This window comes from Agrobacterium sp. CFBP2214, from assembly GCF_030209895.1.
GTDB classification, from domain to species: Bacteria; Pseudomonadota; Alphaproteobacteria; order Rhizobiales; family Rhizobiaceae; genus Agrobacterium; species Agrobacterium radiobacter.
In genome coordinates, this window is record NZ_JARVRC010000006.1 from 1 (window position 1) to 115343 (window position 115343).

Annotated in this window: 99 protein-coding genes, 1 pseudogene and 1 riboswitch (1 of these 101 running past the window's edge); of the genes and pseudogenes, 42 read left to right on the forward strand and 58 right to left on the reverse strand. The window is 59.5% G+C overall.

Annotated elements, in window-relative coordinates; translation table 11 throughout:
- Window positions 1-196 (forward strand): annotated as a pseudogene (locus QRN60_RS26610) (hypothetical protein); the annotation flags it as partial.
- 151 nt (window positions 197-347) lie between these two features.
- Here QRN60_RS26610 and QRN60_RS15760 read toward each other — a convergent pair.
- The 3 genes from QRN60_RS15760 to QRN60_RS15770 form a co-directional block, all read right to left on the reverse strand.
- Window positions 348-524: a hypothetical protein gene (locus QRN60_RS15760; protein ID WP_162686973.1), complete on the reverse strand. Its 177-nt coding sequence runs from the start codon at window positions 522-524 to the stop codon at window positions 348-350.
- A gap of 477 nt (window positions 525-1001) precedes the next feature.
- Entirely contained in the window at window positions 1002-1181 is a 180-nt protein-coding gene (locus QRN60_RS15765) for a hypothetical protein (RefSeq protein WP_111818049.1), read from the reverse strand.
- A 92-nt stretch (window positions 1182-1273) separates the two neighbouring features.
- A complete protein-coding gene (locus QRN60_RS15770) occupies window positions 1274-2590 on the reverse strand; it encodes a DUF6538 domain-containing protein (protein WP_111818048.1) in 1317 nt (438 codons plus the stop codon).
- A gap of 316 nt (window positions 2591-2906) precedes the next feature.
- Window positions 2907-3009: riboswitch (TPP riboswitch) on the forward strand.
- 126 nt (window positions 3010-3135) lie between these two features.
- Between QRN60_RS15770 and QRN60_RS15775 the strand changes: the two genes are divergently transcribed.
- From QRN60_RS15775 to thiD, 5 genes are read left to right on the forward strand one after another with little or no spacing between them, the layout of a single operon-like run.
- Window positions 3136-3921 (forward strand): ABC transporter permease, encoded by a 786-nt coding sequence (locus QRN60_RS15775; protein WP_111818047.1) that lies wholly within the window; start codon window positions 3136-3138, stop codon window positions 3919-3921.
- Complete coding sequence (locus QRN60_RS15780) at window positions 3918-4868, forward strand: ABC transporter substrate-binding protein (RefSeq protein WP_162686972.1); 951 nt, start codon at window positions 3918-3920, stop codon at window positions 4866-4868. The genes QRN60_RS15775 and QRN60_RS15780 overlap by 4 nt, the downstream gene beginning before the upstream one ends.
- Window positions 4865-5605 (forward strand): hydroxyethylthiazole kinase, encoded by a 741-nt coding sequence (locus QRN60_RS15785; protein WP_111818046.1) that lies wholly within the window; start codon window positions 4865-4867, stop codon window positions 5603-5605. Before QRN60_RS15780 ends, QRN60_RS15785 begins: the two co-directional genes overlap by 4 nt.
- Complete coding sequence (gene thiE / locus QRN60_RS15790) at window positions 5592-6254, forward strand: thiamine phosphate synthase (RefSeq protein WP_111818045.1); 663 nt, start codon at window positions 5592-5594, stop codon at window positions 6252-6254. The genes QRN60_RS15785 and thiE overlap by 14 nt, the downstream gene beginning before the upstream one ends.
- Complete coding sequence (thiD, locus tag QRN60_RS15795) at window positions 6251-7048, forward strand: bifunctional hydroxymethylpyrimidine kinase/phosphomethylpyrimidine kinase (protein WP_111818786.1); 798 nt, start codon at window positions 6251-6253, stop codon at window positions 7046-7048. The genes thiE and thiD overlap by 4 nt, the downstream gene beginning before the upstream one ends.
- Window positions 7049-7256: 208 nt before the next feature.
- On the opposite strand, the gene QRN60_RS15800 is transcribed toward thiD, so the two are convergent.
- The gene (locus tag QRN60_RS15800) at window positions 7257-7715 is read right to left on the reverse strand and encodes an Lrp/AsnC family transcriptional regulator (RefSeq protein WP_003500727.1); all 459 of its coding nucleotides are present in this window, start codon (window positions 7713-7715) and stop codon (window positions 7257-7259) included.
- A 126-nt stretch (window positions 7716-7841) separates the two neighbouring features.
- On the opposite strand from QRN60_RS15800, the gene alr reads away from it, so the two are divergent.
- Both alr and QRN60_RS15810 read left to right on the forward strand, forming a co-directional pair.
- On the forward strand, window positions 7842-9008 hold the full coding sequence (gene alr / locus QRN60_RS15805; RefSeq protein ID WP_111817955.1) for an alanine racemase: 1167 nt from the start codon (window positions 7842-7844) through the stop codon (window positions 9006-9008).
- A 7-nt stretch (window positions 9009-9015) separates the two neighbouring features.
- Complete coding sequence (locus QRN60_RS15810; protein WP_003506393.1) at window positions 9016-10272, forward strand: D-amino acid dehydrogenase; 1257 nt, start codon at window positions 9016-9018, stop codon at window positions 10270-10272.
- Window positions 10273-10323: 51 nt separating this feature from the next.
- Here the strand turns inward: QRN60_RS15810 and QRN60_RS15815 are convergent, their stop codons facing one another.
- Window positions 10324-11034, reverse strand: coding sequence for a GntR family transcriptional regulator (locus tag QRN60_RS15815; RefSeq protein WP_087745761.1), 711 nt, complete (start codon window positions 11032-11034; stop codon window positions 10324-10326).
- A gap of 179 nt (window positions 11035-11213) precedes the next feature.
- Between QRN60_RS15815 and QRN60_RS15820 the strand changes: the two genes are divergently transcribed.
- Window positions 11214-11705: a BA14K family protein gene (locus QRN60_RS15820; protein ID WP_060726896.1), complete on the forward strand. Its 492-nt coding sequence runs from the start codon at window positions 11214-11216 to the stop codon at window positions 11703-11705.
- A gap of 98 nt (window positions 11706-11803) precedes the next feature.
- On the opposite strand, the gene QRN60_RS15825 is transcribed toward QRN60_RS15820, so the two are convergent.
- Together QRN60_RS15825 and QRN60_RS15830 are read right to left on the reverse strand one after the other, a co-directional pair.
- Window positions 11804-13168 carry a sigma-54-dependent transcriptional regulator gene (locus QRN60_RS15825; protein ID WP_060726897.1) on the reverse strand — a complete coding sequence of 455 codons (1365 nt, stop codon included), beginning with the start codon at window positions 13166-13168 and terminating at the stop codon, window positions 11804-11806.
- 1 nt (window position 13169) lies between these two features.
- Entirely contained in the window at window positions 13170-15011 is a 1842-nt protein-coding gene (locus QRN60_RS15830; RefSeq protein WP_111818787.1) for a sensor histidine kinase, read from the reverse strand.
- A 236-nt stretch (window positions 15012-15247) separates the two neighbouring features.
- Here QRN60_RS15830 and QRN60_RS15835 point away from each other — a divergent pair, with 236 nt between their 5' ends.
- On the forward strand, window positions 15248-16594 hold the full coding sequence (locus QRN60_RS15835; RefSeq protein ID WP_111817950.1) for a dicarboxylate/amino acid:cation symporter: 1347 nt from the start codon (window positions 15248-15250) through the stop codon (window positions 16592-16594).
- Between the two features lie 117 nt (window positions 16595-16711).
- Here the strand turns inward: QRN60_RS15835 and QRN60_RS15840 are convergent, their stop codons facing one another.
- Window positions 16712-18064 carry an aspartate aminotransferase family protein gene (locus QRN60_RS15840; protein WP_003506383.1) on the reverse strand — a complete coding sequence of 451 codons (1353 nt, stop codon included), beginning with the start codon at window positions 18062-18064 and terminating at the stop codon, window positions 16712-16714.
- A 36-nt stretch (window positions 18065-18100) separates the two neighbouring features.
- On the reverse strand, window positions 18101-18835 hold the full coding sequence (locus tag QRN60_RS15845) for an SDR family NAD(P)-dependent oxidoreductase (RefSeq protein WP_003506382.1): 735 nt from the start codon (window positions 18833-18835) through the stop codon (window positions 18101-18103).
- Window positions 18836-19069: 234 nt separating this feature from the next.
- Here QRN60_RS15845 and QRN60_RS15850 point away from each other — a divergent pair, with 234 nt between their 5' ends.
- On the forward strand, window positions 19070-20716 hold the full coding sequence (locus tag QRN60_RS15850) for a GNAT family N-acetyltransferase (RefSeq protein WP_003506381.1): 1647 nt from the start codon (window positions 19070-19072) through the stop codon (window positions 20714-20716).
- A gap of 60 nt (window positions 20717-20776) precedes the next feature.
- Window positions 20777-21931, forward strand: coding sequence for an amidohydrolase (locus QRN60_RS15855; protein ID WP_003506379.1), 1155 nt, complete (start codon window positions 20777-20779; stop codon window positions 21929-21931).
- Between the two features lie 28 nt (window positions 21932-21959).
- On the opposite strand, the gene QRN60_RS15860 is transcribed toward QRN60_RS15855, so the two are convergent.
- The 5 genes from QRN60_RS15860 to bcsN all read right to left on the reverse strand — a co-directional run bounded on the left by QRN60_RS15860 (window position 21960) and on the right by bcsN (window position 31032).
- Window positions 21960-24308, reverse strand: a complete 2349-nt coding sequence (locus QRN60_RS15860; protein WP_162691479.1) for a cellulose synthase — start codon at window positions 24306-24308, stop codon at window positions 21960-21962.
- On the reverse strand, window positions 24299-25354 hold the full coding sequence (locus QRN60_RS15865) for a family 8 glycosyl hydrolase (protein WP_080866825.1): 1056 nt from the start codon (window positions 25352-25354) through the stop codon (window positions 24299-24301). Before QRN60_RS15865 ends, QRN60_RS15860 begins: the two co-directional genes overlap by 10 nt.
- Complete coding sequence (locus tag QRN60_RS15870) at window positions 25351-27852, reverse strand: cellulose biosynthesis cyclic di-GMP-binding regulatory protein BcsB (RefSeq protein WP_111817951.1); 2502 nt, start codon at window positions 27850-27852, stop codon at window positions 25351-25353. Before QRN60_RS15870 ends, QRN60_RS15865 begins: the two co-directional genes overlap by 4 nt.
- Window positions 27849-30038, reverse strand: coding sequence for a UDP-forming cellulose synthase catalytic subunit (bcsA, locus tag QRN60_RS15875; RefSeq protein ID WP_111817952.1), 2190 nt, complete (start codon window positions 30036-30038; stop codon window positions 27849-27851). Before bcsA ends, QRN60_RS15870 begins: the two co-directional genes overlap by 4 nt.
- A 94-nt stretch (window positions 30039-30132) precedes the next feature.
- The gene (bcsN, locus tag QRN60_RS15880) at window positions 30133-31032 is read right to left on the reverse strand and encodes a cellulose biosynthesis protein BcsN (RefSeq protein ID WP_111817957.1); all 900 of its coding nucleotides are present in this window, start codon (window positions 31030-31032) and stop codon (window positions 30133-30135) included.
- Between the two features lie 432 nt (window positions 31033-31464).
- On the opposite strand from bcsN, the gene QRN60_RS15885 reads away from it, so the two are divergent.
- The gene (locus QRN60_RS15885; RefSeq protein ID WP_111817953.1) at window positions 31465-32649 is read left to right on the forward strand and encodes an AGE family epimerase/isomerase; all 1185 of its coding nucleotides are present in this window, start codon (window positions 31465-31467) and stop codon (window positions 32647-32649) included.
- Between the two features lie 51 nt (window positions 32650-32700).
- On the opposite strand, the gene QRN60_RS15890 is transcribed toward QRN60_RS15885, so the two are convergent.
- The 5 genes from QRN60_RS15890 to QRN60_RS15910 are packed head-to-tail and all read right to left on the reverse strand — an operon-like array spanning window position 32701 to window position 38136.
- Window positions 32701-33663, reverse strand: a complete 963-nt coding sequence (locus QRN60_RS15890; protein ID WP_060724773.1) for a glycoside hydrolase family 26 protein — start codon at window positions 33661-33663, stop codon at window positions 32701-32703.
- Between the two features lie 13 nt (window positions 33664-33676).
- A complete protein-coding gene (locus QRN60_RS15895; RefSeq protein WP_111817958.1) occupies window positions 33677-34180 on the reverse strand; it encodes a DUF995 domain-containing protein in 504 nt (167 codons plus the stop codon).
- Between the two features lie 14 nt (window positions 34181-34194).
- Window positions 34195-36132 carry a glycosyltransferase family 2 protein gene (locus QRN60_RS15900; protein ID WP_111817954.1) on the reverse strand — a complete coding sequence of 646 codons (1938 nt, stop codon included), beginning with the start codon at window positions 36130-36132 and terminating at the stop codon, window positions 34195-34197.
- On the reverse strand, window positions 36129-37112 hold the full coding sequence (gene galE, locus QRN60_RS15905) for a UDP-glucose 4-epimerase GalE (RefSeq protein ID WP_003506360.1): 984 nt from the start codon (window positions 37110-37112) through the stop codon (window positions 36129-36131). Before galE ends, QRN60_RS15900 begins: the two co-directional genes overlap by 4 nt.
- Window position 37113: 1 nt before the next feature.
- Window positions 37114-38136 (reverse strand): UDP-glucuronic acid decarboxylase family protein, encoded by a 1023-nt coding sequence (locus QRN60_RS15910; protein ID WP_003506358.1) that lies wholly within the window; start codon window positions 38134-38136, stop codon window positions 37114-37116.
- A 394-nt stretch (window positions 38137-38530) separates the two neighbouring features.
- Between QRN60_RS15910 and QRN60_RS15915 the strand changes: the two genes are divergently transcribed.
- A complete protein-coding gene (locus QRN60_RS15915) occupies window positions 38531-38881 on the forward strand; it encodes a hypothetical protein (protein WP_020011870.1) in 351 nt (116 codons plus the stop codon).
- Between the two features lie 59 nt (window positions 38882-38940).
- Here QRN60_RS15915 and QRN60_RS15920 read toward each other — a convergent pair whose 3' ends face one another.
- Complete coding sequence (locus QRN60_RS15920) at window positions 38941-39714, reverse strand: helix-turn-helix transcriptional regulator (RefSeq protein ID WP_111793210.1); 774 nt, start codon at window positions 39712-39714, stop codon at window positions 38941-38943.
- Between the two features lie 912 nt (window positions 39715-40626).
- On the opposite strand from QRN60_RS15920, the gene QRN60_RS15925 reads away from it, so the two are divergent.
- From QRN60_RS15925 to QRN60_RS15945, 5 genes are all read left to right on the forward strand, one after another.
- On the forward strand, window positions 40627-41583 hold the full coding sequence (locus QRN60_RS15925; protein WP_003506352.1) for a hypothetical protein: 957 nt from the start codon (window positions 40627-40629) through the stop codon (window positions 41581-41583).
- Window positions 41584-41734: 151 nt separating this feature from the next.
- Window positions 41735-43753 carry a hypothetical protein gene (locus tag QRN60_RS15930; RefSeq protein WP_099087169.1) on the forward strand — a complete coding sequence of 673 codons (2019 nt, stop codon included), beginning with the start codon at window positions 41735-41737 and terminating at the stop codon, window positions 43751-43753.
- An 81-nt stretch (window positions 43754-43834) separates the two neighbouring features.
- The gene (locus QRN60_RS15935) at window positions 43835-46042 is read left to right on the forward strand and encodes a type I secretion system permease/ATPase (protein WP_129567321.1); all 2208 of its coding nucleotides are present in this window, start codon (window positions 43835-43837) and stop codon (window positions 46040-46042) included.
- A gap of 8 nt (window positions 46043-46050) precedes the next feature.
- A complete protein-coding gene (locus QRN60_RS15940) occupies window positions 46051-47409 on the forward strand; it encodes an HlyD family type I secretion periplasmic adaptor subunit (protein ID WP_003506347.1) in 1359 nt (452 codons plus the stop codon).
- An 84-nt stretch (window positions 47410-47493) separates the two neighbouring features.
- Window positions 47494-47988 carry a hypothetical protein gene (locus QRN60_RS15945; protein WP_003506345.1) on the forward strand — a complete coding sequence of 165 codons (495 nt, stop codon included), beginning with the start codon at window positions 47494-47496 and terminating at the stop codon, window positions 47986-47988.
- On the opposite strand, the gene QRN60_RS15950 is transcribed toward QRN60_RS15945, so the two are convergent.
- The 4 genes from QRN60_RS15950 to QRN60_RS15965 all read right to left on the reverse strand — a co-directional run bounded on the left by QRN60_RS15950 (window position 47985) and on the right by QRN60_RS15965 (window position 52562).
- Window positions 47985-49253, reverse strand: coding sequence for an O-antigen ligase family protein (locus tag QRN60_RS15950; RefSeq protein ID WP_111792898.1), 1269 nt, complete (start codon window positions 49251-49253; stop codon window positions 47985-47987). The two genes, QRN60_RS15945 and QRN60_RS15950, sit on opposite strands and share 4 nt — an antisense overlap.
- Window positions 49254-49260: 7 nt before the next feature.
- On the reverse strand, window positions 49261-50520 hold the full coding sequence (locus QRN60_RS15955; RefSeq protein WP_087745626.1) for a polysaccharide biosynthesis/export family protein: 1260 nt from the start codon (window positions 50518-50520) through the stop codon (window positions 49261-49263).
- 194 nt (window positions 50521-50714) lie between these two features.
- Window positions 50715-51395, reverse strand: coding sequence for a sugar transferase (locus tag QRN60_RS15960; RefSeq protein ID WP_003506336.1), 681 nt, complete (start codon window positions 51393-51395; stop codon window positions 50715-50717).
- Window positions 51396-52013: 618 nt separating this feature from the next.
- A complete protein-coding gene (locus QRN60_RS15965) occupies window positions 52014-52562 on the reverse strand; it encodes a cupin domain-containing protein (RefSeq protein WP_003506334.1) in 549 nt (182 codons plus the stop codon).
- A gap of 145 nt (window positions 52563-52707) precedes the next feature.
- On the opposite strand from QRN60_RS15965, the gene aptA reads away from it, so the two are divergent.
- The gene (gene aptA, locus QRN60_RS15970) at window positions 52708-54042 is read left to right on the forward strand and encodes an omega-aminotransferase AptA (protein WP_111818022.1); all 1335 of its coding nucleotides are present in this window, start codon (window positions 52708-52710) and stop codon (window positions 54040-54042) included.
- Between the two features lie 143 nt (window positions 54043-54185).
- The gene (locus tag QRN60_RS15975) at window positions 54186-56006 is read left to right on the forward strand and encodes a methyl-accepting chemotaxis protein (RefSeq protein ID WP_111792900.1); all 1821 of its coding nucleotides are present in this window, start codon (window positions 54186-54188) and stop codon (window positions 56004-56006) included.
- A 99-nt stretch (window positions 56007-56105) separates the two neighbouring features.
- Here the strand turns inward: QRN60_RS15975 and QRN60_RS15980 are convergent, their stop codons facing one another.
- The 4 genes from QRN60_RS15980 to QRN60_RS15995 form a co-directional block, all read right to left on the reverse strand.
- The gene (locus QRN60_RS15980; protein WP_003506330.1) at window positions 56106-56891 is read right to left on the reverse strand and encodes a L,D-transpeptidase; all 786 of its coding nucleotides are present in this window, start codon (window positions 56889-56891) and stop codon (window positions 56106-56108) included.
- Window positions 56892-56910: 19 nt separating this feature from the next.
- Window positions 56911-57966, reverse strand: a complete 1056-nt coding sequence (locus QRN60_RS15985) for a L,D-transpeptidase family protein (RefSeq protein WP_162686964.1) — start codon at window positions 57964-57966, stop codon at window positions 56911-56913.
- Between the two features lie 175 nt (window positions 57967-58141).
- Window positions 58142-58921, reverse strand: coding sequence for an SDR family oxidoreductase (locus tag QRN60_RS15990; protein WP_099087176.1), 780 nt, complete (start codon window positions 58919-58921; stop codon window positions 58142-58144).
- Between the two features lie 2 nt (window positions 58922-58923).
- Window positions 58924-59307 carry a hypothetical protein gene (locus QRN60_RS15995; protein ID WP_003506325.1) on the reverse strand — a complete coding sequence of 128 codons (384 nt, stop codon included), beginning with the start codon at window positions 59305-59307 and terminating at the stop codon, window positions 58924-58926.
- Between the two features lie 93 nt (window positions 59308-59400).
- Here QRN60_RS15995 and QRN60_RS16000 point away from each other — a divergent pair, with 93 nt between their 5' ends.
- Window positions 59401-59982, forward strand: a complete 582-nt coding sequence (locus tag QRN60_RS16000; RefSeq protein ID WP_020811977.1) for a DNA-3-methyladenine glycosylase — start codon at window positions 59401-59403, stop codon at window positions 59980-59982.
- Here QRN60_RS16000 and QRN60_RS16005 read toward each other — a convergent pair.
- The 3 genes from QRN60_RS16005 to QRN60_RS16015 all read right to left on the reverse strand — a co-directional run bounded on the left by QRN60_RS16005 (window position 59951) and on the right by QRN60_RS16015 (window position 61759).
- Window positions 59951-60145, reverse strand: a complete 195-nt coding sequence (locus QRN60_RS16005) for a hypothetical protein (RefSeq protein WP_077998680.1) — start codon at window positions 60143-60145, stop codon at window positions 59951-59953. The two genes, QRN60_RS16000 and QRN60_RS16005, sit on opposite strands and share 32 nt — an antisense overlap.
- 228 nt (window positions 60146-60373) lie before the next feature.
- Complete coding sequence (locus tag QRN60_RS16010) at window positions 60374-60571, reverse strand: hypothetical protein (RefSeq protein WP_003506320.1); 198 nt, start codon at window positions 60569-60571, stop codon at window positions 60374-60376.
- Between the two features lie 174 nt (window positions 60572-60745).
- Window positions 60746-61759, reverse strand: coding sequence for a substrate-binding domain-containing protein (locus QRN60_RS16015; protein WP_111818023.1), 1014 nt, complete (start codon window positions 61757-61759; stop codon window positions 60746-60748).
- A gap of 268 nt (window positions 61760-62027) precedes the next feature.
- Here QRN60_RS16015 and QRN60_RS16020 point away from each other — a divergent pair, with 268 nt between their 5' ends.
- The 6 genes from QRN60_RS16020 to QRN60_RS16045 all read left to right on the forward strand — a co-directional run bounded on the left by QRN60_RS16020 (window position 62028) and on the right by QRN60_RS16045 (window position 68099).
- Window positions 62028-63293, forward strand: coding sequence for an ABC transporter substrate-binding protein (locus QRN60_RS16020; RefSeq protein ID WP_111818024.1), 1266 nt, complete (start codon window positions 62028-62030; stop codon window positions 63291-63293).
- Window positions 63294-63357: 64 nt separating this feature from the next.
- On the forward strand, window positions 63358-64332 hold the full coding sequence (locus QRN60_RS16025; RefSeq protein WP_111818025.1) for a carbohydrate ABC transporter permease: 975 nt from the start codon (window positions 63358-63360) through the stop codon (window positions 64330-64332).
- A complete protein-coding gene (locus QRN60_RS16030; protein WP_003510927.1) occupies window positions 64329-65162 on the forward strand; it encodes a carbohydrate ABC transporter permease in 834 nt (277 codons plus the stop codon). Before QRN60_RS16025 ends, QRN60_RS16030 begins: the two co-directional genes overlap by 4 nt.
- A gap of 10 nt (window positions 65163-65172) precedes the next feature.
- The gene (locus tag QRN60_RS16035) at window positions 65173-66201 is read left to right on the forward strand and encodes an ABC transporter ATP-binding protein (RefSeq protein WP_013761592.1); all 1029 of its coding nucleotides are present in this window, start codon (window positions 65173-65175) and stop codon (window positions 66199-66201) included.
- 56 nt (window positions 66202-66257) lie between these two features.
- On the forward strand, window positions 66258-67043 hold the full coding sequence (locus QRN60_RS16040; RefSeq protein ID WP_003510932.1) for a ThuA domain-containing protein: 786 nt from the start codon (window positions 66258-66260) through the stop codon (window positions 67041-67043).
- Between the two features lie 6 nt (window positions 67044-67049).
- Window positions 67050-68099: a Gfo/Idh/MocA family protein gene (locus tag QRN60_RS16045; protein WP_111818026.1), complete on the forward strand. Its 1050-nt coding sequence runs from the start codon at window positions 67050-67052 to the stop codon at window positions 68097-68099.
- A 241-nt stretch (window positions 68100-68340) separates the two neighbouring features.
- On the opposite strand, the gene queE is transcribed toward QRN60_RS16045, so the two are convergent.
- The 9 genes from queE to QRN60_RS16090 all read right to left on the reverse strand — a co-directional run bounded on the left by queE (window position 68341) and on the right by QRN60_RS16090 (window position 76619).
- Entirely contained in the window at window positions 68341-69096 is a 756-nt protein-coding gene (queE, locus tag QRN60_RS16050) for a 7-carboxy-7-deazaguanine synthase QueE (RefSeq protein ID WP_284765830.1), read from the reverse strand.
- Window positions 69093-69449, reverse strand: coding sequence for a 6-carboxytetrahydropterin synthase QueD (gene queD / locus QRN60_RS16055; protein ID WP_111818027.1), 357 nt, complete (start codon window positions 69447-69449; stop codon window positions 69093-69095). Before queD ends, queE begins: the two co-directional genes overlap by 4 nt.
- Window positions 69449-70159, reverse strand: coding sequence for a 7-cyano-7-deazaguanine synthase QueC (gene queC / locus QRN60_RS16060; RefSeq protein WP_020811971.1), 711 nt, complete (start codon window positions 70157-70159; stop codon window positions 69449-69451). The genes queD and queC overlap by 1 nt, the downstream gene beginning before the upstream one ends.
- Window positions 70160-70330: 171 nt before the next feature.
- Window positions 70331-71464, reverse strand: coding sequence for a Gfo/Idh/MocA family protein (locus QRN60_RS16065; protein WP_111818788.1), 1134 nt, complete (start codon window positions 71462-71464; stop codon window positions 70331-70333).
- Window positions 71465-71488: 24 nt separating this feature from the next.
- Complete coding sequence (locus tag QRN60_RS16070) at window positions 71489-72253, reverse strand: sugar phosphate isomerase/epimerase family protein (protein ID WP_003506296.1); 765 nt, start codon at window positions 72251-72253, stop codon at window positions 71489-71491.
- Between the two features lie 58 nt (window positions 72254-72311).
- Window positions 72312-73400, reverse strand: a complete 1089-nt coding sequence (locus QRN60_RS16075) for an ABC transporter ATP-binding protein (RefSeq protein WP_003506294.1) — start codon at window positions 73398-73400, stop codon at window positions 72312-72314.
- Between the two features lie 5 nt (window positions 73401-73405).
- Window positions 73406-74347 (reverse strand): carbohydrate ABC transporter permease, encoded by a 942-nt coding sequence (locus QRN60_RS16080; protein ID WP_080864875.1) that lies wholly within the window; start codon window positions 74345-74347, stop codon window positions 73406-73408.
- Window positions 74340-75242, reverse strand: a complete 903-nt coding sequence (locus tag QRN60_RS16085; protein ID WP_003506291.1) for a carbohydrate ABC transporter permease — start codon at window positions 75240-75242, stop codon at window positions 74340-74342. The genes QRN60_RS16080 and QRN60_RS16085 overlap by 8 nt, the downstream gene beginning before the upstream one ends.
- Before the next feature lie 144 nt (window positions 75243-75386).
- A complete protein-coding gene (locus QRN60_RS16090) occupies window positions 75387-76619 on the reverse strand; it encodes an ABC transporter substrate-binding protein (protein ID WP_003506290.1) in 1233 nt (410 codons plus the stop codon).
- Window positions 76620-76841: 222 nt separating this feature from the next.
- Here QRN60_RS16090 and QRN60_RS16095 point away from each other — a divergent pair, with 222 nt between their 5' ends.
- Window positions 76842-77564 (forward strand): CPBP family glutamic-type intramembrane protease, encoded by a 723-nt coding sequence (locus QRN60_RS16095; RefSeq protein ID WP_111817895.1) that lies wholly within the window; start codon window positions 76842-76844, stop codon window positions 77562-77564.
- A gap of 65 nt (window positions 77565-77629) precedes the next feature.
- Here QRN60_RS16095 and QRN60_RS16100 read toward each other — a convergent pair whose 3' ends face one another.
- Window positions 77630-79060, reverse strand: a complete 1431-nt coding sequence (locus QRN60_RS16100) for a mannose-1-phosphate guanylyltransferase/mannose-6-phosphate isomerase (RefSeq protein WP_080864872.1) — start codon at window positions 79058-79060, stop codon at window positions 77630-77632.
- A 282-nt stretch (window positions 79061-79342) separates the two neighbouring features.
- Window positions 79343-81772, reverse strand: coding sequence for a glucose/quinate/shikimate family membrane-bound PQQ-dependent dehydrogenase (locus QRN60_RS16105; protein WP_111817681.1), 2430 nt, complete (start codon window positions 81770-81772; stop codon window positions 79343-79345).
- 326 nt (window positions 81773-82098) lie between these two features.
- Here QRN60_RS16105 and QRN60_RS16110 point away from each other — a divergent pair, with 326 nt between their 5' ends.
- The 8 genes from QRN60_RS16110 to QRN60_RS16145 all read left to right on the forward strand — a co-directional run bounded on the left by QRN60_RS16110 (window position 82099) and on the right by QRN60_RS16145 (window position 91971).
- On the forward strand, window positions 82099-83073 hold the full coding sequence (locus QRN60_RS16110; protein WP_162686195.1) for a LysR family transcriptional regulator: 975 nt from the start codon (window positions 82099-82101) through the stop codon (window positions 83071-83073).
- A gap of 159 nt (window positions 83074-83232) precedes the next feature.
- The gene (locus QRN60_RS16115) at window positions 83233-85521 is read left to right on the forward strand and encodes an NADP-dependent malic enzyme (protein ID WP_003510306.1); all 2289 of its coding nucleotides are present in this window, start codon (window positions 83233-83235) and stop codon (window positions 85519-85521) included.
- 306 nt (window positions 85522-85827) lie between these two features.
- Complete coding sequence (locus tag QRN60_RS16120; RefSeq protein WP_003510308.1) at window positions 85828-86667, forward strand: transporter substrate-binding domain-containing protein; 840 nt, start codon at window positions 85828-85830, stop codon at window positions 86665-86667.
- Window positions 86668-86946: 279 nt separating this feature from the next.
- Window positions 86947-87690: an amino acid ABC transporter permease gene (locus tag QRN60_RS16125; RefSeq protein WP_003510310.1), complete on the forward strand. Its 744-nt coding sequence runs from the start codon at window positions 86947-86949 to the stop codon at window positions 87688-87690.
- Window positions 87687-88469 carry an amino acid ABC transporter permease gene (locus QRN60_RS16130; protein ID WP_020811963.1) on the forward strand — a complete coding sequence of 261 codons (783 nt, stop codon included), beginning with the start codon at window positions 87687-87689 and terminating at the stop codon, window positions 88467-88469. The genes QRN60_RS16125 and QRN60_RS16130 overlap by 4 nt, the downstream gene beginning before the upstream one ends.
- A 12-nt stretch (window positions 88470-88481) precedes the next feature.
- Window positions 88482-89282, forward strand: a complete 801-nt coding sequence (locus tag QRN60_RS16135; RefSeq protein ID WP_003510314.1) for an amino acid ABC transporter ATP-binding protein — start codon at window positions 88482-88484, stop codon at window positions 89280-89282.
- Window positions 89283-89286: 4 nt separating this feature from the next.
- A complete protein-coding gene (locus QRN60_RS16140; protein WP_111793865.1) occupies window positions 89287-90633 on the forward strand; it encodes an MmgE/PrpD family protein in 1347 nt (448 codons plus the stop codon).
- 18 nt (window positions 90634-90651) lie between these two features.
- The gene (locus tag QRN60_RS16145; protein ID WP_003510317.1) at window positions 90652-91971 is read left to right on the forward strand and encodes an LLM class flavin-dependent oxidoreductase; all 1320 of its coding nucleotides are present in this window, start codon (window positions 90652-90654) and stop codon (window positions 91969-91971) included.
- Window positions 91972-92050: 79 nt separating this feature from the next.
- On the opposite strand, the gene QRN60_RS16150 is transcribed toward QRN60_RS16145, so the two are convergent.
- A complete protein-coding gene (locus tag QRN60_RS16150) occupies window positions 92051-93784 on the reverse strand; it encodes a methyl-accepting chemotaxis protein (protein WP_111818749.1) in 1734 nt (577 codons plus the stop codon).
- Between the two features lie 319 nt (window positions 93785-94103).
- Here QRN60_RS16150 and QRN60_RS16155 point away from each other — a divergent pair, with 319 nt between their 5' ends.
- Window positions 94104-95357, forward strand: coding sequence for an NAD(P)/FAD-dependent oxidoreductase (locus QRN60_RS16155; RefSeq protein WP_111817679.1), 1254 nt, complete (start codon window positions 94104-94106; stop codon window positions 95355-95357).
- Between the two features lie 15 nt (window positions 95358-95372).
- Here QRN60_RS16155 and QRN60_RS16160 read toward each other — a convergent pair whose 3' ends face one another.
- Together QRN60_RS16160 and QRN60_RS16165 are read right to left on the reverse strand one after the other, a co-directional pair.
- Window positions 95373-95906, reverse strand: a complete 534-nt coding sequence (locus QRN60_RS16160) for a type 2 periplasmic-binding domain-containing protein (protein ID WP_003510324.1) — start codon at window positions 95904-95906, stop codon at window positions 95373-95375.
- Window positions 95907-95975: 69 nt separating this feature from the next.
- Window positions 95976-96200 carry an aa3-type cytochrome c oxidase subunit IV gene (locus tag QRN60_RS16165; protein ID WP_003510326.1) on the reverse strand — a complete coding sequence of 75 codons (225 nt, stop codon included), beginning with the start codon at window positions 96198-96200 and terminating at the stop codon, window positions 95976-95978.
- A 416-nt stretch (window positions 96201-96616) separates the two neighbouring features.
- Here QRN60_RS16165 and QRN60_RS16170 point away from each other — a divergent pair, with 416 nt between their 5' ends.
- Together QRN60_RS16170 and QRN60_RS16175 are read left to right on the forward strand one after the other, a co-directional pair.
- Window positions 96617-97156 (forward strand): TRAP transporter small permease subunit, encoded by a 540-nt coding sequence (locus QRN60_RS16170; RefSeq protein WP_003510329.1) that lies wholly within the window; start codon window positions 96617-96619, stop codon window positions 97154-97156.
- Window positions 97157-97188: 32 nt separating this feature from the next.
- Window positions 97189-98658 (forward strand): TRAP transporter large permease, encoded by a 1470-nt coding sequence (locus QRN60_RS16175; RefSeq protein ID WP_060724802.1) that lies wholly within the window; start codon window positions 97189-97191, stop codon window positions 98656-98658.
- Between the two features lie 387 nt (window positions 98659-99045).
- Here the strand turns inward: QRN60_RS16175 and QRN60_RS16180 are convergent, their stop codons facing one another.
- Complete coding sequence (locus tag QRN60_RS16180; protein WP_003510333.1) at window positions 99046-100143, reverse strand: TRAP transporter substrate-binding protein; 1098 nt, start codon at window positions 100141-100143, stop codon at window positions 99046-99048.
- A 304-nt stretch (window positions 100144-100447) separates the two neighbouring features.
- Here QRN60_RS16180 and QRN60_RS16185 point away from each other — a divergent pair, with 304 nt between their 5' ends.
- A complete protein-coding gene (locus QRN60_RS16185; RefSeq protein ID WP_060724803.1) occupies window positions 100448-101203 on the forward strand; it encodes a gamma-glutamyl-gamma-aminobutyrate hydrolase family protein in 756 nt (251 codons plus the stop codon).
- An 84-nt stretch (window positions 101204-101287) separates the two neighbouring features.
- Here QRN60_RS16185 and QRN60_RS16190 read toward each other — a convergent pair whose 3' ends face one another.
- The 3 genes from QRN60_RS16190 to QRN60_RS16200 all read right to left on the reverse strand — a co-directional run bounded on the left by QRN60_RS16190 (window position 101288) and on the right by QRN60_RS16200 (window position 105062).
- The gene (locus tag QRN60_RS16190; RefSeq protein WP_003510336.1) at window positions 101288-102319 is read right to left on the reverse strand and encodes an ABC transporter permease; all 1032 of its coding nucleotides are present in this window, start codon (window positions 102317-102319) and stop codon (window positions 101288-101290) included.
- A 32-nt stretch (window positions 102320-102351) separates the two neighbouring features.
- The gene (locus QRN60_RS16195; protein WP_111817678.1) at window positions 102352-103893 is read right to left on the reverse strand and encodes a sugar ABC transporter ATP-binding protein; all 1542 of its coding nucleotides are present in this window, start codon (window positions 103891-103893) and stop codon (window positions 102352-102354) included.
- Window positions 103894-104132: 239 nt separating this feature from the next.
- Window positions 104133-105062, reverse strand: coding sequence for a sugar ABC transporter substrate-binding protein (locus QRN60_RS16200; protein WP_060726909.1), 930 nt, complete (start codon window positions 105060-105062; stop codon window positions 104133-104135).
- On the opposite strand from QRN60_RS16200, the gene QRN60_RS16205 reads away from it, so the two are divergent.
- The gene (locus tag QRN60_RS16205) at window positions 105034-105345 is read left to right on the forward strand and encodes a hypothetical protein (RefSeq protein WP_087745769.1); all 312 of its coding nucleotides are present in this window, start codon (window positions 105034-105036) and stop codon (window positions 105343-105345) included. The two genes, QRN60_RS16200 and QRN60_RS16205, sit on opposite strands and share 29 nt — an antisense overlap.
- 223 nt (window positions 105346-105568) lie before the next feature.
- Here the strand turns inward: QRN60_RS16205 and QRN60_RS16210 are convergent, their stop codons facing one another.
- From QRN60_RS16210 to QRN60_RS16250, 9 genes are all read right to left on the reverse strand, one after another.
- The gene (locus QRN60_RS16210; protein ID WP_111817677.1) at window positions 105569-107011 is read right to left on the reverse strand and encodes a M20 family metallopeptidase; all 1443 of its coding nucleotides are present in this window, start codon (window positions 107009-107011) and stop codon (window positions 105569-105571) included.
- A gap of 126 nt (window positions 107012-107137) precedes the next feature.
- A complete protein-coding gene (locus tag QRN60_RS16215; RefSeq protein ID WP_112295586.1) occupies window positions 107138-108682 on the reverse strand; it encodes an ABC transporter substrate-binding protein in 1545 nt (514 codons plus the stop codon).
- Between the two features lie 36 nt (window positions 108683-108718).
- Window positions 108719-109555 carry a serine hydrolase gene (locus QRN60_RS16220; RefSeq protein WP_162686915.1) on the reverse strand — a complete coding sequence of 279 codons (837 nt, stop codon included), beginning with the start codon at window positions 109553-109555 and terminating at the stop codon, window positions 108719-108721.
- Window positions 109556-109568: 13 nt separating this feature from the next.
- Window positions 109569-111203 (reverse strand): ABC transporter ATP-binding protein, encoded by a 1635-nt coding sequence (locus QRN60_RS16225; protein ID WP_087745668.1) that lies wholly within the window; start codon window positions 111201-111203, stop codon window positions 109569-109571.
- Window positions 111200-112018: an ABC transporter permease gene (locus QRN60_RS16230; RefSeq protein WP_003506753.1), complete on the reverse strand. Its 819-nt coding sequence runs from the start codon at window positions 112016-112018 to the stop codon at window positions 111200-111202. Before QRN60_RS16230 ends, QRN60_RS16225 begins: the two co-directional genes overlap by 4 nt.
- Window positions 112015-112959 carry an ABC transporter permease gene (locus QRN60_RS16235; protein ID WP_111791742.1) on the reverse strand — a complete coding sequence of 315 codons (945 nt, stop codon included), beginning with the start codon at window positions 112957-112959 and terminating at the stop codon, window positions 112015-112017. Before QRN60_RS16235 ends, QRN60_RS16230 begins: the two co-directional genes overlap by 4 nt.
- Window positions 112960-113139: 180 nt before the next feature.
- Window positions 113140-114045: a LysR family transcriptional regulator gene (locus QRN60_RS16240; protein WP_046801479.1), complete on the reverse strand. Its 906-nt coding sequence runs from the start codon at window positions 114043-114045 to the stop codon at window positions 113140-113142.
- 117 nt (window positions 114046-114162) lie between these two features.
- A complete protein-coding gene (locus QRN60_RS16245) occupies window positions 114163-115107 on the reverse strand; it encodes an isoaspartyl peptidase/L-asparaginase family protein (protein WP_111817675.1) in 945 nt (314 codons plus the stop codon).
- A gap of 45 nt (window positions 115108-115152) precedes the next feature.
- On the reverse strand, window positions 115153-115343 hold the final stretch of the coding sequence (locus tag QRN60_RS16250; protein ID WP_111817674.1) for a hydantoinase/oxoprolinase N-terminal domain-containing protein. Its footprint extends 1348 nt past the window's final position; only the last 191 of its 1539 coding nucleotides appear in the window; its start codon lies off the right edge, out of view; its stop codon occupies window positions 115153-115155.

A 115343-nucleotide genomic window follows, 5' to 3' on the forward strand; every position in this document is an offset into this window, starting at 1 on the left:
TCTCGCCTGGTTCGAAACTCTGCTCAATGATCGTCAGCTTTTGCTCGGTTGTCCACCGCCTGCGGCGAACATCACCCGTCAGCAATTCAACGTGTCGGTACTCGTTAGACATAAGCCTATACCCAAGCCTGTGCTTGAGCCTTTCTGCTTATGCCGACTGTCCGGTCGAAATGGGGGGCAGTTCATTGACCAGTGATCAAATCTAAACCTGCAATTGATTTGGATTGTTTTCATGAGTGCTTCACCTACAGGCAAGCCAAACTCGTGGCTTGCACCAGCACCAATTATGAAGACAGTGTTGTCCCGAAACATTCCAGCCGCCTAATTTGCAATCTACCCTAAGCAAACTAAATCATGCGTTGAGTTTGGCTTGCAATACTATTTTTACGGGGAAGATCGCGCTTTTCGAGATATGCCCAGATTACTGCCAAGGCAGTTAGAGCGATGATCGACGCAAGCACAACGGACACCATCCCTTGAGCAGAGACTTCCAGTCCCAGGAATTTTATGGTGATTTTGGGCATCGGGCGCACCTCTTCATTAAAAAACGAATGAAGGTGCTGCTGCTGCTTCGCATAATGAGATGTGGGAGAGGCTCGTCAATGATATTATTGCAACATGTCCCCTACACCGCATCTATTACTTCTGCCGGTGGAAAACGGGAATGCGTACTGACGCTCATTTCCTGTAAGCCGCCAGCCCCATAGCTAAGATCGCCAGAATGAAGATGAGGACTACCGCCACGAGACCAGATGCACTGGCTTCGAGGAATAGGAATTTGACTGATAGTTGCTGATCCATTGAGCGCGCACCTTTTGATTAAAAACAAAATGAAGGTGCTGCTTGCTGCTTCGCAGTATCGCCGCCTTAATATTTCCAGTCAACACAAGAGGCGAACAAACCATGATTCAGAGGGTTCTAATTCGCCTTAGACCACCTGATCCACAGGCTGGCTCAATCAAAGCTCGTCATTTGCCGTCTGTAGCAGGGGGTCTCACCCCTTAGTAGTCGATGATTAGATTGAGTTCGTATTGAACCTTTTTTTTCGCCTTGGCATGGCTGATCGCCACTTCTGCAAAACCATGAGCTTTAGCATTGGCAATTACCCAATCTATCGTCTCAAACAATTCCTTTCGCAGCCTCTCGCTGTTCGCGAGTTTATCGATTGTATATTTTTGCAAGTCTCATATCCCGTGACAGGGATATGCCGATATTCATAATATAAATTCGTTTCACTTCTCAGCATATCATTTTGATAATATTGGTTTTTCGTTTAATTTTTTCGTGCGTATGCCCATGCGGCTTCCAATGCTGTCTTCTGGTTTTCAAGAGAATACCCCTGCCCGTAATATACCGCGTGACCTTTGACGGAATGCCCCATGATGGCGCTTTTCAAACCAAGATCGCAGCCTGATCTTTTCAATAGATCGTCCAGTCGATGGCGATATGAGTAATGTCCCTTCCCCGGAACAACCTTCCTAAAGAAATCGGACATGGAACAGTTCATGCGCGTCGAACCTTGACCGTCTTGGAAAGATGGAAACCCGTTCGGAAAGCTCTTCATAACTTCCAGAGCATCGCCCGTTAGGACAATATTTCTGTGCCGTACCCCACCCTTCTTTACCTTTCTACGCAAAGAGTTAGGGCGCACACTGATGAAAGGTATTGGAGCGTCAAGACTAATGTCCGCTGCCTCCATCCAAATGAGTTCTCGAACACCGCAGCCTGTCATTTCGCCAAGGATCGCGATGGCTTTGCATTCTTCTCTCATCGAAGATTCCTTCAGCGCGGCTCTGGCAATTTTGACTTCCGCTTCAGTGAACGGCTTCCGTTTCGCGGCATCTTCAAGGTTGATAGATTTGAAGTTCTCAAAAGCGTTTGCCCGTTCTGGATAGTGAGAGGAAATTACGACATCCAAGATGATCCGAAGCCACATCAGTTTCTTATTGGCTTCATCGCTCTTGAATTCCCCTTCTTCACACGCAGCAATTAGCTTCGTGCGATACTCAGCGACATGGCGTTTCTCTATTTTTAGAACATCTGTGTGCGTGGGCATCCGCTTCAAGAAGTCTTCGGTCGCCTGCTCAAACCGACGCCACTTCCGCCTCTTCTCTACTTCGTTCACGCCAAAGACTTTCTCAGGCGACAACTCTTGAAATAGTTTGAATGCTTTGTCCCATAGCAAAGGGGGAGTCTCCAGCGCCCCGGCAATCGCAACGGTCTCAACTGGATTCAGCGTGGACTTGAGCGCCTTAACACTTTCTCTGGCTTCGTATGCTTGGAGCAACTGCGACACGTTGAAATTGCTCAAGTCTGAGTGAGGAAAATATTCAACATTGAGCTTTTTTGCCGTTAACTTTATCTCGCTGTAATCAATGCGAACGTCATCCGGCACAATATCGTTGTCCATGGGGACCGCATATTTTACCTGCTCAACGGGCAATCGCCTCCGCGCAGTCGCCTCATCCTTCGTCCTCAAAGACCGCCAAATCTGGCGATGTTTCGTCAACGGCTTTAGCCGTTTCGGAACATTCATGACGAAGTAGTAGTAGCCGTTTTCACGCCTTATAAGATTGGGATGAACACCCATGAACAAATCTCCCTAACAAATCCCGACCTCAACCTCTTAAATATTGATGATGTCGAATATTAGTATAAATTGGCGATATTAGTCAATACGTCGGATTTTATTTCTGTTTTTTGCGATTTTTGTTTTCAAAACGAATTATTATTTCTTATTTGTTTTGAAAACAAATCGAATAAGACGCCAATTATACTAATTCATCTGAAAGATTTTCAGATGAACTATTAGCAAATCTATTAGCAATTTGCCGATGTGACATCTTCAGCAAGCAACATTTGAAGCCTGACGATTGACATGAGTTTTGAATTCTCCTATGAAATCAATCTCTTCCGAGGGGTGTGCTACGGCACTGAGACGGTATTGCGCCGAACCCTTATCTACCTGATCCGGGTCATGCCGGCGTAGGAACGGAACTGTCGCGCCCGAGGGGCGCTGCCCTTTCTCTTCTCCGCTTTGCCCTGATCTCCGTGATTGTCACATCTGGAGACGAATGATGATGCTGAAACCTTCCGCCCTTCGCACACGGTGCGTCTGCGTCTGAGGTCCGGCCCATGCGTGCCACCCATGCGCTGAACGGTGTCGGTCTTCTGCTGGTTCTCTGGCAGGCGGGGACGTGGCTGTTTGCGCCACCCCGCTATATTCTGCCATCGCCCGCTGATGTTGCCGGCGCTTTCCTGCGCCAGCCCGGTTTCCTGTTCGGGCAGGCAATGGTGACGCTCAGCGAAATGGCGCTCGGGCTTGCGGCAGGCATCGCCGCCGGCATTCTCGTCGCTTTCACCATTGCCGCCATCCCGCGCCTCGGCCGCCTCGTCTGGCCCATGGTTCTGGTGTTGCAGGCCTTTCCGGTGTTCGTGCTCGCCCCCATTCTCGTCCTCTGGTTCGGTTTCGGCATGGCCTCGAAAGTGGTCATGGCGGCGATCATCATCTTCTTTCCGGTCGCGTCCTCCTTCACTGACGGCCTCAACCGCACGGAGCGCGCCATCCTCGACGCCGCTTCGCTGACAAAGGCGAGCCACTGGCAGGTCCTCACCCGGTTGCGTGTGCCGCTGGCGCTCCCGTCGCTGATCTCGGGCCTGAGGGTGGCAGCGCCGCTCGCTCCGCTGGGCGCCGTCATCGGCGAATGGGTGGGCGCATCCGCAGGGCTCGGATTTGTGATGATCCAGTCCAATGCCCGGATGCAGACCGACACCATGTTCGCCGCCATGGCCATTCTCGCGGTCATGGCGGTGTTGCTGCGGCTTATCGTCGATCTCTCGACAGCCCATCTCGCCCCCTGGGCCAAAGAAACAGAACACACCACTCCTTTCAGATATTTGCGGAGACTTTCGGCACCATGAAACGAACTCTTCTTTCCCTCGTCGTCGCGGCTGCAAGCGTGCTTGCGCCCATGCAATCCCAGGCGGCCGACAAGCTCACCGTATTGCTCGAATGGTTCGTGAATCCGGATCATGCGCCGATGGTGATCGCCAGGGAACGCGGCCTGTTTGCCGATGCCGGGCTGGAAGTGGAACTGGTTCCGCCCGCAGACCCCTCCGCCGTGCCGCGTCTCGTCTCGGCAAAACAGGCCGATATTGGCGTGCATTACCAGCCGAACCTCTATCTCGACCACGACGCCGGCCTGCCGCTCGTGCGTTTCGGCACGCTGGTCGAAACGCCCCTCAATACCGTCACCGTTCTCGCCGATGGGCCGATCAAGAGCCTGAAGGATCTGAAGGGCAAAAAGGTCGGCTTTTCCGTGTCCGGCTTCGAAGATGCCATGCTGAAGCGCATGCTGGAAAAGGACGGGCTGACGAAGGATGATGTCGAACTCATCAACGTCAATTTTTCGCTCTCACCGTCGCTGATCGCTGGCAAGGTGGATGCCACGCTTGGCGGTTTCCGCAATTTCGAGCTGACGCAGATGAAGCTCGAGGGACATGAGGGCCGCTCCTTCTTTCCCGAGGAACATGGCGTTCCGGCCTATGACGAGCTGATCTTCGTCACCCATCGCGATCTCGTAAAGGACAGCCGCCTGCCGCGTTTCCTCTCGGCCGTAGAACAGGCCGCGATCTTCATCACCAACCACCCACAGGAATCCTGGCAGCTTTTCATCAAGGCCTATCCGAACCTTGATGACGCGCTGAACAAGCAGGCCTTCTTCGACACGCTGCCGCGTTTCGCCAAGCGCCCCGCCGCACTCGACCGCACCCGTTATGCCCGTTTCGGCGCTTTCATGCAGGAGATGCAGCTGATCAAGCAGGCGCCGGCGGCGGACGACATTGCCGTGGAGCTGCAACAGCCATGACCACGACTTATCCAACAGCAACAAAGGCCGCCGACATACTGGAGCGCGTGCGCAACACGCGCCCGCGCGTACATTGCCTGATGAACACCGTGGTGCAGAAATTCACCGCAGACGGCATCACCGTCGTCGGCGGAATTCCTTCCATGACCACCTCGCTCGAGGAAATCGAGAGCTTCGTGGCCAAGGCGGATGCACTGACCGTCAATCTCGGCACACTGGATGCCGAACGGCGCGGGGTCATCCGGCTGGCGATAGAGATCGCCAATGCCTCCGGCAAGCCGTGGATCGTCGACCCCGTGCATTGCGATTATTCACCGTCGCGACTGGAGTTCGCGCGCGAACTCATCGCACTTTCCCCGACGATCGTGCGCGGCAATCACGCCGAAATGAGCCTGATCGGCGATGTGCCTGATGTGGTGAGGATCGAGACCGGGCCTGTGGATCACCTCAGCGACGCGACCCGCAGCGTCAGGATCGTCAACGGCCATCCGTGGATGGCGAAGGTGACTGGCACTGGTTGCCTGTCGGGCGGCGTCATCGCCGCCTTCATGGCGGTGGAAAAAGACGCACTGACGGCGGCGGCCTCCGCCCTTGCCGTGACAGGCGTTTCCGCCGAACTCGCCGCCAGACGCGCCGGAGGCCCCGGCACATTCGAACCGGCGTTTCTGGATGCGCTTTCCGAAATTTCCGGTGAGGACATCATCAATCACGCGAGGATAGAGCATGAACAAGGTTGATTACCGCCTCAACGCATTGGTAGACGCAAGCCTTAGCGATGTCGCGCCGCTGCCGGAGCTTGCTCTGGCCGCCGCACTCAATGGCGCGACCATTCTGCAATATCGCGACAAGAACGGCTCGACGCGGGAGATGATCGAAAACGCCCGCGCCATTCATGAGGCCATCGCCGGCACCGGTGTTCCGCTCGTCATCAACGACCGTGTGGATGTGGCGCTCGCTTCTGGCGCGGACGGGGTGCATCTCGGCGCCGACGACATGGATGCGAAGACCGCAAGGCGCATTCTCGGCGAAAAGGCGATCATCGGCCTCACCGTCAAGAATCGCACCGATGCCGAACGGGCAGCTTCCATGCCCGTCGATTATGCCTGCATTGGCGGCGTGTTCGAAACCGTTTCCAAGGTCAATCCGGACAAGCCGGTCGGGATCGACGGTTTTTCGACGCTACGCGCCCTTCTGAAGGAATGGCGGCCGGATATGCCGGTGGGCGCCATTGCCGGCATCGATCTTGCGCGCGTACCCTCCGTCATCGAGGCGGGGGCGGATGGTGTCGCGGTCATTTCCGCCATTTTCCGCGCGGGCGATATTGCCAGTGCAGCCAAGGACTTCCGCTCCGCAATTGACGCAACGCTGAAAGCAAGACAACCATGACATCAATTGCATTGACCATTGCCGGCTCCGACAGCGGCGGCGGCGCGGGCATTCAGGCTGATATCAAGACCTTTTCAGCGCTTGATACCTATGCGGCCAGCGTCATCACCGCCATCACCGCCCAGAACACCAGAGGCGTGACCGCGGTGGAGGATATTTCCGTGGCCACAATCGTCGCGCAGATGGAGGCGGTTTTCTCCGATCTTGCCGTCAATGCGGTGAAGATCGGCATGGTATCGCGGATCGAAACCATCGCCGCCATCGCCGAACGGCTTCGGCAGCAATCACAGCCTGTGGTGCTGGATCCGGTCATGGTGGCGACGTCAGGCGACCGTTTGCTGCATGAAGATGCCATCGAGACATTGCGGCGCGAGCTTTTGCCGCTCGCCGCCATCGTCACGCCGAACCTGCCGGAAGCGGCGTTGCTGACCGGCACGCCGATGGCCACCACGGAGAAGGAGATTACCCGTCAGGCCGATGCAATCCTGAAGGCGGGTGCGAAAGCGGTGCTCATCAAGGGCGGCCATGGTGAGGGGCCGCAGAGTACGGATTATCTGTTTGCGGACGGCGCCATGCAGGCGCTTTCCGTGGCACGGGTGGAGACGAAGAATGACCACGGGACGGGGTGCACGCTGGCGGCGGCGATCACGGCTTATCTTGCCAGGGGTTGTGAGTTGCGGGAAGCGGTGGGGCTTGCGAAGGAGTATCTGAGCGGGGCGCTCGATGCCGGGCGGGGGCTTGCCGTTGGACATGGGCGGGGGCCGGTGCATCATTTTTATCGGTGGTGGCGTTAGTGCAGAGTGCGGGGCTTACCCCCTCTGTCCTGCCGGACATCTCCCCCTCAAGGGGGGAGATCGACAAGTGGCTGGCCCACGACATTCAGTGACGCCACTTTATTGATAGTAGATGATTGCGAGGGAACAAGCCGTGGCTCCATCCGATCTCCCCCCTTGAGGGGGAGATGTCCGGCAGGACAGAGGGGGGTAAGCCCTACACTCCACGCTACCTCGCCTTCGGCGTCGCCAGCACATTCCGGATCGCAAAACTCGAATGAATGCGCGAAACCCCCGGCAGTTTCGACAGAATTTCCTTGTGAATGCGCTCGAAATCCCCCGCACTTTCCGCCTCGCAGCGCAGAAAATAATCCGAGCCACCCGTCATCAGATAACATTCGCGGATTTCCGGATATCGCCGCACCGCGTTTTCGAAACGGTTGAGAAAATCCTCCGTTTGCCGATCCAGCGTAATCTGCACGATGACCGAAATCACCTCGCCGCCGGCAAGACCGCTGGTCAGCGCCGTGTACCCGCGAATAATCCCTTCCCGCTCGAGAATATCGACCCGGCGAAGGCAGGCGGATGCCGAAAGTCCGACCTCTGCGGCAAGCTTGGCATTACTGATGCGGGCATTGAGCCGAAGCAGGCGGATGATATGGCGGTCGGTCGCATCGAGTGACGACATAGAAGATTCCAATTAGCAAAAGAAAATTGTGTGATTGCGAATCCTATCGCATTTCCTTCGAACAATCGCCAAGAAATTCGATAATCGTTGCAATACCCTCATGAGATAAAAATGAGGGTGAACGACATGGATATGCAGATCAGCCGCCAGCAGGCAGCCGGTGGTGCAAGCGGTCATCTGACCATCGACCTCGGCGCATTGCGCGACAATTATCTGACCCTCGCGGCGATGGCGCCAGCATCGCAGACGGCGGCCGTCATCAAGGCCGATGCCTATGGCCTGGGTGCGGATATCGTCTCGCAGACCCTGTTCGAGGCCGGTTGCCGCAATTTCTTCGTCGCCCATATCGATGAAGCGCTGGCGCTCAGGCTCCGACTTTCGGCAGAAGTGCGGATTTTCGTCCTCAATGGTCTTCAGCCTGGCAATGAAACCTCCTGCGCGGCCATGGCCATTACCCCGGTTCTGAACTCACTGGAGCAGATCGCTCAATGGTCAGGCCATGCCAAGAAGCTTGGCAAAAGGCTTGCCGCCGCGGTGCAGATCGATACCGGCATGTGCCGTCTCGGCCTTTCCCCCGAAGAGCTTGAAGTCCTCGCCTCGCAGCCGCAATTGCTTGATGGTATCGACATCGCCTTCATCATGAGCCACCTCGCCTGCGCCGACGAACCGAACCATGCCTCCAATGCCGCTCAGCTTTCGGTGATGCGCAAAGCTGCCATTGCTTTCCCTGATGTACCGGTCTGTTTTTCCAACTCCGGCGGCATCTTTCTGGGCAATGATTACCACAATCATCTCCTGCGCCCCGGCATCGCGCTTTATGGCGGCGCCCCCTCTGTTGCCCGCCCCAACCCGATGAAGCCGGTCGTTCGTCTTGACCTCGCCGTCATCCAGACCCGCACTGTTCCAGCCGGTTCGCTGGTCGGTTACGGCGGATCTTTCGAGGCAGCCGGTCCGACGCGCCTTGCGACAATCGCGGCCGGTTACGCTGATGGCCTGCCGCGTTCGCTCAGCAATCGCGGCGCGGCGTGGTATAACGGCGTGCGCCTGCCGATTGCGGGCCGCGTTTCGATGGACAGCATTATTCTCGACATATCCGCCCTGCCCGAAGACGCATTGACGCAAGGCAGTCTCGTGCAGATGATCGGGCCAGACCAGACGCTGGAAGACATTGCCGACGATGCGGGCACGATCGCCTATGAGATCCTGACAGGCCTCGGACGCCGTTATCGCCGCAGTTACATTCAGCCGGGTGAAACCCCGGCCATTGCTTCAACATCAGTCAATCACAAGTGAGACGATCATGAACGTCACTATCCTCGGAGCCGGCGTCGTCGGCGTGACATCCGCCTGGTATCTGGCCAAAGCCGGACACAAGGTGACGGTGATCGACCGCCAACCGGCCGCGGCGCTGGAAACCAGCTTCGCCAATGCGGGAGAGGTTTCCCCCGGCTATTCCTCGCCCTGGGCTGCCCCCGGCATTCCGATGAAGGCGATGAAATGGCTGTTCATGAAACACGCGCCGCTGATCATCCGCCCGACGGCCGACCCGGCCGCCTGGCGCTGGATGAGCCAGATGCTGCGCAACTGCACCTCGGCACGTTATGCCATCAACAAGAGCCGCATGGTGCGCGTCGCCGAATATAGCCGCGATTGCCTGATGGCCCTGCGTGAAGAGACCGGCATCGAATATGACCAGCGCATGCAGGGCACGCTCGAAGTATTCCGCACCCAGAAGCAGTTCGACGCCATCGGCAAGGATGTCGACGTGCTGACGGCAGGCGGCGTGCCTTTCGAAATTCTCGACCGCGACGGCTGCGCCGCCATCGAACCCGGCCTCGCGCCGGCGAAGGAGAAGATCGTGGGCGGCCTGCGCCTGCCGGGCGACGAGACCGGCGATTGCTTCATGTTTACCACCGAACTTGCCCGCATGGCCGAAGAAGCCGGCGTTACCTTCCTTTACGATACCGGCATCATGCGCCCCATCGTTGAAGCGGGACGTGTCAAGGCGGTGGAAACCACCCGGGGACTGGTGGAGGCTGACATTTTCGTCGCCGCACTCGGCAGCTATTCTCCGCAATTCCTGCGCCAGCTTGGCCTTACTCTGCCGGTTTACCCGGTGAAGGGGTATTCCATCACGGTTCCGATCGTGAAGGAGGAGCGCGCGCCCGTCTCCACGGTCATGGACGAGACCTTCAAGGTGGCGATCACGCGGCTCGGCTCACGCATCCGCGCCGGCGGCATGGCTGAAATCGCCGGCTTCAGCAAGGATTTGCCGGCCGCGCGGCAGGAAACACTGGCTCATTCGGTGGAAGACCTGTTCGGCGGGGCTGGTGACCAGACCCAGGCGAAATTCTGGTGCGGCCTGCGCCCGATGACGCCGGATGGTACGCCTGTCATCGGCGCTACCCGATACAGCAATCTTTATCTCAATACCGGCCACGGCACGCTCGGCTGGACCATGTCCTGCGGCTCCGCACGGGTGCTTGCCGATCTCATCAGCGGGAACAAGCCCGAGATAGATACGCACGATCTGGCGATCAGCCGTTACGCCGCCTGATGCGAGTTTAGTCCGCCCATCCCCGTCCCGCGAGACGGGATGGGCAGTCAATCAGAGCGCCAGCGCATCCTTCAGCGCCAGACCTTCCATCATGCGCAGATCAAGGTCGGCCTCGATGTGGTCGAGATGCTGCAACATCAGCGCGCGGGCCTTTGCCGTATCCTTTACTTCTAGCGCATCCAAGAGATCGGCATGATCATTGTGGCCGCAGCTCGAGACACCCGAGCGGCCATAAAGCGCGATCACCAGCGACGAGCGGGCGACCAGTTCGTCCATGAATTTTTCCAGAATGGCATTGCCGGCAAGCGAGGCCAGCATCAGGTGGAAATCGCCCGATGCCTTGATTTCCGCGCGTCTGGCGCTCGGGCCACGTTCATGCTGGTGGCGGCTTTCCTGCACCAGATGCTCCCTTAGCCGTGCCACAGCCGCAGGCGTGATTTTTTCGATTGCCGCATCCACGACGCCCGGTTCGATCAGCCGGCGCGAGGCGAAAACCTGTCGCGCTTCGTCCGGCGTCGGATTGGAGACGAAGGCCCCCCGGTTGCGTTCCGCCTTCACCAGCCCTTCGTAAGCCAGCATCTGCAATGCCGCGCGCACCACCGTGCGGCTGACATCGAACAGCGTTCCCACTTCCGATTCCGACAGCTTCGTGCCCGGTGCGAGCCTGCGATCGACAATGGCGTCACGCAGCGTATCGCGAATGGCCTGGGCGCGGTCTTCATGCGAGGTGTCGGAATTGACGGTTATCTGGGAAAGGCTCATCGGGGCGTCCTGTTTGTTCTTGAGTTCTAGCGCGAAGTGCGGCGCACGCAAACAGGAATTGCGGGCAGCCGCCGGTCCGCCACAATTCATTCAGCGCCCGTTCAGCAGCCGGGCTGTATTTCCTTAACCATCGAATTTGCAACTGGCAGCACCCTGCCACCTGTACGGAAGAACACACCATGTCGTCCTTTGCAGCTAAAACAGTTCTGACAATTGCTGTCGCCGCCGCTACCATTGTTCCCTTGAGCAGCGCATCCGCTGGCGACTGGGACCGCCGTGATCGTCGCGATGCTGCCATTCTGGGTGGCGTACTCGGTCTTGCCGCTGGTGTCGCCGTCGGCTCCGCAATGTCCCGCCCGGCGCCGGTGGATGATGAGCGCGTCTATATCGACCCGCCCCGTCGTTATGAGCCGAGCTACGTCTACGAAGAGCCGGACTATCGTTATTATCGGCCGCAGCCGCAGCCTGTTTATCGCCCCGCCCCGGTCTATCGCCCGCAGCCTGTCTATGACAGCCGCCCGGTTTACGGCCAGCGTGCCACCTATCGCACCATCGAGCCCTGGACCAACGCCTGGTACGACTATTGCTCGCAGCGTTACCGGAGCTTCAATTCCCGCACCGGGACCTATACGGATTATGATGGCCAGCGTCATTTCTGCGTAGCGGGTTGATCAAGCCGACCTTCGGCACAATTATGGTCGTTATTGTCAGGCCGTGGACGGAAACGTCCGCGGCTTTTCATCATGCGTCAACCGGGCCCCGCGCCGGCTCACGCCGCGCCGCTCTTCACATAATCCGCCCGGTTGATGCCGTGGCGTTGCAGCTTGTCGTAAAAGGTCTTGCGGGCTATGCCGAGCGTGGCGATGGTTTCCGCCACGTCGCCATTCGATTGTTCCAGCGTTTCGCGGATGATGCGCGCTTCGATCTCATCCATGCGCTCCGGCAAGGTGCCGGACGCGGGGAGCGCGGATTGCAATGCAGGCGCGTCCGCCGGTTCCGTCTCCAACCCCAGCACCACCCTTTCGGCGAAATGCCCGAGTTCGCGCACATTGCCCGGCCAATCGTGGTCATTGAGGCGACGGGAAATACCGGCGCTGATCTGCGGCACCGGCATGTTGAAACGGTTGGCGGCCTTGGTGACGAAATGGGAGAACAGCAGCGGAATATCCGCCTTGCGTTCGCGCAGCGGCGGAATGGACAGCGTCACCACATTCAGCCGGTAATAGAGGTCCTCGCGAAACGTACCACGTTCGGACGGATCGCCAAGATCGACCTTGGCCGCCGCCACCACGCGAATATCGACCGGCCGCTCCTCGTTCGACCCGAGTGGCGAGACCTCGCGCATTTCCAGCACACGCAGCATCTTCACCTGCACCGCAAGCGGCATGCTTTCGATCTCATCCAGAAACAGGGTGCCGCCGCTCGAATGTTCGATGCGGCCGACGCGTTTTTTCTGTGCGCCGGTAAAAGCTCCCGGCTCATGGCCGAAAAGCTCGCTTTCAATCACCGTTTCCGGCAGCGCCCCGCAATTGAGCGCCACGAAATTGCCTTTTGAGCGTTTCTTGCTCCAGCGGTGAAGGGCCGTTGCCACCACTTCCTTGCCGCTGCCCGTCTCGCCTGCCACCAGCACATCCACGTCGGTATCGGCAATGTGCCGGAGCGTGGTGCGCAGGCGCTCCATGGCCGGCGTCTGGCCGATCAGCGGCAGATCATCCTCTGCCTGCCCCGCCGCCCGGCGAAGGGCGCGGTTTTCCAGCACCAGCCGGCGCTTTTCCAGCGCCCGGCGGGCACTTTCCACCATGCGCTCGGCAGGAAATGGCTTGGCGATAAAATCATATGCACCGTTGTGAAGCGCATCGACGGCCATCGGCACATCGCCATGCCCTGTGATGAGGATGACAGGTAGATCGGCATCGATCTTGCGGACATGGTCGAAAAACTCAAGCCCGGTCATGCCCGGCATACGCACATCGGTGATGACGACGCCGTCGAAATCCTCGTTCAAGGCCGCAAGCGCCTGTTCTGCGCGAGAAAACGAAGTAACCGGCAATCCATCGAGTTCCAGCGTCTGCACCATCGCCTTGCGCAGCTGGGAGTCGTCGTCCACCAGGAATATGGTTCCGTCCACCGTCATGTCATGCTCGCTTCAGAAATACGGAAAAACGAGTACCCGCCTCGCTGCTTTCCATCTCGATACGCCCGCCATAATCCGAAGCAATATCGTTGGAGATGACGAGACCGAGGCCGAGGCCGCTTTCCTTTGATGTGTTGAAGGGCGAAAAAAGCTGCGCGCGGATGGCTTCAGGAATACCCGTGCCATTGTCGCAGACGGAAAGCACGACCATGCCGCCTTCCTCGCGCACACGCACCTCGACACGGGCCGCCCCAATCTCTTCAGTGGCTTCCAGCGCATTTTGCAGAAGGTTGATGAGGATCTGCTCCAGCCGGATACGGCTGCCGAGCACTTTCAGGTCCTGATCCGGCAACGCGATATCCAGCGCATCCATCTGCCCGGAAAAGCGGCTGCGCAACAGCATGACCGCGCCTTCGATGACCAAGCGAACGCTGACAGGCTCGGCGGCGGTGCGGCCCTTGCGGGCCAATATTTTCAGATCGCCGGTAATGGTGCCGATACGCTCGGTCAACGCCGCGATGTTTTCGAGATTTTCGGTGGCCTCGGACATGCGGTCGCGTTTCAGCAGGGTGCGGGCATTGTCGGCAAAGGCGCGGATCGTCGCCACCGGCTGATTGATCTCGTGCGCCACACCCGCCGCCACCTGCCCCAGAATGGAAAGGCGGTTGGCCTGAACCAGCTCGTGCTGCACATTACGCAACTCGCCGGTGGTTTTTTCATGCAGGGCGATTTCGGCCTGCAAGTGATCGCGGGTTCTGGTCAGGTCGCGGGTGCGTTCCTGCACCTTCATTTCCAGCTCAGTGCGGGCACGCTGTTCCTCTTCCTTTTCCCTGAGCGCCTTGTGCCGGCGCCACAGCCACAGGGCCGAAAGCGCCATCAGCGGCATCAGCGTCGCCAACGCCACCACCCTGCCCTCGCGGATTGTGGCGTTCAGCGCCGGCGCCACGGGCTGCAGATAATGCAGGGTCCATGAAGTGGTCGGAACCGGCATTTCGAGCTGCAGATAATCGCCGCGCTCGCTCCCCGGTTGATCGACATGAATGAGCGGAACGCCCTCGCTTGAGCGCCGCGCAGCGTGAAATGGCAAGGTTGAAAGCGCCTCATTGCCAAATTGCAGGCTCTCGGAAATGATTTTCCGCTGCGCCTCATCAATCGGCGCGACGGTCCGGAAGCGCCATTCCGGCACGCTGGTCATCAGCACGACGCCGTTTCTGTCGACCACATAGACCGGCTTGCCGCCGATATTCCAGTCGGTCTCCAGCCGGTTGAACTCGACCTTGGCGATGACGACGCCAAGCGGCCGCCCGTCGGCGGAATCGATGCGGCGGGAGATATAAAGACCCGGCCGGCGGCTGACATTGCCGAGCGCATAATGTTCGGACATGCCGGTCTTCATCGCCGCCTGGAAATATTCGCGGAAAGCATAATTGGAACCGACAAAGCTGTCCGCCTGCCGCCAATTGCTCGACGCAATCGTCAATCCGGTCGGCCCGGTCACATAGATCACCGAGGATTGCGTACCTTCAATAAGCCCTTCCAGCTTGCGGTTCAGCCGATCGAGGGCAGGAGCACCACCACCATCCAGCGCGGCGGCAAGATCGGGATCTCCTGACAGGACCAGCGGAATGGCGCGCGGCCGCTCCAGCGCAACATTAAGAAGCGCGATCTTCAATTCGGCATCCGTGGCGGCCTCGGAACCCGCCGCCCGTAGTGCCTGGTTGCGGGCGAACTCATCGGCCACCAAGAGAACACCAAGACTGACGAGCAGCCACAGACCCGCCAGCGCCAGCCATTGCGCCCGCCGTTTCGCCTGGGAATGAGGTGTCTGATCCTGATAGGTCATGGGATAATTGTGCGGATTTACGCACAGATCGCAAGAGATTTTGTCCGGAATTCCGCACAAATGCCCTTGAGCCGGCGAAGCTTCAATAAAAACTACTTTTGAAATCAGCTGGTTACGGCAAATAAGCAAGTCTGGCATGCGTATTGCACATGACTCCACAATCGGCGCGAAGCCGTCAACGACACGGCGATCCCGGGAGGCCAATAAAGGCAGGGTGAGGCCGAGGAGGAAAAAACATGATCGATACGACAGCCGTGGCCGCAGGCCACGCCAAAATGCCATTTTACAAGCACCTGTATTTTCAGGTTCTGGTGGCCATCATCGCCGGTATCGCGCTCGGCCATTTCTATCCGGCTTTCGGCGAACAGCTGAAACCGCTCGGCGACGGCTTCATCCGCCTCGTCAAGATGATCATCGCTCCCGTCATCTTCCTCACAGTCGCGACCGGCATCGCCGGCATGAACGATATGAAGAAGGTTGGCCGCGTGGCCGGCAAGGCCATGATCTACTTCCTGGTATTCTCCACGCTTGCGCTCATCGTTGGCCTCATCGTCGCCAACACCGTGCAGCCGGGCGCCGGCATGAACATCGATCCCGCCACGCTGGATGCCAAGGCCGTCGCGACCTACGCCGACAAGGCCCATGAGCAGACCATCACCGGCTTCCTGATGAACATCATCCCGACCACCATCGTCGGCGCGTTCGCCAGCGGCGATATTCTGCAGGTACTGTTCTTCTCGGTGCTCTTCGGCATCGCGCTCGGCGTCGTCGGCGAAAAGGGCAAGCCCGTCACCGATTTCATGCATGCCCTGATGTATCCGATCTTCAAGCTGGTCGCGATCCTGATGAAGGCCGCTCCCATCGGCGCTTTTGGCGCGATGGCCTTCACCATCGGCAAATACGGCATCTCGTCCGTTACAAACCTCGCCATGCTGATCGGCACGTTCTACATCACTTCCTTCCTGTTCGTGTTCGTGGTTCTCGGCGCCGTCTGCCGTTACAACGGTTTCTCCATCGTCGCGCTTATCCGCTACATCAAGGAAGAGCTGCTTCTGGTTCTCGGCACGTCGTCTTCCGAAGCCGCCCTGCCTGGCCTGATGAGCAAGATGGAAAGGGCGGGCTGCAAGCGCTCCGTCGTCGGCCTCGTCATCCCCACCGGTTACTCCTTCAACCTTGACGGCACCAACATCTACATGACGCTGGCCGCTCTCTTCATCGCACAGGCGACCGGTATCCACCTCTCCTTCGGTGAACAGATCCTCCTGCTGCTCGTTGCCATGCTCTCGTCCAAGGGTGCGGCCGGCATCACCGGCGCTGGCTTCATCACGCTCGCAGCCACGCTCTCCGTCGTGCCTTCGGTTCCAGTTGCCGGCATGGCGCTGATCCTCGGCATCGACCGCTTCATGTCAGAATGCCGTGCGCTTACCAACTTCGTCGGTAATGCGGTCGCCACCATCGTCGTCGCCCGCTGGGAAGGCGAACTGGATCAGGACCAGCTTGCCCGCGTTCTGAGCGGCAAGGAAGAGTTCACCGGCATCGCCGATGTGGATTCGCTTCCGGCATCGGTCCAGCCGGCCGAATAATACGACCTCCCAAGGTCTGGCCTGTCCCGGTTTTTCCCGGGCAGGCAACTACAGAAAGCCCGGAGCATCTTGCGATACTCCGGGCTTTTCCGTTGCGGAATTGCAAACTGTGCAGTGTCAGCCTTTCGCGGCCAATGCCTTATCGAGACCGCGCTTCACACCGGCAAACAGCTCGTCCAGCTGCTCGGCAGTGATGATCAGCGGCGGGCAGAAGCAGATGGCTTCACCGATCGGCCGGGTGATGACGCCTTCGCTTTCGATGGCCGCAGCCAGCGTGAGCGTGGTATCACCCGCCTTCATGCCCTCCCATGGCTTTACCTCCAGCGCGCCGATCAGGCCGATACCGCGCGAGGAATGAATAAGCGGGTGGTCGGCAAGCGCGTTCAGATGATCGAGGAACTTTCCTTCCAGTCGGGCGACATTACCGACAAGGTCGCGCTCCTGAATGATCTTCAGGTTTTCCAGCCCCACAGCCGTTGCGACCGGATGGCCAGAGGCGGTGTAGCCGTGGCCGAAGGAGCCGATACGATCGGATTCATCGGCAATCGGCTGGTAGAAACTGTCATTCATGATGATCGCCGAAAGCGGCATGTAGGACGACGAAATCTGCTTGGAGACGACAAGCACGTCCGGCTTGATGTCATAGGTCTCGCAGGCGAACATCTTGCCGGTTCGGCCGAAACCGCAGATCACCTCGTCCACGACAAGCAGAATATCGTATTTCTTCAGTATCGCCTGCACACCCTCCCAATAACCTTCAGGCGGCAGGAGAACGCCGCCGGCGCCCATCACCGGCTCGCCCCAGAAGGCGGCGATGGTCTCGGGACCTTCGCGCAGGATCAGATCCTCCAATTCCCCAAGGATACGTGCGGTGAACTCCGCTTCGCTTTCGCCATCCTTGCCGAAATGCACATAGGAAGGGCAGGCCGTGTGCAGCATGCGGTCCAGCGGCAGATCGAAGCTTTCATGGTTGCGCGGCAGGCCGGTGATCGAGGCCGAGGCGATGGTCACGCCATGATAACCCTTGATGCGGCCAATGATCTTCTTCTTGTTCTTCTCGCCCAGGGCGTTCGAGCGATACCAAACCATCTTGGCAACGAGATCGTTGGCTTCGGAGCCGGAGGAGGTGAAGTGCACCTTGGACATCGGCACCGGCGAAAGCTCGATCAGCAACTCGGCGAGATCGACGGACGGGCCGTGCGTCTTGTAGGAAAAGGTGTGGTAATAGGGCAGCTTCTGCATCTGCTTCGTCGCCGCTTCCACCAGCCGCTTTTCACCGAAACCGAGCGCCACCGACCAGAGCCCCGCCATCGCCTCGATATAGCGCTTGCCGCTGCTGTCGGTCACATAGATGCCTTCGCCGCTCTCGATGACAAGCCCGCCGGTCTTTTCGAATTTGCGCAGATTGACGTTCGGATGCATCTGATAGGCGATATCGCGTGCCTCGACGGAATTCGGCAGGATGGTCATCGATAAAGGCTCCATTTTCGGTTGATGGTCGGCGTGTCAGACGTGCTGGCCGCCGTTGATGTGAATTTCCGCGCCGTTGATGTAGCTCGACTGTTCCGAGCAGAGGAAATAGATGGTCTGCGCCACCTCGGCCGTGGTGCCGAGCCGCCCGAGCGGCACCTGCGCGTCCACCAGTTCCGCCGTTCCGGGGGAGAGGATGGCGGTGTTGATCTCACCCGGCGCAATGGCGTTGGCGCGCACGCCACGCGGGCCGAACTCATGCGCAAGTTCGCGCGTCAGCGCCGCGAGCGCCGCCTTCGATGTGGCGTAGGCCACGCCTGCAAAAGGATGCACACGTGAGCCCACAATCGATGTGACGTTGACGATGGAGCCCTTCGCCTCCTCAAGTTCCGGCAAAAGCGCGCGGGCAAGCAGCGCCGTCGAAACGAGATTGACGTTCAGCACCCGCGTCCAGATATCCGCCGTCGTATCCTTCACACCGAGACGACTTCCGCCTTCACCCTTGGGCGAAATTCCGGCATTGTTGACAAGCGCCGCAAGCTTTCCCTCCGGCAGGCGTGAACGCACCTCGTCCGCCAGAGCGTCAATACGGGACAAGTCCTCCAGATCAGCCTGAATATGGCTTTCCCGTGCAGACGGCCAACGGCATTCCTCGGAGAAGGGTTGCCGCGATACGGTGAGAATTCTCCAGCCCTTTTCCTGAAACAGCTTGACGGTGGCATGCCCTATTCCGCGGCTGGCGCCGGTCAGAAGCATATAAGGAACAGCCATATGAGAACTCCTGTGCCATGCGGACCGTTGAGCCGGCCGCGCATTCAGCCCCGCATGTTAGAGCGCTGCCATCGGCTGACAAGGTCTTTTTTGTCGCGGCGCAGCGATGGCGGATCGGCGACGGGCTAATCCCATTTGATGTACGGCTTTCACCCGAAGGGAATATTTGAAGCCGACCGTTTCCCCATAAAATGAAGCCTCCCGAATGTGTGATCAGTATTGGGAGGGGGACGAATGCGCATCGATATCATCGACACGGACGCCGGCTTCGAGGCGATCCGCGAAAACTGGGATGCGGTGTTCATGGCCGATCCCCATGCCCGGCATTTCCTCTCCTGGGGATGGCTCAGGGATTATATGCCGCGCCGCAGGCGCTGGTTCATCCTTGCGCTGCGCGAACGGCCGGAAGGCTCGCCCTATGTGGCGTTTTTCCCGCTGCGCATCGTCACCGAACCGGACAAGAAAACCGGCCGCTTCCATGATAGCATCGTCATGGCAGGCAATGCGGCGGCGGATTACACCGGCTTCATCACCCTGCCGGACTATGAAGATCACGCCGTTGCCGGTTTCTGCTCCTATATACGCCAGCAGAACTGGACAGAACTGAAACTCGATTATCTCTCCGGCCCGCCGGAGCGTCGCGACGCAATGATCCGCGCGCTTCAGGGTCCGCTCGTCATGTTCCGCGACAACATGCCGACCAACCCCTACAACATCAACAATTGCATCTGCCCAGTGGTGGCCCTGCCGGAGACGTTCGATAGCTATCTCGACAGCCATATGAGCAGCCAGACCCGGCAAAAGCTCCGACGTTTCCTGAGAAAGGTCGAAGGCGGCGATGAATATAGCATCACCTTCGCGACGAGAGAGACGATCAGGCGGGATATGGATATCCTGTTCGATTTCTGGCGCATCCGCTGGGCGCCGCACAAGGGCAAGGAGCGTACGGAACTCCTGATCGGCGCGACACGACAAATGTTGATGGATGTCTATATCCGCGGCGATCTGGAAGTACCGGTCCTCTGGTTCGGCGACCAGCCGTTGGGGGCACTCGCCAATATCATCGACCGCCAGAAGAAGTCGGTCCTGTTCTATATCACCGGCCGCGACGAGAACTGGAAGACCCCTTCCCCCGGCCTCGTGCTGCATGGCCACTGCATCCGCCGGGCGATCGAGCAGGGTTTCAGGACCTATGATTTCCTGCGCGGCAACGAGCCTTACAAATATTTCTTCGGGCCGGAGGAGCAGAAGCTGAGCTGCACGTTGTTCCGCACCCGCTCGGGCGAAAATCTCGGCGGCACGCTTCACCCCCGCAGCATCCGTTTTGTCTACGAACAGGCGCTCAAACTCTACAAGAGCGGCCAGAAGGCGGCCGCCAATATCGCCTTCGGGCAGGTGCTTGCCGCAGCACCTGACCATCTCGGCGCGCAATTCGGGCTCGCCAATCTGTCGTTCGACCGGGGTGAATTCCGGGAGGCCGAGATCGCCTTTCTAAGCCTTCTGGCCGCTGGCCAGGAACCCGTCGTCCTGTGGCTTCGCATCGGCGAGGCCCGGCTGGCGCAGCAGTACTACCACGAGGCATCCGAGGCCTTCCGCCAGGTAACCAATCGCGCACCCTTCCACCGGGAAGCGCTTTATAAATGCGCGGTGGCGCTGATTGCCGCCGAAAGAACGGTGGAAGGCGCTGAAATCCTCGACAGGCTGCAGCATTATCATTCCGACGATGCGGCGCATCTGGAATATGCAGAAAAAGCCCGTGCAGCCCTTGCCAGGCTGGAACTGGCAAAGACAAAGGTTCCGCTGCCGTCAGATATCGTCACCCTCGCTACCAAGCCGAAAACGGCGGGCAAACGCTGGCATCCGCCAAAGGTTTTGCATTAAAGGCAACGCCCTGTAAGTTGCGGCTGGAAAAACCGGCCGGACGACTTGCAAGGATTTTTGATGTTTCTGACCAACAAGGACATGCTCGATCTCGTTGAGCTTCGCCATGATCTGCACCGTCATCCGGAAATCTCCGGCGAAGAAAAGGAAACAGCGCGGCGCATCCGCACTTTCCTGAAGCAGGCGCAGCCCGACCAGCTTTTTGCGGATCTCGGCGGCCATGGCGTCGCCGCGATTTATGACAGCGGCAAAAGCGGTCCGGCGATCCTGATCCGTTCGGAGCTCGATGCTCTGCCTATCCACGAAAAGAGTGAGGCCGAATACCGCTCCGGCACTGATGGGAAGGGCCATCTTTGTGGCCATGACGGCCATTCCACCATTCTGACGGCGCTGGCGCTCGGCCTTTCCCGGCAGCGCCCGGAGACCGGCCGCGTCATCCTTCTGTACCAGCCGGCGGAAGAAACCGGTGCGGGCGCCGCCGCCGTGCTCGCCGACCCGCGCTTCGAACACATAAAGCCGGACTACTCCTTTTCACTCCACAACCTGCCGGGCCTGCCTTTCGCCCATGTCAGCGTCGTGGAGGGACCGGTCAACTGCGCGTCGCGTGGTGTCAAAATCCGCCTTTCCGGCAAGACCGCGCATGCTTCCTCGCCCGAACACGGCATTTCCCCCATGCGGGCCATCTCTCAGCTAATGCCGGCCTTGGCCGAACTCGGCTCCGGTTTCCCGCCTGAGCCTGATTTTTCGATGGTGACGATCACCCATGCCGTGATGGGCGAAGCCGCTTTCGGTATTTCCCCGGCCGATGCGGAAATCTGGGCGACGCTGCGGACACTGACCGACGACCGGATGGAAAAACTCTGCGAGGCTGCGGAGTCATTGGCGAGAAAGGTTGCAGCCGAGCAGAAGCTCACGCTCGACATCACCTATGACGATATTTTCCTCCATTGCGAAAATGCGCCCGACGCGGTCGAGCATATCCGGCAAGCGCTGGACGAGGAGAAAATCTCCCACGGTTCGGAAGGGCTGCCCATGCGGGCTTCCGAGGATTTCGGCCGCTTTCGCGCCGTTTCGTCTTCGGCCATGTTCTTTCTCGGCGCAGGCAGGGACTACCCCAACCTGCACAATCCCGACTACGATTTTCCGGACGCGCTGATCGGCAGCGGAGCACGCATCTTCATGCGTATCATCCGCAACCTCACCGACGTGAAATAAGCGGCCACCGGCGTCACGCCGGCCTGCCTCAGCCGCCGCCCTGCGGGCCGTTACTCGGACGAGCGGCGCGCACGGCAGCCAGGCCCTTGATCCCATCCTGATTTCCGATGGCTGTCAGGCTTTCGAAAATCCGCGCCGCTTCGCCGTAACGGCGCATGGCGAGGTAGGAATAACCACGCAGCACCATCAGGTCCGTGCGCTCATCCGCCAGCCGTGCCCGCTGGTCGAGCAGGAGAAGCGTTTCGGCATAACGCTTCGACTGGAAGGCAGAAACCGCGCGATCAGCAAGGATCGAGACCTGCAGCTCCGTCGCGCGCGGGCGGTCCATGCTCGATTTCGTCGCCGAAACGGCGGCGTGGTCCGTCAAGCCCATACGCAGATAAGCAAGGCTCTGGCCATAGGCTGCGTCGCTTTTAACTGCTGACTGACCGCCTTCAAGCGCGGCTTCGAAGGCTTTCAGCGCCTCCGCCGGCCGGTTCGTCTCCATCAGGCACCAGCCGAGATCGAGCGCCTGCTGCGGCGGCAGACGCTGCGGATCGGGATAGGCCGCGCAGGAGCGTGGGCGCGATGCGGCGCTGGCTTCCCTTTGCACCTGCACCGGTCGGCGCGCCTGCTTGCGTGCGGGTTCCGGCTGCTGGACGACAGGCGGGGCATATACCACCGCCGTCTCGGCCTGCGGCACATAGGCCGATACGGGCGCCGTCGCCTGTGGGGCAGTGGACGGCGCGGTTATGGGGGCAACCGTCTGCCCGGACTGATCCACCATGCGCGCCGTTCCCACATCGGCGATCCGCTGGGAGCGGCTTGCCCATTGCTGCTGGATGCCACGCAGACCGGCGAGATTGCGAAGATCGTGATAGCTGACGGCCATGCCGTAGGCAGACGGCTCATCATCGGGCTTCCAGCCAAGAGCCGTGCTGAACCATTGCAACGCTAGCGGGGTCTGCCGGAAGGCGAGCGAGTACCAGCCAAATTGCTGCGCGGTGGCCGCATCCTTGCGCGCCACGGTTTCAACGGCGATGCGTTGCAACACATCCGGCGGCAGCACGACCGGCGGCTGCAGCGCAAGAAGATTGGCCGTTGCGGCAAGATACGTCGCAAGCGCATCGTCGGAAGCCGTGCGCCATTTATACATGACGTCCTCGGCCTCGCGCGGCTCGTTACGGTCGATCAGCGCCAGCGCCAACCCTTGAGAGGCGGACGCGCTGTCTTCCTCTTCCCGCGCCTTGCGGAACCACTTTTCCGCCTCTGTCATGTTCTTCTGGCGGATATTGTACCAGCCGAGCAACAGGGCGTCGCTCGCAAGCTTGTCGGTTTCGGCAAGCCGCTCAAGCCGCATCACATAGGCGGAGGGAACGGCAACCCCCTCTTTTTCGCCCTCTTTCACCTTTTCCCCGGCCTTCGCCACGAACTGGCGGGCGAGATCGTTCTTCACCGGTTCGAATTCCAGTTGGCCGTCTGCGCCAGGTTTTTCCTTGGCCAGCAGATCGTTCATCATTTCCGCTGGCAGAAGCGCAGATGCCTTCTGCACCGTGGCGAGCCTGTCGCTTGCAACAGTGCAATTGTTGAGAATGTAGAGATAGGCGTCGCGCGCCCGTCCCATCCGGTCGGTATTGGCGAAGGCGTCGGCCACCCGCCACAGAACATCGACTTCGCTGCAGGTCAGCAGGCCGGGATTGTTGGCCGCCGTATCCACCACCGTCGCATATTGCTTGAGATCGGAGGCATTGACGAGCCGCTGGCGCGCTTCGGCCAAGGTGAGCATGCCCGTCAGATTGTCGGGCGGCTGCCAGCCGGGTTCCGCCTGCTGGCGGTCGGCAATCGCCTTTCTCACCTCGGCATAACGGCCGTCGGTATAGAGCTGCCACATGGCATCGAGCCGAGGATCGCCGTTTTCGGGAATGGCGAGAGGATCGGCCGGCGGCGTCCAGTTGGGATAAAGCGTGCGAAGACGCGCGATTTCAGCCTGAAGGCGCTGGGTATCGCCTCTCGCCGCAAAATAGCGTAGCGCGCTGAGATCGACTTCGGGCATGCTGCCCGATGTGGGCTGGGGCGTACGAGGGGCCGGTGCCTGCGCCGTCTGTGTTTGCGGTGCTTGCCCGCCGGCCTGCGTCACCGGCAAAGGATCGGTCGCCGGCACCGTTACCGGCGGTGTCGCGGGCTGAGTCACCTGCGCCATCTCGCGGTTTTTGACGAAAGCGTTGATCTGGGCCGGATTGGCTGCCGGCGAAATGCGCTGCACGGCGCGGTTATCACCGACCGCCGAGGTATGCACGTCCGAAACCCGCCCGAGAATGCTGTCGCGCCAGTGGAAGGCGGCGAGCGCAATCAGAAGCAGGATGAGAGCCGAGGTCGACAATGGCTTGTTCATCGGCATTCCCCGTTATTCCTTGCCAGAAACGACAATGCCAGAAGATGCAATGTGGAAGGATAATAAAGTGTTGGCTGAAAGTTTTTAAGTTCGGCGGGAATGGCCGCCCCCCCGCTGACGCAGCCGGCGAGCGCCGGAATGATACGATAGCCGGGATCCGACAGGACATCCTTGACCTCGCCACTCTTCAGGTCGAAGGTTCCGGCAGCGCCGCTTTCCAGCGTCATACCGGTTTTCAGACGGGAAAGCAGATCCGGCGAGCCCATCTTCGCCATTGCAAGATAAAGCGGAATACGCACCGCATTATAACCGAATTCCGGCGGAAAACCCGACGCCGGCTGCGGCTTCGTCTTCACAGACACCCAATCGGCCGGCAGTTTTCTATCGCTGAAAGCGAAGGCGCCGATCTGCGCCACGCCGTCATCGGCAAGAGCTTTCCAGAGCGGCGATGGCGCGACGAGATTGAGGACCGGAAACGCCTCGAAAATCAGATAGGAAGGATTGACCACTGGCCCGTCCTCCCGGTCGCCCTCGTCAAAACCGCTGGCAGCCGGCAGAAGCAGCACCCGCCCGCCACGTTGTACCACCGTCTTCTTGAGAACGGCGGATGCGATGGCCGCGGATGCTTCGGCATAATCCTGACGGTTCCATTGCCCGGCCGCCAGCGCCAGCGCATAGGCGATCAGAATATCGCCATCCGTGGCATTGTTGATATCAGTGACATGCGGCTTGGTGCGCGGATCCCATTTCCAGGCGGAAAGCCCGTCATCACGCACCAGCAGCTCGGTACGTGTGAAACTCCAGATCAATTCGAAGTCGGACAGGTTGTCTGCAAGCACGGCAAGCCACATGCCGTAGCCCTGCCCTTCGCTGTGGCTGATATTGCCGTTGCCGGTATCGATGATACGACCACCGGAATCCAAAAATGCACCCTTATAGGTCGACCACGCTTCCGGTGAGACCGAAGCGGCGCGGCTGACGGAAATACCTGCAAACACCGCCATCACGGACACGAGGAGAATGCCGGCCAGTTTCGAGATCCCGTTCTTCATCGATGCCGCCCCATCATGCGCAGCATCGTGAAAGTTGCGAGGCCGAGGAGAGACACGAAACCGATGAACGCCAGCGAATAGGAAAGCACATTGGATGACAGCCAGTTGGCGGCAACCAGCCTCCAGTTGGACAGGGAAAACGCCCGCGTGACGTAAAAATACGGCCGCTCCACCTCCACCGTTTCGAGCTTTTCGACAGCGGCATCGTAGGCGGCGACACGACCCGTGACACCGCGCCAGCGGTTTTCCCGCGTCATCGCCGCCATGCCGTCAAGAAGTTCCGCTGATGTCGGTGCTGTGGCAAGCGTCCACACCCCCTGGCCGGAGGGGCTGAGTCCCTGCGCCAGCATGAAGGAGACATTGCCGGGTGGCGCATAAGGCTGCTCGGCCGCCGGCAGGAAGCGCAGCGTATCCGAGCTCAGGTCGAAATTCCGCTTCATCCACTCCTCGAGAGACGACACCTGCCCCTCCCAGACACCGCCATCCACCCGTTCCCGCCAGTCGTTGAAGAGGGTTTCGCTGCTCTGCGCGGGCGGCTGAACGCCGGTTCCCATTTTCCAGGATATCTGGCTGGACGGAACGAGATTGAACTGGCCGATCAATGCCTGCGGGAATTGCGAAATCGTTCCGACGAACAGCGCGTCGCGGTCGCCGATCACCAGCGGCGATGCGACAGTCTCGATGTTGATGGGATGCCCCGCCACGCTTGCCAGCCGGCTGATCAGCGTCGCTGCCGCAGACATGGTGTCAGTGTCAAAACGGTCGAGCGACAGTGCAACAGGAGTTCCGCCGGTCCGATAGGGCTGTCCGGCGCCCGCCATCGCGGCGAGGTCGGGCTTGCGGCCGATCTGTGCATAGTCCGGAATATGAAGTTCAGACGTGTCGAACAACGCAAAACGCGGGGTCGTGCTGGCGGGCGCGCCCGGCGCACAGGCCTGATCCTGCGCCGTCATCAGCACCGCCTCGATGGTTACCTTGTTGGGCCCCGGCTTGAAATGACGCATCGTCACATTGATCGGCAGATGCCGGAAAATGCCGCCGCCATTGTTGGAAATCGGCACGGTCGAGGCGATCTCGTCATTGACGTAGATATCGATATGGCTGCCCGGCAGTACCTGCGACGAATAGGCGGCGTCGAGCAGAAGCGACGCCTCACCATAGGCCGAGGCATAAAAATCGGCGGGCATGCCCACGTAAAACTCATTGCGGAAACGCCGGCCGCCAAATTCGGTGCTTTCGAGGCCAAGTTCGGAAAGCGCGATACGGCGGTCCGACATCACAAGCGGCACATCGGGCGCATGCCAGCTGCGGGTCGAAAAGGTCGTTCTCTGCGCCCCGGGCGTACGCGATATCGAGGAAAACAGCGTCTCTATTGCCGCCTGAACCGCCTGCGGGGTGGGGCCACTGACGAAAAGCGGCGAAAGACCACCAGGTGCTGCGGCGCCAAAGCCGGCAAAGGCGCCCGCCGACGCCTCGGGCGGCAGCGTACCGACTATCCCGGCAATCTCACGGGCGGTTCCGACGAGGACCGTCAGCGTGCCTGCCTTGCGTTCTGTGGAAGGCGCGGCCACGAAACGGATCGCCTGGTTCGGCATCTGGGTTCTGAGCGCCAGCGCCTGTGAAAGACGCAGGAAAGAATCCGCAAACGCCGGATTGCCGAGTGCCGGCGCGACAATCTCGATCGACGTCATCGCCTTGCCGTCCGGCCCCGTTGCCTGAATATCGTCGATATTGGCAAAGCTTCCTGCGACATCGGCATTAAAGCCGATATAGGTGCTCGCAGGGTCGACATCGGTCCACAGATCATAGGTGGACTGGATCGTGCAATCGGTTCTGTGGCGTTGCTGCACGCCCATTCTCACGACATTTGAGCCGACCTGCAGGACGCCGGGCGGAATCTTCAAGGAGACATTGCCCTCGCTGTCGGGCGCTTCAATACGCGCCGGCTCCAGCGGGACATTGTTCAGGCTGACCTGAAAATTCGAGCTTTCCGGCGCGACCACGATGGCGTTCTGATAGCCGATATTGAGCGAAACGGCGGCATTCACCTGCTCCGGCGTCAGATAGATGCTCCATTGCCGGCGGTCGATCTCACCGGAAAGGCTGAGCTTTTCATAGGGCAGGATATATCGGCGGCGGCTGTCGGCGCTGAGCGGCGAGGCCTGCGCCGGAACCGGCCTTGCGCCTTCCTGACGCGGAGGAGCCGAAACCGGCGGCGGCAACGGAACGGCGGGGCGTTGTTGCTGCTGCGGCGCGGGCTGAACCGAAAAGGGCGGCGTGGCGGATGGCTGAGACGGCGTTGGGGCCGGCTTCTGGGCAGGAGGCTGCTGGCGCGGTACGGCAGGCGGAATGGCGGACGGCGGTACGGGTGTCGGAGCAGTTTGGGCGGGCCGTTCCGGCGACATGTCGAAGGGGGAGGACTGCGCCATCGCGCCCGTCGCAACGGCCCCCCATACCAGCACTGCCAGAGAATCCCGGATGGATTTACGGCCGGTCATTTTACGGCTCCGACAGGTTTGGCGTCTTTGGGAGCGGGCCGAAGCGTCCGGACCAGATAATAGAGGCCACGCTGCGTCTGGAAGAGCGAGATGGCCAGGAAGATCGCCGTGCCGCGGATAAGGCCGGGGTTCTTGCGGCGCACCCGCTGAAACTCGCTCCACTGTTCCGAATTGGCGAAAATCAGGTCCGCGATCAGGCGGTGATCGACGGCGCGCTGCGGCGAGAAGGTGCAACCGATCGAGACGAAACCCTCGCCCTTAACCGTCCGCACCACGTTGACAGGCATGGTTTCCGGCACACCCTCGCTATGCGGCTTGACCTTCACGATGGCCGTCGCCCCTTTTTCGATATTCGTCGCGCTATCGAAGAGATTGATCAGCAACCCGTGCACCGACACGTTATCGATAGAAGCCGGCACCCAGGCGTCGCTGCCCTCAAGCTTGACTTCGCAACGCCGTTTGACCGTGATGCGCCGCGACGCCGACTTATCGCCGCGTTCGGAAACGACACCGAGCGCGCAGCCTGCAAAGATGAGATTGAGCAGGTTCCAGCCGCCGACCACGAGCGTGACATCCGCCTTGTAGGGTTCGCTGTAGATGCGCCATACGGCAAAGGCCATCGCCACCACCAGCAGCGCGAAGATGACGAAGAACGGCCGGCTGATTTCCGAAAGCCGCGCCTCGGCAATGGATTCATCCTTCGCCGTCACCTTGAAGGTGGGCTTGCCGGGGTTGAAGATCACCGAAACCACGGCGGGCAGAAGGTGAACCGTCTGCACATATTCGTAAAGCTCAGAAATCCATGGCCAGCGGAAGCTGCCATAGAGATAGTTCTGCATCATCAGGTTCACGAGCATATAGGCCGCCGTATAGGCCAGGAACTCGCCGCCGGAGGCCACGAAAATCTGCAGGTCGAAGAACAGGTAGAAGAGCGGCGCGAACAGGAAGATCGTGCGCGGAAACGGAAACAGCCAGAACAGCGTCGATGACATGTAGCAGAGACGCTGCGTAAACGAGAGACCGCGCCGGAACAGCGGCTGACGGAAGATCAGGATCTGCATCATGCCCTGCGCCCAGCGGCTGCGCTGGCCGATGAAGCTGGCGAAGGTGGCGGGTTGCAGCCCGGCGATCAGCGGCTTGTCGACATAGATGCTGTTCCAGCCGCGGGAATGCAGCGCGAGCGCCGTTTCGCAATCTTCCGTGATGCTGACGCCGCTGAAACCTTCCGTATCCTGCAGCGCCTCGCGCCGCAGGACGGCGGCGGAACCGCAGAAGAAAGCGCCGTTCCATTTGTCGAGACCGCGCTGGATGATGCCGTAGAACATCTCGTTTTCGCTCGGCATCGTCTCGAAGGTGCGCAGGTTGCGCTCGATTGGATCGGGATTGACGAAGAAATGCGGCGTCTGCACCAGGAAAAGCCGGGGGTCCTCTTCGAAATATCCCACCGTCTCCAGCAGGAAGTCGCGGGCGGGCGCGTGGTCGGCGTCGAACACGGTCACAAGCTCGCCGGTCGAATGGGCAAGACCGTTATTGAGATTTCCAGCCTTGGCATGGACGTTGCGTTCGCGCGTCAGGTAACGCACGTCGAGATCTTCGCAGAGCTTCTTCAGCTCTTCGTGGCGGCGCTGCGCCGCCTGCGCCTCGACAATATTGCTGGCGTTGCGCTTCTGCACCGAGCCGCCGTCGTCCAGCAGCCATACGGTGAAACGGTCAGCCGGATAGTCCATGTTCTTGGCCGCTGCCAGCGTATTGGCGAGAAGTTCAGCATCCTCGTTGTAGCTCGGCACGAAGACATCGACCGTCGGTCGGTAATCGGGCGAACCGGGCCGCGTCTTGCGCGATGGCAGCGGCATCGACACGATGACAAGGCTGAGGCCCAGCATCACGACGCTATACATCTCCGCCAGATAAAGCAGAAAACCGGGAATGAAGTTTTCGAGCTGGTTGACCGGCGGCAGCGTGCTCGTGGTGCGCCAGTAGACATAACGCAGAACGATGGCGGTGCCGAAACCGAGCGCGACCAGGCGCCAGGCGCCCTGCCCGTTGAAGCTCTTGATCGTTGCGAGAAGGATGAGCGAAATCGCGGTTGCCACCAGATGCGTCTGCAGGCTGACCGGCATCGTGACGATGGCCAGAACGCAAAGCGACACAAGCAACCAGACAATGACTGTGATGGCCTTGTTCATCCAGAAACTTTCCGTTCTCGTCCCCATCCGGAATTTAGGCCCGGAAATTTTGCGATATGCGCCTCGGCGCTTCCTTCTCCGCTGGTTCCGGCGATCACCTGCATCCTGGTGACGCTCCCGAACCGGACAGACAAGCTGGCGAGGGAATGGACACCTGCGGCACCTGCGACGGTTGCCGGCTGCTTTCCACCGGCCCGCCATCCATCCGCCTGCCCGCCACCGAAGGTCGAACAGGCTGGACCGGCGAACCCGCCGATGTTGGCGATGGGATATTGACGGCAGCAACGGGTGGCAGCGGCTGTGGTTCCGGCTGCGCGGGTATGACGGTCGCCACGCGGCGGACTGGCCGGACGGGCACACTAGCGGTCACTTCGCCGCCGGGTCGCATCGGCACATCCTCCGCCTTCATGGGATAGACCGGGCTTCCGGGTCGCCCGAGGTTCTGATCGACGGCCCGCGGCGTGCCGTAGGGGTTCCAGCTCGGCGAGGCATAGGTGCCGGTAATGGTGTAATTATACATGACCGCCAGCAGCCGCTCGACGCTTGCGCCAGATTGGCAAAGACGCAGCCGCACCTTGATGCGTCCTAGATTGCGGAAGTCCTGCCGCATGCTTTCCGGCGAGCGTATGTCCTGCCAGCCATAAAGGCAGCTATCGTCGCCGCGGCCGTGGCCGGCGGCATAGGAAAACGCACCATAACCGTTCTGCAGGTAATTTGCCGACATGGCTATGTTTTCGCCCGGAAACTCGGCGCGGATTTCCCGCGCGACGGAAGATGCCCGGAAACCGGAAAAAGCCAGGGCGTCGCCACCGGTGTCGCCGGCCTGTTGCGGACCGAAAAACTCCGCCTTGATGTAGTTCTGCCCGGGGGTCGCCGCCTCAGAGCGCAAAATGACCTGCTGCGCCACGGCGTTGGAATAGGTTCGGTTGACCACGGTGACGATTTCGGGACCGCCGGGTGGGGGGAAAACCAGCGCCTCGGAAGGAGATGCCATCTGCGCGCCGCCGAACGACCGAACGCCCGCGGGAGTATTGCAGCCCGAAAGAACCGCAACGGAGAACAGCAATGAAGTATAGGCAGAAAATTTCACTGCCTTGCGCCCCTTTGTTTCCCCAACGCCGCCCAGGTTAAAAGGAGACCGAATCACTAATGACCAGACCATTGCTACGAAATACGTGAGGACTACGAATAAGCAATCTCAAATTTGCGTTGTAATTTCTGACACTTTATGAATCGCGAATCGCCGTTGCGGCCCTCATCTCCCACGAAAGAAGGGGAACTAATGACGCCGCCAGGGGTTGGCGTCCTGTCAGGCCGATAATTTTACGGTTGCAGCGCAATATGTCCCATGGTCTACTTGCGTCTATTATTACGTATTTTTATTGGTCAAATTTTTAATTCAACTGTAAAAACAGAGAGTTACCATATGACAGTGCAATTTCCGAGCATCGCGCAGACGCTTGCCGAAGAGATCGGAACATTACGCAAATGGCTTGACAAAGACGCTCTGCCCCTGTGGTGGGAGGCGGGTTCGGCCCGCCCGGATGGCGGCTTTTACGAGCGTCTCGGCCAGGATGCGAAGCCGGTTTTTTCCGATGACCGCCGCGCCCGCGTGCAGCCGCGTCAGGCCTATTGTTTTGCCGCCGCCGGCCAGCACGGATGGCAGGGGCCGTGGAAAGATGCGCTCCTGCACGGTCTCTCCTGGTTCGAGAAGGTTTATCGCCTTGAAAACGGCCTTTACGGCAACCTTGCCGACCAGACCGGCAGGCTGATCGACCCCTCCTTCGATCTTTACAATCAGGCCTTTGCGCTTTTCGCCGCCGCGCAGACGGCCGCGAGCCTTCCCGAGCGCAGGGACGAGATGCGCGGCCGGGCGCTTGATATCCTTGCCATCCTCGAGCGTGACTACAGACATCCCATTGCGGGCTTCGAGGAAGAAAACCCGCCGCGCACGCCGCTCTGTTCCAATCCGCATATGCACCTTTTCGAGGCGATGTTGGCCTGGGAGCAGCAGGACCCGCAAGGTCCGTGGTCGGCGCTGGCTGACGAGATCGCCGGTCTGGCGCTAACCCGCTTCATCGATAGCGGCAATGGCGGGCTGCGCGAGTTCTTCGCCCATGACTGGACACCCCATGACAGCGACAAGGGCCGGATCATGGAGCCGGGCCACCAGTTCGAATGGGCATGGCTTCTGGTGCGCTGGGGAAGCCTGCGCGGAAACGATGAAGCGATCGACAAGGCAAAACGCCTGTTCCAGATCGGCGAAGAGCACGGCATCTGCCCGCGCCGCAAGGTGGCGGTGATGAGCCTCTACGACGATTTTTCGGTGCATGACGGGCTGGCGCGGTTATGGCCGCAGACGGAATGGCTGAAGGCTTCGGTGCGGCTGGCGAGCGTCACGAACGGCGAGGAACGGCAGCGTTACCTTGCCTCCGGTCTCAGCGCCATCGGCGCGCTGCAGCCTTTCCTCGACACGCCGGTCAAGGGTCTCTGGTTCGACAAATGGCCGGCCGACAGGCCGATGCTCGACGAGCCGGCGCCGGCAAGCACCTTTTATCACATCGTCTGCGCCATCTATGAGGCCGAGGCCGTGCTGGCGACGGCTAACTAGCATCGGACCACCGGACGAGCGGCATCACCGCTCGCCGGTTTTCGACGTCGATCAGGCCTTGGCCGGGCGCACGACGCGCCAGTCCGGTCTGCCGAGATTGTGCGGCCAGGAATGAACATCCTTGTCGTTGAAATAGACGACCTCTTCCAGCTTTGGAAAATCCGCCTGTTTCAGCGTCACGTCGTTCATCCACGGACGAACATAGGAATCGCCGCCTTCATAACCCAGTTCGGCAACCCAGACCGGCTTGTTGAAGGTTTCGACAAGTCCATAGCCCTTGCGCAGCAGATCGGTGAAGGTCTTCGGTCCGCCATATTCGATCTTGTCGTACTCCTCGAGACCGAAGACCGAGAGGCCGACCAGATCGGCGTAACTATCACCGGGGTAGTAGGCCTGCAGACCCTCCAGACCTTTCGGTGACCACATCACCTTGACGCTGGGAACCGCCTTGCGGGTCATGTCCACCATGCGTTTATACGCCGTGATGTAATCACGTGGGTTCCAGCCCGACCACGAGAAGCGGCCGGACGTGTCTTCCATTTCCTGTCCCCAGCGCAGGATCAGCGGGCTTTTCATCGCCGACATGCGCGCGGCGATCGCCTGCATGTTCTGGTCATAGTCACCTCTCATCACCTTGCGGCGCAACTCGTCGGAGGTGAGCCGCCAGTTAACGTCCCAGGACCAGGGTTCGACCGTGATCAGCACGTTGCGCTTGCGCTCCAGAGCGTAGGCATCCGCAAGTGCGAGACTGTCGAGATCCACGTCCTCCCAGGGCAGGAACAGATGTTCCGACGCCACCCCGGTCTGGGCCGTGAAATCGCCGTGCGGATCGTAGGCACCGAAACGGATACCGTCCGCATGCAATGTCGGTCTTTTGTCGGCAAGTGTCTTCATGCCCGTCGACGTCATGGGGGCGACACCCTGTGCGTCGAGCTTGAGCACCGGATACATACCGGCGGTAAAGGCTGCGGCGGCACCACCTGCGAACAGAAGTTTTCTTCTTGTTATCTGCATGACACCTTACTCCCTACCTTGTTGCCGTCATCGCCTTGTCGTAAGCGGCGATCTGCGGCGTGACATCGTCCTTGCGGACGAGTTTGAGGAACTCATCGCCAGGGCGTGGCGGGTTGTGCCGGAACACGTACCATGGCCCGCCCTGTTTGCGCTGGTAGAGCACCTTGCCAATGCGGCCATGGTCGAAGCAGGTATCGGCCTTGCCGTTTCCTGCCGCACTTTTCCAGGTGGCGCGCATGCACAGGGTGCCGTTGGCATCGACGGTCCAGCGGCCTTCACCGATGGACTTCTTGCCCTTTTCTTCCGTTGCAGCGACGAATTTGCGGTCTTGGGCGATGAAGCGTCCGCCGCCCGTTTCCCATTTCCAGGTCTTGTCGAAGTACATGTCCACGACTTCGCTGGTTCTGAGCGGTTTCGGCGTCTTCGTGCCGCCTGCAGCGTGGACGGCGCTTGGCACGACCACCGCAAGACAGAGTACGAAAGCGGAGAATCCGCATTTGCTTATTGTTGTTTTCATCACAGCCTCCTCCTTCATTGTCCGACCCTATTGTCGGCCAGCATGATCTCTCCGGTTGTCACCGCCGGCGGCGGCACCACCATGGGTTCCGCCTGCATTTCCTGCGGTCCACGCAGTCCCGGCACGGCGATGCGCAGTTTCAGACGTACCGATCTGGCACCCTCCACGCCCGCGCCGGCGACCGTGAACCGCGTTTCAGTGAAACTGACATAGGGTTGCCCGTGCGACAGGGCTTCCAGCCCGCCGATCGCATGGGAGCTGAGTTCTGCGGCACTCCCCGCCACCAGCAGCAGCGAACAGGCAGCGGCGGTCGCTCCCCCACGCAATGCCGGCAGCCTTGGCACGCCGTTTTCCATCGCATGGCGGATGAGCAGAAACACCGAAAGGCCCGCATAGATCGCCACATTGAGGGCGGCGAAGACGAAGAAGCCCTCCGCCCCGTTTTCACGCGGCGCCAGAACCATGGCCACAAGGCTGAGCGCTGCCAGAAGAATGTAAGGCGCGACGACCCTCAGCGGCAGCGGCGGTTTTGCCTGCGTGCCCTTCGGCGTGATGCGGAAATCGACGAAATCGCCACGGATCGTGTCGCGTATTGCCGCCAACACACCCATCAGCGACCAGGGCCAGCGCAGGAACAGAAACACTATGGCTTCCCAGCTGAAGAGCTTCGCATCATGCGGACGGAATGCGCCCGTGGCACGCCAGAAGAACGCAAAGACGATCATGATCAGCGAAACCGGCAGGAAATGCGCCAGGAACGCCGGATAGGACGCATTGACCAGCACATCTCCGCGCATCAGCGCAACGGCGGGAAGCACGAACATCAGCGCCATGAAGCCGGAAAACAGGGGATACCAGAGCTGCGAAAACAGGAACTGGAACTTCAGCCGCGGCGACAGCTTCGGCACATAGTGCCGCGAATATTGCAGCAGAATGGTCATAAGGCTACGCGACCACTGAAACTCCTGCACGATGAGATCGGCAAACGTCACCGGTCCGTCGCCATGGGCGATGGCGTTGACGGCGTGAACACCGCGCCAGCCTCCGGCATTCATCAGAAGCGTGGTGGAATGATCCTCGGCAAGCTCCGGCCCCAGGCCGCCCACTTCACGCAGGGCCTTCGTGCGCACGGCGTAGTGCGAGCCGATGCAGAGCGGCGCCCAACCATTATTGTAACCCAGCTGCAGCGCGCCATGCAGGCTCGCCTCGGCATATAGCCTGCCGCGCGCCGCCCAGCTTTCACCGGCATTGGCATCGCAAATGCTCGGGGCCGAAACATATCCAATCTTCGGATCGGCAAAGGGACGGATGATCTCGCTCAGATAATCCGGTTCCGGCACATGGTCCGCATCGAACTGCGCGACGAAATCATAACGCCCATACCCGTAATGGTCGTAGAAATAGGCGAGATTGCCCTCCTTGCAGCGCGTGCGCCGAGGCCAGCTCTTGCGATGATACTCGGCGACACCCTGTCGGGTGGAAACGAAAACGCCGTGCGCGCCACACCATTTCAGCGTTTCCGCATCCGGGGCCTCATCCGCAAGCCACACGTCGAACTCCAGGCCCTTCTGCTCCAGCATCGCGAGCAGCGTCTTCTGCACCACGGCGAAAGGTTCCGACGGCGCCTTGGTGACGACCATCGCCACCCTGCCCCGCGGCAGAGGGGAGCGCCGGTCGACGACCCTTGCGTTGAGAAAGATGAAGATGAAATAGGACGGCAGAAGCGTGATCCACGCGAGCGTGATCGTGACGACGGTGTAATAGGGCCAGTCGATGACGCGATCGCGATCGAGCCACCAGATCCAGAAATAGGCGAGTGTCACCATCCATCCGCCGATGCCGAGAAGATAGGCCATGCGGTTCCAGCCGGCAAAGACCGGCAGCATCCGCAGATCGCTGGTGACTGCGACGGCGCGGGCCGAGGGAACGGAAGGGGTTGAACGCGCTTTCATGACCGCACCTCCAGTCCGAAACCGGGACCGGCCGTCCGGATGATGGTATCGATATCCGAACGCTTCGGGATAAAGCCGAGCATCTCTTCCGCACGCTTTATATCCGCAAACAGGGCTGGCGGATCGCCGGCACGCCTCGCACCGAAATGAACCGGCACTTCCTGCCCCGTCACGCGGTGGATCGCCCGGATGATGTCACCGACGGATGTGCCGTGACCGGAGCCGAGATTGACGCGCAGCGTCTCGCCACCCTCGGCAAGATAGTTGACGGCGGCGACATGGGCATCGGCCAGGTCGCTGACATGGATATAATCGCGAATGCAGGTGCCGTCGCTGGTGTCGTAATCCGCCCCGAAGACATCCAGTTGCGGCAGCCGTGCGGCAGCCGCCATCAGCGCCCGCGGGATCAGATGGGTTTCAGGCTCATGCCGTTCGTAAAGCTCACCGTCCGGATCGGCACCGGCGGCATTGAAGTAACGCAGGGCAACGAACCGCAGACCATAGGCCGCAGCATAATCATCAAGCGCCATTTCGAATATCAGCTTGGTGCGCCCGTAAGGGTTGACCGGCATTTGTGCCGTTTCCTCGCGGATCGGCAATTGCGGCGGAACGCCATAGGTGGCGCAGCTGGAAGAAAACACCAGCCCGCCGATATTCTGGTCGAGACAGGCATCCAGGAGCGCCAGGCTGCCGCCGACATTGTTGCGGTAATATTTGCGCGGATCTTCGACGGATTCGCCGACATAGGCATTGGCGGCGCAATGAATGACGAAGGCCGGCGAGAATTCCCTGAGCGTGGCCTTCAGGAGACCACGATCCAGAATATCCCCCTCGATGAAGGGACCCCAGCGGACAGAATCCGCGTGACCCGTCGAGAGATTGTCATAAGCGATGGGCTTGAAGCCGGATTGGGCCAGCGCCTTGCAGATGTGGCTGCCTATGAATCCGGCCCCGCCCGTGACGAGGATTGTGCGGGGCATCTCATACGGCCTCCGCTACAGTCTTGCCTGCCAGCAGTGCATCGAAATAGACGATGGTTTTTTCCAGGCCGATTTCGAGCGGCACGCGCGGCTGCCATCTCAACAGTTCCTTTGCCCGCGAAATATCGGGGCGACGCTGCTGCGGATCATCGATCGCGGCGGGCAGATGCACGATGCGCGACCGGGAACCCGTCATGCGGATGACGATATCGGCGAGCTGCCGCACCGGAATTTCCGTCGGGTTGCCGAGATTGATCGGCCCGGTGCAATCCTTCGGCTTGGCCGAGAAGCGCAGGAAACCGTCGATCAGGTCATCGACATAGCAGAAGGAACGGGTCTGGCTGCCATCGCCGTAAATGGTGATGTCAGCGCCCTTCAACGCCTGGACGATGAAGTTCGAAACCACACGTCCGTCATCCGGTCGCATACGCGGCCCATAGGTGTTGAAGATGCGTCCCACCTTGATATCGACACCGAAGCTACGGTGATAATCGAAAAACAGCGTTTCGGCGCTGCGTTTCCCTTCATCGTAACAAGCTCGCGGCCCGATTGTATTTACATTGCCGAAATAGGTTTCCGGCTGCGGATTGACGTGCGGATCGCCGTAGACTTCCGAGGTCGACGACTGCACTACGGTTGCACCGCATCTGCGCGCTACCTCGAGCACGTTGACGGCGCCAAGCACATTGGTGAGCAGCGTGCCGACGGGATCGCGCTGATAATCTGGCGGTGAGGCCGGTGAGGCGAAGTTGAAGATCAGCGAGACATCGATGTCATAGGGTTTGCGCACATCGTGCTCGACTAGCAAAAAACGCTTATTGTCCCGCAAATGCGCCACATTCGCAGTGCGCCCGGTCGAGAGATCGTCGAGACAGATCACCTCGTGACCGCAACTCAGCAGGCGTTCGCAAAGATGGGAACCGAGAAAACCGGCGCCGCCATTGACGAGAACACGTTGGCCAGGCCTCCACTCGGAGTAGATGGTGACGCCGTTGTCATGTTCGTTGGGAACGAAATTACGCATTACACACTCCTCCCCATGAGGAATCAGCGCAGCTGATTCAACTAAACTGGATCAAACTCCCGATTGCACGAAATCTTGAATATCATCCTCCGGTTTTTACTTCTTCTGGAGGTTTTAATATTTCGATTCGATAAATTTCAACTTTCATGATAGGCGCGGAAGAAAACAGGTCAACTTAATTTCATCAAAATATTACAATTGATTACCCAAAATTACTCAAAATAGTCTCTTCATTTAATACTTTTTAACTATGCCTCCATTATGCCTTTCTTATTGAGCATTAGCGCAAGCTTCGCTCAACCAGTCGGGGCTATCCTGGTTTTGTAAGGCTCGGTCCACCGGGAACAAAACCGCCCGGCGAGATGCGACAGACAGTCGATTTCAGGGGACACACATGATGAATGAAATGCCTTATTCCCATGGCGGCAAAGCAGCCCGCCATTGTCGTTTTGCGCTTGTTGCCGCAGCACTTGTAACTTTCACTTTCGCGACGGCTTCATGCTCAGTGGTCGAAGACGCCGTTCTCATCAAGACCGCGTCGGCCAATACCGCCACGATCAACAGCCGGGTTGCTCCGGCGAAGGCGTCCTACGGTTATCAAAAAACCGGCAACGCAGCCGTTACGCTTGTTGCCGATGCCTCGGGCACACCCGCGGCATCGCGGCAGTCCTATTCGGGTTCTTCTCCCTATATCTGCTCACCGAGCGGATTCGGGCAGAAATCCCGCTGCTTCCTGAGGCCCTGAGCCTCCTGGAGAGAAACCGGAGGGAACTGGCGTCCGGACGGCTCTAGCCGCCCCGACGCTCAGTTCTTCCAGCCGCCGGAGAAGGTCGTGTCTTCGTCTTTGTTGAAGAAGCGCGACGCCGCCTCCGTGCGGTTGCGCACGTTCATTTTCTTATAGATATTGCGAACGTGAACCTTGACAGTGTTCTCGGACAGATGCAGCCGATCAGCGATGATCTTGTTTTGCGTTCCCTTGCAAAGCAGGTCGAGGATTTGCACCTCGCGCGTCGTCAGCGCGGCCACGTCACCCCTGCTCGCAGCAAGGGCATCGGCACGATTGGCGATCACGGCATTGCTTTGAACGCTCTTGCCATTGATGGAAGGCGAATAGGGCGTGAGCTTGCCCAGAAGAGCTGCGGGAAAATGTTCCCCGCCCTTCATAAGCAGATCGACGGCCGCCATAAAGACATCGAGCCTGAGATTGAGCGGCAGCACGCCATCAATGACGCGCATTCCCACCAGCCTTTTCAGCGGCTCTTCGAATTTGTCGATGGTTTCGACGACGAGCGCGATCGGCGCGTCGGGATGCTTTTCCCGAACCTCCGAAAGAACGGCATGAAGGCGCTCACCGGGCATCCGGTAAGGCAAAACCAACCGCACATTGTTGCCGTAATCGTCCTCGATCCCCCCTGACGAGGTTATACTCACCACCGCGAATGTAGGGAACTTTTTGCCCAGCGCCTCCATGAGGCACTCGGAAAACAGGTCCGGATCCGCGATGACCAATAAAGTTCCATTTATAGGAGCAACGGCGTTTTTTTGTTTTGCCGCATAATCTGAAGTTCCCATGAACATTGACGCCTCCCTAAAGCGCTTACGCATTACGTTCTTTTGGTTGTGCAGTCTGTTGTCCGTCGGGTATCTTTCCCCTGGATCTTTAGGGGCCTCTCCCCGCCTCAGGCCATGTCAACTATTATTAATCACCCGTTAATTAACACACGCTAATACGAAAAGCTGTGTAAATAAATGGCCCAAACGGGTTATTTTTTACAATTGACATACAAAATAGGTTACACCGAGATAGAATCATTCATCCGGTAACCCGCTGCAAAAACAAACACATCGGAAAAGCTTTCGCTGTGGTTTTGCAATCCTGGAAAATATAACTTTTAGTTGATATCCCTTTACATAGCTCGCCGGCGAAAGACCCCCGGAGCTGTTCCGTTTCGGGATAATGGCCTTTTCCCACCGAAATAAACCATGTTTTTCGAAAAGCCGCGTTTCTTCCGGCACAGCGGCATTTTTCTACGGCCAAACCAGCGAAACGGACCGCCGGACCACCGCTCGCGACATATATATTCGGGATGGGCGCCGATGTGTTTAGCCCGAATTGATATCTAGGAAGCGCAATTTTTCTGCGGCACAGTCTGACCGTCGCTGAACGGCGGCCGATGGAAAGACACCTCCGGCCTTGACGTGTGTTTGAAAACGCCGGTCCCTTTTCAAGAAATATGCAAAGCGAAAAAGACGAAAGCCACCGCGCTCCCCATCGGAGCGAGGAACGGATTTGTGCGCCGTTTTACCGAGTAGCGCACAAGGGCTGAACGAAAAGAGCCCGGTCACGGGTCAATACCGAACCGCAGATGATGCGTACCGAGTGCATCTGCAAACATCAATCTTAATGCTATCAGGAGCAAGCGCGAAAAAATCCCGTTTGAGATGAGAGGGATTTCGAAAGCTGCTCCGAGCTTTTCGGAGGAAATCGAAATGGGTTATAATCCAAAGTCCGGCGACGATATCACCAAGATCGGCGCGCTTTCCGATGGTTTTGCCAACACGGCGACCAACGACGCCAAGGTGGAAGACAGCAACGTCGGCACCGCAAACGGTGAAAACCGCAACAACGACAACAGCGACAACAGCACCAATGTGGATGTTGACGCCAAGGTCGATGTTTCCGCCAATAACGGTGACAATCGCGACAACGACTATGACTGGAGCTATGACAGCAAGTCCTATAGCGACAACGACACGAGCACCAAGACGAGCACCGAAACCAACACCGATATCAAGGTCGACTACGACTGGAGCTATGAAAGCAAGTCGTACAGCGACAACGACACCAATGTGAAGACCATTACGGATACGGACACGAAGACGTCCAACTATTCCGACAACGACACCTCCACCAAGACCACAACGACCTCCGACAGCTTCAACTCCGCTGACAGTTTCTACAAGTCGGATGACGACTTCGGCAACATCACGGGCGTCAAGGATGTCGGCAATCTCGGCATCGCCGGCGGAGACCTCACCTTCAACCTCGGTGACGACTTCTCCTTCACGCTGGACGTTGACAACATCCTCAACGGCTCGCTCAATGGCGACGGTAACGACACCGGCTTCAGCATGGTGCAGGCCAACCACCTGGCAGATCAGGATGAGGCCTATGACATCAAGATGCAGAATGGCGGTGCGGAAAACCATCTGAGCGCCAATGCCGGTGACGCCTTCGGCGCCGAAGGCATCGACGGCAAGGGATGGGACCTCAAGGCCGGCGACGACGCCGCAGGTACCAGCACTGCAGATGCATCGGCAATCCTTGCAAATTCCGGCTTCCATCTGGAACTGGTGCAGGGTGCCAACATGCTCTCCAACGCAGTTGACGCCACGATCACAGGCGGTAACTCGCATGTTTCTGACGTCGGTGAGGATCACTCCTGATACCCACCTCTTGACGAAAAGAGCTGCACCGGCACCCGCCGGTGCAGTTCGCGGTTGAAGGACCGGGTTTGCGTAAAACGAAGCACCGCCTCTGAGACGTGTGCCATGCGCAGCCCCAGGCTCTGCCGCGATGATCAGGGAGGGACCTCCAATGCATATCGACAAGATTTCGGACATGATTGCGCATTTCATCGGCCTGTTCGACACGGTGATCGAGGATGCGCGTCTGAGAACCAACTATAGCGAGGGCCCGGCACGTTCTGATCCGGACCGCCTGCCGGACGATGAAGCGGCAAAGCTGCTCGACAAGAACTACGACGTGCCGCTGCAGGACTACGACCCCGGCGTCAAATACAGCGCCGGCTATTATGATTTTGACTATATCCGACCGCATTTCGCCCGCGCTGTCGAATACGACATGCAGCAGCTTGCAAATGCCATTCCGGTCGATATTTCCGCCGCTCATTTCCGCTTCCCGGGCCGCCTTTCCTTTGAGGAAGAATATGAACTGGTGGTTCACCCCGGCCCCGGCTCGGTCATCGCGCATGTAGCGCAGGTCAATATTCTTCAGGACGACGACTATCTGAACATGACTGATGGCCCCTATGTGTGGCGCGACACCAGCTTCGTGACAGAGCGTACCGTCGAGTTCTACAATGAAGCAGCTATCTTTACGCCTTTTTCCGTTTTCCAGCGCACCGACAGTTACGATGCGCTGCAGGCGCTCGCCAAATCCGCGCACGACTATATCGACCATGCCCGCGAAAACGATGTCACCTCGCTTGGCACCGGTGCGGACCAGGATTTCGTTCTGGCCGGCAACGATGTCGACGGTATTTACGTCAATGGCTCGATAGCCAGCGAAAAGCCGATGCTTGATGACTACATGCCCGATCGCGGTATCGCCAAGCCGCCGGAAGAGCCGGAAAAGAGCGATGTTTCGCTGCATGAGGATAGCCCGGCCGGCAACAGCCTTGATGTCGCCGCAGGCGCCAACGTCGTCGCCAACATCGCTACTCTGGTCAATACAGGCGTCATGACTTCGGTGACCGCCGTCATGGGCGATTATCATCAGATCGACGCCATCACCCAGGCCTATATCTATAGCGACCGGGACGAGATCGACTCCGTGTTCACACACTCGGAAGATCAGGCGGCGACGGTTGCCTTCAACATCGCCAGCTTCGAGCGCACCATCTATCCCGGCGCGGAAAACGCAGCAGCGGACAGCCAGGAAACGGGCGCCCCCCCAATATTCCCCACCGCCTGGCGTGTCAGCGTGCTGGAAGGCGACGTTTCCTTCGTGCACTGGATCGAGCAATACCAGTTCGTCAGCGACAACGACACGATGACGATAACCACCTCGGGCGCTACCGTCAGTCTGCTGACGGGCGGCAACGCCGCGCTCAACATTGCGAATTTCCTCGGCATCGGCATGCAATACGACCTGATCATCGTCGGCGGCAATGTGCTGGACATGAACCTGATCAGCCAGATCGCCGTGCTTTACGACAATGACTGGGCGCGCGCCAATCCCGATGCGCCTGATGGCGCCACCATCCAGTCCGGCAACAACCTTCTGTGGAACGATGCCGCCATTCACAATGTTGGCAGCAACGACCGTTTTGAAACCATGCCTGATTACATGACGCAGACGGTCAACGCGATCAACGCGCGCGACCCCAACATGCCGGATGCGCTGGCTCATGACGTCAATTTCGCCGGCTATGAGGGGCTGAACGTCCTCTATATCACCGGCAATCTTTATGATGTCAGCATCATCAAGCAGGTGAGCGTGCTGGGCGATTCCGACGACGTGACGCAGGCAGCCGCCAAGGTTCTCGAAAACAACGAGGACGCCACCGTCCACATCGATACCGGCAGCAACGCCGTCGTCAATCTGGCGCAGATCGTCGATTACGACAGCTTTGGCTCCACCACCTATGTCGCCGGCGGCGTTTATTCCGATGCCATCCTTATTCAGGGCGGCATCATCGAAAACGACACGTCGCAACCCCAGCAGGGTCAGCTGGCAAACGAGGTCATCGCCTTTCTTCACGACGATCCCGCCACCATCGAAAACGAATCCGATGGCGTCATCAATGCCGGTCACGACCTGTCATGGTCGAACGGACATTCGGCCGACGTCATGCAGGCGGTGACCGCGTAGATTTGGCTGGCGGGGCGACAATCGCGTCCCGTCACGGCCGAACCGCAAACACCGTGAGATCACCGAGGGGACCGATAAAAAATGGATCATATTTCAAGAAAAACCATTGCCGACGGACGCTCGCTGGACTTGCCGCTGGATCAGGAGGCGGAAGACAGCAAACTAACGGACGCCTGTATTTCAGCCATCAATGAAGCCGTCGAAAACCTGCGCCAATTATCCGGCGCGGAACAGGCCGCAAAAACCATTTCATCACCAACGCAGATCATTCCCCCACAATCTCTTCCCCAACCTCATGCAAAAATAGAACAGGCGGAACAGCTACGCGACGTTCCCCCGGAAAAGCCGGCGCCTCAGCAGGACCGGCAACCCGTCTCTCCGCCGGAACCACATGCCAAGATCGACAATACCGACCTGCCTTTCGTCAAGACCATCGATAACAATGAAGGGCCGATCCGTGAAAACGAGCGCCGGCCGGTAACGGGTGGTGGCGGCAAGGAACCGACGGACAATGGCGGTGGCGGCGGCGGCGGCGGTGGCGGTGGCGGAAGCGAGAGCGGTTTCCATAAGCGCAGCGAGCCGATCAACTTCGCCGCAAGTCTCGCCAAGGGCATCGCCGCCGTGCGACGCAACATGGTGGTGGTGATGCTGTTCACCGTCGCCATCAACGTCCTGCTGCTCGCCATCCCCCTTTATCTGTTCCAGATTTCCGACCGAGTATTGACCAGCCGCTCGATGGATACGCTTGTCATGCTGACGGTTGCCGTGCTCGGCGCGGTTCTGTTGCAAGCCTTCATGGACGCCATCCGCCGCTTCATCCTGATGCGAACCGCCGTCGAACTTGAGGTACAGCTTGGCGCGCCGATCCTTTCGGCCGCCGCCCGCGCCTCCCTGCATGGCAGCGGCAAGGACTACCAGACATTGCAGGACTTGCAGCAATTGCGTTCGTTCATCACCTCCGGCACCCTCATCGCCTTTCTCGACGCACCGCTGATGCCGCTTTTTATCGTGGTGGTCTATCTCGTCCATCCGCATCTCGGCATCATCATCATGGTCTGCTGCGCCGTGCTGTTCATTATCGCCTGGTTGAACCAGCGCTTCACCGCGAGACAGTTTTCCGAGGCGTCCGGTTATCTCAGCCGCGCCAATTTCCACCTCGACTCCATGTCACGCAATTCGCAGATCATCAATGCGCTGGCGATGATACCGGAAGCGGTGAAGATGTGGGGGCGCGAAACCGCAGGGTCCCTGAAATCTCATGTGGCGGCGCAGGATCGCAACATCATGTTCTCGGGCGTTTCCAAGGCGGCGCGCATGATCACCCAGGTGGCGCTGCTTGGCTGGGGCGCGCATCTGTCGCTATCAGGTGAACTGACCGGCGGCATGGTGATTGCAGCCTCCATCATTTCCGGCCGTGCGCTGGCGCCCATCGAAGGGGCAATCGAAGGCTGGCACCAATTCAACAAATCGGCCGCCGCCTATGGCCGCATCAAGCAGCTTCTAGTCAATTCGCCGCTGAATTTCCCGCGCCTGCGCCTGCCCAATCCGGAAGGGCGTCTCGACGTGGAGCGCATCCTCTTCGTGCCGCCGCCGCAGAAGAAGGTGATCCTGAACGGCATCTCCTTTTCGCTGAAAAAGGGGGAATCGCTTGCCATCATCGGCAATTCCGGCTCCGGCAAGACGACGCTCGGCAAGATGCTGGTCGGCTCGATCCTGCCTACTTCAGGCAATGTGCGCCTTGACCTCATGGATCTGCGCAACTGGGACCAGCGGCAGTTCGGTGAAAGCATCGGCTATCTGCCGCAGGACGTGCAGCTTTTTCCGGGCACCATCAAGGCCAATATCTGCCGCATGCGCGACGATATCGAGGACCGGCAGATTTACGAGGCAGCGGTACTGGCCGATGTGCATGAGCTGATCGCCGGTTTTCCGCAGGGCTATGAGACCGTGGTCGCCGCCGACGGCGCGCCGCTTTCCGGCGGCCAGAAACAGCGCATCGCGCTTGCCCGCGCCTTCTTCGGCGACCCCAAATTCGTGGTGCTGGACGAGCCGAACTCCAACCTGGATACGCAGGGCGAACAGGCGCTGGCCAAAGCCCTGCTGCACGCCAAAAGACAGGGCATCACCACCGTCACCATCACCCAGCGCCCGGCGCTTCTTCAATGCGTCGACAAGATCATGGTGCTGAAGGACGGATCGGTCGCCATGTTCGGCGAAAGGATGGATGTGCTGAAGGCGCTTTCCGGCAATGGCCGCCCGGCCAGCCAGTCCCCGCAGATCGAGGGTTGAGGACCGTCATGTTCAAGAAGAAAAATGCCGTTGCCGAAATCAAACCCCAGGGCCAGCTCGAATGGTATAGCGAAGTGCCGCGCTCGATCCGCCTGCATAGTTCGATCGGTCTTGCCGTGCTGCTCGCTTCCTTCGGTGGTTTCGGATTTTGGGCCGGCACGGCACCGCTCTCCTCTGCCATCATCGCCCAGGGTAGTTTCGTCGCCACCGGTAACAACAAGGTCGTCCAGCATCTCGAAGGCGGCATCATCAAGGAAATGATGATCAGCGAAGGTGAGACAGTCAAGGAAGGCGACGTTCTTCTGACGCTGGACAAGACGACGGCGCTTGCCAATGAACGCATGTTGCAGATGAGACGGCTTCGCCTCGAAACCATCGTCACGCGCCTGCGCGCCGAAGCGCAGGGGGAAAAGGGCTTCAAGGTGCCTGATATCGTCATGAAGGAAGCCGGCGATCCTGACATCAACGCCATCATCCAGAGCCAGAACATCGTGTTTCACAGCAAGCTCGTCAAGCTGGAGGAACAGCTCAACCTGATCGACAAGAACATCCGGTCGCTGGAGTTCCGCTATGCGGGTTATGACGGACAAAAACAGTCCTTCGACCGGCAACTGGCACTTTTGACGCAGGAGCGCGATTCCAAGGAGAGGCTCGCGAAGGATGGCGTCATCCGCAAGACCGACATGCTGGCGCTGGAGCGCGCCATTGCCGATGTGATGGGTGACATCGCCCGGCTGAGCGGCGAAATGAACCAGAGTGAGGCGGAGATCGCCAAGTTCAGGCAGGAAGCGATCATCGCCGTCAACGCCAACAAGCAGGCGGCGCTCGACGCGCTGGAAATTGCTGAATCCGATCTAGACAGCGTGCGCGAACAGGTGCGCGGCGCAGCCGAAGTGCTGGAACGCACCATCATCCGCTCTCCCGTCAACGGCACCGTGGTACGCGCCTATTATCACACGCCTGGGGGCGTCATCACGACAGGCAAGCCGATCATGGAAATCCTGCCCGCCCATGTTCCCCTCATCCTCGAGGCACAGGTGCTCAGGACCTCCATCGACCAGCTGCATGAGGGGCAGACCGCCGCGATCCGCCTCTCGGCACTCGACCGCCGCACCACGCCGGTTCTGAATGGGAAGGTTTTCTACGTTTCAGCCGATAGCATCGAGGAAAATGCCGGCCTGCAGGTCAAGGACGTCTATATCGTGCGCGTCCAGATACCTGACGAAGAGATCGCCAAGGTCCATAATTTCCATCCCGTGCCCGGCATGCCCGCCGACGTGCTGATCCAGACCTCGGAGCGTACCTTCTTCGAATATCTGACCAAGCCGATCTCCGACAGCATGTCCCGCGCCTTCAAGGAAAGATGAAGAGATAACAGGGATTTACACTGTCAATCCCGCCCCTGTCGGCATATAATGCCCGTATAATTCTTTGGGGTGGGAGAAGCGGGCATGGCGGTGATGTCGGACGTATTGCTGCTGGTCGGCAGGCTGAATTACGTGTGGACCAACACCGAAAGCCTGATGATCTATCTGATCGTCCATCTCCTGAAAGTGGAGAAGGAAGCGGCCATCGTCGTGTTCCTGACCCTCAACACCACGCGGGCGCGTATGGATCTCATCGAGCGCCTGGCGAAGCTTCCCTCCACCGATGCGAAGGATCGCAAGACGATCCTCTCCATCATGGCGCGGCTGAAGAAGGAAGCGAAGACGCGCAACAAATACAATCACTGCATCTATTCCTTCGACGAGAAGGGCGAAATCGCCAGCACACAGCTGATGCGGCTGGTGGAGGATGACAGCCAGGTGCGTTACGGCAAGGTCGAGCGCATGGACGAGAAGGAAATCGGCCAGCTGGAAAAATCAATCGCCGACATCGTGGAGGTCAGCAAGGACATGTGGAGTTTCATCCACGCCAGTCCGCATGTCTCGGCGGATTATCTCTAGGCTCTCGTCTGTAACCGCATGCCGATCGCCGGGTGAGGCTCGCTACCCTCTGCGGCCCTTGCCGGGAGGCACAGTTTCCCGGCTGCGAAATAAAGCAGGAATGAGCCTATCTGGTAGGGGAAGATGATGTCGATCTCCACGAAGGAACGCACGACAAACAGGGCGCAGATTGCAAACAGGATGACGCCCTGCGGGTCGCTCTTGCGCATCAGCACCGAGCGCAGATGCCCGAGCAACGTTCCGTAAAGCACCATGGCAAGCAGGAGCATGCCAACGAATCCGTTTTCCACCACGGTTTCGATATAGGTATTATGGAAGTGGAAGCCGGTGCGGCCGGTAATGAAGAAATCGTTCCACAGGCGTTCGGCATCGGGAAAACCCGCGACCCAGAACCCCTGATAACCAACGCCGAGGATTGGCGTCTGTTTCGCCGCCTCGATGCCCTGCTGCCAGAGATAGGTTCGGCCGGTCAGCGTCGAATCCTTGCCGAAAATGCCGAGAATGGCGTCGAGCAGGCCGAATTGCAGGGAAGCGACCACCAGCAATGCGCCGAGTCCACCGAGCGCGAAAAACGTCATCTTTCTGTTCGCCGGCGAAAGCATGCCGATGGGAATGAAGCCGATGATGAGGGCGACCACCGCCGCCGTGGTAATAGTGGATGTGGCCGATTGCGACGCAAGGAGGCTATAGGCCGACAGGAGCCCGGTGACGCCGGCAACCGGCAGCCAGATGCCCCTTTGCTTGAGCACCAGCACCGACGCGGCGGCAAAGATGACGCCGAGCGAGGCATAAAAGCCGAGCTGGTTCTTGGAGGAGAAAGCGCCGACGAAACTGTAGGTGCCGTCAAGCGCATCAAAGAGGTAGATGCCGAACAGCAGCGAATAGAGCAGAACGACGGCGATGCCGATAAGCGCGCCACGCGTCAGCGTCCGGATCGAGATCACCCGCATCGCGATCAGCGCGCAGACGATATGCGTCATATACTGGATGGAGGCGCGCATGGTCACCGACGCAGCTTCCGACCAGAAGCTGGACAGAACCGTCAAAATGCCGAAGGCGAAAATCCACAGATAACGCGGATAGTTGCCGAGCACGCGCCGGTAATCGACCACCACCAGCGGCAGCCACATGCCATAATAGGCCAGAACCGAGATTTGCCCGAAACGCGACGAATAGGCGAAAACGAAGAATGACAGCGCAACCGCCGTCATTCCGTAGATTTCATTGCGTTCGGGATCGATCAGCGCCGATTTGGCGATCCGCATGAAAGCCTCACTGCATCAGGATTTCGGACGAGACCTTGATGACGTCGCCGGGCTGGAGAAGTGCGTTTTCATCCACCTTCACTTCCTTCGGCTTGCCGTTTTCCTCACGCACCACGACATAGCTGATCGTCGCGGACTTGCCCGACGGATCGAAACGGATCGCTTCGGCCGATTGCGCCAGTGCTTCCGACATCAATTCGCGGCTGGTAGTCAGCTGCAGATTGAGCTTGTCGAGTTCCGCTTCGGTGTCCTGCAATTCCTTGGAGCGCTGCGCCACCCAGTCGTTGCGCAGGTTGATTTCGTCCTGGGTCGCCTTGTTGATGTCCTGCTTGGCGCGCAGCGACTGCGTATCGATATCAAGCAGGGTGGATTCCACCTCCGCCGCGCGTTCTTCCGCGGAAATACGCCGCTGCGACAACGCAAGCCCCTGCTCGTTCAGCCGGTTGACGCGGTCGCGGTCCTCATTGGCAAGCTGCAGCTGGCGGTTCTGTGTCTCTGATTTCTTCTTCAGGGATTCAACTTCGCTCTGCAAAAGCGCATGCAGGTCGGTCAGCGCCTTGAGCTGCAGGGTGTAACGGTCGGTTCGCGATTTCATCAGCGCGCTCTCGCTGGCCAGCAGCACGTCGATCTCGCTGATCTTCTCCATTTCAGGCGTCTTGGCGATGGTCGTGTCACCCTTGACCTCGGCGATCAGCCGCGCCTGACGCGCGAGCAGCCTTGCCCGCTGGTTGTCGTAAACCGCGGCATCGCCACGGGCATTGATGAAGTCACGGGCAAAACGCTGCCCGGCGTCGGAGCGTCGCAAGCCGCCGGCAAGGCTGACGGCCTTCAGCACGGTAAGATTGGCGGCATAGGGATATTCACCCGGCGTCTGCACATCACCGCTCAGAAAGATCGGCCGGAACTGGGCGATTTCGACGGAGGCCGAAGGCAGGTTGCGAAGGGCGAACTTGCTTTGAAGCTGCGCGCCGATCTGTTCGCTGACTTCCGAGGGCGTCTTGCCCGCGACATCCAGCTGCCCGATGAAAGGCAGAGACAACGCACCAGACGGGCCGACGGAATAATCGCCGTTGATGACGTCCCAGTTGCGGATGCTGCCATCGGCCGGCTGCCACTCGGCAACGCGGATACGCAGTTTGTCGGCGGTACCGAGCTTATATTGAGCGCCATCCGCAGCCAGTGCGGAGAGCGGCGCGGCAAGGGCGACGGAAGCGGCAAGAACGAGGGCCACAAACGGGCGGTGGGCGGCAGCAATAAGGCCGTTCATCGGGAAACTCCCTGTTAGCGGATCGCCATGCAGGCGGTCCGGCCGTCGCGCAACCGGGCAAGGCCGGCTGCGCAGCGCCGCAAAAAGCGGCCGGTATGATTAGCACCAATGACGCACCCAAAGACCGGACTTGGGATCCCGGTCGGGGTGCGTGTCGAAACGAAGATCGATAAAGCCGAACTCAATATCGGTTTTCAGTAGCTTCCGCGTGAAAGGCACACGGCGGGAATGGTCTTGACGATGATGAAGACATCCTGCCGCATCGACCAGTTCTGGACATATTGCGTGTCGAAAGCGACGCGGGTCTTGTAGGAGACGTCGTTACGGCCGCTGATCTGCCACAGGCCGGTCAGGCCTGGACGGGTGCTGAGATAATAAGCGGCAGCACTTTCATAATAGCTCAGTTCCTCATCGACGACCGGGCGTGGGCCAACCACGCTCATTTCGCCGCGGATGATGTTGAGGAGCTGCGGCAGTTCGTCAAGCGAGAGCTTGCGCAGCACGGCGCCGACGGCCGTAACACGCGGATCGTTCTTGAGCTTGCGGGTTGCGCGCCATTCTTCGGCGGCTTCCGGATTGGCGGCAAGATATTGCCGCAGAATCTCATCGCCGTTCATCGCCATCGTCCTGAATTTCAGGCAATGGAAATAGCGGCCATTATGTCCCACACGCCGGTGGCCATAAAAGATCGGGCCGGGATCAGACAATTTCACCAGCGCGGCGATCAACAGGAATATCGGGCTGAAGATGAGCAGCGCAAGTGCAGCCGATGTCATATCGAAGCTGCGTTTTGCGATGCCCCCGATAGGGAAACTGACATCGAAATCTTCGGAGCTGCTGAGTGTCTGTTCAGCCGATTGGGTCGCGGACTTCATAGAGAGAACTCCATTTATGTTTTGCGATTGGTCGGTGCCCGGAGGCGCGTCTTTCCGTCTAAAAGAGATAACAAGTCTGTGTTCGGAATTTGATGCTAATGGATTTTTTGTAAGGCACATTGCCCATAACCGTCTATGCGATTTCTTGCGCGAGCGGCCGATTAACGTCCGGGCAATATTAACGGTTGCATAAAAAAGCAACAAATGGGCGGGCGGCCATGTGTTGAGAGCATGGGTGTCGCGCCGGCATGTATTGGGTTTTGTGCCGTCTACAGTCTTTTCTTATGTGTTTCTTATGACTTGCGCAGATGAGACAGGAACGCCAAGAACAGACATGCCCGTAAAAGACTATTAAAGTTTGTTGCAGCGCAGCAAGATTGTGGCAATGCATATAAAATTTGACATATTGGCTGGGATTTTTTTGCCCGACATTGCCACTGCGCCAATAAAAAACGATGGAAAAATCGCAAGAAGGGCGCAAAGACGGCAAAATAGTGGCGCGACAGTGCGTTCTGATCATGGCAGCTACGCAAAAATGCAAGAGCTGACAATCGAATTCTCTCCACCTCACCCTCTCAGCCGTTTCACGAGCGGCGCTAAGCGCCAAATCCGCTGGAATCAGAAGGTTGGCGGAGTGCAAGCGCTGATGACCTCGCACGGCACGGGACCCACACAACGGAATCGGTGCGGCCTGCGGCTTTCGAAATAATAGGCATCCCCCGGCCCGAGCACCCGCCTCTCATCATCGACCGTCACTTCCAGACGCCCGGAGAGAATGATGCCCCCCTCTTCCCCATCGTGAACCAGCGGCACCTTGCCGGTATCGGCGCCCGGCTGGTAACATTCCTTCAGGATTTGCAGGCTGCGGCCGAAAACATTTTCCCCTACCTGCCGGAAGGAGATCGGCCCCTTGCCGATTTCGACCAGTTCATCCGCCCGGTAAAAGGCCTTCCGGCTTGTCTCCGGCTCGAAAGCGAAAAACTCGGCAAGACCGATCGGTATACCGTCAAGAATGCGCTTCAGCGCACCGACGGATGGGTTGGAGGTGTTGGATTCGATCAGCGAAATCGTCGAATTGGTGACACCGGCACGTCTTGCCAGTTCCCGCTGGGAAATATTATGGCGCAGCCGCAAATGCCGCAAACGTCCACCTATATCCACCGACATGCCCGAGCCCCCGTTGCCCTTGTTCGAAATATCGAAAATACGTGTTGATGCCTATAGCATTTTCAATGACTTGGCCACAGAGAGAAAAGGGCTTGTTCAGTCGCAAAAATAGCTTTCAATCACCGGCAACGAACAGGAGACCACCATGGACAATCCGAGCCGATCCAATTCCACCTCACTCGACAGCTACTGGATGCCGTTTACCGCCAACCGGCAGTTCAAGGCCAATCCCCGCCTGCTGACGAGCGCCGAAGGCATGTACTACACCAGCAATGACGGCCGCCAGGTTCTCGACGGCACGGCTGGCCTATGGTGCGTCAATGCCGGCCACGGCCGCCAGCAGATCGCCTCTGCCGTAAAGCACCAGCTTTCGACCATGGATTACGCACCCTCCTTCCAGATGGGACACCCGGTTGCCTTTGAATTTGCCGAACGGCTGGCGGAAATCGCGCCCGGCCCGGAAGGAGCGAAGCTTGATCGCGTCTTCTACACGGGCTCCGGATCGGAATCGGTCGATACGGCGCTGAAGATCGCCATCGCCTATCAGCGTGCCATCGGCCAGGGCACCCGCAGCCGGCTGATTGGCCGTGAACGCGGTTATCATGGCGTCGGTTTCGGCGGTATCTCCGTGGGCGGCCTTGTCAACAATCGCCGCGTTTTCCCGCAGATCCCCGCAGACCATCTGCGCCACACGCATGATCCGGCGAACAACAGCTTCGTCAAGGGTCAGCCCGAGCACGGCGCAGAGCTTGCGGACGATCTGGAACGCCTGGTCGCCCTGCATGGCGCGGAAACCATCGCCGCCTGCATCGTCGAACCCGTGGCCGGCTCCACCGGCGTGCTGGTGCCGCCGAAAGGTTATCTGGAACGCCTGCGCACCATCTGCGACAAGCACGGCATTCTGCTGATTTTCGATGAGGTCATCACCGGTTTCGGCCGCATGGGCTCCACCTTCGCCAGTAACTATTTCGGCGTTACGCCAGATATCGTCACCACGGCCAAGGGCCTGACCAACGGCGCGATCCCCATGGGCGCGGTCTTCACCAGTCGCAAGGTGCATGATGCGCTGATGCATGGGCCGGAAAACCAGATCGAGCTGTTCCATGGCTATACCTATTCCGGCCACCCGGTAGCCTGCGCCGCCGGCATCGCGACGCTCGACATCTACCGCGATGAGGGCCTCTTCACCCGCGCGGCGGAGTTGCAGGATGTCTGGCACGACGCCATCCACTCCCTGAAGGGCCTGCCCAACGTCATCGACATCCGCACCATCGGTTTCATCGCCGGTATCGAGCTGCAGTCACGCGAAGGTGCTGCCGGCGCACGCGCCTATGATGTCTTTACGGATTGCTTCGAGCGCGGCCTGCTTATTCGCGTCACCGGCGATATCATCGCCCTTTCACCGCCGCTGATCGCCGAAAAATCCCATTTCGACGATATTGTCTCAATCCTCGGCGATGCACTGAAACGCGCAAATTAAAGTATAAACTTCTAATAAAGCAAAGGCTGCAATAAAAATTGCAGCCTTTTTTTTGCTTTTATCAAGAGCAGAGCGAAATAGATCATTTATTAAGCATATTCTATTATTTTTTCGCAGCATAACCAACAGCGCGGGAGCGTTCCATGGCGTCGATACAGCAGAAGACAATATTGGCAAGCGTCGCCATCTTTTTCATCGCCGGCAGCGCCACAGGTGTCGGCATGTGGGCAACGGAAACGCTCAACCGTAATAGCGAATATGTGGCGCTTTCGGCCCATGTACTTCGCAACCACATGCAAGCGGACATGATGCACGACGCGCTGCGTTCCGACGTGCTCGCCGCCATCCTTTCTTCCGATGAAGGGATGGGCCTGGAGCTGAATGCGGTAAAAGCCGATCTCGCGGAACATGAATCCACCTTCCGGCAAATGATCGAGGAAAACAGGTCTCTGTCAGCCGGTACGAACGTCAGGGCCGTCATCGACGGCGCCGAAAAACCGCTTCTTGCTTATATCGATGCCGCAAATGCGGTTGTCGGCCTTGCCGGCGCCCGTCAGGAAGAGGCTCTCAAACTGATGCCCGAATTCACGCGGCAATTTTCGGCGCTTGAAAAAGCGATGGAAACAGCCGGCGACCAGATCGAAGCCCTTTCCGACGCCGCCTCGGCCGAAAGCGAAAAGACCAAGGCGACCATCAACCTCGTTTTGAAGGGGCTGCTGGTTCTAGCCGTGCTTTTCTCCGCCGGACTTTTCCTCCTCACCCGCAAGTCAATCATCCTCCCCGTTCTGCAATTGTCGAAGAATATGGAAATCCTGGCGGCCGGCGATACGTCGCAACCGCCCTCCGGCACCGACCGCAGGGACGAGATCGGCTCCATGTCCGGCGCGGTCGAGATATTCCGGCAGGCAGCCATCGCCAACCGGGCGCTCGAAGAGCAGGCAGCTTCCGCCCGCCGGCAGGCGGAAGCCGACCAGGAGGAAACGCGGCGGCAGGCGGAGGAAGATGCTTCCGAGCGGCTGCGCATCGCCACCTCCGGCCTCGCGGCCGGCCTGAAGCGGCTCGCATCGGGTGATCTGGCCTTCCAGCTCGACGATGCCTTTGCCCCGCAATTTGAAGCCCTGCGCCACGATTTCAACAGCTCGGTGCGGCAACTGGCCGAAACGCTCTTCGCCATTTCCGATGGCATCGGCACCATCGACGGTAGCAGCCGCGAGATCGCCGCCGGCGCCGGCGATCTTTCCCGCCGCACGGAAAATCAGGCCGCCTCCCTTGAACAGACGGCCGCTGCGCTCGATGAAATCACGGTCAACGTGTCGAACGCCAACAAGCGCGCCGCAGAAGCAAGGCTCGCCGCCACAGACGCCAACGAAAGCGCGCTGAAATCGGTCGAAGTGGTCGGCCATGCCGAAGAGGCGATGCGCCGCATCGAGACCTCGTCGCGGCAGATCACCGGCATCATCGGCGTCATAGACGAGATCGCCTTCCAGACCAATCTTCTGGCGCTGAATGCTGGCGTTGAAGCCGCCCGCGCCGGCGAGGCCGGCAAGGGCTTTGCCGTGGTGGCGCAGGAGGTGCGCGATCTCGCCCAGCGCGCGGCAAAGGCCGCAAGTGAAATCCGCGATCATATCCGCCAGTCATCCGTCGAGGTGGAAAGCGGTGTGAAGCTGGTTCTCGATACCGGAACGGCGCTGAAGGATATCGGCGAACGCATTGCCGGCATCGACCGCCATATGAATGCGATAGCCACATCGGCCGCCGAACAATCGACCGGCCTTGCGGAGATCAACGCGGCCGTAAACTCGATGGATCACGCCACCCAGCAGAATGCGGCCATGGTGGAACAATCCACCGCCGCTTCCGCAACACTTGCCGCCGAAACGGCAAAGCTCCGCGCGCTGGTATCGCGTTTCCGTCTTGAGATGGAAATTACTGGCAGCCGGGAAGAGACACGCCGAGTTGCGTGAGAGCAATGGTGAAACGCGAGAACATCGCCTCGCATCATACAGTCCTTGAGGCGGGCCACCCTCACGGCGCGCCTGCGCCGTGAGGTGAACGTTTCTTGATCAATAAGCCTGTGTCGGCTGCGACAGGCCGTCGCCGATCACGCCATTGCCGTATTGCGCCACGGGCACACCTTCCTGGCCGATCGGCACGCCCTGCTGCGCAGGGCCGAGTGCCGTCACGACGATCGGCGTACCGTCAGGCACGCGGTTATAAAGATCGATGATATCCTGATTCAGCAGGCGCACGCAGCCTGATGAGACCGACTTGCCGATGGTCCACCATTCAGGCGAGCCGTGCAGGCGGTAGATCGTATCCTTGCCATCCTTGAAGATATAGAGCGCACGCGCGCCGAGCGGGTTCTTGAGGCCCGGCTCCATACCGCCGTTACGGCTGCTATAGGGTTCCAGTTCCGGCTGGCGGGCGACCATTTCATCGGGTGGCGTCCAGCGCGGCCATTGACGCTTGTACTGAATGACGCCGCGGCCGGACCATTCGAAGCCTGCACGGCCGAGACCGACGCCATAGCGCATGGCCTGACCATTCTCATAGGTGAGATAGAGGAAATGATTGGCCGTATCGACCACGATGATGCCGGGGCGTTCACCGGTCGGGTTCGCCACCATCTGCCGCAGGAACTGGCGCGGAATCCGCTTATAGGGGATTTCCGGCAGCGGGAACTGCTCGTCAGGCCTCGGACCGTACATGGCGGCATACATCGGGTCTTCGGCAGGTGCCGCGGGCCGGGCGGCCTCACGCGCCGTTGTGTTGCAGCCCGCAAGGCCGGCAAGCGCCAGTCCACCTGCTCCAAGCAGGAAACCCCGCCGGGTCGTTGTCGTCTCGTTCAATTGAAAAACCTCATTTACGTCATCTCACGCTGGCAAAGGGATCTGCCAGCGCCGCCTCTGGGCGGCTGATAGGGTACTTCGTGCCGGAAACCTGCGATGCCATGGCCTTGGCGCCGCTGGATTTCAGAATGGCCCGGAAGCTTGGATGCATGCCGCCGTCCACATACGCGCTGAGGGAGGCAGAAGTTCCCTCGCTCATCGCGGCGGCAAGTTTTTGTTGCTCTTCACCGAGTTTTGACGCCACCAGCGGATCCTGCTGGTTGACGGCCGGCGGGCACGCCGCCAGCGGATCGGCAGGCTCGCCGCCAGCAAATTCACTGTTGAAGACATAACGGCGGCCGCAGACGGAAACCTTGGGCTGCCGGCGCGTCACCTCGAAATAGTCGTAACCTTCCTTCAGCGTCTTCCAGAACGGCATGTTAGGATCATCCCGATGCGCCACCATGTTCCGGGCGCTCATGCGGAAGGGATAGGCCTGCACCTGAAAGCGGTCCTGTCCGCCCTGCAATGCACGCGCGACGATAGCGTAAATCTCACCCACCTGAGCGTCGGTCATGGCGTAGCAGCCGGAAGAGGAGCAGGCGCCGTGCACCATCAGCGCCTCGCCGGTGTAACCGAGCGCCGATTCCAGCCGGTTGGGATAACCGAGATTGAAGGAAACGTAATATTGTGAGTTCGGGTTCAGCATGCCGGCCGAGACATGATAAAAACCTTCCGGCGCCTGCCGGTCACCAGTCTTCATCTTGGGGCCGAGCTTTCCCGACCAGCGGCACATGGGATAGGACTTGAGGAGCGCGTAATTTCCTGTCTTGTCGACCTTCCAGACCTCGAGTTCGCTCTCCTGCTTGAAAATACGAACGAGGACCGGGCTTTCCGGGCGCATGCTCTTGGCCGACATCTGCGCCATCATCTTGGACGACAGTTTCGGCGGGTCTTTCTTGACACTGTCGACGCCCATGGAGGTGCACGCCGCAAGACCGCCGCCGATCGCGACGACCGCAGCCATTCTTGCCCCTGCCTTTACCTTATGCCGCAACCCCGCAACCGCGAAATCCAGCAATGCCTGCATGCCCATGGATTGTTCTGCCCGCCTGATTTGCCCGCCTTTCCGGCAGACGCTTAACTATCGAAGGTGGCCACAACACGGCAACCTCGCCCATGTACAAAGTCTCGTGAACAGACGTTACCCATTCGTTAATCATAGGGACACAAGCCCGTGATGCCGTTGGCGCTGAGCTTGGATGCCGTGATTATCGGAGCAGCCCCTGGCCGCCATCGATCCATACCGGCGTGCCGGTAATGTGACGGGATGCATCCGACGCCAGGAAACCGATCAGCGCGGCGACGTCGTCGCTCGTTCCGGCCACGCCGCCGGTCACAGGAATGTCCCCGGCGGGAAAACGGACAGGAACCTCCGTTTTTTCCCGCCCGCGTATATCGGTATTTTCGTCGATTGCCGTTTCGATTTCGCCGGGACACACCGCATTGACGCGGATACGGTGACGCCCCAGTTCCAGCGCCAGTTGCTGCGCCATGGCAAGTTGTCCGGCTTTCGTCACGGAATAGGCGGTAGCGCCGGGCGACGTGAAGGTGCGCGTACCATTGATCGACGAGATGATGACGATGGATCCGCCGCCGGCCGCCTTCAGATGCGGCACGCTTACATGAACGGTGAGATAGGTGCCGCGCAGGTTGATGCGGATCGTGTCGTCCCATTCGGACGGTTTCAATTCATCGATGGGTGCCCAGACGCCGTTGACGCCAGCATTCGCCACCACGACATCAAGCCGCCCGAAAGCCCCAACCAGTGCTGCGACCGCATGACGCATAGCCTCCTCATTCGCCACATCGGCCACAAGGACCTTCGACGAACCGGATGCGGCGCCTATTTCCCGCGCGACATCGTTCAATTCCGATTCGGTGCGGCCAAGCAGGCCGAGCGAGAACCCCTCCGCAGACAGATGAAGGGCGGCAGCGCGGCCGATGCCGGAGCCGGCACCGGTGACGAGAGCGACTTTGCCGTCAGCCAATGTTACAGGCCTCCCTTTCTGGAGGCGATGGAGGTGCCGATCGCCGAGACGGGATCACTGGCTGGAAAGCTTTCCTCCAGCCCCTCTTCCAACTCCTCCTCCAGAATGTCGCGATCCTTCGATGTGCGGGCGCTCGCCTGGCCGTGCGGAGCTTCATCCTGCGCCGTGCCGAGAGCGGAAAATTGCGAAGGCGCATCCGCGCCATGGCGTGTTCCGAAGGCGGTGAGCTGCACCATCACCGCACTTGCCCGTTTGATGGCCTCCGCATCGTCGATCCCTTCAAGACCATCGGCAAGGCGAACAGAGACCTGGTCACCGTCGCTGCCGACGAACTCGACGGAGATAACCCCGTTATTGCGTTTTACATAGGTCGTCGAAAGTTGCATGACATGCCCTCCGGCTTGGAAAGCACCGACAAAACCGGTGCGGGGAAACGAATAAGCTGACTTCAGAACGACACAGAGCGGAAGGGGTTCCGGATGGATGAGGCCTTTGGTCCGGAAATGCAGGAGAGTTTCTTCCTGCGCGATGCGGTGGATGTGGCCCGCGCCCTCATCGGCGCGGAGTTCCGCATCGGCAATACCGGCGGCATCATCGTGGAAACCGAAGCCTATCATCCGGACGACCCGGCATCCCACAGTTTCAACGGGCAGACCCCTCGCAACAGGGCGATGTTCGGCCCGGCCGGCCGTCTTTATGTCTACCGGTCCTACGGCATTCACTGGTGCGCCAACTTTGTCTGCGCTCCGGGTTCCGCCGTGCTTCTGCGCGCCATCGAGCCGATCACCGGTATAGACATGATGAAACTGCGCCGGGGAACTGACAAGCCGAAACTTCTCTGTTCAGGCCCGGGCCGACTTTGCCAGGCGCTCGCGATTACGGGAGAGATGGACGGCGCGCCGTTGAACGCACCGCCGTTTTTCCTGCGGTTGCCGAAAGAAGCCGCCGCCATCACCAGCGGCAGGCGAATCGGCATCAGCCGCGCGACGGAATACCCGTGGCGCTTCGGGCTCAAGGGCTCGGCTTTCGTCAGCAAGAAATTCCAGAATGGAGACCCGTGAAAGACGAGAGCACCTTCGGCGGCCCGTCATTTTCGTCGGGGTTGGGTACCGGCACCTCGTCCGGCAACCTATCGGGTTCCGGCTCTTCCACCGGCGGTATGTCCGGCTGCGGCGGCACGGGCATCGGCGGTTCGGGATAGGGTTCGACGGGAACGGCTGGCATCGCGGCCTCCTGATAAACACGCTTTGCCGCAATGGACACAAGCTGCGTTTTTATCTCTCGGGACAACGCCTTCGCGCCGTCGCCAATCGGGCGGCGCGACACCCAATTCGCCCATCGGTCAAATGCCGGTCAGGTCCCTTCGGTCCGGTTGCGCCGCCCAGCGGGTTGTACAGGGAAACGCGGGCACGGCCTGTCCGTTCCGTTTTTTTAAGGAAGTTTTTGCGACGCTCAGGCGAAACCGAGCGCGCTGCGGGAAATATCGCGGTTTTCGCAATAATCGCGGGAATGAGCCTCGTGACCATGCTCGCGCGCGGTCGAACGGGAAAGTTCCGGGCTCGGAACGTTGAGCAGCGCATCGGCATAGGTGCCGGTTGCCTCGACGTCATCGATCACAGTCTGCTGTTGCGGTTTTAAAAATTCAAACATCCGTCCACCTCCTTCGACACGTCCCCTCAACGCGCCGGCCCGGGTCCTGTTCCATAACACCCGTAACTGTTCGGATTATACATGAGACGGCGCGGACGTATAGATGACGAAAGGCGAACGTTATCAACTGACGTTCACAAAACGGAGTGGAATCAGTGAGCTATGACGAGAAGCTCAGGCAGGGCCGACCGATTCCCGCAGGATCAGTTCGACCGGCCACAATTCCTGAACCTCGCGCACAGGACGACCGCCGATGATCTGCAACAACAGATCCGTCACCCGAATGCCCGCCATGCGCATGGGCGAGCGGGTGGTGGAAAGCGGCGGCATCATGCTTTCCGGCGTCAGATAGGGAAACACGTCGTCATGGGCGATGACGGAAACGTCCTTGCCGATCACCAGCCCCATCTGCGTGGCGGCGCGATAGACACCCTGCGCCGTCATCATCGCGCCCGCGACGAAGGCCGTCGGGCGCGGCGTCTGTTCCAGCAGCGAGCGGGCAAAGCGGAAGGCGGTATCTTCGCTGAAATGCGCGTTCATCATGAAACGCGGATCGGGCGTGATGCGATGGGTGGCCAGCGCATCCCTGAACCCCTGCTCGCGGTCCTGAACGAAGGTGCGGCCGACGGGACCGTTGATTAGGGCGATGCGGCGATGGCCGCGCTCCAGAAAATGGATCGTTGGTCGATAGGTTACATCGTGGTTGTCGATATCAAGCCAGGCATGTTCGAACGGCGTCTTGGAGCGGCCATGCACGATGAAGGGCACGCCCAGCCGGTGAAGCAGCGCGATGCGCTCATCCTCGGGGCGCGGCGAATGCACGATGATGCCATCCACCCGGCCGCTCGCCGCCAGCCGGCTGAAAATCGCCAGCTCCTCATCGAGATTATTGTCGACGGTGACGCTGACGAGAATGTCGGTTTCTTCCTGTTCCAGACGGGTCGCCATGCCGCCCATGAATTCTGAAAAGAAATGCCCGCCGCCCGAACGGCCCATGACGACGCCGATGGCGCCCGCCCTGCCCGTTGCCAGCCTGACGGCGTTGGCATTCGGCCGGTAGCCGTATTTCAGCGCAGCCTCCATCACCCGTTGCCGCGTTTCCTCGCGCACCTCGGGATAGCCGCCAAGCGCACGGCTGACGGTGGTGGGCGATAGCCCAACCTTTTCTGCGAATTCCTTGAGTTTCATGTTTTTCGCCAATTTGCCTCTGCATGCGTTGCCGCCGCAGATTTTTCAAGCGGACAATAATTGAAAACGATTTCAATTTTTATCCATCTAAAACCTTACAGTCGGTCATTTCGAAAAGCAAACACCGCAAAACCGTCGTCGGAAATGCCGGGTTTTCACACAATTAGAAAGAGTATTGACAGATTGATCCGCTTTTGAGAGCCTCACGCCAGTCAAAAGCGCTTTCAATTTTGAGGACAATCGGAAGCGTCAACGGAGGAGTTTGACAATGAATATTTCCATGAAGACTTTGTTCCTGTGCGGCAGCGTACTTTCCGCAGCAGTTTCGGCGCAGGCGGCCGAACTTTCCATCGCCGCCAACTCGACCGGCAAGAACATTGCATTTTTCAAGGAGCGGATCGCCGCCTTCGAAAAAGAGACCGGCCACAAGGTCAATCTCGTCACCATGCCGTCATCGTCCAGTGAGCAGTTCAGCCAGTACCGGCTATGGCTTGCTGCGGGTAACAAGGATGTCGACGTCTACCAGACGGACGTGATCTGGGCGCCGCAGCTCTCCGACCAATTCGTGGATCTGACCGAAGCGACGAAGGATGTCATTGGCGATCATTTCCCCTCCATCGTGGCGTCACAGACCGTGGACGGCAAGCTCGTCGCCATGCCGATGTTCACCGATGCACCCGCTCTGTTCTACCGCAAGGACCTTCTGGAAAAATACGGCAAGCAGCCGCCGAAAACCTGGAAGGAACTGGGCGAGACCGCCAAGGAAATTCAGGACAAGGAACGCGAAGGCGGGCAGAAGGACCTCTGGGGCTTCGTCTTCCAGGGCAGCGCCTATGAAGGTCTGACCTGCAACGCGCTGGAATGGATTGCATCAGCCGGTGGCGGTCATATCGTTGAGACCAACGGCGACATCTCCATCAACAACGAGAAAGCCGCAGCCGCGATCGAAGCCGCCAAGGGCTGGGTCGGCACCATCGCGCCGCAGGGCGTGCTTGCCTACAAGGAAGAGGAAGCACGCGGCGTCTGGCAGACCGGCAATTCCGTCTTCATGCGCAACTGGCCCTATGCCTATGCGCTTGGAAACGGTGCCGACAGCGCCATCAAGGGCAAATTCGGCGTCACGCCGTTGCCGGCCGGTGAAGAGGGTGCGGCACCCGCCTCAACGCTCGGCGGCTGGAACCTCGCCGTTTCGAAATATTCCGACGATCAGGAAGCTGCCATCCAACTTGTGAAGTTCCTCGCATCGAAGGATACCCAGAAGATGCGTGCGATCCAGCTTTCCAACATGCCCACGATCGCCTCGCTTTACGACGACAAGGATGTCGCGGACGCGCAGCCTTTCATGCCGACATGGAAGCCGATTTTCCAGACCGCCGTTCCACGCCCCTCTGCCTCGGCGAAGGTGAAATACAACGAGGTTTCGGCCAAATTCTGGGGTGCCGTGCACAACACGCTCTCCGGCAACGGCACGGCGGCGGAAAACCTTGAGCTCCTTGAAGTCGAATTGACCGATCTCAAAGGCAACGGCTGGTAATCCGGCCCGTGTGGGAAGCGGTCTCGCCTGAGCGTTTCCCACACCCCAACTGCGAGATATCCCCATGAACGATACCGCCCTTCAAAGACCGGCCGCGGCATCCGGCACCGGCTCCGACCTTCATTCGGAACGCCTGAAATCCGCATGGCTGTTCCTTGCCCCCACGTTTCTGGTACTTGCGATGGTGGCCGGCTGGCCGCTGGTGCGCACCGTCTGGTTCAGCCTCACCGACGCGTCGCTGACCAATCTCGACGGCGCACAATTCGTTGGCTTCAAGAACTACCTCACCTGGATCACGCTCAGCAGCGGCCGCACCATCTATCGTGGCCTGCTGGCCGATCCCGCCTGGTGGGGTGCGGTTCTCAACACCCTGAAATTCACCATCCTCTCGGTCAGCTTCGAAACCGTGCTCGGCCTCATCGTCGCGCTGGTGCTGAATGCCGAATTCAAGGGACGCGGCCTCGTGCGCGCCGCCATCCTCGTGCCATGGGCCATTCCCACCATCGTCTCGGCGCAGATGTGGGCGTGGATGCTGAACGACCAGTTCGGCATATTGAACGACCTGTTCCTCAGTCTCGGCCTGATCTCCCAAAAGATCGCCTGGACGGCCAATCCGGACACCGCGATGGTCGCCGTGCTGATCGTCGATATCTGGAAGACGACGCCGTTCATGGCGCTGCTCATTCTCGCCGGCCTGCAAATGGTGCCGAAGGACATGTATGAGGCGGCGAAGGTGGACGGTATCCACCCCGTCAAGGTGTTCTTCCGCGTCACCCTGCCAATGATCCGGCCAGCGCTCATGGTTGCCGTCATCTTCCGTATGCTGGATGCGATGCGCGTCTTTGACCTCATCTACATTCTGACGCCGAATAACGCCCAGACCCGCACGATGTCGGTGCTGGCGCGTGAGAACCTGTTCGATTTCGACAAGTTCGCCTATGGCGCAGCCGCTTCCACCATGCTGTTCCTCATCATCGCCTCGATAACAGTCGTTTATATGTGGCTCGGGCGCGTCAACACAGATGGAGCTTCGCGATGACCCTGCCAAGCATCCTGAAAACCACCGCCTTTTATGCGCTGGTCGCCGTCATCATGGTGATTTCGGTATTCCCGTTCTATTACGCGATACTGACCAGCCTGAAATCCGGCTCAGCGCTGTTCCAGGTGAATTACTGGCCGCGTGAATTCTCGTTGACCAATTACAACTTCGTCATCGGCAACGGCACGTTCCTGCGCAATCTCGGCAATTCGCTGTTCGTTGCATCTTCAGTCGTCGTACTGTCGCTGTTCCTTGCGGTAACGGCGTCCTATGCCCTGGCCCGTGTCCGTTTCCGCGGCCGCTCGCTGCTTCTGCTCACCATCCTCTCGGTCTCGATGTTTCCACAGATCGCCGTTCTCGCCGGCCTGTTCGAACTTATCCGCTGGGCTGGCATCTTCAACACGCCGCTCGCGCTGATCTTTTCCTACATGATCTTCACCCTGCCCTTCACTGTCTGGGTGCTGACGACATTCATGCGCGACCTGCCGATCGAAATCGAGGAAGCGGCAATCGTCGATGGCGCAACGCCATGGGTCATCATCACCCAGGTCTTCATGCCGCTGATGTGGCCGGCGCTCGTCACCACAGGGCTCCTCGCCTTCATTGCGGCGTGGAACGAGTTCCTCTTCGCGCTCACCTTCACCTCATCGAACGAACAGCGCACGGTGCCCGTCGCCATCGCACTTCTTTCGGGCGGTTCGCAGTTTGAAATCCCTTGGGGAACGATCATGGCGGCCTCCGTCATCGTCACCGCCCCGCTCGTCGTCCTCGTTCTTATCTTCCAGCGACGCATCATTTCCGGCCTCACCGCCGGCGGCGTCAAAGGCTAGGAGAAAACTTATGACCACCATTCAACTGCGCAATCTTCGCAAATCCTTCGGCGCCTTCGATGTCATCAAGGGCATCGACATGGACATCCGCTCCGGCGAGTTCATGGTTTTCGTCGGCCCTTCCGGTTGCGGCAAGTCCACGCTGCTACGCCTCATCTGCGGGCTCGAGGAAATCACTGGCGGCACGCTCTCCTTTGACGGAGAGGCCGTCAACCGCCTGCCACCCGCCAAGCGTGGCGTCGCCATGGTCTTCCAGTCCTATGCGCTTTATCCGCATATGACCGTATTCGAAAACATGGCCTTCGGCATGAAACTCTCTGGCGCCGACAAGGAGCAGCGCCGCAAGCGTGTAGAGGCGGCAGCGGAAATGCTGCAGCTCACGCCCTATCTGGAACGTCTGCCGAAGCAGCTTTCCGGCGGCCAGCGCCAGCGTGTCGCCATCGGCCGTGCCATCGTGCGTGATCCGAAGGTGTTCCTGTTCGACGAACCGCTCTCCAACCTCGATGCGGCGCTTCGCGTCGCAACCCGTCTCGAAATCGCCAAGCTGCACCGGGAGATGCATGACACGACGATGATCTACGTCACCCACGATCAGGTGGAAGCCATGACGCTTGCCGACCGCATCTGCGTTCTGCGCGATGGCCGCGTCGAACAGATCGGCACGCCGCTCGAGCTTTACGAAAGCCCGGTCAACACCTTCGTTGCCGGCTTCATCGGCTCGCCGAAGATGAACTTCCTTGCCGGCAAATATGCGGAAGTCGAAGGTGCCGCGACCATCGGCATCCGCCCCGAACACCTTGCGATCGGTGCCGGTGAGACCGGCTGGAACGGCGAAATCATCCATTCGGAAATGCTGGGATCGGACAGCTACATCTATGTCGAGATTGGTGCTGGCGAACCCATCGTCGTTCGTGAGGAAGGCGTGACCGACCGCAAGCCGGGAGAAAAAATCGTTCTCGTGCCGGATGCGGCGCAGATCCACCGCTTCGACGCGCAGGGCCAGGCCCTTGCCCGCAATCCCGTGCGCGGCGCCGCCTGAACAGTTAACTTTCGCCGGATCACCCAAGCTTCCGGCTTTCACCAAGGAGCAAGAAAATGACCATCAACACCGTTGTATGGGGCGAAAATATCCACGAACACATCAACGAGACGGTGCGTTCGATCTACCCTGATGGTATGCACAACACCATCGCCGATGCGCTGAATACCAACCCTGAGATCAGCGCCACCACCGCCACGCTTCAGGAACCGGAACACGGCCTTTCGCAGGAGCGTCTGGACAAGACCGACGTTCTGGTCTGGTGGGGCCACAAGGACCACGGTGCGGTTCAGGATGAAATCGTCGAGCGCGTCGCCAAGCGCGTCTGGGAAGGCATGGGCCTCATCGTCCTGCATTCCGGCCACTTCTCCAAGCCGTTCAAGCGGCTGATGGGCACGCCGTGTGCGCTGAAATGGCGTGAGGCGGGCGAACGCGAGCGTCTGTGGACGATCAATCCGCGCCATCCGATTGCAGCCGGCCTGCCTGAGCATTTCGAGCTGGAGAACGAAGAAATGTATGGCGAGCAGTTCTCCGTGCCGGAACCTCTGGAAACCGTGTTCATCTCCTGGTTCCAGGGCGGTGAAGTTTTTCGTTCAGGCCTCACCTGGCGCCGTGGCGCAGGCAACATCTTCTATTTCCGCCCCGGTCACGAGACTTATCCGACCTATCACGACGCCAATGTACAGAAGGTCATCAGCAATTCGGTGAAATGGGCCTATAATCCGGTCGGCGCACTGAAAAGCATTCATGACGCCCCTAACGTTCCCGTCGACAAGGCGCTGGAGCCTATCGAAGAACGCGGCCCCAAGCTGCACAAGGCAGGCGAAGCAGGTTACAGGTAAACAGCCATGAGACTTCTCATTCTCGGAACCGGCGGCATGGCCAACAACCATGCCACATATTTCTCGCAAATCCCCGGCGTCGAACTGGTGGCTGCGGTGGATGTGGACGATGTGGTGGTGCGGGGCTTTGCGCTTCGCCACAACATTCCACTCTCCTTTACCTCGCTGGATGACGCGATTGCCTGGGGCGAGTTCGACGCGGCGGCAAACGTCACGCCGGATGCCATCCACCACCCGACCAGCCTCAAGCTTCTGGCGGCGGGCAAACATGTTTTCTGCGAAAAGCCGCTGGCGGAAAACTACGCCAAGGCCGCCGAAATGGCCGATGCCGCAGAAAAAGCGGGCCTCGTCGCCATGGTCAACCTCACCTATCGCAACGTCGCCCCCTTGCAGGCGGCACGCGAAATGGTGCTGGCGGGCAAGATCGGCAAGGTGCGCCATCTCGAAGCTTCCTATCTCCAGAGCTGGCTCGTTTCCAAGGCCTGGGGCGACTGGATGACGGAGAGCAAGTGGCTGTGGCGGCTTTCTACCAAGCACGGCTCCAACGGCGTGCTGGGCGATGTCGGCATCCACATTCTCGACTTTGCCTCCTATGGCGCGGGCAGCGATGTGGAGCGCATCTTCACGCGGCTGAAGACCTTCGACAAATATGAGGGCAACAAGATCGGCGTCTACGATCTCGACGCCAATGACAGCTTCACCATGACCGCCGAGCTTGAGAACGGCGCCATGGGCGTCATCCACGCCAGCCGCTGGGCGACGGGCCACCTCAACGAACTCCGCCTGCGCATCCATGGCGACAAGGGCGCGCTCGAAGTCATCCACACGCCCGACTATTCCAGCCTGCGAGCCTGCATCGGCGAGGATGTGGAGAAGGCGATCTGGAAGACCATCGATGTCAACCCGGTGCCGACGAATTACGAAAAATTCGCCAAGGCCGTCATGGAAGGCGGCCCCGCCGATCCGGATTTCCGTCATGCGGCCAATCTGCAGAAGGTACTCGATCTGTCGATCATCGCGGATCGGGAGAGGCGCGAACTGGCCGTTTCGGCCTGATGTGAAAGACAATATGCGGCACGACGTTGCCGCGTATTTCTTCTCCCCGCCGGGGAGAAGGTGGCCCGAAGGGTCGGATGAGGGGGTAAGCTCTCCGAATACTGCTGCCCTTGCCCCCTCATCCCGCTGCCGCGACCTTCTCCCCGGCGGGGAGAAGAAACAAGTGGCACCCGCTCGCTCAATCCGCTATGCGCTTTCTCAAAGACGCGGACTACGACGTGGAATTTCATTCCCGCACAATCTACACGCCGCGCTTATTCCCCCACAACAGCACATGCAGCTGCGGCAGCACGCGAGCGGAGAACCAGCGGTCTTCGCTGACCTTCTCCACCAGCCACAACATCCGGTCCATGACCCCATCGATATCCACACGCGCGTCGTCATCATCGGGCGGCGGCGGGGTGTGGTTTCCGGGCTGGAGGTAAACCGGCAGACGCGGCAAGCGAGCTGATGCCGCCTTGGCATAGGCATAATCCGCATCATCGAAAACCACGATCTTCAGCGCCACCTGCGGTCCATCGGCGGCGGCGGCAAGACAGTTCTCGAATGCCTGCCAGTCCGTTTCCATGCCGCTCGATGGCGGCTTGGGGCTGAGCACCAGATGGTCGAGATCGGCAAACCAGTCTTTCGCGATGCTGCCCTGCGTTTCCAGTGCGAAACGATACCCCTCGCCCTGCCCCATCGCGATCAAGGCCCCGAGCGGCTGGATGGCAGGGTTGCCGCCGGAGAGCGACACCGTCAAAGGCACGTCGCCGGAAAGCCGTCGCACCTCCTGCCAGATCGCCTCGACGGACATCGGTTTCCATGTGTCGCGATATTCGCTATCGACGGCATGCAGCGTATCGCACCAGGAACAGCGGTAATCGCAGCCGCCGGTGCGCACGAATACGGTCGGCAGGCCAATCAGCGGCCCCTCGCCCTGAATGGTCGGGCCGAAGATTTCGCTGATGCGGATCGCCGTTTCCTTCGCTGCAACCTTCTGTGCAGCCGCCGTCATGGCCGGTATTCCGCCCATGTCTTGGCGGTTTCGCTGACCCGCACGGCGCTGGTTTCCGGCAGGCTTATCTTGCACCAATCGTAAAAATGCTTGGCCAGACATTCCGCAGTCACCCGGTCATGGCCGAGAACGTCGTTCAAATGGCGATGGTCGAAATGATCGTCGATATAGTGCTTCAGCGGCGCCAACTCATGATAATCACGCACGAAACCGTGCTCGTTCAGCTCTTCGCCTGATAGTTCGACCTCGACGATGTAATTATGCCCGTGCAGACGGCTGCACTGGTGATCGGCGGGCAGGCTTTTCAGCTGGTGCGAGGCGGAGAAATGAAACTCCTTGGTGATGCGGAACATCAGCGTACCTCCTGCGCCGCATAGGCATGGGTCGCCGCCACCCAGAAATCGGGGTCCTCATAATCGGTCGGATCGGTGACGCCAGCCAGATGAAACGCCTCGCGCCGCTCCACGCAGGTGCCGCAACGGCCGCAATGACGCAAGCCGCCCTTGTAACAGGACCATGTTTCCCCAAATGGCGTGCCGTATTTCACGCCGTCGGTCACGATCGCGGCCTTGGAGACCGTCACATAGGGCGCGAAAAGCTTGACATCAGCATAACCTTCCAGCGCATGCGCCTGCATGGCGTTGAAGCTGTCGATGAAGCCCGGCCGGCAATCGGGGTAGATGAAATGGTCGCCGCCATGTACGGCGATTGCCACCGCATCCGCCTGCTGGGCGGCGGCAAGACCGAAGGCGATGGTGAGCATGATGGCGTTGCGGTTCGGCACCACGGTGGAGCGCATGGTCTCCTCCGCATAATGCCCGTCCGGCACCGCAATGTCGTCCGTCAGCGCCGAGCCGGTGAGATGCGCGCCGATGGTTCTGATGTCGATGACATGATGCGGCACGCCGAGACGCCTTGCGCAATCGGCGGCGAAATCCAGTTCCTTCTTGTGGCGCTGGCCGTAATCGAAGGAGACGAGAGCGAGAAGTTCATGTTCCGCCGCGATTTTATGCGCAAGCGAAACGGAGTCCAATCCGCCGGAGCAGATGACGATGGTTTTCATAATTTAGGATCCCTTGTTTTGACCGGGTGGGCTGCGACCGGATACGGCGCGGCTTTAAACCAAAGCGAAGGGATTGTGAAGAGCTTACGATAATAGCGCCGCCGCGCCGTTGCCGCTGAAACAAAAAAAGCGGCGAAGTCGCCTCCGCCGCCTGTTTGATCGCTCGTCACATCAACGCAGCAGCGCCTGCGCCTCCTCGATGCCGAGCGCTGCCGGCTGGGTGCAGGTCGTGGTCATCTCGATGAAGCGGCCTTCTTCCCCGGATTTGAGGATGGAGGTCATCACATCGATGCCATGCAGGGAACGATCCAGCGAGCAGCGGGCGTCACGGCCTTCAAGGATAGCAATCGCCATGTCGGCCAGGCCCGCAGTGCGATAATTGGCGCGCGGGCCATTCGGGCTTTCCTGGTTGGCAATGCCGAAGGGATGCGCCCAGTCTTCAAGCGGCTGGATATTCTTATCGCGCCCGCTCGCTTCCACCACGCCACCGAAGAAGTTGGGGTCCGGCACGTAGATAGAGCCTTCCGTGCCGTAAAGCTCCATATTGGCGTGGCGATGCGACCACACGTCCCAGCTCGCCGAAAGCGTGATCGTCGCACCGTTCACAAATTCCAGCAGCGCATGGATATTGGTTGGCGTTTCAACCGGGATGATCTCACCGTTCAGCGGCTGGCTGGTTACCGTGCGGGTGGGGTTGGCCATTGACGTCAGGGCGCCAACACGCTTGACCGGCCCGATGAGGTTGATGAGATTGGCAACGTAATAAGGGCCGAGATCGAGGATCGGCCCGCCGCCCTTCAGGAAGAAGAAGCCCGGATTGGGGTGCCACATCTCCATGCCGGGGCTCATCACATGGCAGGTGCCTGACGTGATGCGCCCGACCTTGCCCTCGTCGATATATTGCCGGGCAAGCTGATGTGCGCCGCCGAGGAACGTATCCGGCGCGCAACCAACGGAGAGGTTCTTCTCCCGCGCGATGCGGCGCAGTTCTTCCCCCTCTTCCAGCGAGAGCACCAGCGGCTTTTCCGAATAGACGTGCTTGCCCGTCTCAAGTGCCGCCTTCGACACCGGAAAATGCGCGGCGGGAATGGTGAGGTTCACCACCACGTCGATGTCCTTGTTGGCGAGCAGTTCCTCGATGGACTGCGCGACAACGCCAAATTCTTCCGCCCTCAGTTCCGCCGCATTGCGGTTGAGATCAGCGCAGGCAAGCACCTTGATGCCCTTGAAGAGCGGCGCCAACGAGAAATAAGCAGACGAGATATTGCCGCATCCGATGATGCCGACGCCAAGATCTCTGGCCATGATGAAACTCCGAAAAATTGAAACTCAATAGGTTTTGAACGATGCGATCGAGCGGGTGATGAGCCGGTCGATGTCTTTCGGGTTGTCGTGCTCGACCACGAAATGTTTCGTGGCGGATTTCGCCTTCAACGCAGCAACGAGGCCCTTCCAGTCCACTGTACCATGGCCGACATCGGCCCAGCCATCCTCATCCGCATTCTCTCCCGCAGGCGCGATATCCTTGACATGCACGGCGGTGATGCGCTTGCCGTAGCTTTCGATCCATGCGAGCGGATCGGCATTGCCTCTGATAATCCAGGCTATATCCGCTTCCCATTTCAGGTCCGGGCCGCCGGCAAAAATCTGCTCCTGCGGCGTCGAGCCATCGTCAAGCGTCTTGAACTCGAAATCGTGGTTATGCCAGCCGAAGATCAGCCCGGCATCCACGAAGGGCTTTCCGGCTTCCTGCAGGCGCTTGCCGAAGGCGAACCAGCCTGCAGCATCTGTCGGGCGCTGGTCAGGCATCAGGTAAGGGCAATAGATCGCCTCCACGCCCAGAACTCTCGCGATGTTCAGCGCCTTTTTTGGATCGCCCTCAAGAAGATCGAGACCGAAATGGCCAGTTGGCATGGTCAGGCCGTTGGCATCGAGTTCGGCGCGCAGACCTTTCAGACCAGCTTCATCCAGCGACGCATACATCGCGCCGTAGCCTTCGACATGTTTATAACCCGCCGCCGAAAGCTTTTTCAGAATATCGGAAAAAGGCTGAAAATTGCGGGCGCTGTAAAGCTGGAAACCGAGTTCTGTCATTGTCTCCTCCATAGAGATCTGGGTCTTTGGACTGTGTGGGGGGAAAATCGAAGCTGTTCTAGAGCCGTTCCTCGCTTTGCGCGTCGAAAAGCGAGGCCATCGTCATGTCGAGGCCGAGGCGCACCTTGGTGCCCGGTGAAAACCGTCTGTGGCCGCCGACACGCACGGACATGGTATGCCCGGCATGTTTCAGCCAGATCAGATTGTCGGCGCCCATCGGCTCCTCGATATCGACGATCGCCTCGTGCACCTCACCGCCAACAATATCGGCATCGACGCGCACATGTTCCGGGCGGACACCCAGAACCACGGCACGGCCGGCGGCAAGCGGCGTCTCCGGATGATAACCGTCCAGCGCGAAAGTCACGCCATTGGTGGTGAAGACCACCTTGCCGTCCTTTTCGATCAACTCGCCGCGCAGGAAATTCATCGAGGGCGAGCCGATGAAGCCGGCGACGAAGAGGTTCCGCGGTTTGTTATAGATGGTGACGGGATCGGCCAGCTGCTGGATGACACCGCTTTTCATGATGGCGATGCGATCCGCCAGCGTCAGCGCCTCGATCTGGTCGTGCGTCACATAGATCATGGTGTTTTTCAGCGACTGGTGCAGCCGCTTGATTTCGACGCGCAGTTCCGAGCGCAGCTTGGCGTCGAGGTTGGAGAGCGGTTCATCGAACAGGAAGACATCCACATCCCGCACCAGCGCCCGGCCGATCGCCACGCGCTGACGCTGGCCGCCGGACAGTTCGGCAGGCTTGCGTTTCAGCAGCGGCTCGATCTGCAAGATGCCCGCCGCCCGTTTCACGCGCCGGTCGATTTCCTCTTTCGGCACCTTTGCGACCTGAAGGCCGAAGGACAGGTTTTTCTCCACCGTCATCTGCGGATAAAGCGCATAGGACTGGAACACCATGCCGATGCCGCGATCCTTCGGTTCCTCCCAGGTGACGTTGCGGTCCTTGATGAATATCTGCCCGTCGGTCGGTTCCAGAAGGCCGGCAATGCAGTTGAGAAGGGTCGACTTGCCGCAGCCGGACGAGCCGAGCAGCACGAGGAATTCGCCGTCGTAAATATCGAGATTGAGGTCTTTCAGCACGGTGACGGCACCGAAGGACAGGGAAAGATCGCGAATGGAAACGCTTTTGTTCATATAACTCAACCTTTTACTGCGCCTGCAGCAATGCCGCGGACGAAAAGCCTGCCGGAGACGAAATAGACGATCAGCGGCACGGCCCCGGTCAGAAGGGTTGCGGCCATGTTGACGTTGTATTCCTTCACGCCCTGCACGGAGTTGACGATGTTATTGAGCTGCACGGTCATCGGATAATATTCCGGCCGCGTGAACACCACGCCGAACAGGAAGTCGTTCCAGATGCCGGTCACCTGCAGGATCATCGCCACAACGAAGATCGGCAGCGACATGGGCAGCATGATACGGAGATAGATCTGCCAGAAATTGGCGCCATCGATACGCGCCGCCTTGAACAACTCTTCCGGCAGCGAGGCGAAATAGTTGCGGAACAGCAGTGTCAGGATCGGCATGCCGAAGATGGTGTGAACGATGACGAGGCCGGTCAGCGTGCCATAGACGCCCATTTCGCGCAGCACGATAACGATCGGATAGATCATCACCTGATAGGGAATGAAGGCGCCGATGATGAGGATGGAGAAGAACAGCTCCGAACCCTTAAATTTCCAGTTCGCCATGGCGTAACCGCTGACGGAAGCGACGATGATCGAGATCACCACCGAAGGCACGAGAATGCGCACCGAGTTCCAGAATCCGCGCGAAAGCCCGTCGCAGTTCAATCCCGTGCAGGCATTGGCCCAGGCCTTCACCCAGGGCTCAAAGGTGATTTCCACCGGCGGCGCAAAGATGTTGCCCAGCCGGATTTCCGGCATGCCCTTCAGCGAGGTGACAACCATCACGTATAGCGGCAGCAGGTAATAGGCGGCGGCAACGAACAGCGTGCCGTAAAGAATGATGTTGCGGCGGGAAAAGGTTTTCCTTGGCTTCTTGCCGCGCGGGCCGGAAAGGTCCTGGGCAACCGCATCGGTTGCGGCGGCGACCGTGTTCAGTGTGCTGATATTAGCCACGCTTCTTGCCTCCGAATTCGAGGTAGGCCCATGGGATGACGATGATGGCGACGGTCAGAAGCATCATGGTCGAGGCGGCGAAGCCCTGCCCCAGGTTCTGCGCCTGAAACATGTAGTCATAGACATATTTCGCCGGCACTTCGGAGGCGATGCCCGGCCCACCGCTGGTCTGCGCCACCACCAGATCGTAAACCTTGACGATGCCGCTGGCGATGATGACGAGCGTGGTGATGAAGACGGGCCGCATCATGGGAATGATGATGAGAATATAGGTCTTCCACATCGGAATGCCGTCGACGCGTGCAGCTTTCCAGATATCCTCATCGATACCGCGAAGACCGGCGAGCATCAGGCACATGACGAGCCCCGTGCCCTGCCAGAGCGCTGCAATCAAGATGCCGTAAATGACGATCTGGGAATTATAGAGCGGATCGAAGGTGAAGCTTTCCCAACCCATCGAGCGGACCACGGACTGGATGCCGAATTCCGGGTTCAACAGCCATTGCCAGACGAGGCCGGTAACGATGAAGGACAAGGCGAAGGGATAAAGAAATATCGTGCGGAAGGTGTTTTCAAACCGGATTTTCTGGTCCATCAGCGCCGCCAGCACGAAGCCGATGACGAGGCTGAAGATCAGCGACAGCACGCCGTATATCGCGAGATTCTGGATGGACACGATCCAGCGCGGCGCGGCCCACAGCCGCTCATATTGGTCAAAACCGATGAAGCTTGCCCGCGGCAGAAGCTTGGAATTGGTGAAGGAATAAATCACCGTCCAGATCGTTCCGCCAAGGAAAATCACCATGGCGGTTAGGATCATGGGAATGGAGGCAATCTTGGAATTGAGATTGCGGAAAAGCTGGTTGGGACGCCCTGAGCGCGTTTGACCTGCCATGTTACCTCCTCCTGTAACGTTACAGTCAACGACCGAGCAAAAAGCCCCGCCGCGTGAAACCCCGACCAGTGCCAACTGTTCTGGCGCAAGCCGGACGTTGGAAAGGGGAGCAGCGAACCGCTCCCCGATCCGGAGAGATCACAATCAGTCAGCCGAACCGATAATGTCCGCGAAGCGCTTCTGCCCGTCTTCTGCCGACATCGAGCCCGCGAAGAACTCCGCCATCAGGTCTTCCTTCTGTTTCTGCGTATCGGCAGAAATCAGCTGGTCGGTGCTGGTCAGCGCATTGCCCTTGGCCAGAATTGCCAGACCCTTTTTCATGCAGTCATTGGCTGCATTGAGGTCGACGTCGCCGCGGATCGGCAGCGAGCCTTTTTTCAGGTTAAAGGCAACCTGCGTTTTCGGATCAACAATGGTTGCGGCAAGAACGTCCTGCGCCTTGGTTTTCGCCTCGTCCTTCAAAACCGGGAAATAAAAGGCGTCGCCACCCGTGGTGAGGTATTCACTGAGGCCCAGACCGGGAAGGCAGGAATAGTCCGTGCCGGCTTTCTGATTGGCAAGCTGGAATTCGCCCTGCGCCCAGTCGCCCATGATCTGGCCGCCGGCCTTGCCCGTTATCACCATATTCGTGGCCTGATTCCAGTCCTGAACATTGGTGCCCTTGGCCATGTCGCGCGCCTCGACGGCAGCCGCGAAAATCTTGGCCATCTCAGGCCCGGCTGCCGCTTCGGCATCCTTGTCGCCATAGACCTTCTGATAAAGGTCCTTGCCGCCAATCGAAAGCGTCAGCGTGTCGAACAGGCCGTTCGCCTGCCATGCCTGGCCGCCAAGCGCGAGCGGCTGGATGCCCGCCTTTTTCAGCGCCGGTGCGGCTGCGACGAATTCCGTCCAGTTCTTCGGAACCTCTACGCCCGCCTTTTTGAAGGCCGCATTGGAAAGCCACAGCCATTGCCAGGAATGGATATTGACCGGCGCGCAATAGATCTTGCCGTCGATGGTGCAGCTGTCGAGCAGGCTTGCCGGCTTGATCACATCTTTCCAGTTACCCTTTGCGGCAACATCGGAAAGATCGCGCATCAGGCCTGCCTGGACAAGCTCTTCCGCCTGCCGGCCGTGGTTGAACTGGGTGGCACCCATCGGGTCGCCACCGGTGATGCGGCTGATCATGATCGGCCGGGCCGTGCCGCCCGAACCGGCAATCGCGCCGTCCACCCATTTATTGCCGGTCGCGTCGAAAGCCTTGGCCAGTTCGGCGACGGCAGCGGCTTCGCCGCCTGATGTCCACCAATGGGTCACCTCAAGATCGGTGGCCCCGGCAATACCCGCCGGAATCATGACGCTGGCCAGAAAAGCCGCAGAAATAACACGCATTCGCATGAGTCTCCTCCCTCACTGAAACGTTGCAGTTGGAACGTATGCGAAGATTTTTGATTAGGCAACCGCCTAAAATACGAATCTCGCCACCACCGTCAGGAGGCATTTCGAACGGGCAGTAAATATGCCGAACAGCCAAGCGACGCAGGGGATTGGACCGCGTAATCCAAACGCAATGCCGGTCATTTACAGACCTCATGGTGAGGAAAACAGGCGAAAGAGACCATGAAACGCTGGCATATTCTTTTGATCATCGGACTGACCGGTGTCGCATCGCTTTTACTGGCAACGTTTGAGCAGCTTATACCGGGGCAGCAAGCTTCATTGGCTATGCGCCTGCTGATCCTCGTCCAGCCGGCAATCCTGACCGTTACAGCGGTGGCAACCGGTCAGGCTCTTGCCGCGAAACTCGGGCTTGGCGCCCCGTTGATCGATAGCTGGTTGCAGGGTGACAATACGCGCGCAGTGCTGCGAAGACAGTTGCCGCCTGCGCTTGCGGCGGGCATTGCCGTCGCCGTGTTGATGATCATCTATTCGTCGGTGATCCTGCCCATGATCACGGATGCGGCAACCCTGGCAAAAATGACCAGATTTGACGTCCCGCTGGCGACCCGGATTTTATATGGCGGCATCACGGAAGAGCTGCTGACCCGGTGGGGCCTGATGTCGTTTTTCGCATGGGCCCTCTGGCGCATGACAGGAAGCGGGGAAATCCGATCATCTCTTGTATGGGCTGCCATCATAATCGCCGCAGCTCTCTTCGCCGCCGGCCATCTGCCGTTTCTGTTCACGATCGCCGCTCAGCCGCAACCGGCGCTCGTCCTTGCGGTGCTGCTCGGCAACTTTATTCCCGGCCTCATCTTCGGGTGGCTATTCTGGCGTCGGGGACTGGAAGCGGCGATACTGTCCCATGGCTTTGCCCATTGCGTGAACGCGCTGGCTGCCTGAACCAAAAAAGGCGAAGCGGACTTATGTCCACCTCGCCTTATGTTCCCTTTGCGTAGGCAGCGCCCCTATTGCCTCTTGTAATCATCCTCGATGCGGATGACATCGTCCTCGCCGATATAGGCCCCGGTCTGGATTTCGACCAGTTCGAGTGGAATCTGCCCCTCATTTGCCAGCCGGTGCGGCTGGCCGATCGGGATATAAACCGACTGGTTTTCCGTCAGCAGCCGGATTTCCTCGCCGATCGTGACAGTCGCGGTTCCCTTCACGACGATCCAGTGTTCCGAGCGGTGATAATGTTTCTGGAACGAAATGCGGTGGCCGGGATCGACCGTGATGTGGCCCACCCGGTAACGCTCGTCCACATACATGTGTTCGATATAACCCCAGGGGCGATAGACGCGCTTGTGGGTCTGCGTCTGTGGCGCGTGCTCGCTGTCCTTCAGCTTTTCCACCAGACCCTTCACATCCTGCACCCGGTTTTTCGGCACCACCAGAACCGCATCCTTGGTGGCCACCACCACCATGTCCTTCGCGCCCACCACCGTCGTCAGCAATTGCGTGGAGTGGATGAGGCAGCCTTCGGAATCGATGAAGACGCCGTTACCTTCCAGTGCGTTGTCGTTGCCGCGCTTGTCGGCAATCTCCCAGATCGCATCCCAGCTGCCGATATCCGACCAGCGGAAATGGCCGTGCACCACCGCCATACGCTTGGTCTTCTCGATCACCGCATAGTCGATGGAGTTTTTCGGGGAAGCCTCGAAGCTTTCCTGATGCAGGCGCACGAAACCGAGGTCGCTTTCATATTGCTCGACGGCCTGCGTCACCGCGGCAAGGATCTCAGGCGCGAAGGCCTTCAGTTCGGCGATCATCACATCGGAACGGAACAGGAAGTTACCGGAGTTCCAGAGATAACCTTTTTCCAAGTAGGAGATCGCCGTCTTCACATCCGGTTTCTCGACAAAAGCATCGACGGTGCTGAGGTCTTCCTCGCCGTCGATCGCCTCGCCCGGTTTGATATAACCGTAGGAGGTACGCGGCTCGGTCGGCACGAGGCCGAAGACGACGATATTGCCCTGATCGGCGGCTTTTGCGCCGAGCTTCACGGCATCGGAAAACTTTTGGGCATCGAGCACCACATGGTCGGCGGCAAGCGCCAGCACCAGGCATCCGGGCTCGCGGCGCTCGGCCAGCACGGCGGCGGCGGCCATCGCGGCGGCGCTGTCGCGGCGGGCGGGCTCAAGCACCACCGTTGCCGGCAGATCGATCTCTTCCGCCTGGCGCCGAGCGAAGAAACGGAAATCCTCGTTGGTGATCACAAGCGGTTCGGCATAAAGGCTCTTGTCGCCCACCCGCTGCAGCGTCTGCTGATAGGTCGAAAGATTGCCGACCAGCGGCTGGAACTGCTTGGGCAACTGATCGCGCGATACCGGCCAAAGCCGGGAACCAGCACCGCCGGCAAGAAGAACCGGCGTGATCTTTCGAGATTGTTCCTTCACAACAAAACCTTTCCAACTCTAAAAATTTCCCGGCGCGCCGGACAATATACATATTTCGAAATGCCGCCATCATCGGTTCACGGGCGGATAAGCGCAAGCTCATAAATTCGCCTTGTGAAAGCTTGGTGAACGGCGGGAGTGTTTGCCGGCAGGACCGTTTTCCTAACGCAAGGGAGGGTGCAAGGTTCCGCACGGAATGGCCTCGCACTCCGGCCAGGGGCAAAGAAAAACCCCGGGGACCATGCCCCGGGGTTCCTTTTTCAGAGTGATAAACCGCCAAGATCAATCCGGCAGCGCATAGGCGATCACATAGTCGCCGCGATCGGGCGACTGGCGCGCACCACCGGCCGAGATGACGACATATTGCTTGCCGGTCTTCGGAGACTTGTAGCTCATCGGACCGCCCTGGCTGCCGACCGGAAGGCGGGTCTTCCAGACTTCCTTGCCGGTCGCCGTATCGAAGGCGCGCAGATAATAATCCTGCGTGCCGGCGATGAAGACGAGACCGCCCTGTGTGGCAAGCGTGCCGCCAAGCGTCGGCATGCCGATCGGGATTGGCAGGCCCATCTTGATGCCGAGCGGCCCGGTATCCTCGACGGTACCAACAGGCACCTGCCACTTGATCTTCTGGGTCTTCATGTCGATCGCGGTCATCGTGCCATAGGGCGGAGCCTGGCAGGGAATGCCGAGAGCCGAAAGGAAACGGTTCTTGTCGACGGCATAGGGCGTACCCTTCATAGGCACGAGGCCCATGCCGGTATTGACGCTTTCGCCGCCGCTTGCCGTTGCCTTGCTGGGTGCGGCTTCCTTCATCTGAATCCAGAGGCCGAGGCGCATGTCATTGACGAAAATGGTGTTCGTCGTCGGGTCAGTCGAAAGACCGCCCCAGTTCATGCCGCCGAGCGAACCCGGGAATGACAGGGAGAGGTCCGTACCCGGCGCCGTATAAAGCCCCTCGTAGCGCATTCCCTTGAAGGCAATACGGCAAAGAAGCTGGTCAAACGGAGTGGCGCCCCACATATCCGCTTCCGTCAGGGTCTGCGCACCGATCTCGGGCATGCCGACCGAGCGCGGCTGTGTCGGCGCATAGGGTTCGTTCGGAATATTGGCGGGTTTGACCGGAACTTCTTCAACCTTCGTCAGCGGCTGGCCGGTCGCCCGGTCGAGAACATAGATCTGCGCCGCCTTGGTGCCGAAGACCAGTGCCGGAACAGTCGTTCCATCCGCTTTTGGGAAATCGATGAAGCTTGGCTGCATCGGCACGTCGAAGTCCCAGAGGTCGTTATGAACCGTCTGATAGACCCATTTTTCCCGGCCGGTAGTGGCATCGAGCGCCAGCATCGAAGCACCATATTTATGGTCGAGCGGCGTGCGCGTCGCGCCATACAAGTCCACCGAAGGGCTGCCGACCGGCATGAAGACGGTGTTCAGCTCCGGATCGTAGGACATGGATGCCCAGACGTTGGGTGTGGAACGCGTGTAGGTCTGTCCTTCGGGCGGCAGTCCGGTGATATCAGGGTTGCCGGGATCGAAGGCCCATCGAAGCGCACCCGTCACCACATCGAAACCGCGCATCACGCCACCGGGCATGTCCACCTGCACATTGTCGGCGATACGACCGCCGACAACGACGGTCGTTCCCGCCAGTGTGGGCGCGGAGGTCAGCACATATTGTGGGTCCGGCGCATTGCCGAGACCGATCTTCAGATCGACACGGCCATTGGTGCCAAAATCCGGGCAGAACGCGCCGGTGTCGGCATCAAGCGCAATCAGTTCCGCATTGATGGTGTTCATCAGAATACGGCGCTGGCAAAGCGCGCCTTCGGCAACCACCGCCGGCGTGACAGGCGTTGAGCCCGGTGCGGTCGGCTGCTTCAGCGGCGCCTTGGCATCGAAATAGGCAAGACCGCGGCAGCGCATCCAGACGGAGGATTTCGCGTTGATTTCCGTCTTCCATTTCTCAGCGCCGGTATCGGCATCGAGAGCGATGACATTGTTGTGCGGCGTGCAAAGGAACACGGTGTCGCCAACCTGCAGCGGCGTTTCCTGATCTTCCGCACCATTCGCGCCGGGGCTGATCGGGGTGTCGCCGGTATGGTAAGTCCATGCGACTTCGAGGTTCTTGACGTTGTCACGGGTGATTTCGTCGAGCGCGACAAAGCGGCTGCCGCCGGACGTATTGCCGTAATGCTCCCAGTTCTTCTGCTCGGTTTCCGGGGTTACCGGCGTCAGCGCGGCCGCCTCACCATTGAAGGCGACGGTCGGATGCGGCACGAACATGCCGGCAAAACCTGCACCGGAAGCGATGGCGAGAATGGCGGCAATGGCAAAGGAAGTGCCATATGCCGGGGCCTTGCCTGCCGCACGGCGCAAAAGCGGATAGGAGAGCGCAACGACCGTGGCGCCGACACCTATCGCCAGAAGGCGGGAAATGAGCGGCCAGAAGTGCAATCCGGCTTCCCACACCGCCCAGGCGCCGGTGAGGACGACGACAAGGCCGAAGAGAAGCGCGCCGGCAGGCTTGCGCAACAGGATGAGCAGGCCGGAGACGATCAACGCGATGCCCGCCGCAATGAAGTAAAGGCTGCCGCCGAGGGCCGCGAGCTGGCCGCCGCCAATGGCGAAGAACAGGCCTGCGGCAATGATGACCGCGCCGAGCACCAACAGCCATAATCTGGCTGGGAGCGATAGTGAAGTTGCTGGATTACCCATGAAAGAATGTCCGGTTAGAAGAGCCGCCAAAAAAGGCTGAAGCCCGATGATCGTTCAGTGTCCGGCAAAGCCGGGACAGTTCGCGGCCATTGCGGCCAGGCGAAGATGCGCCGGAGGCGGCGCGGCTGAACGGGGAACAATGGTGGGGAAGACTTCCGTCGTGACTGTCATTTTGACCCATTCACTGCAGGTAACCGCCGGCCCCATGGACGGCGGACAAGTTGCTTGAACAAATCCTCCCCGGTTCGTATCGCCAATGCCCGCATAAGCGGCAAAGACGACCGAAACACTGGCTGCGGTATAACGTCGCCTGCGACAAGATGACAATGCGCAAGACGGGCAATTTTGATAAGCTATACTTATACCACACCAAGCCCGACAACACAAAGACCTGTCCGCCGATGGATATTCGCCAACTCACAATATTCGTGGAAGCCGCAAGGGCCAGAAACTTTCGCGCCGCCGCCCTGCAGCTCGGCATCGCCCAGCCTGCCGTGACCCAGCGTATCCGGCAGCTGGAGGAAAATCTGGGCTTCAAGCTCTTTCACCGCATCAATCGAGGTGTGGAACTCACGCCTGCCGGCCAATCCATGCTCATCGAGGCGGAAGAAATCCTTGCCCGCACCAAAGGCGCGCTGGAAAAGGCGCAGCAGATCAGGCGCGGCCAGCTCGGCACGCTGCGCATCGGCTACGGCACCAGTGTCATGGCGGAACGCAAACTGCCGGCGCTGATTACCCGCTATGGCGACGAACACCCTGATGTGACGCTTGAACTGTTGCCCGGCATGACGATGGAGCAGCTGATCGAGCAGGTGGCGACCCGCAAGACCGATGTTGCCTTCATTCGCGCGCCCCTTCCCTCGCTGCCGCAGACCTTGCGCGCCATGCCCTTCGATCGTTCGAAACTTTGCGTCGCCTTGCCGGAACGGCACGCACTCGCCAACCGCTCGCGGATTTCGGTCGGCGATATCGTGCGCGAAAAACTGCTGTTGCCGGTTGACGAGATTGGCCTTGGCCTCAGCAGCAGCGCGCTTTCGCTTTTCGAGGATGCCGGCTGCACGCCGGAAATCGGCATGCGTATCGCCAACGTCAATACGATCCTCGCGCTCGTGGAGGCGGGTGCGGGCATTTCCATCCTGCCGGAAACCACCGTGCGTTCCGCAAGGGGCATTGCCGGCGTGCCACTGGAGAGCGCGGATGCGTGGTCCGATTGTGTGCTGGTCGTCAGGCGCGGCGCCCTCGCCCTGCATGTCGAAGCCTTCGTGAACATGGCCCGTCATGCCTATCGGCCAAGCCTCTGACACGAAAGAAAGGAATTAATCGATTGAATCGGCCACAAATTTCATCACGCTTAAATTTGCTGCACTGAACAACATTCAAGGCTTGGCAGGCGCGCGAAAAATACAATAACAACGGCGGATATTTTTACACTATTATCGACAGGAAAGCACGCTCAGCCCATGTCCGACACGACGAAACCCGCCAGCACAAGAACATCGGTTACGGATCAGGAAGCCCTGGATTTCCACGCGGAAGGCAGACCCGGGAAACTGGAAATCACCCCGACCAAACCGATGGCGACGCAGCGGGATCTGTCGCTTGCCTATTCGCCTGGCGTGGCCGTGCCGGTGAAAGCCATCGCCGAAAATCCGGCGACCGCTTACGACTACACCACGCGCGGCAACATGGTGGCGGTCATCTCCAACGGCACGGCCATCCTCGGTCTCGGCAATCTCGGCGCGCTCGCCTCCAAGCCGGTCATGGAAGGCAAGTCGGTGCTGTTCAAGCGCTTCGCCGATGTCGATTCCATCGATCTCGAGGTCGACACCGAAGACGCCGATGAGTTCATCAATTGCGTGCGTTACCTCGGCCCCTCCTTCGGCGGCATTAATCTGGAAGACATCAAGGCGCCGGAATGTTTCATCATCGAAAGCCGCCTGCGCGAACTGATGGATATTCCCGTTTTCCATGACGACCAGCACGGCACCGCCATCATCGCCGCCGCCGGCCTCATCAACGCCATCGAACTGACCGGGCGTGACTTCAAAACCACGAAGCTCGTCTGCAACGGCGCGGGTGCTGCGGCAATCGCCTGCATGGACCTCATCAAGGCCATGGGTTTCAACCCTGAAAACATCACGCTCTGCGACACCAAGGGCGTGATCTACCAGGGCCGCACCGAAGGCATGAACCAGTGGAAATCCGCCCACGCGGTGAAAACCAGCAACCGCACGCTGGCCGAAGCCATGAAGGGTGCGGATGTGGTGTTCGGCCTGTCGCAGAAGGGCGCTTTCAGCGAAGAGATGATCCGCTCCATGGCGCCGAAACCGATCATTTTCGCCATGGCCAATCCGGATCCCGAAATCACCCCCGAGGAAGTCTCACGCATTCGCGACGACGCCATCATGGCGACGGGCCGTTCGGATTACCCGAACCAGGTCAACAATGTCCTCGGCTTCCCCTATATCTTCCGCGGTGCGCTCGATGTTCGCGCCAGCCAGATCAACGACGCGATGAAGATCGCTGCCGCACAGGCGCTGGCGGACCTCGCCCGCGAAGATGTGCCTGACGATGTGGCCGCCGCCTATCAGGGCAACCGCCCGCGCTTCGGATCGCAATACATCATTCCGGTTCCCTTCGATCCGCGTCTGATCTCGGCCATTCCGGTGGCTGTCGCCAAGGCTGCCATTGAAACCGGCGTCGCCCGCCGGGAACTGCCCGATCTCGACGCCTATGCCCGCGAGCTTTCCGCCCGCCGCGACCCGATGGCATCGACCACACAGCGCCTTTACGAGCGGGTGCGCCGCTCTCCGAAGCGGGTCGTTTTTGCGGAAGCCGAAGAAGAACAGGTCATGCGCGCGGCGATTTCCTTCACCGCTCAAGGCCTCGGCACCGCCATCCTGCTCGGCCGTGACGATATCATCAAGGCCAATGCGGAGCGCGCCGGCATCGATCTCGACCGCGCCAATATCGAGATCACCAACGCCCGCCTCTCCAGCCGGGTCGATGCCTATGTCGATTATCTCTATGCGCGTCTGCAGCGCGGCGGTTTCCTGCTGCGTGACGTGCAGCGCCTGGTCCACAACGACCGCAACCATTTCGCGGCCTGCATGGTGGCGATGGGCGATGCGGACGCGGTAGTAACAGGCGTTACCCGCAACTATTCGACGGCGCTCGAGGATATCCGCCGCTGCATCAACACCAAGCCCGGCCACCGCGTCATCGGCGTTTCGCTGGTCGTTTCGCGCAACCGCACCGTCTTCGTGGCCGATACCGCCGTGCATGACATGCCGAATGCGGAGGACCTTGCCGACATCGCCGAAGAAGCAGCCCACCTTGCGCGCCGTTTCGGCTACGAGCCGCGCGTTGCCATGCTTGCCTATTCCACCTTCGGCCAGCCGACCGGCGAACGCTCAGACAAGGTGCGTGAGGCCGTGAAAATCCTCGACAAGCGCAATGTCAATTTCGAGGTCGATGGCGAGATGTCGGCCGATGTGGCGCTCAACCATCACCGCATGCAGAGCCAGTATCCTTTCGCGCGCCTTTCCGGCCCGGCCAATGTGCTGGTCATGCCCGCCATCCATTCCGCCTCCATCTCCACCAAGATGCTGCAGGAACTGGGCGGCGCGACCGTCATCGGCCCACTTCTCGTCGGCCTCGACAAGTCGGTGCAGATCACCTCGATGGGCGCGAAGGATAGCGATATCGTCAACATGGCGGCAATCGCGGCCTATAACGCCGGTCGTTGAGACAGGCTGGGACGTTGCAGCACGTTTCTTCTCCCCGGCGGGGAGAAGAAACAAGCCGGATGCGCTCGCTCCGCATATGGCCATCCGGTCCTCAGCAACATCCGGATTACTCTCCCGCCCCATGGCAGGACACGAAGCGGCGGGACAAAGAACAAGATTCTACGATTTCCGGTTATTAGGATATTTTTTCCGCTGAAAGACTTTCTTGGAACCGGTTTCTATTCATAGTATTTTTTGCGCAATGCCAATTCTCGCTCTTGGCGGGTGCCTCATGTAGTTTCCACCTACAATCAAAAGGAAATACCCATGGCCCTTTCTTTCTCCAGATTTGCCGCAAAACTCATCGCCGGAACCGTCGTCATCGCTTCGATGGCAACCGCCGCTCACGCGGATGCAACGCTCGACCGGATCAAGGGTCGCGGCAAGCTCACCGTCGGCGTCATCCTCTCCGGCGCGCCTTTCGGCTTTATCGATCCGAAGACGCAGGAGCAGAAGGGTCTCAACATCGACGTCGCCAAGGCGCTGGCCGCCGGTCTCGGCGTCGAACTGGTGACTGAGACCGTGACGCCGCCCAACCGCGTGCAGTTCCTGCAGCAGGGCAAGGTCGATATTCTGATCGCCAACATGCAGTACACCGAAGAGCGCGCCAAAACGCTCGATTATGTGCCCACCCCCTATGACCGCCAGGGCGGCGCCGCAATCGGCCGCAAGGACAGTGGCATCAAGGACTGGCCGGACCTGAAGGGCAAGATCGCCTGCGTTTCGCAAGGTTCCAACTACACGCAGCCGCTGATCGAACAATATGGCGCACAGGTAAAGGCGCTGCCGAGCCAGCCAGAATCGCTTCTGGCGTTGAAGGGCGGCAATTGCGATGTTTCCGTACACGTCAACGGTACGCTGAGCCTGATGCTTCAGGACCGCGCCGACGAGTGGAAAGATTACGGCATCCTGATCCCGACCGACCTCATCCCGTCGGATTCCGTCATCTGGCTGCGCAAGGGCGAGGCCGACACGCAGGCCGCTCTCGACAAGATTGTCAAGGAACTGCACGCTTCCGGCAAGATGATCGAATTCGCCAAGGCCAACCGCCTGCCCAGCATCGGTTATATGGAAGAGCAGAAGAAGAAGCTCTCCGCCGCGCAATAAGGACCGGGGCAACCCCGCTCGGGTCTGGGTCCAGCGCGATCTAGTCCTTGACCACGAGAGTCTCCTTCGCGGCGCGGACGTGCCGCGGCTGGATGCCGGATCATCCCCGGGCTTGTTCCGGGGACCGGCATGACGGAAAGGGCGGCGGCTATCATCGCGATTTCCCCCAACCATCAAGAACGGCCGGTTTCGCCTGCCGTTCTTTTCTGCTTTATAACAAGGCAGGCCATTCTGGCGCCGCCCGCCGGACGGCACCCGCAATAACAGCATGGATTTCCGATGCAGGATTCATTTACAGCGCGCTTCATAGAACTGGCCGCGCATCTCGGCCTTAACTATGACTTTCTGAACAGCGGTTACGAGGTTCAGATCTGGCTCGACGGCATGAAGATGACGTTGATCCTCGTCGCCGTCACCTTGCCGCTCAGCCTCGTCTTCGGTTTCATTTTCGCAGCCATGCTGACATCAGGCAAAACCTGGCTTGCCGGCCCCGTCCGCGCCTATGTGGAACTGACGCGCAACACGCCGACGCTGGTGCAGCTGATGTGCGGCTTTCTCGTGCTTAACATGCTGATTTCCAACGTACTCGGCGGCGCACAGAACAATCCGCTGACACCCTTCTTCTGGGTCGTTGCCATTACCGGCCTGCACATTGCCGCTTTCCACGCGGAAGCCTTGCGCGGCGGTATCGAGGCGGTGCCGGCCACTACCATCGAGGCGGCCCGCGCGATTGGTTTCAGCTCCTTCGAGATTTTACGCTATGTGGAGTTTCCGCTGGCGATCCGTACAGCGCTGCCCTCCATCATCAATAACCTCGTCAATCTGGTGAAGCTCACCACTGTCGGCTCGGCAATTGCAGTGGGTGAAATCACCTATGCCTCGATCCTGATCTGGACGCAGCGCGACAATGTGGTCGAGCTGATGATCGTCATCCTCATCTTCTTCAGCGTCATCAATTTTATCGTCGCAAGGGCCGGTCTGTGGCTTGAACGGCGTCTTGCGGTTCCGGGGTTCGGTCAATGAGTGCGGTGGTTTCTCCAACACAGGCGGTAAAGAAGCCGCCCTTCGGCACCATTCTGCTGCTCGGCGTGGCGATATCAGTCATCCTGTGGCTGATCCTCGATCCCTCGCTCGGCCAGGTGCTGCTGCAATGGCTGCCCTATCTGGCCAAGGGTTTTGCCATGAACGTGCTGATCAGCATCCTGGCGATCGCCATCGGCACCTTCATCGGCGTCCTGCTCGGCATCATGGAGCTTGCGCCCTACCGTCTCGTGCGCGCGCCGGCGCTGACCTATGTTCAGATCTTCCGCAACGCCCCGCATCTGGTGCTGATCTTTGCCGCGACCTACATCTTCCCCTTCGAGATCGTCGCTTTCGGCAATTACATCCCGTTTCCGGACTGGATCAAGGCCGTGGTCGGCCTTGCTATTCCGGCCAGCGCCCATATCGCCGAAATCACCCGCGGCGCCATCCAGTCCATTCCGACCGCACAATGGGAAGCGGCGCAGGGGCTCGGCTTCTCGCGCAACCAGACACTGCGCTGGATCATCCTGCCGCAATGCGTGAAGCGCTCGCTGCCGCCATGGATGAACCTCTATGCGTCGATCACCATGGGTACGGCGCTCGCCTCGCTGGTCGGCGTGCATGAGCTTCTGCATGCCGCGACAGACGCCAGCACCGCCGTGCAGCGCAACGATTTTACCGTCGTGGTCTATCTCACTGTCCTGATGGCGTTCTTCCTGTTCTGCTATCCCGTCTCCCGTTTCACGCAGCGCCTCGAGCGGCGCTTCGCCTCCCGCTGATTGGAACAAGCCATGTCCGCACCCGCACCACAAACCGCCGCAAAAGCTCTGGTCGAACTGGAAGGCATACACCTGTCCTTCGGTGACAATCAGGTCCTGAAGGGCATCGACCTCACGGTCAACAAAGGCGACGCCGTCTCCATCATCGGCCCTTCCGGTTCCGGCAAGTCCACCATCCTGCGCTGCATCAACGGCCTGCTCATTCCGCAATCGGGCAAGATCACCGTCGGCGGCACCCGTGTCGACCAGCTGAAGACCGAGGCTGAACGCATCGCACTGCGCAAGCGTATCGGCATCGTTTTCCAGCAGTTCAATCTCTTCCCGCATCTGACTGTCATGGAAAACATCACCATCGCACCAATTAAGATTCTCGGCACGCCGAAGGCTGAAGCCGAGCGCCATGCCCGCGAATTGCTGGAAAAAGTGCGCCTCTCCCAAAAAGTCGATGCCTATCCCGGCCAGCTTTCCGGCGGCCAGCAGCAGCGCGTGGCGATTGCCCGGGCGCTGGCCATGCGGCCGGAACTGGTGCTCTTCGATGAGGTCACCTCCGCGCTCGACCCGGAAACCGTGGGCGAGGTGCTCGCCGTCATCCGTGATCTCGTCAATGACGGTATGACCAGCATTCTCGTCACCCACGAAATGCGTTTTGCCGAAGAAATCAGTGATAATATCGTCTTCACCGAAAACGGCCTGATCGTCGATCAGGGCACGCCGGAGCACATCTTCTACAGGTCGACCAATCCCCGCATCAACGCCTTCGTCAAGGGTCTCGGAGGACAGGTAGCGCGGGTCGCTGACGGCGAAGGGATCTGATGTCATGACCGCCGACGAGAAACTCACGCTTCATCTGGCCGAGGCCATCGCTGCCTCCGATCCGTTGCGCGACGACGAGGCGGTTGCCATCGCCCGCGCGGCGCTGATCGACTTTTTCGCCTGCGTGCTGGGCGGAGCTGCGGATAGAAGCACGAAAATCCTGATCGACAGCTTTACACCGGGCGCGTCAGGCACGGCGGGCATTATCGGCCATGATCTGCGCACGGATGCCTTTACCGCAGCCCTCATCAACGGCCACGCCGGGCATGTGCTTGACTATGACGACGTCCATGGCAGCGTGCGCGGCCACCCGACCGTCGCCATCATTCCCGCTTTGCTGGCTATCGCGGTCGAGGAAGGATCAACGGCGGATGCCTTCATCGCGGCCTATATCGTCGGGCTGGAAACCATGGCGCGTCTCGGCCTGTCGCTCGGGACCAAACACTACGAAAACGGCTTCCACGCCACCGCCACACTCGGCCCCATCGGCGCTGCGGCAGCAATTGCGCATATCCTGAAATTCGATCCTCAGACCACGGCCGTGGCGCTCGGCCTTGCCGCCACGCAATCGGCCGGACTTCGCCTGCAATTCGGTTATGACGCCAAGCCGCTGCATGCCGGGCTTGCCACGCGCGCCGGCCTCACCGCCGCGCGGCTGGCGCGATCCGGTTTTCAGGGCGCGCCGGATTTTCTGGAAAATCCCATCGGCTTTTATTCCGCTTTCGCTTTCGGTGCAGAACAGCCGAAACGCGTTCTCTCCGGCTGGGGCGCACCTTGGCAGATCGTTTCTCCCGGATTGACGCTCAAGGCCTTTCCCTGCTGCACCGCGAGCCATCCCGTTGCCGTCGGTGCGCTGGCGCTCCGCAACAGCAATGGTCTGACACCGGATGAGGTCGAGGCGGTCACCATCACCTTCCCGCCCGGCGGTGATGCCGCGCTCGTTGGACCGGCCACGCCCACCACCGGCATCGATGCGCGCTTCAGCGCCGAATATGTCTTTGCCGCAGCACTGACGGATGGAGCACTCGGGATCGGCCATTTCGACGAGCACCCGACACGCGCCGACCTGCTTGCCCTTTCCGCCAAGATCTCACGCCGGCATGATGAGACCGCCCGCCGCCTCTCGCCCGATCCCACCACCCGTTTCGTGGTCATCGACGTAACGAAGAAGGACGGCACGGTGCTCTCGCGCCGTGTCGACGGCCTCCCCGGCATTGATGACCCGACCGAAAAATTTGCCGACGCGACCGGCGGCAATGAAAAATTCGCCAGCATTCCGGCACTGGTGCGGTCCATGAAAACCGCAGCCGACCTCAGGAAGCTTGAAACGCTTCTGGTATCGCAAATATAACTCGACTGACATGAAGGCATGATCCCCATGACCACCACGACACGCAAAAGACAGATGCATCTCGGCCTTTTCCTGCAGGGCGCCGGGCACCACGTTTCCGGCTGGCGCCATCCCGACGCGGAGGCCGGCAGCGAGAATTTCGATCTGCTCACCCGTGTTACGAAAATGGCCGAGGCGGCGAAATTCGACATGGTATTCCTCGCCGACGGCCTCACCAGCGGCGTCGACGCCCATCCGTCAATGATCGCGCGTTTCGAGCCGCTGACCCTGCTTGCCGCGCTTGCCATGGTCACCGACAAGATCGGGCTGGCCGCCACAGCCTCCACCACCTATGGCGAGCCGTACCACACCGCCCGCGCCTTCGCTTCCATCGACCATCTGAGCCACGGCCGCGCGGCGTGGAACATCGTCACCACCTCATACGCCCGCACGGCGGCGAATTTTTCCAAGGACCATCCTGAGCATGACGAGCGTTATGCCGTGGCGGAGGAATATGTGAATGTGGTGCGCGGCCTCTGGGACAGCTGGGATGACGATGCTTTCGTCAAGGACAAACAGGCGGGCCGTTACGTCGATCCGGAAAAGGTCCATATCCTCAACCACGAAGGCAAATATTTCACGGTCAAGGGACCGCTCAATATTCCGCGCTCGCCGCAGGGCCACCCGGTTCTCATCCAGGCCGGCTCCTCCGGCCCGGGACAGGATCTCGCCGCCCGCACCGCCGACATCGTCTTCACCGCCCAGCAGGCGATTTCCGAAGCGCAGGCCTTCTACACCAGCCTCAAGGCGCGCGTGGAAAAATTCGGCCGCGATCCGGCCAGCGTCGCCGTGATGCCCGGCTTCATGCCGATCATCGGCAGAAGCTTTGAAGAGGCCGGTGAAAAGCTGAAGGAACTGAACCGTTGGACGGATATCAAGAGCGCCATGCCGCTGCTTGAAGAACGCATCGGCCACAGCCTTGCCGATTACGATCTCGATGGCCCGCTGCCGGATCTGCCGATTTCCGACCAGCTGCGCAGCCGCGCCGAACTTCTGACGGAACTGGCGCGCCGCGAAAAGCTGACGATCCGGGAACTGGCGCTGCGTGTCGCCGCCGGCCGCGGCCACCACATCGTCATGGGCACGGCGAAAGACGTAGCCGACCGCATGCAGCAATGGTTCGAAAACGGCGCCGCCGACGGTTTCAACGTCATGCCGCCCTTCTTCCCCGGCGGGCTGGAGGAATTCAACCGCGAGGTCGTGCCGCTCCTGCAGGAACGCGGCCTGTTCCGCAAGGACTACGAAGGCTCGACCCTGCGCGACCATCTCGGTATCACACGACCGGTTCTGCGGGGATAACCTTATGCGGATGCCCGATCAAAGGCATCCGCATCCACCAAATCTGGTTAGTGCCCCTAAGAGGACCTGGGCCCGATCTTTATGCCGCCCGCGCCGAGGTCCGATCCCGCCGGGCGGTATTCGGAGACTCCGACCGGACGGAAGATCCGTCTTCGCGCTGCGTCGTGCGGCGGTTCAACTTGAACAGGCTGACAAGCTGCGCCAGCGCATCGGCACCCTGCGCCAGCGTGGTGCTGATCACGGTGGTGCGGGCGCTCATCGCCGCATTCTCCTGCGTCATCCGATCCAGCCGATTGACCGCCTTGTTGATCTCACTGATGCCGACAGCCTGTTCGTCCGCCGCCTTGGCGATCATGTCGACGTTGCCGTCAATGTGCCTGACCAGCGCGTCGATCTGCTTCAGCGCCGTGCCGGTCTCGCCCACCAACCGGACGCCTTCAAGAACCTCGGTGCCGGAATTGTTGATCAGCGCCTTGATTTCCTTTGCGGCATTGGCGGAACGCTGCGCCAGTTCGCGCACTTCCTGCGCCACCACGGCAAAACCTTTGCCCGCGTCGCCCGCACGCGCAGCTTCCACGCCGGCATTCAGCGCCAGCAGGTTGGTCTGGAAGGCGATTTCGTCGATGACGCCTATGATCTGGCTGATTTCCCGCGATGCCGTCTCGATACGCTGCATCGCATCGACTGTCCGCTCCACGACCTCGGTGGAGGCCACGGTGGATGCCCGCGCGCTCTGAACAAGCTTGCGCGTCTCTTTCATATTCTCAGTCGAAGATCGGACCGTCGCGGTGATTTCTTCGAGCGCTGCCGACGTTTCCTCAAGCGCCACCGCCTGCTCGCGCGAGCGTTCGGCAAGATTGACGGAGGCTTCGCTGACCTCCTGGCTGCTGCGGGTCAGGTCTCCGGTCTGGCCGAGAACATTTTCCAGCGTCTTCTGGAATTCCGCGATGGATTTATTGAAATCGCAACGCAGCCTTTCGAACTCGCCGACAAAAGGTTTGTCCAGCGTAATACGGATATTGCATTGAGAAAGCCGCTCGAGCGCAGCACCAAGTTCTTCGACTGCGCGCATCCGGTCCGTCACATCGAAAGCAAATTTCACCACCTTGAAGACGCGGCCCCGATCATCAATGATCGGGTTATAGGAAGCCTGAATGAAAACGCGTTTGCCATCCTTGCCAAGGCGCATGAACTGCCCGGTCGAGAAGTGGCCCTTTCCGAGTTCCTTCCAGAAATCCCGATAGTCCTGAGACTTGGCATAGGCCGGCTCGCAGAACATCTGATGATGCTTACCGATCAACTCTTCCGCCGTGTAACCGAGCGTCGCGAGGAAATTCTCGTTGGCGCTGAGGATTTTCCCGTCGGGCGTAAATTCGATCATGGCCTGCGCGCGGGAAAGCGCTGCCAGCTTGCCGTCATCCTCGGCGCTCTTGCGCTTGATCGCGGTGATGTCGGTTGCAATCTTGACCACCTTGTAAGGTTTACCGAAACGAAACACCGGATTGTAAGAAGCCTCAATCCAGATTTCGTCGCCATTCTTGGCCTGACGCCGGTACTGGCCCTGATCGTATTCGCCGCGCGACAGCTTTGCCCAGAAGGCCTTGTATTCAGGCGAAGTCGCATCTTCGGAAGAAAGGAACATGCTGTGGGAGCGCCCAACGATTTCAGACTGCTGATAACCCACAGCCTTGCAGAAATTATCGTTCGCTTTCAAAATCTTGCCGGTCAGATCGAACTCGATGATGGCCTGCGAACGGCTGAGCGCATCAAGCACCGCATAAGCGTCCAGACCGAGTTTAGAAAGGTGAGACATCTTTTTTGAACCCCCAACAGTAATCCATGTGCAGACCTCCTCCATCCCCGAAATATAAAGATGAAAAACGGTCGGTCCGCCTGCACGCGAAACTAGCCGGACACCGTTAAATAGCGATTAATGATGTTCCATAACTATCGATCGGGAGCCTGAATCGACTGCCGGTATGCTTCACGGCGACTATATTCTCCTTGTCTATTTGGGACCGCTTATTTGCCACAGTGCTGATATTTCTGCGCCAGCGACACGATGCGGCCTTTCATCCGGGCGGCATTCATTGTTATGGCGGGGTTGAAAGATTTGTGTTGCAGGAGCGCCAATGACCAAAACCCTGAAATGCGATGTGCTGGTGATCGGCACCGGCATTATCGGTTCCATGGCGGCGCTTTATCTGCAGAATGCCGGACGCGAGGTAGTGCTTCTGGAGCGCGGCGAGGTTGCCCGGGGGGCGAGTTCCGGCAATGCCGGCATTCTGGCTTTCCCCGAAATCATACCCATTCCCGCTCCCGGCATCATAAAAAAAGCACCGCGCTGGTTGTTCGATCCGCTCGGCCCGCTCAGCGTGCCGCCTGCCTATGCGGCGAAGATCGCACCCTGGCTGTGGCGTTTCTGGCGCGCCAGCGCCGAGCGCAACTTCCGCCACGGGCTGAAATCGCTGACGGAAATCAACCGACTGGCGGCCATGGAAATGGCCCATATCACCGCCATTCCGGAACTTTCGCACCTCGTTTCAAAAACCGGGACGCTCGATCTTTACGACAGTGAGGCAAGCCTCAACGCTGCCCGCAAGGACTGGGACGAAAAGGAAAACGCGGGCTTCACCTTTGAGCGCGTCGGCCGCAACGAAATCGAAGAGCTGCAACCCGGTCTCGCGCCGCAGTTTCGCCACGCCATATTCTCTACCGATGGCCTGCAGGTCTCCGACCCCTATGATTTCACCCGCGCTATTTTCGATCTGGTGATTGCCCGTGGCGCGAGCCTGCGCAAGGGCGAAGCCGAACGCATCGATGCCGTTGGCGAAAGCACGATCGTGACGCTCGAAAACGGCGACAAGATCGATGCCGACAAGGTGGTGATTGCCTGCGGCGCCTGGTCGAGAAAGCTTGCCGCGACGCTCGGCAACATCGTGCCGCTGGAAACCGAACGTGGCTACAACACCACCCTTCCCGCCGGCGCTTTCAACCTGACGCGTCAGCTTTACTTCAACGATCATGGCTTTGTCGTCACCCCGCTGGCAACGGGCATCCGTGTCGGCGGCGCGGTCGAACTTGGCGGGCTGGAACTGAAGCCGAATTTCCGCCGTGCAGAGGCGATGCTGAAGAAGGCTGGGCGTTTCCTGCCCGGACTGAAGCTGGAGGATGGAAAACAATGGATGGGTTTCCGCCCGTCGATGCCGGACTGTCTTCCCGTCATCGGCACGGCCCGTGCCACGCCCTCCGTCATCTATGCTTTCGGCCATGGCCATCTGGGGCTGACACAATCCGCAGCCACCGCCCGTCTGGTGACGCAGCTGGCCAGCGGCGAGGACACGGCAATTTCGGTCGACCCATTCCGTCCGGGACGCTTCTCCTGAACGAAAGAGGCCGGTCTATTTCACCGGCTGCATGGAATCCTCAGGAAATTCCACCTCGGCAAAGGACGGGTAGACCTTGCGCAGGATGGTCACCTGTTGCTGGTCGCTGACCCTCAGCAGGTACCAGTCCGCACCATCCATCAGCGCCAGCGTGTGGGATTTCGCCTCGATCGTCTGGCCGCCGGTTTCCATCACCGTCTTCGTCGGAACGAGCGCATAGGGCGTTCCGTCAGGCGTTTGCGCAAGAGTGATTGCCTGCGTATCCATGGTGAATTCGGTTATCTTGACCGCCGCAAGCGCCATCTGCATCTGCGTGGTCAAGGCGCCGCGCAATTGTTCCACACTAACACCCGCGTCGCGTGCGATGAATTCAAAGATTTTCGGCGGCACGGTCCTGCCGACAAGCTCGAAATCCTGTGCATTCAAAGCCGTGCTGAACCGCTCAATCCGTGTGCGCAGGCTATCCTGCTCGGCAGGCGAAAGATCGCGCGACAATGCGGGATGCGCAATCGCCACCAGCAGAAACAGACAATAAAACAGACGCTTCATGGCTTGGCCTCTCCGGTTATCCGGCATCGCCCGGTTTCCAGGACGGAAACCGCTCATGAACGGGATTGTTCAGCGCAGCAGAAAGAAACCCGCGGCCGACAGCACCGCAAAGACGACCACACCGCCAAGGAAGCCGGCGGCGGTGAAGAAACCCGCGACCATGGCCAGCATCAGCACGCACAGCAACATGGTGCCATACTTCGTCAGGGCCAGAAAACCGTTATAGGTCTTTTCGTGCTCGGCGTAATTCATCTCGGCGCCAACTTCGACCGGACCCGTGTGGTGTTCGCTCATTCCGCTTCCCCTTTGCTCCATCCGTCATGCCCGTCGTACGGGGAAATCTGCCCGCGGACGATCACGGACCCATGCCGGATTCTCCGTAGCCAGAGGTAACATGAAGTCGCCGAAAAGCGCAATGCGTTCTGCGTGAAAGAGCGGCAACGGCATGCAGCACGACCGCTCAACCGGGCGAAACATGCCATAGGGCAACATTCTTTCGCAAACGGTTGAAAAGGGCGCTCGGCCGAGCTGTTTCATGGCGGTTTTGGTTGCTTTTCGAACCGCCTGACCATACACGGGATTCTGTGGGGAGGAACTCTGGAGCCTGTGGCAGCGGAAGCACGTGGAGGCGTGGCTGCAGCAGGGATACCGGGCTTTGCTCTCCGCCATAAACCCGCAAAGGGCCCGAAAAGGGAAGAGGGGAAAGTTATATGAAGTCGCTTTTAAAATTAAGTGCGCTGATAGACCTTGCAAGCGAAGCACTGGGCAAGGTCGCCGGTTATCTCGTGCTCATCTGCTGCCTCGTCAGCGCCGGCAACGCCATGGTCCGCTACGCCCTGAACTACAGTTCAAACGGCTGGCTGGAAATCCAGTGGTACATGTTCGCCTTCATCGTGCTGATAGGCGCATCCTATACGCTGCGCATGAACGAACATGTGCGAGTGGACATCATTTATGGCGCGATTTCGCCGCGCAGCCGCATCTGGGTGGATATTATCGGCATCGTGCTGTTTCTGTTGCCCGGCTGCTTTTACCTCGCCTGGCTTTCCTGGCCCATGTTCACCCTGTCCTGGCATCAGAACGAAATGTCCTCCAATGCCGGCGGTCTTATCCGCTGGCCGGTGAAATTCATCATTTTCGCCGGTTTCGCTCTTCTGGTTCTTCAGGGTTTTTCCGAACTCATCAAGCGCATAGGGGCCCTTAACGGGCTTTATGCGCTCGATACGAAGTACGAAAAACCCCTGCAATGATCACACCGATCTGAACCTTCAGGATATTTCCCATGTTCGAATATGGTATTCTTCCGCCACTGATGTTCCTCGGCATGATCATCTTCATGCTTTACGGATTTCCGGTTGCTTTCTCGCTCGCCACCGTCGGTCTCGTTTTCGGCATCATCGGCATCTTCACCGAGCATTTTTCACCGGCTTTTCTTCAGGCGCTGCCGCTGCGCATCTTCGGCATCGTCTCGAACGACCTTCTGCTGGCCATCCCCTTCTTCACCTTCATGGGCGCGATCCTCGAGCGATGTGGGCTTGCGGAAGATCTGCTTGAAGGGACCGGCAAACTGTTCGGCGCCATTCCCGGCGGTCTCGCCTATGCCGTCATCATCGTCGGCGCAATTCTCGGCGCGATTACCGGCACGGTTGCCGCCTCGGTCATCACCATGGGCGTCATCTCCCTGCCGATCATGCTGAAATACGGCTACAATCCGCGGCTTGCCACCGGCGTCATCGCCGCATCGGGAACAATCACGCAGGTCATCCCGCCTTCGCTGGTTCTGATCGTTCTTGCCGACCAGCTCGGCAAATCCGTGGGCGACATGTATCTCGGCGCCATCGGCCCGTCGATCCTGCAAGTCGCCATCTTCATGCTCTTCATCCTGTTCATGTCGATCGTACGGCCGAAGGACCTGCCGGCGCTGCCGCCGGAAGCGCGCGGCGAACTCGACCGCAAGCTGGTGTTCCGCGTGCTGGCGGGCATGGTCCCTTCCATCGTGCTGATCTTCCTCGTGCTCGGCACCATCTTCCTCGGCCTCGCAACGCCCACCGAAGCCGGTGCGCTCGGCGTCGTCGGTGCAATGGCCTTGGCAGCCGCGCACCGCCGCCTCAGCTGGGATCTCGTCAAGCAGGGCATGCATTCCACCATGCATATCACCTCCATGGTGGTGTTCATTCTGGTCGGCGCCACCTGCTTTTCGCTCGTTTTCCAGGGCATGGACGGCTCGCTGTGGATCGAACATATGCTGTCGGGCATTCCGGGCGGCCCCATCGGCTTCCTGATCTTCGTCAACATCTTCATCTTCTTCCTCGCCTTCTTCCTCGATTTCTTCGAGATCGCCTTCATCGTCATCCCGATGCTGGCCCCGATCGCACAGGCGCTCGGTATCGACCTGATCTGGTTCGGCGTGCTGATCTGCATCAACATGCAGACGAGCTTCATGCATCCACCCTTCGGATTTGCGCTGTTCTACCTGCGCTCCATCGCACCGCGCACGGTCAAGACGTCGGATATCTACATGGGTGCCATTCCATGGCTCGGCATGCAGCTCATCCTCGTCGCCATCGTGATCTTCTGGCCGGAATCCGTTACCTACTGGCTGGACAAGGCACCCGAAGTCGATCTGAATTCCATCAAGATCGAGATACCCTCATTTGGCAATCAGGGCGGCAACACCATGCCTAATTTCGGTCAGCCGGGTGGATTGCCAGGCATGCCTAATCTCGGCGAACCACCGAAGATCGGACCGTAAGAGCTGTCTTGTAAGGACCTGGCGAAACGCTTATGATTGCGGAGTGGAAGACAGGGTTGCAGCCCTGCCTTCCGTTTTGCTTATCGTTTGAAATGAAGCCGGACAGTCAGTGACCAGCCTGTTCGGTTTTTTTCTAACGGCAAACGCAATGCTCAGTGGTTTCCACATCGCATCACCTCCACAGTTGAGAGCAGGGCCTTTGCCGAGGTCGGCGTGGCAAATCCCCGCCGACACTCCGGCTGGTCGCGGAGCCTGCTGCTTTTGCTCACAACGGATTTGATCGTAAATCATCCTTTGTTGTCGGACACGTGAAGGCATGCGCGCACAACAAAAACCCCGGAGATCGAAATCCCCAGGGCCTTTGCTCGGTCCGCCGTCACCGAATAATCAGAGCTTGCCGTTACGCTGCTGGATCATCATGAAAGTATCGAAAGTGTATTCCGCAAGCTGCATCCACAAATAACCTTCGCGCTTGAAGGCAACCTGGTCCTCGTAGATCTTCTTGAAGTCCGGATTGGACGCCGAAATATTGGCGTACACTTCCAGTGCGGCCTTGTAGCAGGCCTCGAGGATTTCCTGGCTGAACGGCCGCAGTACCGCACCTTCCGACACCAACTGCTTGATGGCGATCGGGTTTTTCGCGTCGTATTTCGCCATCATACTGGTGTTGGCGAAAGCGCAGGCATCCTGCAGCGCCGTCTGGTAGTTTTTCGGCAGGCTGTTCCACTTGTCCAGATTGACGAAGGAATGGATGACCGGGCCACCTTCCCAGAAAGCGGGATAATAGTAATATTTCGCCACCTTCTGGAAGCCGAGCTTGTGGTCGTCGTAAGGACCGACCCACTCCGCCGCGTCGATGGTGCCTTTTTCCAGCGCCGGATAGATGTCGCCGCCGGCGATCTGCTGCGGTACGACGCCGAGCTTTTCCACTACCTTGCCGGCGAGACCGGCAATGCGCATCTTCACGCCCTTGAAATCGTCGACGGTATTGATTTCCTTGCGGAACCAGCCGCCCATCTGCGCGCCGGTATTGCCCGAAATCATGCCGTAGAGATTGTGTTTGGCGTAAAACTCATTGAGTAGCTTGTTGCCGTTGCCTTCATAGAACCATGAGTTCGTCAGACGGGCGTTGAGGCCGAAGGGTATCGCCGTGCCGATGGCGAAGGTCGGATCCTTGCCGACGTAATAATAGGAGCAGGTGTGGCACATTTCCACCGTGCCTGATGACACGGCATCGGCCGCCTGCAGGCCGGGCACGATCTCGCCCGCAGCAAAGGGCTGGATGGTGAAATTGCCGTCGGTGGCAGCGGCGACGTGTTTGGCGATATCCTCGGCGCCGCCATAGATCGTGTCGAGCGATTTCGGAAACGACGACGTCAGACGCCAGTTGATCTTGGTATTCTGCTGTGCAATGGCGGGCGCAGCCAGAGCTGCAGTGGCAGCTCCCGCAAGCGCACCTTTTTTCATAAAGGAACGGCGATCCATCTATATCCTCCCAGATATGAACGCTGCCCGCAGCTTTGAATTCCCCTCGTTGCTGTTCAGGCATCGCAGCAAAGTAAGCACGGTTACCGCCCGGCTGACAAGCACCCGCGCCAAGAATTAATCACGGAAAAACCGGCCTTTCCGGGAATTTTCCGAAACTCTGCTTCGCATTTTATTTGCAACTGAAATATCCCGGCACCGCCTTATACTTTAGGCGCATACAGGATCGTCAGAACGCAAAACGCGTGCTTGACTTGGCCAGCCGGCAGTCGCACAAATTTCGAAGATTCGTCCCGGAGCCACCATGCCAAAACCAATTATCGCCGTACCCGCCGACATAAGGCATTTCACCGGGGCCGACTGGCACGCCGCGCAGAACCAGTATGTTTCCGCCGCATTGAAAGTGGCTGGTGTCATGTCCTTCATCATCCCGGCCTTCGAGGACGGAAACGAGGTTGACGCCATTCTCGACCGGGTGGACGGCCTGCTCGTGTCCGGCTCCGCCACCAATGTGCACCCTTCCCTTTACGGAAAAGAAGCGCAGGAGAGCGACGGCCCGTTCGATCAGGCTCGCGACGCCACCAGCCTGCCGCTCATCCGCCGCGCCATCGAGCGCGGTATTCCGATGCTGGCCATCTGCCGCGGCATTCAGGAACTGAACGTCGCACTGGGCGGTACGCTTGCTTCGGAAATTCAGGAGCAGCCCGGCATATGGGACCACCGCAAGCCGGAACATGACGACCGCGACGTGGCCTTCGCCATCCGCCAGCCGGTACATGTGCGCGAAGGCTCCTGCATTGCGCAGCATCTTGGCATATCAGGCGAAATCCAGATCAATTCGCTGCACCGGCAGGCGATTGCCGAGACCGCACCACGCCTGCAGGTGGAAGCAACGGCGGCGGACGGCACGATCGAGGCCGTTTCCGTCATCGACGCCAAGGGCTTCGCCGTTGGTGTGCAGTGGCATCCGGAATATTGGGCCGAGACAGACGCACCCTCACGGGCATTGTTCGAGGCCTTCGGCAAGGCCGTCCACGACTATCGAAACAGCAAGGTCTGAACCGCCGCTGATCCCCTCGGCGGCCCACAAGAACACAAAAAAGGGGCAAGCCTGAAGGCCTGCCCCAAGTTCTGGGAGGAGGATTTAGCGCTTTGCGCGTTTCTTCTGCCGGTAGACGTCAGCAACGACCGCGGCCACGATGATGAGGCCTTTGACGATTTCCTGGTAATAGGCATCCACCCTGAGGAAGGTGAAGCCCGACGTCATGACACCGAGAATGATGGTGCCGATCACCGTTCCGGTGATGCGCCCGGCACCGCCGGCGAGCGACGTGCCGCCGATAACGGCCGCGGCGATGGCATCAAGTTCATACATCACGCCCATGCCGGCCTGCGCCGTCTGCGCGCGGGCAGCGGTGACGACGCCGGCGAGACCGGCCAGCATGCCGGCAATCGCATAGACCTTGATCAGATGCGCCTCGATATTGATACCGGAAACGCGGGCCGCCTGCTGGTTGGCGCCGATGGCATAGGTGAACTTGCCGTAACGCGTATAACGCAGCGCCACATGGAAAATGACGGCGACGACGAGGAAAACCACGACCGGCCAGATACCCGTGCCGATGAAGTTGAAACCGTCGGTGAGCCCCGAGATCGGCTGGCCCTTCGTATACCATTTGGAAAGACCGCGCGCCGTCACCATCATGCCGAGTGTTGCGATGAAGGGCGGAATTTTGGTACGCGCGATGAGCTGTCCGTTGATGAAACCCGCCAGGGTACCGGCCAATATGCCGACCGCGAGCGGTATGAAGAAAGGCAGATCGGTCAGCCCCGGATAGAGAGCTCGCGGCCATGTGGAGGATTGCGCCACGCTGGCGGACAACATCGCCGTCAGGCCTACGACGGAGCCGGAGGAGAGATCGATACCGCCGGTGATGATGACCTGGGTCACGCCAACCGCGATGATGCCGATGACAGAAACCTGCAGGATCATGATCGTCAGGCGCTGCTGGTTCATGAGGAAGCTCTGGCCGATGAAAATCCAGCCGAGAATTTCATAAACCAGCGCGATGCCGATCAGCACGAAAAATATATTGGCCTCGGGCGGGATGCGCCGGTGCGGCTTGCGTCCGGATTTTGCATCCAACTCCGTGTTGGCGGCGGCGTTCGTATTCATAATCGTTCCTCCTCGAGAAATCCCGGCGCGCCTCACCGCGATGCGAGATCCATCACTTTCACCTGCGTGGCTTCACTTCTATCAAGGAAGCCCGTCACCCGACCTTCATGCATGACCATGACACGGTCGCTCATACCCAGAACCTCCGGCATTTCGGAGGAAATCATGATGACGGCGACGCCCTGGCGCGCCATCTCGCAAACCAGCTTGTGAATTTCGGCCTTCGCCCCGACATCGATGCCGCGCGTCGGCTCATCCAGAATGAGAATGCGCGGTTGGGTCAGCATCCAGCGACCGATCAGAACCTTTTGCTGGTTGCCGCCGGACAGGTTTTCGATACGTTCGTAAAGATGCGGCGTCTTGACCCGGAGCTTGCGGCACATCTCCTCGCAGGCTTCCGAAAGCGCGTTTTCCTGCACGAAACCATTGGCGACATATTTGTCCTGCAGGACGGCGATCTGCATGTTCTCAAGAATATTGAGGATCAGCAGGCACCCCGTATCCTTGCGGTCCTCCGTCAGAAACGCCATGCGGTGACTGATAGCCTTCGTCGGGCTGTCGATCGAAACCGGCTTGCCGTTGATCGTTATCGTTCCTGAGGAAGCGGGTGTCACACCGAACACGGTTTCCGCCACATTGGAGCGGCCCGAGCCGACAAGACCTGCAACGCCGAGAATTTCACCGGCGCGGACATCAAAGGAGACGTCATGGAACACGCCATCAAGGTTCAGGTTCTTGACCGACAGAACGACGTCGCCGATCGGAACCTCTTCCTTGGGGAACATCTGGGTGATTTCCCGGCCCACCATCATGCGGATGATGTCATCACGCGTCACATCGGTGGAAGCGTGAGTGCCGATATATTTGCCGTCGCGGAAAACCGAGAACTCGTCGGCGATCTCGAACAGCTCGTTCATCTTATGGGTGATGTAGACGATGCCGATGCCGCGCTCCCTGAGATCACGAATGATGCGGAAGAGATGCTCGACCTCGCGCTCCGTCAGCGCAGATGTCGGCTCGTCCATGATGAGAACGTCAGAATCGTAGGAAACCGCCTTGGCGATCTCGACCATCTGACGGCTTGCCACCGAAAGCTCACCAACACGGGTTTCCGGATCGAGATCAATACCCAGCCTCTCAAGCAGGGTCTGGGTGCGGCGATACATTTCGCCATGATCAATGAAGCCCAGCCGGTTTTTCGGCTCGCGGCGGATCCAGATGTTTTCCGCAACCGTCATGTAAGCCATCAGGTTCAGTTCCTGATGGATCATGGCGATGCCGTTCTCCAGCGCATCGAGCGGGGAATCGAGACGGATCGGCGCGCCTTTCAGGCGGATTTCGCCTTTGTCCGGCTGGTAGATGCCGGCGAGAATCTTCATCAGCGTCGATTTGCCGGCGCCATTCTCGCCCATCAGCGCATGCACGGTGCCGCGCTTGAGGTGGAACTGCACATCATCGAGCGCCACGACGCCGGGAAATTCCTTGCGTACGCCATCCGCTGCGAGAAGAAACTCCGCATTCGGCACGGCTCCGCTGGCGCGCACGGCGGCCATTGTCGATGGACTGACGACCATCTCACCCTCCACAATAGACAAAAATGACCGGAGATAGGGTTTTGCCAGAGGGCGCACCTTGCCTCCGGGGAGGCTTACAGCGCCGTGCCGATCACGACACAAGGGCGCTGTAACACTTTGAATTCACTGAAATCCAATCGCAATCCGCTCACACACCGAAGCTTGCTCCCCAGTGCTGACGGGAACCGGCATCTGCCTCCGGGATCACCTGAAACAGACGCAGATGCCGGAAGGGGCCGTTAGTTCTTGGCCACGTAGTCCTTGACGTTTTCAGGCGTGACGAGCTGGAAAGGAATGTAGACCTTCTTCTCGACCTTGTCGCCCTTGACGAGCTTCAGCGCGGCATCGAGAGCACCCTTGCCCTGCCCCGCCGCATCCTGAAAGACCGTGACGTCGAGATCGCCCGCCTGCATGGCCGCGAGCGCATCCTGCGTGGCGTCAACACCGGCGACGACATAGCCTTTCATGTCCTTGCCCGCGGCCTTCAGCGCCTGGAGAGCACCAATCGCCATTTCATCGTTGTTGGCGATGACGGCGTTGAACTCGATGCCGCTGGAGAGCCAGTTGGTCACGAGGTCGGAACCCTGCGTACGCTGCCAGTTCGCGGTCTGCTCTTCAACCACGGAAATGCCCTTGCACTCGTCGGTCTTCAAAACATCCTTCGCAGACTGTGTGCGCATGCGCGCAGCCTGGTTGGAAAGCTCGCCCATCATGATGACCGCATTACCCTTGCCACCGAGAAGGCGGCAAACCTCTTTGGCCTCAAGCGTACCGGCAACCGTCTCGTCGGAAGCGACGAATGCCTGGCCATCAGGCAGGCTGTCGACGTTCACCGGCTGGCGGTTGACGTAAACGAGCGGAATTTTGGCATCGGCGGCAAGCTTCGACATGGCCGCCGTCGCATCCGTGTCAACCGGGTTGACGATGATCGCATCGACCTTGGATGCGATGAAGTTCTGGATCTGACTCTGCTGCTTGGCGACGTCGTTCTGCGCATCCTCGACCTGCAGGGTGACGCCCTTCAATTCCTTGGAATAATCCTGCATGCCGTTGCGCAGCACGGTCAGGAAGTTGTCGTCGAACAGCGCCATCGAGACACCGACTGTCTCCGCATGTGCCGCTGTGCCGAGAAGCGCAGACATGGCTGCGCCGATGATAAATTTCCTCATTGTTTTTCTCCTCCATGGCGTCCGGCGCCGCCTCTCCCAGCCGGAGGCGAACCCGAAAGCCCGCCGCAACCTCCTCACATTCAGAAAACGGAATAATGAAACCGATTTTCTGCCTGTTCGATATATTTATTCCATTTTTGGTTCGAACGTCAATGCTTTCTTCGCAGCCCAGCTGTGGAGCGGCGCACAAGGCCGTGATGATTGGACATTCAAGCGGACGAGCGTTCCAGACGGGATTGCCGATGAAGGTGCTGAAGCTCCGTTTGCCTCGTCCTGCCCTTGAGGCAGGGAAGCCATAAGCCGTTGAAATTACGGCTCCCGGTTCGGAGCCAGGACGAACTCGGCTGAGATGGAAGATTTATTCCAAACCGGAATCCGCCGGCCCTCTCTTCAGAAGGCCGGCGGAGCATCGGATTTCTTCACCTTGGAACGTTCATGCGATTCACCATGCCGCCTGTGGAAATCTGGCGGCAGACGGACGGCGGCAAATGGAAGTGCGTAGCGCCTTACGGGTGGGAGCCAGGCATGACATCGGCGGGAATCGGGCAGACATAGTTGCTGCCTTCGGTCTTTTCCTGCCACTCCTTCCTGGCATTGGCGAGCAGTTCCGGCGAGGTCATCAGCGCAAGGCCTGTCGACGCCATTGCCTTGGCGGCATGCGCCATGGCTTTGTGGGCGGCAGGGCTTTTGCCCTGCGCCACCACCTGCCAGGTATGCGGATTGGTCCCAATCGCCCAGGCCGGCGTCCAGCACTGCGCCGTTGGCGTGACCCAGCTAACGTCACCGACATCGGTGGAACCCGCCCGGAAATGCGACTGGCCCTCAAAATCCCGCAGGCCGAGATGCAGCGGCGTCGAACCGTCGATCTTCCGGTTGGAAAAAACATCGCCCTTTATCTGATAGAGCCGGATGCTGCTTTTGATCGCCTCGTCGGTGAAAGTATCCTGAATGCGTTTGGCGAAAGCGATATCCGCCTCGTCGAAGGCTACGGGGCCAAGCGCCACCATGTTTTCATGCATCGCCGTTTCCAGCGTGATGTTGGGAAGGAGATTGGTGGAAGCGGTATCGAAGACGATCTCCACCTCGGTTTCGGTCATCATCGCCGCGCCGCGCGCGACCTTGTCCACCCGCGCGGCAAGATCGAGCGCCTGGCGCATTTCCGGGGCGCGGATCAGGTAAAGTACTTCGGCCTTCGCCTGCACCACATTCGCCGCCTTGCCGCCGGTATCGGTGATCGCATAATGCACCCGGCAATCCTGCGGCATATGTTCGCGCAGGAAGTTGACACCGACATTCATGAGTTCGACGGCATCGAGCGCCGAACGCCCGAGATGGGCGGCGTTGGAGGCGTGGGCTGCAACACCCTTGAAACGGTAGAAATATTCCAGCACGGCAAGATTATTGGTTGAGCGTACGCCGTTGAACGGTGCCGGATGCCAGGTCAGCGCCGCGTCGACATCATCGAACAGGCCGGCGCGCACCATGAAGGTCTTGCCGGAACCACCTTCTTCGCCCGGGCAACCGTAATAACGCACTGTGCCGGGAAGATGATTGGCTTTCAGATGCCGGGCGAGAGCAATAGCGGCCATCAATGAGCCGACGCCAAGCAGGTTGTGGCCGCAGCCATGGCCGGTGGCGCCTGCCTCACGCGGCTGCACCTGCGCCACATCGGCCAACTGACTCATGCCGGCCAGCGCATCGAATTCGCCGAGGAAGGCGATGACCGGCTTGCCGCTGCCGAATTCGCCGATGAAGGCCGTTTCCATGCCTGCCACACCGCGGCGAACCGCAAAGCCACTTTCCTCAAGCGCTGCAGCCAGAACGCCGGCAGATTGCCGTTCTTCGAATTTCAGCTCGGCAAAATCCCAGATACTGTCGCTCAGGGTGGTGAAATCGGGCTTCATCGCCTCGACTTCGGCGGCAATCGACATCACGGCATCACGGTTCATGGCTTGTCCTCGCATTTCCGCCCTTTGCGGGCACGCGCAAGCGCTTCGGCGGAAACTCCGCCAAATCCTTACGCTCTATGATGGAAAGACCGCGCCAGAGTCCGCCTCCGGCGCGGTCATAGTAGATCAGTTGTCGACCGAGACTTCCCAGAGACGGGCGTTCGACTGCCAGACCGGCTGGCCCTTCAGCTTTTTCGTCGCGCCCCAGACATCGACCATGTCGTAAAGGAAGATGCCCGGCATTTCCCTCAGCATCAGTTCGTGAAATTCGTCGAAAATCTTCTGGCGCTTCGTCTGGTCAGCCTCGACATAGGCCGCCTTCATCAGTTCGATCGCCTTCGGATCATCCCACATCAGGGAGGCGTTCTTGTCCTTGTTGCCGACATAGAAGGCGTACATCAGTGCCGGGTCGAGACGCGGAGCGACCGACTGCGAGATCACCTGATAATTGCCGGAACGACGGCGATCGACCTGCGTGGCATAATCCAGCACCTCGATCTGCACGTTTAGACCCGCCTGCTGCATCATCGCCTGCGCCATGACGGCGGCCGGGAAACTCGGCACGTTGCCGCGCTTGTTGGCGATGATCGAGATCGGCTCGCCCTTGTAACCGGCGGCGGCCAGCTCCTTCTTGGCCGCTTCGATGTCATAGGCCGGACGCTTCTTCTGGGCCTCGTCGTAATAGACCGAACCCTGCGAGACCATCGAACCGTTGGCTTCACCCGTACCGTTCGATGCAGCCGCGACCAGTTCGTCGAGATCGAGCGCCATCGCCATGGCACGGCGCACACCGGGATTGCTCAGCACCTTGTCGCGGGTCTGGATGTAGAACAGGTTCTTGCCGTTGTTGCGGGAGACGATGAGCTGCATCTTCTCATTGGTCTTGAACTCGGGAATGAGATCGGGAGAAATCTCGGCCGTATCGAGCACGCCGGATTCAAGCCCGGCCTTCACGGTCGAGGCATCGGGAATGACCATGAACTTGATGCCATCGGCGAGCGGCCGCTTGGAGCCAACCATGCCATCCGGCTTACCGTCATTTGCCGGCGAAACATAATCGGCAAATTTGGAAAGGCGAATATATTCGCCTTTCTTCCACTCGTCCCACTGGAACGGCCCTGTCCCGATCGGCTTGGCGAAGCTGCCATCGGCAGCAATCGATTCCGACGAGATCATGCCGGTATAACCGCATTCCGGCCGCGACATGAGGCCGAGGAAGACGCCTGACGGCTTTTCAAGCGTGATCTCGACCGTGGATGCATCCGTGGCCTTGACGCCGGTGACGTGTGCTGCGCCGCCTTCCGCGAAATCGTTGAGGCAGGTCCATTTGGTTTCCGGCTTCAGATAACGTGTCCAGTTCCAGACGACATCCTCTGCGGTGAGCGGCTTGCCATTGTGGAATTTCACGTCCTTGCGAAGCTTGAAAGTATAGATCAGGCCGTCAGAAGAGACATCGACGGTTTCGGCGAGAAGCGGCTTCACCTCGCCGGCATTGTTATAACCGACGAGGCCTTCGACGATGTGCAGGATAACCCCGTCCGTATTGCCGTCGCGGTTCACGCCCGGATTGTTGCTGCGCAGATCGGAGCTTTGCGCGATGGTGATATCGCGTGCTGCGGCGATATTGGCGGTCACGAGCAGGGCAACGCCTGCAAGAAGAAGTTTTTTCACTGTTCTACCCTCTTTGTTGTCGTTGATTGTGAGTGATTAAAACCCGTCCCAGCAGGCCTGTGCCAGCCGGCCGATCGTTTCGAGCGCGATGGTGTATCCCGGCGTGCCGTCAGGCATGGTTTGCGGCACCTCGTCGGTATAGGTGGTGATGATGAAGGACGGCGCGCCGTTTCTGTAGATGATACCGGCATCCATGCGTCCGCGCTTGCCGCGGCCGCTCTTGCTGGCCACCACGGCCTCGAAAGGCAGGCGGGAGCGAATTCCATAACGCAAAATCTGGTTCTTCAGCGTCTGCATGGCCCATTCGCACAATTGCGGGCTGCATCCGAGTTTTGTCTGCGCCTCCGGCGAGGATTGCGCATCGAGAATGGTCTGCAGCAGCAGCACCTGATCTGCCGCCGAGGTGGTGGTGACGGTTTTCAGCGGATGGTCTGCCGCCAGCGCCAGCGGCGGAATGAGGAAACGATGATGGGTATTGGCCATGCCGAGTGATTTGCAATAACCATCCACCTCTTCCAGCGTCAGCCTCTCCAGCACCATCTTGGTGCAGACATTGTCGCTCAGCACCATCATGCCGGCGAGCGCATCGCGCAGGGAAATGACAATGCCCGGCGTCAGATAGCGGAACATGCCGCTCGCCACTTCTTCCGCCAGCCTCTTTTCATAGATGACGGGCTGGTCGAGATCGATCCGCCCTTCGCTGGCGGCCTTGAGCACGGCCATCATGATCGACGTCTTGCGGGTGCTGCCCGATGGCGTCTCCTCGTTTTCTCCCCGTCCGATCTCTTCGCCGGTGAGGAGGTTGCGCACCATGAAACGTGTCACGAAAGGCTGTGCATCACAGATAGCATTCAGTTGGGCAGCCACAGTCATTGTCATCTTCCTGTTAAACTTCATCTTCCAGACGCCATTTCAGTGTCACACCGCCCTTTTCATTCTGGTCGAGGGCGGGAATGGCCGAGAGGAGCCGGCGCGTATAGGCCTCTCTCGGGCTGTCGAAAATCGTATCGCGGTCGCCCTCTTCGATGATGCGGCCGTCCTGCATGACGACGACACGGTCGGCCACCTGCTCGACCACACCGAGATCGTGGCTGATGAACAGGCAGGAAAAACCGTAACGTTTCTGCAGATCGGAAAAGAGATCGAGCACCTGCGCCCTCACCGTCACGTCGAGCGCGGAGACAGGTTCGTCAGCGATCAGGAAACGCGGACGGCGGGCAATGGCGCGGGCAATCGCCACACGCTGGCGCTGGCCGCCGGAAAGCTCGTGCGGGTAACGGGTGGCGTAGTCCGTTCCCAGCCCCACCTCCTCCAGCGTTTCCAGTGCCCGCTTGCGCTTGGCGGCCTGATCGAGACCGGGCACGAGGCGCAGAGCTTCCTCCACGAGCGCCTGAATGGTCATGCGCGGATCGAGAGAGGAATAGGGATCCTGAAACACCATCTGGCAATTCAGACGGTAGTCTTTCCAGTCCTCGTTGCGCTCCCGGCCCTGAAAGCGGATTTGCCCTTCGCTTTCCTTGACGAGACCGGCGATGGTGCGGCCAAGCGTGGTCTTGCCAGAACCGGAGCCACCGACCAGCGCCACGACCTCGCCTTCATGAATATCGATGCTGACGCCATGCAGCGCCCGCTTCGATTTGGCTTTCTTGAGCAGCGACTTGCGACCGGCATAATCAACGACGATATTCCGGGCCGAAACCATCGGCGCCTTGCTCGTGTCGACGGCGCGCGGCTCGCCACGAAATGGCAGGGAGGAAAGCAGCTTTTTCGTATAGGGGTGCTGCGGCGCATCCAGCAGGTCCTCGGTGCGGCCCTGCTCGACGATCGCGCCTTTTTCCATCACCACGATGCGGCTGGTATAACGCGCCACCATGGGCAGGTCGTGGCTGATGAGGAGAACGGCAGTGCCTTCCGCCCGCGTCAGCTCGACCATCAGTTCCATGACATCGCGCTGGATGACCGCATCAAGCGCCGTCGTCGGTTCATCGGCGATCAGCAAAGCGGGTTTCAACAGCATGACCGAGGCCAGCATGATGCGCTGGCGCATGCCGCCGGAAAACTCGTGCGGATAGGCCGCTAGCGCACCTTCGGGGTCGCGGATGCCCACCCGTCGCAGCATGTCGAGAATTTTCTCGCGACGCTCTTCGGGCGACAACTTCGTGTGAAGGATCAGCCCCTCCTCCAGCTGCCGGCCAATCGTCATCGATGGGTTGAGGGAGGTCATCGGCTCCTGAAACACCACGCCGATCTCCGCGCCGCGGAGACGCCGAAGCTCCTTCACCGGCAAGGACATGACATCCTGCCCCTTGTAGATGATCGACCCGCCGGTGACGGCGATGGCCGGCGGCAAAAGCGAGATGAGCGCGCGGGTTGCGAGCGTCTTTCCCGAGCCGCTTTCGCCGACGATGCCGAAGATTTCGCCCGCGGCAATATCGAATGAGACATCCTTGACGACTGGGTGGCCGGTTCTGGCGACCTCCAGCGAAAGGCCACGCACGGTAAGAAGAGTATTGTCCGTCATTTGAGGCCTCTCATGCGCGGGTCAAGCCTGTCGCGAAGGGCATCGCCCAGAAGATTGATGCCAAGCAGCGTCAGCGCGATGCAGAGACCGGGGAAAAGCCCGAGCCAGACGGCCTGCTGGATGAAGGGCCGGCCGGCGGCCAGCATGTTGCCCCAGGTCGGAGCCGGCGGCGGCACACCAAGACCGAGGAAGGACAGCGCGCTTTCCGACAGGATGGCCCAGCCGAACATGGAGGTGGCGAGAACCGTGATCGGCGCTATGCAATTGGGCAGGATGTGGCGGAACATGGTGTAGATCTCGCCATTGCCCATGACCAGCGATGCCTCGATGAATTCCCGCTCACGCAGAGAAAGCACGGCACCGCGCACCACGCGGGCCATGGATGGCGTGTAGGCGATGCCGAGTGCGAAGATGATGCCGTACTGGTTGGCGCCGAAGACCGCGAGAAGACCGAGCGCCAAGAGAATGCCCGGAAAAGCGAGAAGCGCATTGTTGATGGCCATGATGACGCCATCCACCCAGCCCCGGGCATAACCGCTGACAAGGCCGATCAGCGTGCCGCAGATCGTCGCGAAGCTGACCGTCAGGAAACCGATCCAGACACTGGCGCGCGCGCCGACCATCAGACGGCTGAGAACATCGCGCCCGAACTCGTCTGTGCCGAGAAGATGGCTCGGACCGGGTGCAGCCAGACGCGAAGCGAAACCGAGCTTCATCGGATCATAAGGTGTCCAGAACAGTCCGGTAATGGCAGTGATGAGCAGGAGGGCAATGAGTACGCCGCCGATAAGCCCGTTGAGTGTGAACTTTTTCATTCGGCAACCACACGCGGATCGAAGAGGGGATAAAGAAGGTCGACGAACAGGTTGACCAGCACATAGGACAGCGAGACGAACAACAGGCAGCCCTGTATGACGGGGTAGTCGCGGGCGAAAATGCTGTCGACCATCAGTCGCCCGAGGCCGGGAATGGTGAACACCGTCTCAATGACGGCGATACCGCCGAGAAGATTGCCGAGAATGAGGCCGATCATCGTCCAGGTCGGGCCGAAGGCGTTCTTGAACGCGTGCCGCCAGAGAACCGCACTTTCCGAAAGCCCCTTGGCGCGGGCATGGGTGATGTAATCCAGCCGCAGCACTTCCAGCGTCGAGGCGCGCGCCATGCGGATCAGAACACCCATTTCATGGATCACCAGCGTCATGACAGGCAGGACCAGATAAAGCATGCCGCCGACCAGATTGTCGCCGATCGACACATATCCGAGCACCGGCAGCCAGCCGAGCTTGAGGCCGAAAAACAGAAGAAGCAGAAGACCCAGCCAGAATGTCGGAATGGACAGCAGCAGGGTTGCCGTTCCCACCAGCGCAAGATCGGTCAGGCTGTTCTGTTTCCAGGCGGCGATCACGCCCGCCGGAACCGCAATCAGGCTGGCGAGGAGCACGGCGACCACGACGATCTCGGCGCTGACGAGGAAGCGCGACACGACCAATGGCAGCACCGCCTCCTCATTGACGATGGAACGACCGAAATCGCCCTGCACCACATTGCCGGCCCAGATGAGGAACTGTTGCGGCATGGACTTGTCGAGGCCGAGTTCGGTCCTCATCGCTTCGATCTGTTCCGGTTGCGCCATGTCGCCCAGCATCAGGGCAGCCGGATCACCTGGAATAAAGCGGATGAGCGCAAAGACCGTGATCGACACGAATGCGATCGTCGGCAGCGCCATCAAAAGACGGCTCAGTATGAATCTTATCATCGGTTCCCCACGATTGATGGCGGGGAATGGTATCCCGCCTCTATCGGTTTCGTTGCTGGTGACTATGACGGATTGATAAATAAGGCGCAATATTATGCATAAACGTCATATGTCTATGCAGAATGGCGGCGCGTTTGATTCTGATGAGGACAATGAGATTTTCCGTCCAAAATCCCGTTTTCAGTCGATTTTTTGCGAAAGCTGGATTTCCCGCTTCAAGGCATCACTCAGCGCCTGCGCGGCGATGGACAAAGGTGCGCCGGAAGCGCGGGCAAGACCGAACTCCTGCGTCGCCTGGGGAACGAATGGTCGGGCAACAACGGGAAGATGCCGGTAGAGGTTAGCGTAAAAACTGCTGATGATCGTTACTCCCAACCCATGCGCCACATAGGCGCAGGCGGAACTGTTGGTGTGGGTCTCGATCTTCACCATCGGCTTGACGCCGGCCTTTTTGAAAACCTGATCGAGCGCCATGCGGTTCGGCCGCTGGCGGCCGATCAGAATGAGCGGAACATTGCGCAGGTCCTTGACTGTGATTTCGTCAAGCTTGGCCAGCGGATGATCCTCACGGACCACACAGACGCTTTTGCCGGTCGCGACACGCTCAACATCGATGCCCGGGCCAATCTCGCCCTCCATCCGCAGGAAACCAAGATCGATCACCCGCTCGCCAACGAGCTTGTTGATGGCGGTCGTCGTTTCGAAAAAGGTCTCAATACGGACGCCGGGAAAATCCCTGACATAATCGATCAGCATGGCGGGCGCGAAGTTCTCCCACATGCTGCTCGGCAGGCCGATGCGGACGATTTCCGGACCGGCAGCACCATTGCGCAGATCTTCGGCGTGGCCGGACATGCGGTCGACAGCAAGCAGCACATTTTCCGCGTCACGCGCGAGAAGCGCTGCCTCTGGCGTCGGGATCAGCCGCCCCTTGTCACGGGCAAACAGCGTCAGCGACAGGTCCGCCTCGAGCTGAGCCAGAAGCCGGCTGATACCGGACTGGCTTAGCCCCATGGCCTTGGCGGTGGCGATGGTCGAGCCGGTGGAAAGAAGCGTGCGAAGGACTTCGAGCTGCTTGATATTCATGAGGCCAGCACCATGGGATGAAATGACGAGCCGGTTTCGGTTCAGACCTTTTGCCGCCGATAGGCCTTCATGTCACCGGTTTTTTTCGCATTGTCATTCGGCCCGGTCGGTCGCCGGTTACAATTCCACGTCGTAGACCCTGTCGTGGGTGGCAACACGGGCCTCTCCTGATGGAGTCACCCAGCCCCGGAACATGCCGGGCGTATTATAGGGTGCGGCAATGCCACCTTCGGCATCGATGGCGACAAGACCCGCACCGATATCGTAGGGCGCCAGGTCCTTGTGGACGAGGTTGCCGGCGGCGGTTTCCAGATCCTGCCCGAGATAGGCGACACGGGACGCGATCTCATGGCCAACGACGTAACGGATGAAAAATTCACCCTTGCCGGTGCCGGAAACGGCGCAGGCGCCGTCGCGTGCATAGGTGCCCGCCCCGATCACAGGGCTGTCACCCACCCGGCCGTCAGGCTTGTTGGTGTAGCCGCCGGTGGATGTCGCGGCTGCGAGATGCCCAGCCGCATCGAGTGCCACGGCACCGACGGTTCCGTGTTTTTCGTTTTCCGTCGCGTCCGTACCTGCGGTGGCATGGGCCTTCATGGCCGCCAGCGCCTCGACACGCTTTTGAGTGGTGAAATAGGATTGAGGCTCCGTGGCAAGCCCCTTCTCCTGCGCAAACCGGTCAGCCGCTTCACCGGTGAGATAGACTGCGCGTTCATCCTGCATCAGCGCCCGGGCCGCCTTCACCGGGTTGCGGATGGCGCGGGAGGCGCTGATTGCGCCTGCGGCAAGGGTCTTGCCATCCATGATCGACGCGTCGAGTTCGTGAATGCCATTCTCGTTGAGTGCCGCCCCATGGCCTGCGTTGAAATGCGGGCTGTCCTCCATAACGACGACTGCCGCCTCAACCGCTTCCAGCGCAGTTCCGCCAGCCTTGAGCACACCATAACCGGCGCGCAGTGCCGCCGCCAGATCGTGGCGCGCCGCTTCCCATTCATCCGGAGTCATGCTGTCTTCCGGCATAACCCCGCAACCACCGTGAATGGCCAGTGCGATCTTCGTCATATCCTCACTCCACTGTTGCCACGCCGCAGGCAGGGCCTCTTACCATCAATGAAAGGCTATATCGCCGATAACACGCACGCGGACCCTGCGAGCGCCGCCTGGCAAATAGGCGATGGGAATATCCTCCACCTCAAGCGTCTTGAGGCTCGCGCGCTCCGCTCCCGAAGCGACCGCTGCGTTCTGCGCTTCGGTCTCGGCTTTCGCAAGGGCCTCGTCGCGGCTCAACCCGGAAAAGA

Coding starts and splice junctions, on each gene's coding strand:
- QRN60_RS15890 (WP_060724773.1), bottom strand. CDS start 33,663: ATGCAGATAACAAGAAGAAAACTTCTGTTCGCAGGTGGTGCCGCCGCA.
- QRN60_RS15780 (WP_162686972.1), top strand. CDS start 3,918: ATGAAACGAACTCTTCTTTCCCTCGTCGTCGCGGCTGCAAGCGTGCTT.
- QRN60_RS16190 (WP_003510336.1), bottom strand. CDS start 102,319: ATGAATACGAACGCCGCCGCCAACACGGAGTTGGATGCAAAATCCGGA.
- QRN60_RS15940 (WP_003506347.1), top strand. CDS start 46,051: ATGTTCAAGAAGAAAAATGCCGTTGCCGAAATCAAACCCCAGGGCCAG.
- QRN60_RS16085 (WP_003506291.1), bottom strand. CDS start 75,242: ATGGCAGGTCAAACGCGCTCAGGGCGTCCCAACCAGCTTTTCCGCAAT.
- QRN60_RS15930 (WP_099087169.1), top strand. CDS start 41,735: ATGCATATCGACAAGATTTCGGACATGATTGCGCATTTCATCGGCCTG.
- QRN60_RS15985 (WP_162686964.1), bottom strand. CDS start 57,966: ATGGGCATGCAGGCATTGCTGGATTTCGCGGTTGCGGGGTTGCGGCAT.
- QRN60_RS16095 (WP_111817895.1), top strand. CDS start 76,842: ATGAAACGCTGGCATATTCTTTTGATCATCGGACTGACCGGTGTCGCA.
- QRN60_RS15845 (WP_003506382.1), bottom strand. CDS start 18,835: ATGGCTGTTCCTTATATGCTTCTGACCGGCGCCAGCCGCGGAATAGGG.
- QRN60_RS16240 (WP_046801479.1), bottom strand. CDS start 114,045: ATGAATATCAAGCAGCTCGAAGTCCTTCGCACGCTTCTTTCCACCGGC.
- QRN60_RS16120 (WP_003510308.1), top strand. CDS start 85,828: ATGGCCCTTTCTTTCTCCAGATTTGCCGCAAAACTCATCGCCGGAACC.
- QRN60_RS16130 (WP_020811963.1), top strand. CDS start 87,687: ATGAGTGCGGTGGTTTCTCCAACACAGGCGGTAAAGAAGCCGCCCTTC.
- QRN60_RS16040 (WP_003510932.1), top strand. CDS start 66,258: ATGACCATCAACACCGTTGTATGGGGCGAAAATATCCACGAACACATC.
- QRN60_RS15945 (WP_003506345.1), top strand. CDS start 47,494: ATGGCGGTGATGTCGGACGTATTGCTGCTGGTCGGCAGGCTGAATTAC.
- QRN60_RS16110 (WP_162686195.1), top strand. CDS start 82,099: ATGCGCAAGACGGGCAATTTTGATAAGCTATACTTATACCACACCAAG.
- QRN60_RS16020 (WP_111818024.1), top strand. CDS start 62,028: ATGAATATTTCCATGAAGACTTTGTTCCTGTGCGGCAGCGTACTTTCC.
- QRN60_RS16125 (WP_003510310.1), top strand. CDS start 86,947: ATGCAGGATTCATTTACAGCGCGCTTCATAGAACTGGCCGCGCATCTC.
- queE (WP_284765830.1), bottom strand. CDS start 69,096: ATGACGGCGGCTGCACAGAAGGTTGCAGCGAAGGAAACGGCGATCCGC.
- QRN60_RS16045 (WP_111818026.1), top strand. CDS start 67,050: ATGAGACTTCTCATTCTCGGAACCGGCGGCATGGCCAACAACCATGCC.
- QRN60_RS16090 (WP_003506290.1), bottom strand. CDS start 76,619: ATGCGAATGCGTGTTATTTCTGCGGCTTTTCTGGCCAGCGTCATGATT.
- QRN60_RS16065 (WP_111818788.1), bottom strand. CDS start 71,464: ATGGCCAGAGATCTTGGCGTCGGCATCATCGGATGCGGCAATATCTCG.
- bcsN (WP_111817957.1), bottom strand. CDS start 31,032: ATGGCATCTCCTTCCGAGGCGCTGGTTTTCCCCCCACCCGGCGGTCCC.
- QRN60_RS15770 (WP_111818048.1), bottom strand. CDS start 2,590: ATGGGTGTTCATCCCAATCTTATAAGGCGTGAAAACGGCTACTACTAC.
- QRN60_RS16170 (WP_003510329.1), top strand. CDS start 96,617: ATGAAGTCGCTTTTAAAATTAAGTGCGCTGATAGACCTTGCAAGCGAA.
- QRN60_RS16200 (WP_060726909.1), bottom strand. CDS start 105,062: ATGAGGAAATTTATCATCGGCGCAGCCATGTCTGCGCTTCTCGGCACA.
- queC (WP_020811971.1), bottom strand. CDS start 70,159: ATGAAAACCATCGTCATCTGCTCCGGCGGATTGGACTCCGTTTCGCTT.
- QRN60_RS15825 (WP_060726897.1), bottom strand. CDS start 13,168: ATGACGGTGGACGGAACCATATTCCTGGTGGACGACGACTCCCAGCTG.
- QRN60_RS15935 (WP_129567321.1), top strand. CDS start 43,835: ATGGATCATATTTCAAGAAAAACCATTGCCGACGGACGCTCGCTGGAC.
- QRN60_RS16005 (WP_077998680.1), bottom strand. CDS start 60,145: ATGCCAGCCGTTCCCGTCGAACCCTATCCCGAACCGCCGATGCCCGTG.
- QRN60_RS16015 (WP_111818023.1), bottom strand. CDS start 61,759: ATGAAACTCAAGGAATTCGCAGAAAAGGTTGGGCTATCGCCCACCACC.
- QRN60_RS15855 (WP_003506379.1), top strand. CDS start 20,777: ATGTTTCTGACCAACAAGGACATGCTCGATCTCGTTGAGCTTCGCCAT.
- QRN60_RS16025 (WP_111818025.1), top strand. CDS start 63,358: ATGAACGATACCGCCCTTCAAAGACCGGCCGCGGCATCCGGCACCGGC.
- thiE (WP_111818045.1), top strand. CDS start 5,592: ATGAACAAGGTTGATTACCGCCTCAACGCATTGGTAGACGCAAGCCTT.
- QRN60_RS16030 (WP_003510927.1), top strand. CDS start 64,329: ATGACCCTGCCAAGCATCCTGAAAACCACCGCCTTTTATGCGCTGGTC.
- QRN60_RS15975 (WP_111792900.1), top strand. CDS start 54,186: ATGGCGTCGATACAGCAGAAGACAATATTGGCAAGCGTCGCCATCTTT.
- thiD (WP_111818786.1), top strand. CDS start 6,251: ATGACATCAATTGCATTGACCATTGCCGGCTCCGACAGCGGCGGCGGC.
- QRN60_RS15910 (WP_003506358.1), bottom strand. CDS start 38,136: ATGCGTAATTTCGTTCCCAACGAACATGACAACGGCGTCACCATCTAC.
- QRN60_RS16210 (WP_111817677.1), bottom strand. CDS start 107,011: ATGAACCGTGATGCCGTGATGTCGATTGCCGCCGAAGTCGAGGCGATG.
- QRN60_RS15810 (WP_003506393.1), top strand. CDS start 9,016: ATGAACGTCACTATCCTCGGAGCCGGCGTCGTCGGCGTGACATCCGCC.
- bcsA (WP_111817952.1), bottom strand. CDS start 30,038: ATGAACAAGGCCATCACAGTCATTGTCTGGTTGCTTGTGTCGCTTTGC.
- QRN60_RS16135 (WP_003510314.1), top strand. CDS start 88,482: ATGTCCGCACCCGCACCACAAACCGCCGCAAAAGCTCTGGTCGAACTG.
- QRN60_RS16150 (WP_111818749.1), bottom strand. CDS start 93,784: ATGTCTCACCTTTCTAAACTCGGTCTGGACGCTTATGCGGTGCTTGAT.
- QRN60_RS15950 (WP_111792898.1), bottom strand. CDS start 49,253: ATGCGGATCGCCAAATCGGCGCTGATCGATCCCGAACGCAATGAAATC.
- QRN60_RS16185 (WP_060724803.1), top strand. CDS start 100,448: ATGCCAAAACCAATTATCGCCGTACCCGCCGACATAAGGCATTTCACC.
- QRN60_RS16140 (WP_111793865.1), top strand. CDS start 89,287: ATGACCGCCGACGAGAAACTCACGCTTCATCTGGCCGAGGCCATCGCT.
- QRN60_RS15960 (WP_003506336.1), bottom strand. CDS start 51,395: ATGAAGTCCGCGACCCAATCGGCTGAACAGACACTCAGCAGCTCCGAA.
- QRN60_RS16105 (WP_111817681.1), bottom strand. CDS start 81,772: ATGGGTAATCCAGCAACTTCACTATCGCTCCCAGCCAGATTATGGCTG.
- QRN60_RS15830 (WP_111818787.1), bottom strand. CDS start 15,011: ATGACCTATCAGGATCAGACACCTCATTCCCAGGCGAAACGGCGGGCG.
- QRN60_RS15800 (WP_003500727.1), bottom strand. CDS start 7,715: ATGTCGTCACTCGATGCGACCGACCGCCATATCATCCGCCTGCTTCGG.
- QRN60_RS15775 (WP_111818047.1), top strand. CDS start 3,136: ATGCGTGCCACCCATGCGCTGAACGGTGTCGGTCTTCTGCTGGTTCTC.
- QRN60_RS16205 (WP_087745769.1), top strand. CDS start 105,034: ATGGCTGCGCCGATGATAAATTTCCTCATTGTTTTTCTCCTCCATGGC.
- QRN60_RS15920 (WP_111793210.1), bottom strand. CDS start 39,714: ATGTTCATGGGAACTTCAGATTATGCGGCAAAACAAAAAAACGCCGTT.
- QRN60_RS16115 (WP_003510306.1), top strand. CDS start 83,233: ATGTCCGACACGACGAAACCCGCCAGCACAAGAACATCGGTTACGGAT.
- queD (WP_111818027.1), bottom strand. CDS start 69,449: ATGTTCCGCATCACCAAGGAGTTTCATTTCTCCGCCTCGCACCAGCTG.
- QRN60_RS16160 (WP_003510324.1), bottom strand. CDS start 95,906: ATGAAGCGTCTGTTTTATTGTCTGTTTCTGCTGGTGGCGATTGCGCAT.
- QRN60_RS15900 (WP_111817954.1), bottom strand. CDS start 36,132: ATGAAAGCGCGTTCAACCCCTTCCGTTCCCTCGGCCCGCGCCGTCGCA.
- QRN60_RS15760 (WP_162686973.1), bottom strand. CDS start 524: ATGCCCAAAATCACCATAAAATTCCTGGGACTGGAAGTCTCTGCTCAA.
- QRN60_RS16165 (WP_003510326.1), bottom strand. CDS start 96,200: ATGAGCGAACACCACACGGGTCCGGTCGAAGTTGGCGCCGAGATGAAT.
- QRN60_RS15955 (WP_087745626.1), bottom strand. CDS start 50,520: ATGAACGGCCTTATTGCTGCCGCCCACCGCCCGTTTGTGGCCCTCGTT.
- QRN60_RS15815 (WP_087745761.1), bottom strand. CDS start 11,034: ATGAGCCTTTCCCAGATAACCGTCAATTCCGACACCTCGCATGAAGAC.
- QRN60_RS15915 (WP_020011870.1), top strand. CDS start 38,531: ATGATGAATGAAATGCCTTATTCCCATGGCGGCAAAGCAGCCCGCCAT.
- QRN60_RS16180 (WP_003510333.1), bottom strand. CDS start 100,143: ATGGATCGCCGTTCCTTTATGAAAAAAGGTGCGCTTGCGGGAGCTGCC.
- QRN60_RS15850 (WP_003506381.1), top strand. CDS start 19,070: ATGCGCATCGATATCATCGACACGGACGCCGGCTTCGAGGCGATCCGC.
- QRN60_RS16070 (WP_003506296.1), bottom strand. CDS start 72,253: ATGACAGAACTCGGTTTCCAGCTTTACAGCGCCCGCAATTTTCAGCCT.
- QRN60_RS15785 (WP_111818046.1), top strand. CDS start 4,865: ATGACCACGACTTATCCAACAGCAACAAAGGCCGCCGACATACTGGAG.
- QRN60_RS16195 (WP_111817678.1), bottom strand. CDS start 103,893: ATGGTCGTCAGTCCATCGACAATGGCCGCCGTGCGCGCCAGCGGAGCC.
- QRN60_RS15835 (WP_111817950.1), top strand. CDS start 15,248: ATGATCGATACGACAGCCGTGGCCGCAGGCCACGCCAAAATGCCATTT.
- QRN60_RS15995 (WP_003506325.1), bottom strand. CDS start 59,307: ATGCAACTTTCGACGACCTATGTAAAACGCAATAACGGGGTTATCTCC.
- QRN60_RS16035 (WP_013761592.1), top strand. CDS start 65,173: ATGACCACCATTCAACTGCGCAATCTTCGCAAATCCTTCGGCGCCTTC.
- QRN60_RS16175 (WP_060724802.1), top strand. CDS start 97,189: ATGTTCGAATATGGTATTCTTCCGCCACTGATGTTCCTCGGCATGATC.
- QRN60_RS15870 (WP_111817951.1), bottom strand. CDS start 27,852: ATGACCGGCCGTAAATCCATCCGGGATTCTCTGGCAGTGCTGGTATGG.
- QRN60_RS16245 (WP_111817675.1), bottom strand. CDS start 115,107: ATGACGAAGATCGCACTGGCCATTCACGGTGGTTGCGGGGTTATGCCG.
- QRN60_RS16145 (WP_003510317.1), top strand. CDS start 90,652: ATGATCCCCATGACCACCACGACACGCAAAAGACAGATGCATCTCGGC.
- QRN60_RS16010 (WP_003506320.1), bottom strand. CDS start 60,571: ATGTTTGAATTTTTAAAACCGCAACAGCAGACTGTGATCGATGACGTC.
- QRN60_RS16235 (WP_111791742.1), bottom strand. CDS start 112,959: ATGATAAGATTCATACTGAGCCGTCTTTTGATGGCGCTGCCGACGATC.
- QRN60_RS16220 (WP_162686915.1), bottom strand. CDS start 109,555: ATGACTGTGGCTGCCCAACTGAATGCTATCTGTGATGCACAGCCTTTC.
- QRN60_RS16075 (WP_003506294.1), bottom strand. CDS start 73,400: ATGAACAAAAGCGTTTCCATTCGCGATCTTTCCCTGTCCTTCGGTGCC.
- QRN60_RS16155 (WP_111817679.1), top strand. CDS start 94,104: ATGACCAAAACCCTGAAATGCGATGTGCTGGTGATCGGCACCGGCATT.
- QRN60_RS15885 (WP_111817953.1), top strand. CDS start 31,465: ATGACAGTGCAATTTCCGAGCATCGCGCAGACGCTTGCCGAAGAGATC.
- galE (WP_003506360.1), bottom strand. CDS start 37,112: ATGCCCCGCACAATCCTCGTCACGGGCGGGGCCGGATTCATAGGCAGC.
- QRN60_RS16230 (WP_003506753.1), bottom strand. CDS start 112,018: ATGAAAAAGTTCACACTCAACGGGCTTATCGGCGGCGTACTCATTGCC.
- QRN60_RS15925 (WP_003506352.1), top strand. CDS start 40,627: ATGGGTTATAATCCAAAGTCCGGCGACGATATCACCAAGATCGGCGCG.
- QRN60_RS15840 (WP_003506383.1), bottom strand. CDS start 18,064: ATGACCATCCTGCCGAATTCCGTCGAGGCACGCGATATCGCCTATCAG.
- QRN60_RS16000 (WP_020811977.1), top strand. CDS start 59,401: ATGGATGAGGCCTTTGGTCCGGAAATGCAGGAGAGTTTCTTCCTGCGC.
- QRN60_RS16225 (WP_087745668.1), bottom strand. CDS start 111,203: ATGACGGACAATACTCTTCTTACCGTGCGTGGCCTTTCGCTGGAGGTC.
- aptA (WP_111818022.1), top strand. CDS start 52,708: ATGGACAATCCGAGCCGATCCAATTCCACCTCACTCGACAGCTACTGG.
- QRN60_RS15865 (WP_080866825.1), bottom strand. CDS start 25,354: ATGAAGAACGGGATCTCGAAACTGGCCGGCATTCTCCTCGTGTCCGTG.
- QRN60_RS15965 (WP_003506334.1), bottom strand. CDS start 52,562: ATGTCGGTGGATATAGGTGGACGTTTGCGGCATTTGCGGCTGCGCCAT.
- alr (WP_111817955.1), top strand. CDS start 7,842: ATGGATATGCAGATCAGCCGCCAGCAGGCAGCCGGTGGTGCAAGCGGT.
- QRN60_RS15820 (WP_060726896.1), top strand. CDS start 11,214: ATGTCGTCCTTTGCAGCTAAAACAGTTCTGACAATTGCTGTCGCCGCC.
- QRN60_RS15860 (WP_162691479.1), bottom strand. CDS start 24,308: ATGCCGATGAACAAGCCATTGTCGACCTCGGCTCTCATCCTGCTTCTG.
- QRN60_RS15895 (WP_111817958.1), bottom strand. CDS start 34,180: ATGAAAACAACAATAAGCAAATGCGGATTCTCCGCTTTCGTACTCTGT.